Source organism: Streptomyces angustmyceticus (genome assembly GCF_019933235.1).
GTDB lineage: Bacteria > Actinomycetota > Actinomycetes > Streptomycetales > Streptomycetaceae > Streptomyces > Streptomyces angustmyceticus.
Window position 1 is genome coordinate 4,943,568 of the sequence record NZ_CP082945.1, and the last position, 115,343, is coordinate 5,058,910.

Below are 115,343 nucleotides of genomic sequence, written 5' to 3' on the forward strand. Positions count from 1 at the left end.
ACCGGGATGACCAGACCGGCGATGGTGATCGGCAGCAGCGCCCAGTCGGCGAAGTTCCCCGTCACGCCCAGCAGGGTGTAGAAGACGGCCGCCACGATCAGCCAGATCAGGCCCTTGCGCAGCACGGAGGTCTTCTCCTGCGGCGTCGCGGGCTGGGCGACGACGCTGCTCTCCGGGCTCAGGTGGCGCGTGCCGAGCAGGAACTGGGCCAGGCCGAGCGCCATGCCGACGGCGGCAAGGGTGAAGCCGAGGTGCCAGTTGACGCCCTCGCCGACCGTGCCGATGGACAGCGGGGCGAGGAAGGCACCGAGGTTGATGCCGATGTAGAAGAGCGTGAAGCCGCCGTCACGGCGCGGGTCCTGGGGCCCGTCGTAGAGGTGGCCGACCATCGTGGAGATGTTCGCCTTCAGCAGGCCGGAGCCGAGCGCGACCAGCACCAGGCCGGCGAAGAAGGTCGCCGCGGTGGGCAGCGCGAGCGTGACGTGGCCCGCGATGACGACGAGGGCGCCGACGGTCACGGTCTTGCGCGGTCCCCAGAAGCGGTCGGCCATCCAGCCGCCCGGCATGGCGAGCAGGTAGACCATCGCCATGTACACCGAGTAGATCGCGGTGGCCGTGGTGGCCTGCATGTGCATGCCGCCGGGCGCGATCAGGTACAGCGGGAGTAGGGCCTTCATGCCGTAGAAGCTGAAGCGCTCCCACATCTCGGTCATGAACAGGGTGGCCAGGCCACGGGGGTGGCCGAAGAAGGTTTTGCCGCCGTCCACAGGGTTCCCCTGCTGGGCCGCGTCCTTCGTCAGGCTGGACGCCATGGGTGCTTCCTTGCTGCTCGGGACGCGTTCGCAGGCCGATACGCGCCCGGGTGGGGGTGACCGGCACCGGCGCAGACCTGCCCGCCCCCCACGTCCAGGAGGTTCGACACCGCGCGAAGGAGGCGTCGGCAGGACGGTCGTGCACCGGGAATCCACGCCCCCCGTGCGTCTGGCGCGGCGGACCCGGTCGACAGGTCGATCTGTGTCCGGAGACCGGTGGTGCCGGTTCCTGAGGCACAACAAGGGACCGTTGACGTCAGTTGAGCGTCAAGGGCCCCGGTGGTTGAGCGGTGGACGTCTCGACACCATACGTCCGCGGGCACCGCCGGTGGGCGGCGTGAGACAACGCTCACACTGCGGCCGGGAACCATACGCGCCCCGCCGGGCGACCACGCGCCCTCGCGCGCGCCCGGGGCGCGCGCTCTCACGTGCAGGAACGGTCCGCCGTCGGCCATCCGCGCTGGTCCGCCCCTGGGTCCGGATACATCGGACTACCATCGGCCCATGACCCGTGTACTGCTCGCCGAGGATGACGCGTCCATCTCGGAGCCGCTCGCCCGCGCACTGCGCCGCGAGGGTTACGAAGTCGAGGTGCGCGAGGACGGCCCGACGGCGCTCGACGCCGGTCTCCAGGGCAACATCGACCTCGTCGTCCTGGATCTGGGGCTGCCCGGCATGGACGGCCTGGAGGTCGCCCGCCGGCTGCGCAACGAAGGCCATTCCTTCCCCATCCTGGTGCTGACCGCCCGCGCCGACGAGGTCGACACCGTCGTCGGCCTGGACGCCGGCGCCGACGACTACGTCACCAAGCCCTTCCGGCTCGCCGAACTCCTCGCCCGCGTACGGGCCCTGCTGCGCCGCGGCTCCACCGCCGAGCCCCAGCAGCCGCCCGCCACCCACGGCGTGCGCATCGACGTCGAGTCGCACCGCGCGTGGATGGGGGACGAGGAACTCCAGCTCACGGCGAAGGAGTTCGACCTGCTGCGGGTCCTGGTGCGGGACGCGGGACGGGTCGTCACCCGCGACCAGCTGATGCGCGAGGTCTGGGACACCACCTGGTGGTCGTCCACCAAGACGCTCGACATGCACATCTCCTGGCTGCGCAAGAAGCTCGGGGACGACGCCGCCAACCCCCGTTACATCGCCACCGTCCGCGGAGTCGGCTTCCGCTTCGAGAAGAGCTAGGGGCCCGTGCGCCGCCGCCTGATCAACTCCACGCTCGCCGTGGTGCTCGTCGTCATCGCCGTCTTCGGTGTCTCGCTCGTCATCGTCGAGACCCGCACCATCCAGGCCGGTGCCCAGGAGAGCGTGGAATCCGAGGCGATCCGGCTGGTCGGGATAGTGGAGAGCCGGCTGGGAAGTGGCGAGAAGGTCACCCCGGACATCCTCTCCGAGCAGATCACCGCCAAGCGGTACGCGAAGATCAAGGTGCCCGGCAAGGCGCCGATCGAGATCGGGAAGCGGCCCTCGGGCGACGTCATCCAGTCGGAGGTGCGCGGCGACCGCGGGGAGTCCGTCACGGTCCAGGCATCCCGCTCCATGGTCAGTGCGGAGATCGGCCGGACGCTGCTGGTCATCCTGGCCGTGGCGCTGCTGGCGATCATCGCCGCCGTCATCCTGGCCGTCCGCCAGGGCCGCCGGCTGACCGCGCCGCTCACCGACCTCGCCGAGACCGCCGAGCGCCTCGGCTCCGGCGACCCCCGTCCGCGCCACCGCCGCTACGGCGTCCAGGAGCTGGACCGGGTCGCCGACGTGCTGGACGCCAGCGCCGAGCGGATCGCGCGGATGCTGACCGCCGAACGGCGGCTGGCCGCGGACGCCTCGCACCAGCTGCGCACGCCGCTGACCGCGCTGTCCATGCGGCTGGAGGAGATCACCGTCACCGACGATCCGGACACCGTGAAGGAAGAGGCCACCATCGCGCTGGCGCAGGTGGAGCGGCTGACGGACGTCGTCCAGCGGCTGCTGACCAACTCGCGCGACCCGCGCAGCGGCTCCGCGGTCGCCTTCGACCTCGACGAGGTCGTCAAGCAGCAGATCGAGGAGTGGCGCCCGGCCTACCGCAGCGCCGGGCGGGCCATCGTGCGCTCCGGCAAGAAGGGGCTGCGGGCCGTCGGCACCCCGGGCGCGGTGGCCCAGGTGCTCGCCACCCTGATCGAGAACTCGCTGATGCACGGCGACGGGACGGTCGCGCTGCGTACCCGTGTCACCGGCAACCAGGCGGTCGTCGAGGTCATCGACGCCGGCCCCGGGGTGCCGCCGGACCTCGGCTCGCGGGTCTTCGAGCGCACGGTCTCCGGCCGGAACTCGACCGGGCTCGGCCTGGCCGTCGCCCGGGACCTCGCGGAGGCGGACGGCGGGCGGCTGGAGCTGCTCCAGCCGCATCCACCGGTCTTCGCGCTGTTCCTGGCGCGGGAGGCGGAGCCCGTCGAGGAGTGAGGCCCGCGGGCGCCCGGCGCGGCCGCGGCTACTTGCGGGAGGCGCTGCGCGGGTGCTGCGGGCCGTCGGCGAGGAAGGACTCCGCCGTCTCCACGGCCTCGCGGGCGGGCAGGGTCCGGAAGACCCAGGTGCGGTAGGACCAGAAGCGGAAGAGCGTGGCCATGCCGATGCCGACGAACTTGAAGACGTTGCTCTGCAGCGGGCTGTCCCAGTGGAACCCGTACGTCGCCACGTAGAGCAGACCGTTCTCGATCACCAGGCCGACCGCGCTGAACAGCAGGAAGAGCGTCAGCTCCTTCGTGCGGCCCTGCTTGTCGCGGTCGCGGTAGGTGAAGTAGCGGTAGCCGAGGTAGTTGGTGCCGGTCGCCACGACCGTCGCGATGATGCTGGCCCGGACCACGGGCACCTCGGTCATCTGCCGCACGAGGTTGAACACCGCGAAGTTGACCACCACCCCCGCGCCGCCGACCGCGCCGAACTTCACCAGTTCCCGGAAGAGCGCTTCCAGTCTCGACCGCAGCGCGCTCCGTTCACTCATGGTGATCGTTCAGCTCCCGCCTGGTCGGTGTCGCGGCCGTAGGCCCGGCCGCTTCCTCATGCTAACCAGGGCCCGACGGCGCTGCCTGCCATCTGCCGGGTCCGCGCGCAACACCCGGCGGGCCGGACGGGTCAGCCGACGGTCACCCGGAAGTTGAGGCTGCGGGCGCCCTTCTCGTCGGCGGCGCCGGGGCCGCAGCGCCGGCAGCGCAGCAGCCGTAAGTCCGTACGGCCCGTGCGGACGGCCTCGAAGGCGAGGAGGCGGCCGGTGCCGGCCGGGGGCGGGCCACCGGTGCGCACACCCCCGCCGGCGGCCCGGAGGACGGCCGGGTCGGGGCGGGGCTCGGCGACGATCCAGCGGTAGCCGTCGGCGGGGTCGCCCGGGACCCGCACGCTGAAGCCCTCGCCGGGGGAGACGCTGATCTCGGTGTCGCGGGCGTCGAAGACCTCGGGCGCGGACAACTGGCTGACGACGGAGTGCAGGGCGATCAGCAGGGCGGCGACCGCGACGGCGATCACCAGCCTCCTGGAGCCCCCTGGTATGCCACTCTTCTCCATCCGGCCTCCCCTTGTGCCGGGCCCGGCCCGGGCGCCGGCCCCGCACCGCGCCCGAGGCTATCCGCCCGTGCCGGCCCTTCTCCGGTGATCTTCGAACGTGCGCACTCAGAGGATCATCCAAGCCCCGAGTCGGCCCGCCGCCGTCGAACGGATACCCTGGGGGCGTGACGTTCCCGGTAGTCGGCATGGTCGGCGGCGGTCAGCTCGCCCGTATGACCCACGAGGCGGGTATCCCCCTCGGCATCAAGTTCAAGCTCCTCAGCGACACTCCGCAGGATTCCGCGGCCCAGGTCGTCGGTGATGTCGTCATCGGCGACTACCGCGATCTGGACACCCTGCGCGCGTTCGCTCGTGGCTGCGATGTGATCACCTTCGATCACGAGCACGTTCCCACCGAGCACTTGCGGGCACTGGAGGCCGACGGCATCCCCGTACGGCCGGGGCCCGCGGCGCTGGTGCACGCCCAGGACAAGGGGGTGATGCGGGCGAAGCTGGACGCGATCGGCGTGCCCTGTCCGCGGCACCGCATCGTCTCCGACCCCGCCGACGTCGAGCGGTTCGCGGCCGAGGGCGACGGCTTTCCCGTGGTCCTCAAGACCGTCCGCGGCGGCTACGACGGCAAGGGCGTCTGGGTCGTGCGATCCTCCAAGGAGGCCGCCGAGCCGTTCCGTGCCGGCGTGCCCGTCCTCGCGGAGGAGAAGGTCGATTTCACCCGCGAACTGGCCGCCAACATCGTCCGCTCCCCGCACGGCCAGGCCGTCGCCTACCCGGTCGTGGAGTCCATCCAGGTCGACGGCGTCTGCGACACCGTGATCGCGCCGGCGCCCGGCCTCGACGAGGAGCTCGCGGGCCAGGCCCAGGAGCTGGCGCTGCGCATCGCCCAGGAACTCGACGTCATCGGCCACCTCGCCGTCGAGCTCTTCGAGACCGCCGACGGCCGCATCCTGGTCAACGAGCTCGCCATGCGCCCGCACAACTCCGGCCACTGGACCCAGGACGGCGCGATCACCTCGCAGTTCGCCAACCACGTCCGCGCCGTGCTCGACCTCCCGCTCGGCGATCCGCGCCCGCGCGCCCGCTGGACGGTCATGGCCAACGTCCTCGGCGGCGACTACCCCGACATGTACTACGCGTACCTCCATTGCATGGCGCGGGACCCGCAGTTGAAGATCCATATGTACGGGAAGGACGTGAAGCCCGGCCGTAAGGTCGGCCACGTCAACACCTACGGCGACGACCTGGCGGATGTGCGCGAGCGCGCCGCACATGCCGCCGGCTACCTGCGAGGAACGATCACCGAATGACGCCCGTGTCGCCCGAACCGAACACCGACGCCCCCGCCGCCCCGTCCCCCGTGGTCGGCATCGTCATGGGCTCCGACTCCGACTGGCCCGTCATGGAGGCCGCCGCGCAGGCCCTCGACGAGTTCGAGATCCCCTACGAGGTCGACGTCGTCTCGGCGCACCGCATGCCGCGCGAGATGATCGCGTACGGCGAGGAGGCGGCCGGGCGCGGCCTGAAGGCGGTCATCGCGGGCGCCGGCGGCGCGGCCCACCTCCCCGGGATGCTCGCCTCCGTCACCCCGCTCCCGGTCATCGGTGTCCCCGTACCGCTCAAGTACCTGGACGGCATGGACTCCCTCCTCTCCATCGTGCAGATGCCCGCCGGGGTGCCGGTCGCCACCGTCTCCGTCGGCGGCGCCCGCAACGCCGGGCTGCTGGCCGCCCGCATCCTCGCCACCCAGGACCCCGAACTCCTCGACCGGATGCGGGAGTTCCAGCAGGAGCTGAACGACCAGGCCACCGAGAAGGGCAAGCGGCTGCGCAACAAGGTCGCCTCCCCGGCCGGCTTCGGCTTCGGGGGCGGTAAGTGAGCTCCTCCCTGGAGACCGCCCGGGATCTGCTCGCCCGCTGGCCCGTCGTCGACGGCCACAACGACCTGCCCTGGGCGCTGCGCGAGCAGGTCCGCTACGACCTCGACCGGCGCGACATCGCCGCCGACCAGTCCGCGCACCTCCACACCGACCTGCCGCGGCTGCGGGCCGGCGGCGTCGGCGCCCAGTTCTGGTCGGTGTACGTCCGCGCCGACTACGCGGGCGACAAGGCCGTCAGCGCCACCCTCGAACAGATCGACGTGGTGCGGGAACTGGTCGCCCGCCACCCCGAGGCGCTGCGCCTCGCGCACACCGCCGACGACATGGAGGCCGCCCGCGCCGAGGGCCGGATCGCGTCCCTCATGGGCGCCGAGGGCGGCCACTCCATCCACAACTCGCTGGCCACCCTGCGCGCGCTGCACCGCCTGGGCGTGCGCTACCTGACGCTCACCCACAACGACACCATCGACTGGGCCGACTCCGCCACCGACGAGCCGCGCCACCAGGGCCTGTCGGCCTTCGGCGAGGAAGTCGTCCGGGAGATGAACCGCTGCGGGATGCTGGTCGACCTCTCGCACGTCTCGGCCGACACCATGCGCGACGCGCTGCGCGTCAGCACCGCGCCGGTGATCTTCTCGCACTCCTCCGCACGTGCCGTCTGCGACCATCCGCGCAACATCCCCGACGACGTGCTGGCGCAACTGCCCGCCAACGGCGGCGTCGCGATGGCCACGTTCGTCCCGAAGTTCGTGCTGCCGGAAGCGGTCGCCTGGACCCGGCGCGCCGACGAGAACATGCGCGCCCACGGCCTGCACCACCTCGACACCACCGAGGCGGGCATGACGGTCCAGCGGGCCTTCGAGGCCGCCCACCCCCGCCCGATGGCCACCGCGGCCACCGTCGCCGACCACCTCGACCACATGCGCGAGGTCGCCGGCGTCGACCACATCGGGATCGGCGGCGACTTCGACGGCACCGCCTTCACCCCGGCCGACCTCGCCGATGTCGCCGGCTACCCGAACCTGATCGCCGAGCTGCTGGACCGCAAGTGGTCCGAGGCCGACCTGGCCAAGCTCACCTGGCACAACGCCGTCCGCGCGCTGCGCGCCGCGCAGGACGTGGCGCGCGCCGAACAGCGGCGGCGCGGGCCGTCCCACGCGACCATCGAGCAACTGGACGGCTGACGCCGCCCCGGGCCCCGGCTCTCACCTCAGGCGGCGAGAGCCGGGGCGTCACCTCATGCAGAGACAGAACGGGTGCCCGGCCGGGTCGAGATAGACCCGCCAGTTCTGCTTCCCCTCGTCGTGCTGGACGAGCTGGGCGCCCAGCGCGACGATCGTGCGCTCGGCCTCGTCGATCTTCGCCCGCGGCACGTCGAAGTCCAGGTGCGCCTGCTGCGGCACCTCCTGCCCCGGCCACTGCGGCGGCCGGTAGCCCGCCACCCGCTGAAAGGCGAGAACCCGGCCGTCCGGCCCGGCGACCTCGACCCACTCCTCGTCTTCCTCGGTCACCCGCCAGCCGAGCATCTCCGCGTAGAAATCCGCGAGGGCCCGGGGGTCGGGACAGTCCAGTGCGACGACGCCGAACGTGATGTGGGTCATGTTGCGCCACGATGCCATGCCCTTGGGGGTGCGGCGTACGTTTTCGGCTGGCCCGCCGTGGGGGCTTGTCGCCGTTGCTCCCCCACTGCCTAAAGGGCGTGGGAGGTACCCCCAGCGGCATCAGCCCGCCGCAGGCGTGACGGCGAGCAAGTCCCGCGGCGGGGCAGCCGGGATGTCAGGCCTTCGGCCTGCCGAGTGCCCGGTACGTCCAGCCCGCCTTGCGCCACAGGTCCGGGTCGAGGGCGTTGCGGCCGTCGAGGATGCGGCGTTCGGCGACGACGTCGCCCAACGCGGCGGGGTCCAGTTCGCGGAACTCCCGCCACTCCGTGAGGTGCAGCACGACGTCGGCGCCGCGCACCGCGTCCAGGGCGGTGTCGGCGTAGCCCAGCGTCGGGAAGACGCGCCGCGCGTTCTCCATGCCCTTGGGGTCGTAGACGGTGACCTGGCCGCCCTGAAGGTGGATCTGGCCGGCGACGTTGAGGGCGGGGGAGTCGCGGACGTCGTCCGAGTCCGGCTTGAAGGTCGCGCCCAGGACGGCGACCCGCTTGCCGAGGAAGCCGCCGCCGACCGCGTCCCGGGTGAGCTCGACCATGTGGCCGCGGCGCCGCATGTTGATCGAGTCGATCTCACGGAGGAAGGTCAGGGCCTGGTCGGCGCCCAGTTCGCCGGCGCGCGCCATGAAGGCCCGCAGGTCCTTGGGCAGGCAGCCGCCGCCGAAGCCGATGCCGGCCCGGAGGAACTTCTTGCCGATCCGGTCGTCGTGCCCGATGGCCTCGGCGAGCTTCACCACGTCGCCGTCGGCCGCCTCGCAGACCTCGGCCATGGCGTTGATGAAGGAGATCTTGGTCGCCAGGAAGGAGTTGGCGGAGGTCTTGACCAGCTCGGACGTCGGGTAGTCCATGACGATGAACGGCGAGCCCTCGGCGATCGGGGTGGCGTACACCTCGCGCAGCAGCTCCTCGGCCCGCCCGTCGGCGACGCCCACCACGATCCGGTCGGGGTGCAGGGTGTCCTTGACGGCGAAGCCCTCGCGCAGGAACTCCGGGTTCCAGGCCAGCTCGGCGTCGGCGCCCGCGGGGGCGGCCGCGGCGAGCCGCTCGGCGAGCCGGGCGGCGCTGCCCACCGGCACCGTCGACTTGCCGACCACCAGGGTGGGCCGGGTCAGGTGCGGGGCCAGCGCGTCGAAGGCGCGCTCCACATAACTCATGTCACAGGCGTACTCGCCGTGCTTCTGCGGGGTGTTCACGCAGACGAAGTGGACGTCGCCGAAGGCGCCGGCCTCCTCGTAGGAGGTGGTGAAGCGCAGCCGGCCGGTCGAGCCCTCGATCCCGTCGGCGTGGCGGCGCAGCAGCTCCTCCAGGCCGGGCTCGTACATCGGGACCTCGCCCCGCTGCAGCATCTCGACCTTCTCGGGCACCACGTCGAGCCCCAGCACCTCGAAGCCCAGCTCGGCCATGGCCGCGGCGTGGGTCGCGCCGAGGTAGCCGGTGCCGATCACGGTGATCTTGAGGGCCATGGATGCTCCAAACAGGCGTTGCGCGGCGGCGCCGCGGCGTCGAGGGGCGGGGTCGGGGGACGGGGCTGGGGAAAACGGCGCTGACCGAGCATAGTCGGGCAGGGAGGGCCTCCCCCAGCCGTCACGGGGCAGCTCTGTAACTGTCGGCAACCTCACGTATCCGCAGGCCGGGGTGGGCGCCTAGAATCCGGAGAGGTAAAGGGTTACTTAACGGTAGTTAGCACTGCCGTCAGCTCACAGGGGAGTGAGAAAGCGTGGCGGGAACCGCTGATTTCGATCTGTACCGGCCGTCCGAGGAGCACGACATGCTCCGCGAGTCGGTGCGCTCGCTCGCCGAGGCGAAGATCGCGCCGTTCGCCGCCGCGGTGGACGAGGAGGCCCGCTTCCCGCAGGAGGCGCTCGACGCACTGGTCGCCAACGACCTGCACGCCGTGCACGTACCGGAGATCTACGGCGGCGCCGGTGCCGACGCGCTGGCGACCGTCATCGTCATCGAGGAGGTGGCCCGCGTCTGCGCGTCGTCCTCCCTCATACCGGCGGTCAACAAGCTCGGCTCGCTCCCGGTGATCCTCTCCGGTTCCGAGGAGCTGAAGGCGAAGTACCTGGGCCCGCTGGCCAAGGGCGACGCGATGTTCTCGTACTGCCTGAGCGAGCCGGACGCCGGCTCCGACGCGGCCGGGATGAAGACCAAGGCCGTCCGCGACGGTGACCACTACGTCCTCAACGGCGTGAAGCGCTGGATCACCAACGCCGGCGTCAGCGAGTACTACACGGTGATGGCCGTCACCGACCCGGAGAAGCGCTCCCGGGGCATCTCGGCGTTCGTCGTCGAGAAGGGCGACGAGGGCGTCTCCTTCGGCGCCCCCGAGAAGAAACTCGGCATCAAGGGCTCCCCGACCCGCGAGGTCTACCTCGACAACGTCCGCATCCCCGCGGACCGCATGATCGGCGCCGAGGGCACCGGCTTCGCCACCGCCATGAAGACCCTGGACCACACCCGCATCACCATCGCGGCCCAGGCGCTCGGCATCGCCCAGGGCGCCCTGGACTACGCCAAGGGCTACGTCCAGGAGCGCAAGCAGTTCGGCAAGCCGATCGGCGACTTCCAGGGCGTGCAGTTCATGCTCGCCGACATGGCGATGAAGGTGGAGGCGGCCCGTCAGCTCACCTACGCCGCCGCGGCCCGCTCCGAGCGGATCTCGGCCGGCGGCAAGGGCGAGGACCTGACGTTCTTCGGCGCCGCCGCCAAGTGCTACGCCTCGGACGCCGCCATGGAGATCACCACGGACGCCGTCCAGCTGCTCGGCGGCTACGGCTACACCCGTGACTACCCGGTCGAGCGGATGATGCGGGACGCCAAGATCACGCAGATCTACGAGGGCACCAACCAGGTCCAGCGCATCGTGATGGCGCGCAACCTGCCGCAGTAGGCAGGCACGGACGCGAAAGAGGGGCCCCGGACCACGGCTGTGGTCCGGGGCCCCTCTCCTTGGGCCGGGCTGCCGGTCAGTTGCCGGAGACCGTGACCTTCTCGTCGTTGTTGAGCTGCTGGACGAGCTGGTGGAGCTTGGCCTTGTCCCAGACCAGGTTGCCGCCGGTGCTGCCGGAGATCGGCATGTTCATCGACTTGCCCTCGCCGCCGGTCACGCCCTTCATCGCGAAGAACATGCTGCCCAGCGACCACAGGCTCATGTCCTTGTCGACGATCAGGGTGTCCAGGCCGGCGCCCATCGTCGGGTAGAGCTTGAAGGGGTTGAGGACCGTGGCGGGGGTGGCGGCCTGGCTCGCCAGGGTCGCCAGGAACTTCTGCTGGTTCTTCGTACGGTCCAGGTCCTGGCCGGCGAAGGCGTGCCGGGTGCGGACGAAGGCGAGCGCCTGCTGGCCGTTGAGCGTCTGCTTGCCGGCCGGGAAGTCGGCGCCGGAGTTCTTGTCCTTGAACGCCTTGGGGATGTCCATCTCGACGCCGCCGATGGCGTCCACGATGTTGGCGAAGCCCGCGAAGCCGATCTCGACGTAGTGGTCGATGTGCAGCTTGGTGTTGTACTCGACGGTGCGCACCAGCAGCTCGGGGCCGTCCTCGGCGTAGGCCGCGTTGAGCTTGGTGTGCCGTCCGGTGCCCGGGTACTTCTTGCCGGAGGACGAGCCGACGTAGGTGGGTATCTCCACGTCCGAGTCGCGCGGCAGGGATATCAGCGTCGGGCCGTTGCTGCCGTCGTGCAGGATCATCATCGAGTCGGTGCGCTTGCCCTCGGCGGAGCCGGTGTGCAGCTTGCGCTTCTGCTCGGCGGTCATGCCCTCGCGGCTGTCCGAGCCGACGATCAGGTAGTTGGTGCCGTCGCCGGTCTCCGGGCGGTCGATGACCTTGCTCAGGTCGACCTTGCGGCGGAGCTTGCCGTCGGCCCAGAAGTAGGTGGCGACCGAGGCCACCGCCAGTACGGCGACCAGGGTGATGACCGTCCACTTGATGCGCTTGCCCCAGCGGGGGCGCGGCCGGCCGGCGCGGCCGGAGCCGTAGCCGTCGTCGTAGCCGCCACCGCCACCGCGGCCGCCGCCGTAGACCTGGCCGGTGTTGTAGCCGTCGTACGCGTCGTCGTAGCCCTGGGACTGCTGCGGCGGCACCGCCGCGCCCCGGCGCGGGGACATCGACGGCGGCAGCGGCGGCTCCTGCCGCTGATAGCCGGGACCCGCGTCGCGACGCACATGGGGCATCGCGCGCGCACCCTCCGGCTCGGCGCTGCCGCTGCCGTGTCCGTACCGGTTGCCGCTCTGGTCGCCGGACCACCCATTGGGCCACTCATTCATAAGGGGAAGTGTGCATGCCGAACCGGGGTCCTCCATAGAGCGGGTACCGGATCGGGCCGGGGCTGTTGCAGAGCTGATGCAAAGCCACGGAGGCGGTCCGGCGCATACCGCAAGGGGCCGTGACCATTCCGACCTGCACGAATGGAAGCAACCATTCCGGATGGTTCCCGGCGATGCGGGTGAGACCTGTGTCACGGACCCGCGCCGACGGCGAGACCAGTCTCACGACCCGGGTGGGCCGGGGCCCCGCGGCCGCCCGCTTAGGCTGGCTGCATGACCGAACTCGTCACCGACAGTCCCGAGGACGAGGTGGTGGGCAAGCCCACGTCCGCGTCCCGCATCACGCTCAGCCACATCATGACGGCGGGCGACACCAACCTCCTGGGGACGGTGCACGGCGGCGTGATCATGAAACTCGTCGACGACGCCGCGGGCGCCGTGGCGGGGCGCCACTCCGGCGGGCCCGCCGTGACCGCCTCGATGGACGAGATGGCCTTCCTCGAACCGGTCAGGATCGGCGACCTCGTCCATGTGCGCGCCCAGGTCAACTGGACCGGCCGCTCCTCGATGGAGGTCGGCGTCCGGGTCCTGGCCGAGCGCTGGAACGAGTCCAGCCCGGCCCAGCAGGTCGGCTCCGCCTACCTGGTCTTCGCCGCCGTCGACGAGCAGGGCAAGCCGCGGCGGGTGCCGCAGGTGATCCCGGAGACCGAGCGCGACAAGCGCCGCTACCAGGAGGCGCAGATCCGCCGGACGCACCGGCTCGCCCGGCGCCGCGCGATCATGGAGCTGCGCGAACGGCGCGCCGCGGAAGGACTCGACGACGCATAACGGCGGCCGCCGGCCCGCCGAGCAGCGCCAGCCCCGCGCCGAGGGCGCTGCCGGCCGCCGCGCAGAGCACATCGTCGACGTCGGCGACCCGCCCGGCCCGCATCAGCAGCTGCGCCGTCTCGACGGCCAGGCACAGCCCCACGCCCAGCAGGAACGCCGCGGCGGCCGTGGTGCGCGGCAGCGCGAACCGCAGCAGCAGCGCTCCGGGCACGAACAGCGCGGCCTGGGCGAGCTGCCGCCGCACCAGCATCGACAGCTCCCCGGGCTCCAGCTGGGCGCCCAGATCGAACAGCCCCTCACCGGGGCGCCACCACACCGTCGCGTCCGCGGAGCCGACCGGCTGGGCCGGCGCGAGCGACGCCATCAGCAGCAGCAACAGCCAGCAGGACAGCAGCACCCGGGCCGTGGTGCGCGGCGCGGCGCCGCCGGGCGCGTGCGCCGTCCACAGGGCGAGCGCCACGGCCAGCGCCAGCGCCAGGGCCAGGAAGAGGGTCACCGTCGTGGGGGTGACGCCCAGTACGACCTGCCACACGATGCGCTCCTCTCTCAGGACACCCGGAACGTCCAGAGCGTCCGGGACGTCAGCTGCAGCTCCACTTCGTGACGTAGACCGTCTCGCCCCGCTCCATGACGCCCCGGATGCACTCGTCCGCGAGCATCTCCACCCGGCCGCCGAGCGCCACCGCGCCGCCCTGCGTCCGCCGGGTGCCGAACCACCCGGGGAAGGCCGTGATCCGGTCGTTCTTGCGCTGGTAGCCGAGCCGCACGAGGAGCTCGTCCGGCCCGGACGCCGCCCCGAGCCGCCGGTAGCTCACGGTGTACATGCCGTCGGCCCCCACCGGGCCGCGCAGGCACAGCCGGCCGCGCACCAGCTCCCCGCAGCCGGTCGGCGAGACGGGCGCGGGCGGTGCGGCGGCGACGGCCGCCACCACGCACAGCGCCGCGACGGCCCCCGCGATCCGGCGGGCGTCACGGCGGGCCTCCGGGCGCCGCACGGGCGGCCTGGGCGCGGTCCGGCGCGGCGCGGGCACACTCATGCCGCGGCCCCGCTCCGCCCGGCGCCGCCCGCGCGCGGCGCGCCCCCGCCGCCCGTGAGCCCGCCGTGCCCGCTCATGGGCACACCGCTTCGTCGCCGGTGATCGCCGCGACTTCGCCCGGCTGCTGCGACGGTTCCTCGGCCCGCACCCGCCGCACCGCCTGCGGGTCCCGGCCGACCGTCACCCGCATCACCGGTCCCCGCCCGACCGCCGGGCGCAGCTCGGCGCCCGGCAGCGCGGCCGACAGCGAGCGGGCCGAGCGGTCCCAGCGCGGGTCGAAGGCGATGACCGTACGGGGCGCCCTGCCGAGCGGGGAGGCGCCCGGGACGCCGGTGGTGGCGAAGCCGGTGGCCCGCAGGTCCCTGGCCACCGCGGCGTCCTGGCCGGCCGGCGCGTTGCCGTCGTCGACCTGCACCTGGATCTGCCCCGGCGGTACGTCCACGACCCTGGCCCGCGGCCCGGTGCGGTCCCGGTGCGCCGCGAGCGGCTTGTCCTCGCGGATCGCCTGGAAGAGCCGCGGCGCCCGCACCGGATCCCACCGCACGGTCGAGCCGACGCCCGGCACCGGCTGGGCCACATTGGCCAGCGGCACCGAGGTGAACTCCGAGGACGAGGGGGTGAAGCCGCGCATCGCCTGCCCGAGGTCGACCAGGTCGTTCGCCCCGAAACCCGAGTCGGCCCGGACGGACCCCAGCACCGTGTCGGCGACATCCCGGAAACGGATCGGATTCATCAGCACTCCGGAGGAGGTGATCTTGTGGATGAGGGCGGCCAGGAAGCGCTGCTGGCGCTGCATCCGGCCCAGGTCGGCGGAGCCGTCGACATGCCGCGAGCGCACGTACTGCAGCGCCTGGCCGCCGTCCAGCCGCGACTTGCCGACCGGCAGGTCCAGGCCGGTGTAGCTGTCGCGCAGCGGCCGCACGGAGCAGATCTCCACCCCGCCGACCGCGTCCACGCTGCGCATGAAGCTGGTGAAGTCGACCTCCAGGTAGTGGTCGATGTGCACCCCCGTCATGTGCTCGACGGTCCGCACGGTGAGGCTGGGGCCGCCCTCGGCGTAGGCCGCGTTCAGCTTGATGGCGTGCTGGGCGCGCGGCCGGCCGGTGACCGCGTCGGTGTGCGCGGGGACCTCGGCGTAGGAGTCGCGGGGGAGGCTGACCACGCTCGCGCGGTCCCGGTCGGCGGAGAGGTGCACCAGCATCAGGGTGTCGGTGCAGTGGCAGGGCGCGCCGCCCAGGTGGTACTTCCGCTTTTCGGCGGGGCCGAGCCGCTCGCGCCCGTCCGTGCCGACGACCAGGAAGTTCAGCCCGTCGCCGCCGCCGGGCCGGTTGCTCATGCCCCCGAAGGCGTCCACCCGGCCGATCCCGTTCTCCACGCCGGTGACCACGGCGTGCCCGACGCCGCTCGCGGCCAGCAGCAGCACGGACGTGACGGCGCCGATCCGCAGCCCCCAGCGCGTGCCCGGCGGGCGCCGGCGCGGGCTCGGCCGGGCGGCCCGGCGCCTGGCCGGACGGGAGGAGCGGAACGGCGCGGTCACGGGGGACACCTCCGCGGCTGGACGGGCGTGCTCGGTGCCCGGCGGGGGAGCGGGGCAGGGCGGGACAGGGGAAAAGTCAGGGCATATCCGGCGACGACACCGTAGGTCCATATGATCGGATGCAAAGCGCCACACGCCGGTCGCCCGCCGTCCGGCCACCCGGCTGCGTCCGACGCGGTCCCCCATTCGCGGTAACGTGAGGCGCGATACTGCAGTCTCCCGGCTGGCGCTGCCGTCGCTGGCGGCTCCGCCGCGGGCCGTCCCCCCGAGGAACCATGCCCCAGCAGCAGCCCCCGGCCGTCTCCGTGATCATGCCGGTGCTCAACGAAGAACGTCACCTGCGCAATGCGGTCCGGCACATCCTGGAGCAGGAGTACGCCGGTGAGATGGAGGTGGTGATCGCCCTCGGCCCGTCCGCGGACCGTACGGACGAGATCGCCGCCGAGCTCGTCGCCGAGGACGCCCGGGTGCACACCGTGCCGAACCCCACCGGCCGCACCCCCGCCGCGCTGAACGCCGCGATCAAGGCGTCCCGGCACCCGATCGTGGTCCGCGTCGACGGCCACGGCATGCTCTCGCCGAACTACATCGCCACCGCCGTGCGCCTCCTGGAGGAGACCGGCGCCGCGAACGTCGGCGGCATCATGCACGCCGAGGGCGAGAACGCCTGGGAGGACGCCGTCGCCGCCGCGATGACCTCCAGGATCGGCGTGGGCAACGCCGCCTTCCACACGGGCGGGCAGGCCGGCCCCGCCGAGACCGTCTACCTCGGCGTCTTCCGCCGCGAGGCGCTGGAGCAGCAGGGCGGCTACAACGAGGAGTTCATCCGCGCCCAGGACTGGGAGCTGAACTTCCGCATCCGTGAGGCCGGCGGGCAGATCTGGTTCTCGCCCGAGCTGCGGGTGCAGTACCGCCCGCGGCCGAGCGTCAAGGCGCTGGCCAAGCAGTACAAGGACTACGGCAAGTGGCGCCACGTCGTGGCCCGTTACCACGCCGGGTCGATCAACCTGCGCTACCTCGCGCCGCCGACCGCGGTGTGCGCCATCGCGGCGGGCCTGGTGGTCGGCGCCGCCGTCACCCCCTGGGGCCTGGTGGTCCCGGCCGGCTACCTCGCGGCCATCGCGGCGGGGTCGGTGCCGGCCGGCAAGGGCCTGTCGCTCAAGGCGCGCGCCCAGATCCCCCTCGCCCTGGCCACCATGCACATGGCCTGGGGCGCCGGCTTCCTGACCAGCCCCCGCTCCCTCGCCAGGCGGGTCATCGCCAGCCGCCGCCCGGCGGTCCTGGCCCCGGCGGGCGGGGGCGAGTAGGACGGCCTCGCGTGGGGGCCGGCCGGCTTCCCGCGCCGGGCGCCGAGCGGCCTGACCCCCTGCCGTCCGCCGGAACCTCCCCTCCTCACCCGCCCACCCCCCGAAGGGGGGTGGGCGGCGGGGAAAAACCAACAGGGGCGGGCAAAGCGGCACAAGCCGCCCGCCGCCCCAGGGGACGCCGCCGAGGAGGCGCCGCCCCAGAGGACGCCGCCCAGGAGACGCCGCCCCAAGAAGCGCGGCCCAAGGAGACAACCCCCAAGGGCCGCCCGCCCAGGAGCGCCTTCCCAGGGCCCCCGCCCTAGAACGTGTACTGCGGATTCACCTTCATGCAGGCCTTGGAGTCCTCGCCGTTGAGGGCGTCCGCGCTGTCCGGGGCCTTGTCGGCGCCCTTGTCGGCGCCGGCCTTCTCCGGGTACGCGGTGCCGTTGCGCCAGTCGTTGCCGATCACCAGCCGCATCCCGGTGGCCGAACTGGACTCCCGTACCGCGCTCTTGGGCAGCCCGAGGGCCTTCGCCAGCGCCAGGGCATCGCCCCGCTGCCCCTTGTCCCGGTAGGTGAGGGTGGTGTCGGCCTGGGTGGTGAGCGCGGTGTCGGTGGCCGCCGCGGCGTATCCGAGGCCGGCCAGCCGCTGCTGGACGACCGCGGCGCGGCCGGAGACCGGGCCGTTGACCGTGCTGTTGGTGCCGTTCTGCACCACCACCTTCAGCGCGCCCTTGGGCGTCGACGGCTTCGGGTCCGGCGCGGCCTTCTTCTTCTTGTCCTTGCCGTCCAGCGCGGTGTCGTTGCGCAGCATCCCGAAGGTCGCCTCCGCGTCGCCCGGCTTGGGCATGACGTACGACTCGTCGGGGCTGTACTGCCAGGGCATGGTGACCATCGTGATGCGCTTGGTCGGCACCCGGTTGAGGTCGCCGCCGAGGTCGTAGAGCTTCTTGACGGTGTCGAGGCCGTCGTCGACGGTCAGCGCCTTGGTCGCGGCCTCCGCCAGGTCCCGCAGCTTTCCCGGGTCGGTGAGCTTGGTGCCCTTCTTCAGCTGACGGACCATCGAGTTCATGTACATGTGCTGGGCCTTGGCCCGGCCGATGTCGGTGTTGTCCTCGAAGCCGTAGCGGGTGCGCAGCCACTGCAGGGCCTGGACGCCCTTGACCGAGTGGGTGCCCTTGGTGAGCTTCAGCCCGCTGCCGTGGCCCTTGCTGTCGTGCGAGTAGACGTTGTTGTCGACGCAGACCGGGACGCCGCCGATGGCGTCGGCCATGTCCACCACTCCGGAGAAGTCGACCATCATGAAGTGGTCGATGTAGATGCCGGTCAGCTCCTGCCAGGTGGCGAGCGTGCAGCCCGGACCGCCGTGCTGGAGCGACTGGTTGATGGCCGCGGAGGTCTGCCGGTAGACCTGGTGCGTCTTCGGGTCGGTGCACTGCGGGATCGTCACCCGGGTGTCCCGGGGGATGGAGATCACCGACATGTTGCTGCGGTCCGCCGAGACGTGCAGCAGCATCTGCACATCGGCGAGCGGCTTGCGGTCCGCGTCCTGCCGGGCGCCGCCGAGCTTGATGTTCTCCTTGCTGTTCCGGCCGTCCGAGCCGAGCAGCAGGATGTTCAGCGGGCTCTGCCCGAAGGCGTTGGGGTCCGGCTTCTTCAGGCCGTCCCCGGCCAGGGAGCGCGGGGCCTTGCGGAGGTTCGCGTTCAGGTGCTCGTAGTACCAGTACCCGGCGCCCGCGCCGCCCACTATCAGGACGGTGAGGGTGAGGGCGGTCCAGCGCAGCACCTTGCGGCCCTTGCCGCGGCGCGGCTCGTCCGCCGTGCGGCGGACGGTGCCCTCGGCGGGGCCGTCCCCGTCACCGGCGGCGACGCCGCCCCCCGTGGGGGGCGGCGTCCAGCCGGGTGCGTCCGGCGGCAGTTCCTTGTTCTCGTAGAGCCCGTCGTCCCAGCCCAGCTCCTCCGCGTCCGGCTGGCGCCGTCGGCGCGATCGGTCACCGCGCACACTGCTCTGCCGCATTGGGCCCTCTCCCCGTTGTCTTTCCGATGGTGCGCTCGGCGCCTCGGCGGGGCGGCCGGATCCCGCTCAGGTCACTTCGCGCAGACGTTCTTGTCATCCGCATTGACGTTCTGCACGCCGTCCGGGGTTTCGGTCGGCGCGTCGATCGGCGTGCCCGGTGCCTTGAAGTCCTTGCCGAGCGTGAGCTTCATCGGGACCCGGTCCCCGGCGTTGTGCGACGACTTCTTCAGCGCCTTCTTGGGCAGCCCCATCCAGTCGGCCAGGGTGGCGGCCTGGTCGGCCTGGTTGGGCGCGTACTCCAGGCGGGTGGTGGCCAGCTTCGCCGGGGCGTTGCCGGCGTTGGTGGAGAGCTTGGCGGCCTTGCTGTTCTGCAGCCAGTCCACGGTCTCCTGCGCCGAACCGATCGGCCCGCCGCCGTTGGTGACGTCGACCCGCACCTGCTCGGGCGGGGCCTTCTTCACCGGCGCGGACTTCTTGCCCTTCTTGCCCTTGGCCAGGGCGTGGTCGGCCCGGACCATCGCGAACAGCGGGTCCGCGGCGGTCTTGTTGAGGATGACGGTCGCCGGGTCGTCGGGGTTGTCCAGCACCGGGACCGTGGCGAAGGTGACCTTGTCGATGTCGACCTTCTTGAGGTCGGTGCCGAAGTCCAGCAGCTTGTTCGCGGTGCCGATGCCGGTGTCGACGGTGAGTGCCCTGGTCGCCGCCTGGCTGACGTCGTAAAGCTTGCCGGGGCTGCTGAAGGCGCTGGACTTCAGCTTGCGGATCAGCGAACTGAGGAACTGCTGCTGCATCTTGATCCGGTCGAGGTCGCTGCCGAATCCGATGGCGTGCCGGGTGCGGACGAAGGCCAGCGCCTGCTCGCCCTTGACGATGTGCCGGCCGGCCTTCAACTTCAGGTGCGACTTGGGGTCGTTGAGGTCCTTGCCGGCGCACACCTCGACGCCGTCGACCGCGGTGGACAGCTCCTTGACCGCGTTGAAGTCGGCCATCATGAAGTGATTTATCTTCAGGCCGGTCAGCTTCTCGACGGTGCGCCAGGTGCAGCCGGGGTCGCGCCCCTCCTGGCCCAGGCTGGTGTTGAAGCGCACCCCGTGCTCGCCGGGGATGTTCTTCGTCGAGCCGTCCTTCTGCTTCGTGGGGCAGGTCGGGATGTCGGTGATCATGTCGCGCGGGATGCTCAGCGCGGTGGCGTTCGTCCGGTCCTTGGAGATGTGCATCAGGATCGTGGTGTCCGCGTGGCCCACGCTGCCGGCGTCGCCGTAGCCGGAGTTGCCCTTCCCGGAGCGGGCGTCCGTCCCGATGATGAGGACGTTGACCGGGCCGCTGGAGACCGCGTCGTTCTCCACGCCGACGTCGACCTTGGAGATGTTGCCGTTCAGCTGCTGGTAGAGGTAGAACGCGCCGCCGCAGCCCGCGACGAGCACGAAGCCCACCACACCGGCCGTCCAGTACAGCGCCTTCTTCTTCCCGGACGTCTTCGGCTTGCGCTTGCGGCGGCTCGCCGAGCCCGCGGCCGCCGCTGCCGAACCGGCGCGGCCGCCGGCCGACCGCCGGGCCGCCCGCCCGCCGCCGGAGCGCTCGTCGGAATCGGCGTCCTCGTCCCGGCGGCCGCGCTGGGTCGGCAGCGGCCGGGTGTCGGTGTCGCCGCCCGACCTGGCACGTCTGGAGCCGGCCGCCTTGCGGTCGGCGGGCCGAGCGGCGTCTTGACCGGCAGGGTCAAGCCGCAGCTCGTAGTTGCCGGTGTTCGGGTCGAACACCCACTGATCGGCGGGATCGACGTTGTTGTCGCCCGCCCGCCCACGGCCTTGCGCGTCCACGGTGCCTTGAGTCCTCCGTCGGTGCCACGCGGCGCCATCCCCTCAAGGCGCTCGGGTCGGTCGATCGTGCATTGCTCTGGTCATCGGTCGGCTCGTGCGGCGACCGGATCGCTCACACTATCCGCCCAGTTCAGCGCCCCGCGACGCTCGTGACAAATTCCACTTGCCTACAACTGGGCAATCCGCCCAATCCATTCGAGTCGCAGCCGCACTTTGCGGCATCTTTATTCGCAGAGCCCGTGTTCCGCCGTCGTCCGGGGAAAGGACGGGGCCGGACTCGGCGGCGGCGAGGGTGCTCCGCGAGCCCGTCCGGCCACGGTCGCGCCGCCCGCGCGGACCGGCTTCTCCCCGGTGCCGTGCGGGGGTTTCACGGTCACCGGAAGATCGTTGTGCAGCTGCGCGAAGAGCCGTCCGGCGTCCGGCTGGACCAGCTCGTCGCGATTGGGATCGTAGCGGTACTCCCGGCGCGGCACGGTCATGAACTGGACCCGGCCGGTGGGAATGCCGCGGGTGCTGCGCACCAATTCGTACAGCCCCTTCAGGGATGCCAGCGCGGTGTCCGTGATCAGTGAACTCGTCGCGGCATCCAACACCGGATACAGCCGGGCCGGATTGAGCAGGACACCATTGCTCTGCACTTTCTTCACGAGAGCCCCAAGAAACTCTTGTTGCCTCTGCATACGCTGGGTGTCACTTCCGTTGCCCAGGCTCTTGCGGGCCCGTACGTAGCCGAGCGCGGCCTCGCCGTGCAGGGTCTGCCGGCCCGCGGGCAGGCTGAGCCGCGCCGCGGGGTCGTGGATCGGCCGGGGCAGGCAGAGCTCGACGCCGCCGACCGCGTCCACCATCTTCGTGAAGCCGACGAAGTCGATGATCAGGTAGTGGTCGATGCGGATGCCGGTCAGCTTCTCGACCGTGCGGATCATGCAGGCCACGCCGCCGACCGCGAACGCCCCGTTGAACTGGGTCGTGCTCGGCGGGGTCTCCGTGCCGTCCGGGCGCTTGCAGTGCGGCACGTCCACCATCAGGTCGCGCGGAATGCTCACCGCGGTCGCGCTCTTCCGGTCCGCCGCCAGGTGCAGCAGCATCGTGGTGTCCGAGCGCTGGCCGTCGTCGCGGCCGTAGCGGCGGTTGTCGCCGTGCCGGCTGTCGGAGCCGATCAGCAGGACGTTCACGGCGTTCGGCGGGCCCGCCGGGGGCCGCTCGGACTCCCACTTCCGCAGCTCCTTCTCGGTGGCGCTGTCGGTGCGGATGTTGCTGTCGAGCTTGGCGTACACCGCCCAGCCCGCCCCGGCCCCGGCCAGCATCACGCCGACCACCCCGAGCGCGGCCCAGTGCCGCCACCGCCTGCCGTGCGACGGCCCGCGCGGCGGCCCCGGCCGGTCCGGTCCCGGCCCCGTGGCCGGGCGCTCGTCCCAGCCGGCGAACCGGGGAGGCTCGGGGGAATCGGTCACCTGTGCGTCCATCCCTCATGGAGTCGGCGTCGCGCCCGCACGAGGGCCCGGACGGAACAAGAGACGGACGAACCCCGCGCATGGTTGTACGTACTCAAGATCCTGGACCGAAACGGGCGAACCGGCCCGCCACGGGGCACCACCGGTCCGCCGGACGGGGGAGCGCCGCTCAGTGCGGCGCCGTCGCCCGGTAGGTGATCTTCTCGCTGCTCTCCCGGGCGGCCGCGGCATCGGCGTCCAGCCGGTCCGGGTGGCGGCACAGCACCACCGAGCCGCCGGCCGCCAGCGGGGCGTAGAGCCCGTACGACAGGCCCTGCCAGGTGTCGTACGCCAGCCCCGACAGCACCCGCGGCGCCTCGGGCATCCCGGCCGCCGCCGCGTCGGCCAGCGCGCGCGCCCCGATGCCGGCGCCGGTCAGCTCCTCGCCGCCCACCACCAGGGCCGCGGCCCCCGGGTCCACCGGCACGAACGGCGCGAACCGGTCGCCCTGGCCCGGCGCCTCCACGGCGAAGTCCGCGAAGCCCGCCGGCGGCTGCGGGAAACGGCCGCCCAGCGGGCGCAGCGCCAGCGCCACCCGCTCCCCGGAGCAGGCCCGCGCCGCGTCGAGCCGGTCGGGCCCGGCGACGACGACGTCGGCGGCGGCCGGATCGCCGTCCACCTCCGCGACCACGCCCACCGACGAGCAGGCCAGCAGCCAGACCGCGGTCTGCCAGTGGGCGGGCAGCAGCAGCGCGAGCCGGTCGCCCGGTCCGGCGGCCAGATCGCCCTGGAGGTAGTTGGCGGTCTTGGCCACCCAATTGGCGAAGGTCGCGACGGACAGTTCCACGCGCTCGCCGGTGGCGTCGTCGTAGAAGGTCACCAGCGGGCGGGCCGGGTCCGCGGCGAGCGCGGAACTCAGCAGGTCGGCGGGGGTGCGATCGGTGGCGTTCATCGCGGCCAGGGTACGCGCGGCGGCGGCCGGCGGCCGGTCGGGCGCAGCGCCGGGGGCCACCGGATCGGCCGATGCCCCGTCAGATCACCATTGGCGCGTTCGGCCCGGACATGTCCAGGATTTTCTTCATGCGCCCTTTTCTCGTGACCTGTCTCGGCGCCGTGTGCACCGCCGCCCTCGGCCTGTCCCTCGGGCCGGCGGCCGGTGCGCATGCCGTCCCCGCCGTCCCGGCCGCAGCGCCGCGCGCCACGAGCACCCCCGATCTGCCCGGCAGCACCCAGTCCCTGCCGGTGCCGACGCCCGGCGCGGCCGCCCCGGACGTCACCGACCGCGACTCCGCGACGGCCTCCGCGCCCGGGACGCTCGGCCTGCCGGCCCGCACCGTGCACCCGTTCTCCCTCCTCGGGGTGGTCTGGGACGACGCCGCCGCCGCGCTGCACGGCCGGGTCCAGGTCCGCACCCGCGCCACCGGCACCACCCGCTGGTCCGACTGGCAGGACATCCAGGTCCACAACGACGACGCCCCCGACCCCGGCTCCGCCGACCGGCGCGGCGCCGTCCGGGGCAGCACCGCTCCCTTGTGGGTCGGCGACTCCGACGCCGTCCAACTGCGGATCACCCCCGAGGCCGCCGACCGCGCACGGGCCACCGTCCCGGCCGGGCTGCGCCTCGAACTCGTCGACCCCGGCCGGACCCCGCGTTCCCTGCGCGCGGCGCCCGCCGACCCGCCGGCCCCGGTCGGCACCGGCGCGGCCGCGGCCTCCGCAGCCAACGCCCTGCTCGCCCCGCTCGGCGCCACCGAGATCCCGGCCCTCGACCGGGGCGCCTCCCTGGCCGACATCACCGCGGCCGGCCTGCTGTCCCCGTCCCGCGCCTACGTCGGGGCCCGCCCCCGGATCGTCACCCGGGCCGGCTGGGGCGCCGACGAGGAACTGCGGGAGAGCGCCTTCACCTACACCCACACCGTCCGCGCCGCCTTCGTCCACCACAGCGGCTCCGGCAACGACTACGACTGCGACGAGGCCCCGGCGATGATCCGCGCCATGTACCGCTTCCACGTCAAGAGCAACGGCTGGCGGGACATCGGCTACAACTTCCTCATCGACAAGTGCGGCACGATCTACGAGGGCCGGGCGGGCGGCGTCGCCAAGCCCGTCATGGGCGCCCACACCCTCGGCTTCAACGGCGACAGCACCGGCATCGCCGTCCTCGGCACCTTCACCGACACCGAGCCGCCGCGGCGTGCCGTCGACGCCATCGCCCGGCTGACGGCCTGGAAGCTCGGCCTCTACGGCGTCGATCCGCGCAAGATGACGAAGCTGCTGTCCGCCGGCGGCAACCGCTTCCCCAAGGGCGCCAAGGTCCCGCTGCACGTCATTTCCGGCCACCGCGACGGCTTCACCACCGACTGCCCCGGTCTGTACCTCTACAACAAGCTCGGCGCCACGCGGGTCGCCGCCGCCGAGCTCCAGGGCCGCTGACCGCTGCGGCGAATCGGGTGGTCATGCGCGGTTTTGCGGGCGTTCGGCAGGGTGCGGGGTGCCGGATCCACTGAACCGTCGCCGCCGTTGACGCGTCCTCACGACCACGACGCCCGCCCCCGGCCCGGCGCCGCCCCGTGGCCTGAACAGCACGGGGCCGGTTCCACCGCCGGGGGCGTCCGGATGTCCTGTCTGCCTACACTGGTCCGCCGATCGGCCGACCCAGCAGGAAGCAGAGAAGACACCGTGAGCGTCGCACGCGCAGCCGACCGGCCGCGGTCGACGACGAAGCCGCACCGCTGCGCTGCGCGGGCGGAGAAGCGAACAGACAGAGGGCACAGTGACTGAAGCGATCCTCCTGGTCGGCGGCAAGGGCACCCGGCTGCGCCCGTTGACGGTGCGCACGCCCAAGCCCATGGTCCCCGCCGCCGGCGTGCCGTTCCTCACCCACCAGCTGGCCCGCGCCCGGGCCGCCGGTGTGGAGCACATCGTCCTCGCCACCTCCTACCTCGCCGAGGTCTTCGAGCCGTACTTCGGCGACGGGTCGGCGCTGGGCCTGCACCTGGAGTACGTCACCGAGCACGAGCCGCTGGGCACCGGCGGCGCCATCCGCAACGTCGCCGAGCGGCTGCACTCCGGCCCCGACGACCCGGTCCTGATCTTCAACGGCGACATCCTCACCGGCCTGGACATCCCGGCCCTGGTCGACACCCACCGCACCGCCGGCGCCGACGTCTCCCTGCACCTCACCCGGGTCGAGGACCCGCGCGCGTTCGGCCTGGTGCCCACCGACGGCACCGGCAGGGTCACCGCCTTCCTGGAGAAGCCGCAGACCCCCGAGGAGATCGTCACCGACCAGATCAACGCGGGCGCCTACGTCTTCAACCGCTCGGTCATCGACACCATCCCGGCCGGCCGCCCGGTCTCCGTCGAGCGCGAGACCTTCCCCGGCCTGCTCGCCGAGGGCGCCCACCTCCAGGGCATGGTCGACTCCACGTACTGGCTGGACCTCGGCACCCCGCAGGCCTTCGTCCGCGGCTCCGCCGACCTGGTCCTGGGCCGCGCCCCGTCCCCGGCGGTGCCCGGCCGGCGCGGGGAGCGCCTGGTCCTGGAGAGCGCCGAGGTCGCCGGTGACGCCAAGCTCAGCGGCGGCACCGTCGTCGGGTCACGCGCCGTCATCGGCGCCGGCGCCCGGATCGACGGCAGCGCGGTCCTCGACGGCGCGGTCGTCGAGGAGGGCGCGGAGATCCGCGATGCGCTGATCGGCGCCGGCGCGCGCATCGGGGCCCGGACGGTCCTGGACGGCGCGGTCATCGGCGACGGCGCGCGGATCGGCGCCGACAACGAGCTGCGCGGCGGCATCCGCATCTGGTGCGACGCCGACATCCCGGCCGGATCGGTGCGCTTCTCCTCCGACCAGTAGGCCGGTCACCGGGCCCGGACGGCCGTTGTCCACAGGCCCCGCACCGCCCCGGCCGCATCGCCTAACCTGGCCGCATGCCCGCCCGCACCTGGCGTCCGCCCGGCCCGTTCGACCTGCACCGCACCCTGGGCGTGCTGCAGCGCGGGCCCGGCGACCCCGCGTTCGCGGTGCGCGGCGGCGAAGTGTGGCGCGCCTGCCGTACGCCCCAGGGGCCCGGCACGCTGCGCCTCGCCGCCCGCCCGTCCGCCGGGGGCGTGGAGGCCGAGGCGTGGGGGCCGGGCGCCGACTGGCTGCTGGACCACCTGCCGGGCCTGCTGGGGGAGTTCGACGAGCCCGCGGAGTTCACCGCCCGGCACCGCGTCGTCCATGAGGCCCGCCGCCGCCACCCCGGCGTCCGGCTCGCGCGCACCGGCCTGGTCCTGGAGTCGCTGATCCCCTCGATCCTGGAGCAGAAGGTCACCAGCGACGAGGCGTACCGCGCCTGGCGCCTCCTGCTGTGGCGGCACGGCGAGGCCGCCCCCGGCCCCGGGGAGCGGCTGCGGGTGATGCCCGACCCGCGCGGCTGGGCCCTGATCCCCTCCTGGGAGTGGCACCGCGCGGGCGTCGACGCCAAGCGCTCGGACACGATCCTGCGCGCGGTGCGGGCCGCCCGCCGGATGGAGGAGGCCGCGCGGATGGACCTCGCGGACGCCACCCGGCGGCTCACGGCCCTGCCCGGCATCGGCCCGTGGACGGCCGCCGAGACCCTCCAGCGCACCCTGGGCGCACCGGACGCGATCACGGTCGGCGATCTCCACCTGCCGAAGATCATCGGCTATGCCCTCACCGGCCGCCGCGGCACCACCGACGAGGAGATGCTCGCACTCCTCGCCCCCTACGAGGGCCAGCGGCACCGCGCGGCCCGGCTGATCCTGCTGTCCGGCCGCGTCCCGCCGCGGCGCGCCCCGCGGTTCCCCGTGGGGGACATCGCCCGCCTCTGACCCCGGGGCACAGCCGCAGGTCAGCGCACGACGATGAAGTCGTCGGCGGGCCGCGGGGGACGGGGCGCCGGCGCCGCCGCCGGATGCCCGACGGCCACCGCCCCCATCGGCTCCCAGTTCTCCGGGAGCCCGAGCACCTCGCGGACCACGTCCCGGCAGAACATCGTCGACGAGACCCAGGCGGAGCCCAGGCGCTCGCCGGCCAGTGCGACCAGGAAGTTCTGGATGCCCGCGCCGTGGGCCACCACGAACATCTCCCGCTCCGCCGCGCCGCGCCGGGCGTCGGGGTAGTCGTGCGCGCCGTCGGTCACCATGCACGGCACCGCCAGATACGGCGCGTTGCGCAGCACGTCGCCGCGCCGCACCCGCTGGGCGATGGACTCCTCCGTCCTGCCGTCCGCGCGCAGATCCGCGATCCAGGCGTCCCGCATCGCGTCCAGCAGCCGCTCACGCGCCGGCGCCGACTCCAGCAGGACGAACCGCCAGGGCGTGGTGTGGTGCGGCGCCGGGGCGGTGAGCGCCGCCGCCACCGCCCGCCGGACCGCCCCCGGGTCGACCGGCGCGTCACCGAAGGCGCGGACCGTGCGCCGCCCCGTCACCGCCTCGCGCACCGCCTCCGAGGTGCCCAGCCGGAACATGTCGTCCTCGGCGCCGCGCACCATGGCCCGCGCCCCGGCACCGTCGCCGGTCTCCTCGACGACATGGGGGAGGCCGCGCACCACCGCGACCGGCAGCCCGGCGGCCTTGCCCTTCACCAGGTCGCCCGCCGCGGCCAGTTCGTCGGCGGTGGCCACCACCGTCGCGCTGAGCGGATTGCCGTACGCGTCGGTGCCGCCGCGCAGGTCGTCCAGCACCCGTACCCCGGCGGCCCCGATGGCGACGTCGGTGAGACCGGTGCGCCACGGCCGCCCGGAGGTGTCGCTGATGACGACGCCGACATCGACGCCGAGTTCGGTGCGCAGGCCCGCCCGCAGGGCGCGGGCCGAGGCGTCCGGGTCCTCCGGCAGCAACAGCACCGTGCCCGAGGGGGTGTTGGAGGCGTCCACCCCGGCCGCGGCCATCACCAGGCCCTGCCGGTTCTGCACGATCCGCAGGGTGCCGCGCCGGGCCACCACCCGCACCGTCTCCGCGTCGATCGCCGCCTCGCGGTCGGCGGCCTCGACCACCCGCCCCTCGGCCTTGCTGACGATCTTCGAGGTCACCAACAGCACGTCACCGTCGGCGAGTTGGGGCATTCCCTCAGCCGTGGCCGCCGCGGCGACCAGCTTGACGAGGTCGTCGCCGGGCCGTACCTCGGGCACCCCCGGCAGTGCCCACACCCGGTACCCGGGCACCCCCTCGGGGTTGTTCACGCCCGGACCTCCTCGGCCATGGCCAGCGCCTCGCGCACCATCGCGGCCGTGGCGTCCAGGTCGGTCATCATCAGCGGCACGGCCCGGCAGCGGATCCCCGCCGCCTCGACCTCGGCCACCGCGCCGTCGTCCACGCAGTCCACCAGCCAGCCGTCCAGCAGCCCGGAGCCGTAGTGGCGGGCGACGGCCGCCGCGGTCGCCTCCACGCCCACCGCCGCCAGCACCTTGTCGGCCATCCCGCGCACGGGGGCGTCGCCGACGATCGGCGAGAGCCCGATCACCGGCACCCCGGCGTCCGCGATGGCCTCCCGGATACCCGGCACCGCCAGGATCGTCCCGATGCTGACGACCGGGTTGGACGGCGGGAACAGCACCACGTCCGCCGCGGCGATGGCCTCCAGCACACCCGGTGCGGGCTTGGCCTGGTCCGCGCCGACCGGCACCACGGCGTGCGCGGGCACCGAGGCGCGCAGCCGCACCCAGTACTCCTGGAAGTGGACCGCCTTGCGCTCGCCGGCCCCCGCGGCGGAGTCGCTGTCCGGCTCCGTGATCGCGACATGGGTCTCGACCCGGTCGTCGGACATCGGCAGCAGCCGCACGCCGGGCTTCCAGCGCGCGCAGAGCGCCTCGGTGACGGCGCTGAGCGGATATCCGGCGCCGAGCATCTGCGTCCGCACGATGTGGGTGGCGAAGTCCCGGTCGCCGAGCCCGAACCACTCGGGGCCGACGCCGTAGGCGGCCAGCTCCTCCTTGACCCGGAAGGTCTCGTCGGTGCGGCCCCAGCCCTGCTCCTCGTTGATGCCGCCGCCGAGGGTGTACATCACGGTGTCGAGGTCGGGGCACACCTTCAGCCCGAACAGATGGATGTCGTCACCGGTGTTGCCGATGACGGTGACGTCCGCGTCCGGAGCCGCTGCCTTCAGTCCCCGCAGAAAGCGGGCGCCGCCGATACCGCCGGCCAGAACCACGATTCGCATGGCCCCAGCATGGCAGGGGCCCGCGCCACCGTGTCAGGGGGCCAGTACCTCGGACGGGGCGGCCGCGCCCCCGGAGGAAGCGGCCTGACTGGGGTGCATCGGCATGTCGGTCAGGCCGGGGAAGTAGATGTGCAGGCTGACCGCCGGGGCCAGCGCGTCGTTGACGACCTCGTGGACGTAGCCGGGGGCGAACACCCGCTGGGCGCCGGCCGCGAGCGCGCGGGGGCCGGTCGCGGTGTGCTCGGTCAACTCGCCCTCCAGGACGGTCAGCACACCCGAGGACGCCCCGTGGTCGTGCCGCCCGCTGCCCTGGCCCGGCACCCAGCTCAGCAGCCACACCTCGTAGCCGACCGTGGCCTGGGGGACGGTGCGCAGCCGGTGGTACCAGCGCGTGGTGGTGTCGTAGCGGACGAGCGGCGCCCAGGCGGCGCGGTCGGCGGCGATGGAGCGGGCCAGCCCGGCGAATCCGGCGACGGTGGCCGGGTGGGCGGGGACGGGCGGCAGCAGGTGGGGGAGGGCGAGCGGGTCGCCGGCGATCTGGACGTCGCTGTTCATGGGTTTCGGATTCCTCGGCGGAAGTGCGGGGTGACGCTGCGGGGCTGCGGCACGGCGCGGGCTCTCCCTGTGGGGGCGTGGCGCGGCGACGCGGAGCAGGGGCGCTGCGGGGTGGTGCGAGCGGAAAAGCTGGAGCTCAGTGGCTACGACAGCTGGAACAGCGACAGCGGGCCTGCGCAGCGCAGAGCGACCCGTAGGCACGGGTCAGTCGGGGCGCGCGGGTCGCTGGCATGCGGTCAAGGAGACCGGGTTCACGCGGCGATGTCAACTGCATGACTGGTTTGCCGTAAATCTTTCACCTCATCCGGTTACTCCGCCCGGAGAAAGGTTTGTGCAGTAAGCGGCGCGGAGACATCGACCGGCAACCGCACCCCCAAACGCCTTTGCGGCCCTGTGATCCGTCTGTGATCTTCCCCGCTCCGGCGCGCGAGGTGCAACGTGAACGCCGCCTGATCGCGTCTTGATGAGCAACTGAGGATGCGCCGGGCGCCGAGCCCGACGAAGTGTCCTGGTTTTAACTGATTTGAACACTTTCCGCATACGCTTGGTTCCGCCGAGTGAATAAGAGGCCCAATAGCAGATCTCGGCTTGACTGGCCCGGATCACCACACTTGTAATTTCACTCGTGTCGTTCAGCCGAAATCGATCACGGCTTGATCACGGGGACGTAAAGACAGACGAGGGGCGCACATGACCGAGCTGTTCCAGGAATTGCTGGTCGAGGAGGCGGACGAGGAGCTCGGCTGGCAGGAGCGCGCACTGTGCGCCCAGACCGACCCCGAGTCCTTCTTCCCGGAGAAGGGTGGCTCCACCCGCGAGGCCAAGAAGGTCTGTCTCGCCTGTGAAGTCCGGTCCGAATGCCTGGAGTACGCGCTCGCCAACGACGAGCGCTTCGGCATTTGGGGCGGCCTGTCCGAGCGCGAGCGGCGCCGCCTGAAGAAGGCCGCCGTCTGACGATGACAGCGCAGCCGGCCGGACCGACCGGGCGCGGCCTCAGGGGCCACGCCGCCGTACCACCTCAACTCCCCATATCCCCCTATAGCGAACACTCCGCCTCCTGCGACTCGCGCGCCGGAGGCGGACTGCTGTGTACGGACCCGGTCGGGGCACCGGCGCGAACCATTAGTGTGGGGCCCCGTCCGAGATGCGCCGCCGCCCTGCCGGGCGCGCGCGTCGCCTCGTAGTCCGTCGCAGTGTCTTCCGGGGGCGGGGGCCCAGACTTCGCCGCGGGCCTTCGAACTCCCGGGTCCGGAGGGCCCGTACCTCGATGTCCGTGCACAGCCAGCCGGCCGCTCAGGCCGCCTCATATGCAGCCGCCGCCCCAGAGTTCCCGCGGCACGTCGTCACCGCCGTGATCGTCTCCCATGACGGTGCCCGCTGGCTGCCCGACGCGCTCACCGGCCTGCTCGGCCAGGAACGCCCGGTGCAGAACGTCATCGGCGCCGACACCGGCAGCGCGGACCGCTCCGCCCAGCTGCTCGCCGAGGCCATCGGGGACCAGCGGGTGCTGCACCTCGCCCGCCGCTCCGGATTCGGCACCGCCGTCGACGAGGCCGTCCGCACGGCCCCCGAACTCACCCCCGACGACCTGCCGTATCTGCGCCGCCCCAGCGGCTGGGACCCGGTCAGCCGCACCTGGCGCGACGAGGCGTACGACATGCCGGAGTTGCCGCACGGCGAACCGGTCCAGTGGCTGTGGCTGCTGCACGACGACTGCGCGCCCGAGCCGGACGCGCTCGCCGAGCTGCTGCGGGTCGCCGACGCCAGCCCCTCGACGGTCATCGTCGGCCCCAAGCTGCGCAGCTGGTACGACCGCCGGCAACTGCTCGAAGCGGGGGTCAGCATCGCCCGCTCCGGCCGCCGTTGGACCGGCCTGGACCGCCGCGAACAGGACCAGGGCCAGCACGACCAGGTGCGCCCGGTGCTGTCCGTCTCCACCGCCGGCATGCTCATCCGCCGTGACGTCTACGAGGAGTTGGGCGGCTTCGACCGCCGGCTGCCGCTGATGCGCGACGACGTCGACCTGTGCTGGCGCGCCCAGGCCGCCGGCCACCAGGTCCTGGTCGCGCCGGACGCGATTCTGCGGCACGCCGAGGCCGCGGCCCGCGAGCGCCGCCCCATCGACTGCGTCGGCCGCTCGGTCGCCAACCCGCACCGGGTCGACAAGGCCGGCGCCGTCTACACCCTGCTCACCAACGCCCGCGGCGCGGTCCTCCCGTACGTCCTGCTGCGGCTGCTGATCGGCACCTTCCTGCGGGTCATCGCCTACCTCGTCGGCAAGGTCCCCGGCCAGGCGCTGGACGAACTCGCCGGGCTCTTCGGCACCCTGCTGCGGCCCGGCAAGATCCTCGCCGCGCGCAAGCGCAGAGGCCGCTCCGCGGTCGAGGCGAGCGAACTGCGGCCGCTCTTCCCGCCCCCGGGCGCGACCGTGCGGGCCACCTTCGAGCAGGTCGCCGGCAACCTCGCCGGGCGGGCCGCGCCCGACGTGGCCTCGGCCGGCCGGCACGGCGCGGTCGAGTCCGGGCCCGGCGGCGACGACGCCGACTTCCTGGAGGTCGAGCAGTTCGCCCGGCTCAAGCGGATCGCCCGCAAGCCCGCACCGGTGCTCTTCCTCGTCCTGCTGCTGGTCTCGCTGATCGCCTGCCGCGGACTGCTCGGTTCCGGCGCGCTGGCCGGCGGCGCCATGCTGCCCGCGCCCGGCAGCGTGTCCGACCTGTGGTCGGCGTACGCCGACAGCTGGCACGCGGTGGGGGTCGGCGACAGCGCCTCCGCGCCGCCCTACCTCGCCATCGTCGCCTTGGTGTCGAGCGTCTTCTTCGGCAGCACCGGCTTCGCCCTCACCCTGCTGCTGGTCTGCTCCGTCCCGCTGGCCGGCCTCACCGCCTACTTCGCCTCCCGCCCGCTGGTCGCCTCCCGGCTGCTGCGGGCCTGGGCGAGCATCGCGTACGCCTTCCTGCCCGCGGCCGCCGGGGCGCTGGCCGGCGGCCGGCTGGGCACCGCGGTCCTCGCCGTGCTGCTGCCGCTGATGGCGCGCGCCGCCGTCGCGGCGAGCGGACTGCGGCTGCCGGCCGGCGTCCGGCCCAGCTGGCGCGCCACCTGGGCGTACGCGCTGCTGATCACCTTCACCATGGCCTTCACCCCGGTCGTCTGGCCGATCGCGGTGCTGCTCGGCATCGGGCTGCTGGTGCTGCGCTTCCTGGATGGCAGCCGGGACCAGCTGGCCGCCTACGGGCTGCGGTTCCTGGTCGTGGTCCTCGCGCCGCTGGTCGTGCTCGCCCCGTGGTCGCTGTCGCTGCTGACGCAGCCGTCGCGCTTCTTCCAGGAAGCCGGGCTCGGCTACGGCGCCGGCTCCGCCTCCGTGCTCGACCTCATCGGCCTCAGCCCCGGCGGCCCCAAGGCCGTCGGCGGGGTGCTGCTCTTCGGCATCGTGGCGGCCGCGCTCGCCGCGACGCTGCGCGACGAGCGGCAGCGCGCGATCCGCACCGCCTGGGCGGTGGCCCTGACCGGCCTGCTGCTGGCGGCGCTGGGCAACGGCTCCGGCTGGACCGGGCCCGCGATGCTCGTCTACGGCCTGGCCCTGCTGTGCGCCGCCGCGATCGGCGCCGAGGGCATCCGCACCCGGATGGCCAGCCTCGGCTTCGGCTGGAAGCAGCCGGTCGCCGTGCTGATCGCGCTGGCGTCCGTGCTCGCGCCGCTCTACGCGGCGGTCAGCTGGATGATCACCGGTGCCGCCGGTCCGCTGGAGCGGCGCAACCCGGAGCAGGTCCCGGCCTTCGTCGCCGAGGAGTCCGGCACCGCGGACCGGGCCCGCACCCTGGTCCTGGACGGCACGCCCGGCCATGTCGACTACTCCCTCGTCCGCGGCTCCGGCGCCGCGCTCGGCGACGCCGACCTGGCCGCACAGGCGGGCGAGGACAAGCGGCTCGCCGGCATCGTCGCCCACCTCGTGGCCGGCTCCGGCGCCGACCAGACCCGTCAGCTCGGCGGCTACGCGGTCCGCTACGTCCTGGTCAGGGACGGGGCGCCGCGCGAGATGGGCCGGGTCCTGGACTCCACCCCGGGCCTGACCCGGCTCAGCCAGGACGACGGCAGCTCCCTGTGGCGCGTCGACCGGCGGGTCTCGCGGGTCTCGATCGTCGCGGGCGGCGCCAAGGGCGGCGCCGGCGCCGGCGAGGCCGCGCCCGTCGCCGTGGCGGCCGGCCCGGTCGAGGCGCACACCAAGATCCCCGGCGGTGCCGGCGGCCGGGTGCTGCGGCTCGCGGACGCCGCCGACGAGGGCTGGCAGGCCACCCTCGACGGCACCCCGCTCAAGCCGGTGACGGTCGACGGCTGGGCCCAGGGCTTCGCCCTCCCCGCCGGCGGCGGCACCCTCGACCTCACCCACGAGAACCCGATCGGCCACACCCTCTGGCTGTGGGCGCAGGGCCTGCTCGCCGTCGTCCTGGTGGTCCTGGCGCTGCCGGGCCGCCGCCGGGAGATCGACGACGACCTGCCCGAGGACACGGCCGCCGCCCAGGCCGCCGCGGCGACCGGCGACGGCCGCCGGGCCCGCCGCCTGCGCGCCCAGGCCGAGGCCGCCGGCGCCCCCGACGCGGCCGGGGCCGGTGTCCCCGGGGCCCGGTCCGGCGAGCAGCCGCTCGACCCGACGGACGTCGAAGACCCCGCCCAGGACGCGCAGGGCGTGCCGCAGGCCGCCGCCCCCATGGCCGACGCCGACCCGTACGGGGCGGTGCCCCAGCAGCAGTCCTACGACGCCTGGCAGGCCGGAGCCCAGGGCGGGCCCGGCCACCCCGGCGAGCAGCAGCCCTACGCACCCGCCGACCCCTACCGGGCCGCGGAGTACGACGGGCAGCCCTACCCGCAGGCCGACCCCTACCAGGCCCCCGGCCCGTACGCCGACCCCTACCAGGCGGGCGCCTTCGACCCGTACGGGTACGGGCAGCAGCAGTACGGCGACGGCGGGCCGCAGCACCAGCAGCCCTACGACGACGGCGACCCGTATCCCGGGTACCCCGGCTCCTACCCCGAGCAGCGCCGTGACGGGAGCGACCAGCAGTGAAGCGCACCATGATGTCCCTGATCGGCGTGAGCGCGGCGCTGGCCGCCGTCACCGGCGTCGCCGCCGTGACCGGCCCGGCCGGCGGCGCCCCCGACGCGCCCCGCGGCGGCACCCGGCTGCCGGTCCAGCGCTCCGCGCTGCTGTGCCCGGCCCCGACCTCCTCCGAGGTCGGCGACACCACCTACACCGCCTTCGCCCCCAAGGGCGCCGCCGCCGGCGCCGGCACGGGCAAGGGCACCGCCCAACTGCTGCCCGCCGGAACCGTCCGGGACGACAGCGGCGCGGACGACGCGAAGGGCAAGGGCAAGAAGAAGACCAAGGGCAAGGGCGGCAAGGACGCCGGCGCGGACTCCGCCGCCGGGCAGACCGTCCCCCCGCGCGACACCAAGCCCGTCGCCCCCCTGCGGCAGGCGGGCCGGCCGGTCACCGCGACCACCGACCGCCCCGACGCCCCCGCCCTCGTGGGCACGGCGGACGGCTCCCTCGCCCCCGGCTGGACCGTCCAGCAGACCACCGCGGTCGCCGCCGGCTCCGGCCGCGGCCTGCTCGGCCTGGGCTGCACCGCCCCCGACACCACGTTCTGGTTCCCCGGCGTCAGCACCGCGACGGACCGCCAGGACTACGTCCACCTCACCAACCCCGACGACACCCCGGCCGTCGTCGACCTCGAACTGCGCGGGAAGGACGGGGCGTTGGGCGGCTCGGCCGGCGAGGACCTCTCCGTCCCGCCGCACACCACGGTCCCCGTCCTGCTCTCCACCCTCACCGGCGCCCCGACCACCAACGCGGCGCTGCACGTGCTCGCCCGCGAGGGCCGGGTCGGCGCCGCCGTCCAGGCGAGCGACGGCAAGCTCGGCAGCGACTGGCTGCCGCCCGCCGCCGACCCGTCGCCGAGCGTGGTGCTGCCCGGCGTCCCCAAGGACGCCACCTCCGTCCGGCTGGTCGCCCTCGCCCCCGGTGAGGCCGACGCCGACCTGAAGGTGCAACTGGCCACCCCCACCGGGATGATCACCCCGGCCGGCCTGGAGAACCTGCACCTCAAGAGCGGGATGACCACGGCGGTCGACCTCAAGGACCTGACCAAGGGCGAGGCCGGCTCGCTGGTGCTCACCCCCACCGACAGCCACTCCAAGGTCCCGGTCGCGGCCGCGCTGCGGGTCACCCGCGGCAAGGGCGCCAAGCAGGACATGGCGTTCATCCCCGCGACCCGCCCGGTCGTCGAGCGTGCCACCGCCGTCGACAACCGCGGCAAGGACAGCACCCTCTCGCTGGTCGCGCCCGAGAAGGGCAAGGACGCCGAGGTGAAGGTCACCGCGTCGGCCGGCAGCGGCGGCGGCACCCCGGTCACCAAGACGTACACGATCAAGGGCGGCACCAGCGTCGACATCGCGCCGCCGCGCCCGACGGGCCTGAAGGGGAGCTACGCCCTGACGGTGGAGCCGCGGTCCGGCAGCGGTCCCGTCTACGCCGCCCGCATGCTCACCCGGCCGCAGGGCGGGACGCCCGCCTTCACCGTCCAGCCGCTGCCCGACGACCGCGGCTCGGTGCTCGTCCCGACCGCGGGCCAGGATCTGTCGGTCCTGACGGACTGACCGCGCGCGAGCGAGCGGACCCGCGCTGCGGCCTCACTCCTGGCCGTAGCGCGGGTCCACCGACTCCGGTGCCAGCCCCAGCAGTTCGGCGACCTGCTCGACCACCACGTCATGGACCAGCAGCGCCCGCTCGTCACGGCCCTTGGTGCGGATCTCCACCGGCCTGCGGTAGATCACGATCCGGTCGCGATATCCGCCCGCGGCCGGCACCACCCGCCCCAGCGGCACGGTCTCCTCGTCGCCGGCCGCCTCCGGCCCGTCGTCCGGTCCCGTGCCGGGCACCTCCAGGACCAGGAAGTCGACCTGGGAGAGCTGCGGCCAGCGCCGCTCCAGCCGGTCCCGGGAGTCATAGACAAGATCCACGAACGCGTCGGCGCGGGTCACCGACAGCGGCACCTGCGGCGGCGCGATGGGGCCGCGCATGCCGCGGCCGTGGCGGTCGCGGCGGCGGATCCGCGGCTGTGCCGGTCGGGGAGGTACGGGAACGTCCATCAGGATCGAGCGTAGCCGCCGACCCCCGCCCGGCACCGGGGAGCGCGGCAAGACGTGGCATGTCGCCGGCTGACCGGACCTGTCCACGGCGCGTTCGTTTGTCTCCCCGCATGAGATCGCGGATCGACCCCGTAATGGCAGGAATTGCACCGAGTCGTGACGGCTTTCGGCGTCCCGTGGCGTCCTCCTCGGCGGGCCCGTCCCAGGTCGGGCCGAGCGGGTGCAGGTCAGACGCATCGGACGAAGCGGGACGACACGGTTGGGTGAGCCGGGGGAGAGTCGTCGCGGCCCGCTCAAGAGTGCGGTACCGTCCAACGTCGTGAGCCCTGTACGTCGCTGTTCGCGCACTGCGTGCGGCCGCCCCGCCGTCGCAACGCTGACGTACGTCTATGCGGATTCGACCGCCGTGCTCGGACCGCTCGCCACCTACGCCGAACCGCACTGCTACGACCTGTGCGCCGAGCACTCCGAGCGGCTGACCGCGCCGCGCGGCTGGGAAGTTGTCCGCCTCGCCCTCGACACGGGCCCGGCCCGCCCCAGCGGCGACGACCTCGAAGCGCTGGCGAACGCCGTGCGCGAGGCGGCCCGCCCCCAGGAGCGCGCCGCCGGTGCCGGCGGCGCCCCCAGCCCGGGCAGCCGCGACACCCACCCCATGGAGGTCGCCCGCCGCGGCCACCTCCGGGTGCTGCGCTCCCCGGACTCCTGAACCGGCCGGTCCCGCACGCCCCTGAGCGAGTCCGCGAGGGGTACCGCCCGCCCGCGCGCGACCGGGCCGCCGCACCCGCGACGGCGTGATCCACCGCCCGCACGCCCCGCTGCGGCCCGGTAGGTTGGGACCGTCCGTAGAGACTCTCCAGGAGGCTGGCTGTGACTGATCTGTCGCAGATCGTGAAGGCGTATGACGTACGCGGCGTCGTCCCCACCCAGTGGGACGAGACGCTGGCCGAGCTGTTCGGAGCGGCCTTCGCCGAGATCACCGGCGCGGACGCGATCGTGACCGGGCACGACATGCGACCCTCCTCGCCCGGCCTGTCCGGCGCCTTCGCCCGCGGCGCCGCGGCCCGCGGCGCGGACGTCACGGAGATCGGCCTCTGCTCGACCGACGAGCTGTACTTCGCCAGCGGCGCCCTCGGCCTGCCCGGCGCCATGTTCACCGCCTCGCACAACCCCGCCCAGTACAACGGCATCAAGATGTGCCGGGCGGGCGCGGCGCCGGTCGGCCAGGACACCGGTCTCGGCGAGATCCGCGCGCTGGTCGAGCGCTGGTCGGACGAGGGCGCCCCGGAGCCGGCCGCCGTGCCGGGCACCGTCACCCGGCGCGACGTCCTCGGCGACTACGCCGCCCACCTGCGCGGCCTGGTGGACCTGAGCGGCATCCGCCCGCTGAAGGTCGTCGTCGACGCGGGCAACGGCATGGGCGGGCACACCGTCCCGACCGTCTTCGAGGGCCTGCCGCTCGAAGTCGACGCCCTCTACTTCGAGTTGGACGGCTCGTTCCCCAACCACGAGGCCAATCCGCTGGATCCGAAGAACATCGTCGACCTCCAGGCCCGGGTGCGCGAGACCGGCGCCGACCTCGGCCTCGCCTTCGACGGCGACGCCGACCGCTGCTTCGTCGTCGACGAGAACGGCGACCCCGTCTCCCCGTCCGCGATCACCGCCCTGGTCGCCGCCCGCGAGCTGGCCAAGCACCCCGGCGGCACGGTCATCCACAACCTGATCACCTCCTGGTCGGTGCCGGAGGTCGTCAAGGAGAACGGCGGCGAGCCGGTCCGCACCCGCGTCGGGCACTCCTTCATCAAGGAGGAGATGGCCAAAACCGGCGCGATCTTCGGCGGCGAGCACTCCGCGCACTACTACTTCCGCGACTTCTGGAACGCCGACACCGGCATGCTCGCCGCGATGCACGTCCTGGCGGCCCTCGGCGGCCAGGACGGCCCGCTGTCGCAGCTGGTCGACCGGTACGACCGGTACGCGGCCTCCGGCGAGATCAACAGCACCGTCGACGACCAGACCGGCCGGCTCGCCGCCATCAAGGCGGCCTACGAGGGCCGGGCCGGCGTCGCCCTCGACGAGCTGGACGGGCTGACCGTCACCGCCGGTGACTGGTGGTTCAACGTGCGCGCCTCCAACACCGAGCCGCTGCTGCGGCTGAACGTCGAGGCCCGCGACACCGCGACCGCCGAGCGGGTCCGCGACGAGGCCCTGGCGATCATCCGCGCCTGAGCCCCGGCGCACCCCGCGACACCGGACGGCCGCACAACCGGAGGAAGCCTCCGTGGGTGGCGGGCGACCGCGGCATCCGCGCCGCCCGCCACCCCAAAACCTCTCCGGGCACGCCCCGGCCCCCCGCCCGGCGGTAGGCTGGCCACGCCGCAACCGCCCCGAAGGAGCACCCTGCATGCCGGTCGACGCCAGCCTGATCCAGATCCTCGCCTGCCCGGCGTGCCACGCCCCGCTCGACGACCGGACGGCCGACGACCCCGCCGCACTGCGCTGCACCTCCGGCGACTGCGGCCTCGCCTACCCCGTCCGGGACGGCATCCCCGTACTCCTCGTCGACGAGGCCCTGGACGGCACGGGCGGCACCCCCAGCTCCGCCTGACCGGGCACCGCCGGGCCCGCCCCGGCACCGCCCGGCGTACCCCGCCCGCACCGGCGATCGGAGGCCGCGCCCACCATGCTCGACGAGTCACTCCTCGACACCCCTGACGCACTGGCGGGCGCCGACCGCTTCGGTCTGCTGCGCGGCGTCGCCGAATCCGGCGCCCGGGTCCGCACCGCCGCCCGCAGCGCCGCCGAATCCGGCATCCCCGAACTCACCCCCGACGGGCGGCCGCGCGCCGTGCTCGTCGCCGGGCCGGGACCCGCCGCGGCCGGCGTCGCCGACCTCCTGCGGGCGCTCAGCGGCGGCAGCTGCCCGGTCACCCTCATCCCGGCCACCGGAGTCGCCCCGCTGCCCGGCGCCCTGCGCTGGACCCTGCCCGGCTGGGCCGGGCCCCTCGACCTGCTGCTGCTCCCCGGCCCGGACGCCGCCGACCCCGGCCTCGCCGAGCTGGTCGAGCAGGCATACCGCCGCGGCTGCGCCGTCGTCGCCGTCACCCCCGCCGGCGGCCCGCTCGCCGACGCCGTCGTCCAGGCCCGCGGCCTGGCCGTCCCGCTGGCGACCACCCCCTACGACGCCGAGTTCGACGTCGAGGGCGCCCCGCCGGCCGCCCCCGGCACCCTCTGGTCGGTCCTCATCCCGCTGCTCGCGCTCGCCGACCGGATCGGCCTGCTCAGCGCCCCGCCCGAGGACCTCGGCAAGCTCGCCGACCGCCTCGACCAGCTCGCCGAACGCTGTGGCCCGGCCATCCCGACGTACACCAACCCCGGCAAGACCCTCGCCGCCGACCTCGCCGACTCCTTCCCGCTGATCTGGACGGAGGGCACCATCGCCGGCGCCGTCGGCCGGCACTTCGCCACCGAGCTCGCCGGGCTCGCCGGCCGCCCCGCACTCACCGCCGAACTGCCCGAGGCGCTCGCCACCCACCGCACCCTGCTGGCCGGCGCGCTGGCCGCCGGCGCCGACCCCGACGACTTCTTCCGCGACCGGGTCGAGCAGCCCGCCGCGATGCACGCCAGAGTCGTACTGCTGCGCGAGCAGGAACCCGGCCCGCTGTCCGCCGCCCGCGCCGCCCAGGCGCTCGCCGAGGAGCGGGACACCGCCGTCAGCGAACTGCAGCCGGACGACGGCAGTGATCTGGAGAAGGCCGCTGAACTACTCGCCATCGTGGATTTCGGCGCCGTTTACCTGGCGCTTGCCGGCACCGAGTGATCATTGGCGGCCGGCCCGCATCCGTGGACCGGCCGTCTGACCACTCAGCCACGTACGACCCTCAGGAAGCAGCAGCCCCATGGACCGCCTCGCCAACACCGTGCGCCCGTACGCCTGGGGTTCCCCCACCGCCCTCCCGGAACTCCTCGGCACCGCACCCACCGGCGAACCGCAGGCCGAGATGTGGATGGGCGCCCACCCCGGCGCCCCCTCCCGCATCGACCGCGGCGCGGGCCCCGTCTCCCTGGCCGACGTGATCGACGCCGACCCCGAGGCCGAACTGGGCGCCGGCACCGTCCGCGCCTTCGGCCCCCGGCTGCCCTTCCTGCTCAAACTGCTCGCGGCCGGCTCGCCGCTCTCCCTCCAGGTCCACCCCGACCTCGCCCAGGCCCGCGAGGGCTTCGCCGACGAGGAGCGCCGGGGCGTCCCGATGGACGCCGGCCACCGCAACTACAAGGACGCCCACCACAAGCCCGAGCTGATCGTGGCCCTCACCCCCTTCGACGGGCTGTGCGGCTTCCGGCACCCCGCGCAGTCCGCCGACCTCTGGGCGGGCCTGGGCGTCGACGACCTCAAGCCGTACGTCGACCTCCTGCGCGCCAGCCCCGAGGAGGACGCGCTGCGCGAGGTCCTCACCGCCGTACTGAGCGCCGACCACCACGCCATCGCCGACACCGTCGAGCGCGCGGCCACGGCGGCCGGCCGGCGCGCGGCCGAGGGCGGCCCGTACGCCGCCGACTACGCCGCCTACGCCGGCATCGCCCACCACTACCCCGGCGACCCCGGCGTGCTCGCCGCCATGCTGCTCAACCACGTCCAACTCCAGCCCGGCGAGGCCCTGTTCCTCGGCGCCGGCATCCCGCACGCCTACCTGAGCGGCCTCGGCGTCGAGCTGATGGCCAATTCCGACAACGTGCTGCGCTGCGGCCTGACCCCCAAGCACGTCGACGTGCCGGAGCTGCTGCGGGTGGTCCGCTTCGAATCCGGCGACGCGGGAGTGCTGCGCCCCGAGGCGGTGGACGGCGAGGAGATCTACGAAACCCCCATCGACGAGTTCCGCCTCTCCCGCTTCGCCCTCGCCCCCGGCGCCGCCCCCCGCCCCCTCGCCTCCGGCACGCCGCAGATCCTGCTGTGCACCGGAGGGGCGGTGCGGGTGCGGGGGGAGGGGGCGGATGCCGGGTCCGGCGTTGGGGCCGGGGGTGGGGTCGAATTGGCCTTGTCGCCCGGTGAGTCCGTATTCATCCGGCCCGGTGAGCGCCTCACGATCGCGGGGGAGGGCACGCTCTTCCGCGCGACGGTCGTGGCCTAGGGCGACGCTGAGGCGTACGGGCTCCGCGCCACGGTCGTTGCCGGAGGGATCGTTGCCTTCGGGGTGCCGGGGTGCCGGGGTGCCGGGGTGCCGGGACAGGTGGCGAGCCGCTGGGCCGTCGAGTCGTCGGGGCCGTCTGTCTGCCGGGCCGTCGAGCGCTCTCGGGCCGCCGGAATCCGTCCGCCAGGTGGCCTCCTGGCGGACGCCCGCCGCGGGGCTGCAACAATGACCGCCGCAGCATTAAAGCGGCGGTAAAGGCCGGACGACGGAAGGGACATGCGGCACTTATGAGCGCATCAGGCGGGACAAAGGCGATCGTTGCGGCGCTGGGCGCCAACCTGGCGATCGCCGCAGCGAAGTTCGTGGCCTTCGCCTTCAGCGGCTCCTCCTCGATGCTGGCCGAAGGCGTCCACTCGATCGCGGACTCCGGCAATCAGGGCCTCCTGCTGCTCGGCGGCAAGAAGGCCAAGCGCGCGGCCACCGCCGAGCACCCCTTCGGCTACGGCCGCGAGCGCTACATCTACGGCTTCCTCGTCTCCATCGTCCTGTTCACGATCGGTGGCGTCTTCGCGCTCTACGAGGGCTACGAGAAGATCCACGAGCCGCACCCGCTGGACAACTGGTACTGGCCGGTCGGCGTCCTGGTCTTCGCGATCATCGCCGAGGGCTTCTCCTTCCGCACCGCGATCAAGGAGTCCAACGAGCTGCGCGGCAAGCAGACCTGGGCGCAGTTCGTCCGCCGCGCGAAGGCCCCCGAGCTGCCGGTCGTGCTGCTGGAGGACTTCGGCGCGCTGATCGGCCTGGTCCTCGCGCTGGGCGGCGTCGGCCTCACCCTCGCCACCGGCGACGGCGTCTGGGACGGCATCGGCACCATGTGCATCGGCGCGCTGCTGGTGGTGATCGCCCTGGTCCTGGCCGCCGAGACCAAGTCGCTGCTGCTGGGCGAGGCGGCCGGCCCCGAGCAGGTCGCCAAGATCCGTGAGGCCGTCGTCGACGGCGACGTCGTCACCCGCCTCATCCACATGCGCACGCTCCACCTCGGTCCCGAGGAACTCCTGGTCGCCGCCAAGATCGCGGTCCGGCACGACGGCACCGCCACCCAGGTCGCCCACGCCATCAACGCCGCCGAGGCCCGCATCCGCGAGGCCGTCCCGATCGCCCGCGTCATCTACCTGGAGCCCGACATCTACGACGAGGCCACCGCCGCCGCAGGCTCCGACCCCGCCAAAACCCCCGGCGGAGCCTGACCCCAGCGCGGCCGCCGACCGCGGGCGTGCCCTGCTGCACGGCAGGCCCGAGGCCCGACACGGCTGACTCCGGCGACGGGCGCCAACGGCAGGGCGGCTGGCTCTGGCAGGCAGCGTGGCGTCCGGGCGGCCGACACCGGCAGTGGATGCCGTCGGCGCGACGGCCGGCACCGCCAGTGGTTGCCGACGGTGCCTCTCTCCGCCGACAGGTACCGACGGCGCCCGCCCACGCTGCCGGGTGCCGAGGGCGCCCGCCCACGCTGGCAGATGCCGACGGAGGGCCGGCCCACCCCGGTCCGTAGGCGCCGGCGACGGGAACCCGCTTCGGCGGACCTGCCTCGGCGGCGTCTGTTCGCCCGTTCCTTAGTGGTTCCCCCAGTGGCGACCCAGCCCCGATCAGTGCCCTAACGGATCTCGCGGAGGACGCGCAGTACCGCCACCTTGTTTTCCGCCCCCTGCAGTCGGGCCCGGAAGTCCGCGTCCATCAGCTTTCGCGACAGCAGCGCCAGGATGCGCAGATGCTCGTCCCCGGCCGCCGCCTCCGGTACCGCGATCATGAAGACCAGCCTGGCGGGCGTGCCGTCCGGCGAGCCCCAGTCGATACCGTCCGCCGACCGCGCGAAGCCGACCACCGGAGCGGTCACCGCGTCCGTCTTGGCATGCGGAATGGCGATCTCCTCGCCGAGCCCGGTCGTGCCCTGCGCCTCGCGCGCCAGCGCCACCCGGACCAGTGCGTCGACATCCGCCACCCTGCCGGTGCCGGCTGCCAGCTCGGCCATTTCCCGGATCGCCGCCTCCTTCTCGCCGGCGTCGAGCTGCGTCTTCACGGTCCGCCCAGTGAGGTATCCGGACAGCACCTCGGTCCCGGCAGGATCACCGCCGTCGCCGTCGCCGTCGCCGTCGCCTTCGCCGCCCTCGTCGACCCCACCCTCTGCGCCGTCCCCGCCGTCCCTGCCGTCCCCGCCGTCCCCGGAGACATCGCCACCACCAGCCCCGGAGGCCCCGCCGCCCACGGCGACACCGTGCCCGCCATCGCGGCCCACGCCATCGCCGTCCGCGCCACGTTCGCCCACCCCCCGTTCGGGAGCAGCCGCCGCCCCGGGGCCACCGGCAACCACCGCAGCCGTACGGGAACGGGCCCCACCGCCCGCTCCAGCACCAGCCCCACCGACAGCCACAGCCACGGGCTCCGCCGCTTCGGTCTCGTCGGCCTCCGCCCCCACTCCAGCATCGGCCACACCGCCGTCACCACCGCCGACAAGGCCGCCGTCCACGCCACCGGCGTCAGCGACCGCCCCAGCCGCCTCCCGCTTCCGCCCGGCTCCGCCCTTCCGCCGCTCCGCAACATCCACCAGCGCCACCGTCGTCAGCGCCGTGACCACCGCGCCGAGCACCACGGCGACGAAGAACAACGGAACCCCGTCGACCGCGCCCAGCACCGCCACGATCGGTCCGCCGTGCGGCACCGCGTCCGCCACCCCGGCCATCCCCGCGACGGCACCGGCCACCGCGCCACCGAGCATGTTCGCCGGGATGACCTGCGCGGGCCGCGCCGCGGCGAACGGGATCGCGCCCTCCGAGATCCCGAAGAGCCCCATGAACAGCGCAGCCATCCCCGTCTCCCGCTCCTGCTCGGAGTACAGGCGCCGGCGGATCAGGGTGGCCAGTCCCTGGCCGAGCGGCATCACCGGGATCGCGGCGGCGCACATGCCCATCACCGTCTGGTTCCCGGAGGCGATCAGGCCCGAACCGAACAGGAACGCCGTCTTGTTGACCGGTCCGCCCATGTCGAACGCGATCATCAGGCCGAGGATCGCCCCCAGCACGATCGCGCTGGTCCCGGTCATACCGCTGAGCCAGCCCGTGAGATGGGTGAACACCCAGGAGATCGGCTTGCCGAGCACGTAGACGAAGAACAGCCCGAGTGCGGTCGTCGCCACGATCGGGATCACGATGATCGGCATGATCGGCCGGGCGAACTTGGGTACCTCGACCTTCTTGATCCACACGACCAGATATCCGGCCAGGAAGCCCGTGACGATGCCGCCGATGAAGCCCGCGCTCGCGTCCTTCATGCCGTACAGCTCGCCGTGGGTGGCGATCCAGCCGCCGATCATGCCCGGTACCAGCGCCGGCCGGTCGCCGATCGCATAGGCGATGTAGCCGGACAGGATCGGCACCATCAGCTGGAAGCCGATGGTGCCGATGTTGTTGACGTCCTCCCAGAACGAACCCGCGGGGATCTTCAGGCCCTCGGGCGTCGGGTGACCGCCCACCGCCAGCGAGATCGCGATCAGCAGACCACCGACCACCACGAACGGGATCATGTAACTGACGCCGTTCATCAGCGCCTTGTACGCGACGCTGCGCTCACCGCCGCCACCGCTGCCACCACGGCCCCCGGCACTCCCGGAACGCGCCGTGCCGCCGCCCGCACCGGTCCCGCCGCCCTCCTCGCCCCCGTACACCGGCGCGCTCCGCACCCGCTCGATCAGCTGCTCGGGATGCCGGATGCCCTCGGCCACCCCGACGGCCAGGACCCGCTTGCCGGCGAACCGGCGGCGGTCCACCTCCTTGTCCGCGGCGATGATGATGCCGTCGGCCTCCCTGACATCGTTGTCAGACAGTACGTTCTCGGCCCCGATGGACCCCTGCGTCTCCACCTTTATCTGGTGCCCGAGGGACCGGGCGGTCTGGGTCAGCTTCTCCGCGGCCATGTAGGTGTGGGCGATCCCGGTCGGGCAGGCGGTCACTGCGAGCAGTTTCAGCCCCTGCGCACTCCTCCCCGCGTCCGCGGGAGGATCGGCTGGCGTGGTGGTCACGTGGTTCTCCTTACGAACGTGCGCGCGGGCGTGCAACTGTTCCCGCGCTGCCAGGCATCCTGCATGACGCCACAGCGCGCGCCAAGCCCTCCGGGCACGCGGCTCCAGCAGCCGGAACGCGGCCCTCCGGCGCCCCGCGTCCCACGAATCACAGCCCTTTCCGCCACCCCTCCCTGGCCGGTACCGCACTGGACCGGCCCCTCCGGACTGGGGTTCGCCGGGCCCATCGGTGTAGATTCGTGACCAGTGCCAGACGTCGCTGCTGATGGCGGTCGGGCGGCCCGCACCGCGGACCGGCCGAGGGAGAGAGGGCCTCCGACGGACTGCGCTGCGGCCAGGGGGAGGGGTGCGTCCGCTTCCGCGTACGCTCGTATTCGCCCCAGTCATCCCTGGGGCCCCGGCCCGCGCCGCAGACTGCCAGCCCATCCACCTCGACGCTCGAGGAGCAGCCCGCATGACGACAGCAGCCACCGGCCAGGACTTCAAGGTCGCCGACCTGTCCCTCGCCGCTTTCGGCCGCAAGGAGATCACCCTCGCCGAGCACGAGATGCCCGGTCTGATGGCGATCCGCAAGGAGTACGCCGCCGCCCGGCCGCTGGCCGGTGCCCGCATCACCGGGTCCCTGCACATGACCGTGCAGACCGCCGTGCTGATCGAGACCCTGGCCGCCCTGGGCGCCGAGGTCCGCTGGGCGTCCTGCAACATCTTCTCCACCCAGGACCACGCCGCCGCGGCCATCGCGGTGGGCCCGAACGGCACGCCCGACGCACCGCAGGGCATCCCGGTGTTCGCCTGGAAGGGCGAGTCCCTGGAGGAGTACTGGTGGTGCACGGAGCAGGCGCTGACCTGGCCCAACTCGCCCACCGGCGGCCCGAACATGATCCTCGACGACGGCGGCGACGCCACCCTCCTGGTCCACAAGGGCGTCGAGTACGAGAAGGCCGGCAAGGTCCCGGCGGTGGAGACGGCGGAGAGCGATGAGCACCGGGCGATCCTGGAGCTGCTGACCCGTTCGCTGGGCGAGTCGCCGCAGAAGTGGACGGACCTGGCCTCCGAGATCCGTGGTGTGACGGAGGAGACCACCACCGGCGTGCACCGCCTCTACGAGATGCACCGTGACGGGGACCTGCTGTTCCCGGCGATCAACGTGAACGACGCGGTGACGAAGTCGAAGTTCGACAACAAGTACGGCTGCCGCCACTCGCTGATCGACGGCATCAACCGTGCCACCGACGTCCTGATCGGCGGCAAGACCGCCGTGGTCTGCGGTTACGGCGACGTCGGCAAGGGCTGCGCGGAGTCGCTGCGCGGCCAGGGCGCCCGCGTGATCATCACCGAGATCGACCCGATCTGTGCGCTGCAGGCGGCGATGGACGGCTACCAGGTGACCACCCTGGAGGAGGTCGTCGAGACGGCGGACATCTTCGTCACGACGACGGGCAACAAGGACATCATCATGGCCTCCGACATGGCCCGGATGAAGCACCAGGCGATCGTCGGCAACATCGGTCACTTCGACAACGAGATCGACATGGCCGGACTGGCGAAGCTCGACGGCATCGTCAAGGACGAGGTCAAGCCGCAGGTGCACACCTGGACGCACCCGGACGGCAAGGTGCTGATCGTGCTGTCCGAGGGCCGTCTGCTGAACCTGGGCAACGCCACCGGCCACCCCAGCTTCGTGATGTCGAACTCGTTCGCGGACCAGACGCTGGCCCAGATCGAGCTGTTCACCAAGCCCGAGGAGTACCCCACCGACGTCTACGTGCTGCCCAAGCACCTCGACGAGAAGGTCGCCCGCCTCCACCTCGACTCCCTCGGCGTCAAACTCACCGAGCTGCGCCCGGAGCAGGCCGCCTACATCGGCGTCCAGGTCGAGGGCCCGTACAAGCCCGACCACTACCGCTACTGATCCAGCGGGCATCCACCAGCGGTCAGCCCCGCTGACCCCCGGAGCCGCCCACAGCAGCCGGTGACACCAGGCCCTCGCCCTCCACGGCGGGGGCCTGGTCCGTAAGAACGCACCGACCCGCCGCCCCCGACGCACCGGCATGCCGCCGCCCGAAGGACCTGACTTCCTATGCCCCGCGGCCACTACTCCCTCTACGACCCGCACGATCACACCCCCCTGGGTGAAGAGCACTTCCACTGCGCCACCGGCCCCTCCGGCTGGCGCTACGTCTCCCAGATCGTCAACCCCTCCGGCGACCACACCGGCTCCGTCGACCTCACCCTCGACGAACTCGGCCGCCCTCTCCGCCTCGAACTCCACGCCTCCGCCTGGCAGGTCCGCGGCGCCGCCCTGGAAGGCGTCACCTGGGTACGCACCGACCCGACCGGAGAACACGCCACCGAGGGCAACGTCCCCGCCCACGCCTTCACCGGCGCGTCCCCCGCGTTCCTCATCGCCACCGCCCGCCTGCTGCGCCCCGCGCTGGGCGCCGGCGCCGTCCGCACCCGCCTCGTCGCCTTCACACCCCCCGTCCTCGCCCCCCGCACGCTCGACCAGTCCTGGGCCCTGCTGAAGAGCACACCACACGCCACTGACAACGCCCCCCTCATCGCCGACGAATACCAGGTCAACGACCTGGAAACCGGCGAACAGCACACCGTGCACATCGCCGGCGACGTAGTCCTCGCCGCCCCCGGCATCGAACTCGAATCCCTCGAATCCCCACCGTCGACGTTCCCCTGACCGCCCCATCCGGCCGCCCGCCACTCACCGGCCCCCGCGCGACCGGTCACAGCCCGCCGAAAGCCGCCGCGGAGCCCCCACCAGGCCAACCACCGAACTCGACCACGAGCCTGCCCGGCCCCCCCACCGCCGGACCTCACCCCCGGCCACTCACCGGCCCCACCAGCCGGCTCCGTCCACCAGCCCCCGTTCCCACCCCCAAACCGCACCTCACACGAGCGGTCCCGACAAACCGCGCCTCACGTGAGCGAGCCGCACGCCCGGCCCCGACAGCGGGTCAGCCACGACTCACCCACGGCTCACACCGGCGGCGCAAACCCCGTACGCGGCGCGCCTCCTCCGCCGCCTTCCTTGCCCTCACGCCCCGGCTCCGGTGCCGATGCCGGCACCGCGGAAACGGGCACCCCAAGGCCGCCGCCCCCGTCCTGGCGCGCCATCCCGGCCGTCTGCTCCGCGGCTCCGCTCCCGCCGACAGGAGCTCCCGCCCCACCACCAGGCGGCGCCCAGGCTCCCGCCGACGCCGAGGCCACCGCACCCCCGGCCACCGCCGGCCCTCCAGCCATCCCCGGTGGCAGGGCGCCCCCCGCCACCCCCACGGAATCCCCCGAAGCCCCCGGCTCCCCACGCCAGAACTCCCGACCACCAGCAGCCCCCGGTTCCCCGCCGGCCGCCGACGCTCCACGCGCCATCGGCACTCCACCCGCCATCGCCGCTCCACCGCCCGCCGACGGCCCGAACGCCCGCCGCGCCTCCCGCGCCTGCCGTTCTCCGACCACCGCCGCCAGATACGCCGCCGAAGGCACCCCCGCCGGCCCCGGCACTCCGGTAAACCCCTGCAGGTCAGCCACCAGCCGCCCCGCCATCGCCGCACCGACCTGCGGATCGAGCTGCCCGCTCCGCGTCAGGTACTGCCGCACCGTCAGCCACCACCCATCGGGCACCCGTGACAGATCCAGCGCCCCGACCTTCGCCACCAGCCACGGAGGCGCGGGCGGCAGCGCCGTCCCCCCTTCGGCCACCGGCAGCCGCTCGCGTATGACCAGCGTCCCCGCGAACACATCCCCCACCCGGCGCCCCCGCGCCGACAACAAGGAGGCGAGAGCCGCCACCACCCCCATCGTCATCACGATCTCGATGGCCCCCATCGAGCCGCGCACCAGCGCATGCCGGAACCGGATCGGCCCGCCGTCCTCCCGTACGACCCGCAGCCCGCAGACCAGCTTCCCCAGCGACCGGCCATTGCTCAGCGTCTCGATGACGATGGGTATCCCCACCTGCACCAGTACGAACGTGGCCACCGATACGGCCGCCACCGCCGCACTGTCCATCGACGACGTCGCGCTCAACAACAGCAGCGATACGCCGAGGTAGACCGCCCAGGCCACCGCCACATCGACGGCCACCGCCAGGCCCCGGCTCGGCAGCCTGGCCGGCCGCAGCCCCAGCACCACCGCTTCACCCGTGACGAGTTCACTCACGCCGCGTCCCACTCCCTCTCGACCGCCGAACTCCCGCCCGCCCCACGCCGGGCACCGCCAGTCTGCCAAGCTGATCCGGCCCCCACCCACGGCGCTGCGAGGAGCGACACCCGATGGACCTCGATGTCTTCGTCACGGCCCACGGCGCCGAGTGGGACCGGCTCGACACCCTGCTCCACCGCAAACGGCGCCTCACCGGAGCCGAGGCCGACGAACTGGTCACCCTGTACCAACGCACCACCACCCACCTCTCCCTCCTCCTCTCCAGCGCCCCGGACCCGGTGCTGACCGGCCGCCTCACCTCCCTCGTGGCCCGCGCCCGCAGCGCGGTCACCGGCGCCCGCAAGGCCTCCTGGCGCGACGCCGCCCACTTCTTCACCACGGCCTTCCCCGCCGCGCTCTACCGCCTGCGCCACTGGTGGATCCCGACCGCGATCCTCTCCACCGCGGTCGCCGCCCTCCTCGGCTGGTGGATCGCCGCCCACCCCGAGATCCAGGCCGCGATCGGCGCCCCCGACGACCTGCGCAACATGACCCGCCCCGGCGGCGAGTACGAGACGTACTACTCCAGCCATCCCGCCGCGTCCTTCGCCGCCCAGGTATGGACGAACAACGCCCAGGCCGTCGCCCTGTGCCTGGTACTCGGTGCCTTCGCCGGCCTGCCCGTCCTGTGGATCCTCTTCCAGAACATGCTCAACCTGGGCGTCGGCATCGGCCTGATGTCCTCGGCCGGCCGCCTCGACACCTTCCTCGGCCTGATCCTTCCGCACGGCCTCCTCGAACTGACCGCCGTCTTCATCGCGGCCGGCATCGGTCTCCGCCTGGGCTGGACCGTCATCGACCCGGGCCCCCGCACCCGCCGGACCGCCCTGGCCCAAGAAGGCCGCTCGGCCCTCGGCGTCGCCATCGGACTCGCCGCGGTCCTCTTCGTCTCCGGCGCCCTGGAAGGCTTCGTCACTCCGTCCGGCCTCCCCACCTGGGCCCGCATAGGCATCGGCATCACCGCCGAAGCGGCCTTCCTCCTGTACGTCTACGTCCTGGGCGGCCGCGCCGTACGCGCCGGCGCCACCGGCGACGTGGACCTCACCGACCGCGAAGCCACTCTCCCGACCGCCGCGTGATGTGCATCGAGCCCCGCTGACCTGCTAATCTCCTCTCCGCCCCAGAAGCCCGTTGACACGAGCATCTGGGGGAGGTAGATTCGAACGGTTGCAACGAACTGGACAAGTTCAGGAGCGACGGGTAGTCTCTCCTCCGCTTCGGCCGGAATTTCCATTCGGCGAGGCGCAACCGACCGCATATCCGGAAGCCCCGGCCGATTTAATTCGACCGAATGCCTTCTGATAAAGTCGGAAAAGCCAAAAGGCAGCCCCCTCCGATGGGGATTCGGAAACGAATTCGGACCGGCAACGGAACGAAACGGATCTGATAGAGTCGGAAAGGCCGGAAAGCGAAAGCCGGACGGCCTGGCCCGCTCCAACAGGGCGCCGGAGACGGAAACGGATCTGGTAAGGTTGGAAACGCGAAGAAGCCGAAAGGCGGAAACGCACCGGCGAAAATCAGGACCGCGAGGATCTGATAGAGTCGGAAACGCAAGACCGAAGGGAAGCGCCCGGAGAGCCTGGTGAAACAGGCACAAAGGAAGCGTCCGTTCCTTGAGAACTCAACAGCGTGCCAAAAGTCAACGCCAGATATGTTGATACCCCGTCCGCCGGAACATTCCGGTGGATGAGGTTCCTTTGAAAAGCCCACCACGGCCCCATGGGTCGGGGTGGCACACACAGCGAGGACGCTGTGAACGACCGGACCTATTCCGTCTGGTTGTTCCGCTCTCGTGTGTGTTGACCCGATTACGGGTAAACATTCACGGAGAGTTTGATCCTGGCTCAGGACGAACGCTGGCGGCGTGCTTAACACATGCAAGTCGAACGATGAACCTCCTTCGGGAGGGGATTAGTGGCGAACGGGTGAGTAACACGTGGGCAATCTGCCCTTCACTCTGGGACAAGCCCTGGAAACGGGGTCTAATACCGGATACGACCTCCGACCGCATGGTCTGGTGGTGGAAAGCTCCGGCGGTGAAGGATGAGCCCGCGGCCTATCAGCTTGTTGGTGGGGTGATGGCCTACCAAGGCGACGACGGGTAGCCGGCCTGAGAGGGCGACCGGCCACACTGGGACTGAGACACGGCCCAGACTCCTACGGGAGGCAGCAGTGGGGAATATTGCACAATGGGCGAAAGCCTGATGCAGCGACGCCGCGTGAGGGATGACGGCCTTCGGGTTGTAAACCTCTTTCAGCAGGGAAGAAGCGAGAGTGACGGTACCTGCAGAAGAAGCGCCGGCTAACTACGTGCCAGCAGCCGCGGTAATACGTAGGGCGCAAGCGTTGTCCGGAATTATTGGGCGTAAAGAGCTCGTAGGCGGCTTGTCACGTCGGATGTGAAAGCCCGGGGCTTAACCCCGGGTCTGCATTCGATACGGGCAGGCTAGAGTTCGGTAGGGGAGATCGGAATTCCTGGTGTAGCGGTGAAATGCGCAGATATCAGGAGGAACACCGGTGGCGAAGGCGGATCTCTGGGCCGATACTGACGCTGAGGAGCGAAAGCGTGGGGAGCGAACAGGATTAGATACCCTGGTAGTCCACGCCGTAAACGTTGGGAACTAGGTGTGGGCGACATTCCACGTCGTCCGTGCCGCAGCTAACGCATTAAGTTCCCCGCCTGGGGAGTACGGCCGCAAGGCTAAAACTCAAAGGAATTGACGGGGGCCCGCACAAGCAGCGGAGCATGTGGCTTAATTCGACGCAACGCGAAGAACCTTACCAAGGCTTGACATACACCGGAAAACCCTGGAGACAGGGTCCCCCTTGTGGTCGGTGTACAGGTGGTGCATGGCTGTCGTCAGCTCGTGTCGTGAGATGTTGGGTTAAGTCCCGCAACGAGCGCAACCCTTGTTCTGTGTTGCCAGCATGCCCTTCGGGGTGATGGGGACTCACAGGAGACTGCCGGGGTCAACTCGGAGGAAGGTGGGGACGACGTCAAGTCATCATGCCCCTTATGTCTTGGGCTGCACACGTGCTACAATGGCCGGTACAATGAGCTGCGATACCGCGAGGTGGAGCGAATCTCAAAAAGCCGGTCTCAGTTCGGATTGGGGTCTGCAACTCGACCCCATGAAGTCGGAGTTGCTAGTAATCGCAGATCAGCATTGCTGCGGTGAATACGTTCCCGGGCCTTGTACACACCGCCCGTCACGTCACGAAAGTCGGTAACACCCGAAGCCGGTGGCCCAACCCCTTGTGGGAGGGAATCGTCGAAGGTGGGACTGGCGATTGGGACGAAGTCGTAACAAGGTAGCCGTACCGGAAGGTGCGGCTGGATCACCTCCTTTCTAAGGAGCATCTAGACGGCCGCAAGGTTGTCCAGAGCCACTACGTCGGCAAACGTCCGACGGTGGATAGCTCATGGGTGGAACGTTGACTATTCGGCACACTTGATTCTCTGGAAGTTAGTACTGCTTCGGCGTGGAACGCATCCGGGAGGTCGAGTGGGCCGGGCACGTTGTTGGGTATCTGAGGGTACGGACTGTTGAGTCTGGACCTTCGCGATGCCGGCCCCAGTGAACTCAGCCTTCGGGTTGGGGTGGTGGGTGGCTGGTCGTTGCTTGAGAACTGCACAGTGGACGCGAGCATCTGTGGCCAAGTTTTTAAGGGCGCACGGTGGATGCCTTGGCACCAGGAACCGATGAAGGACGTGGGAGGCCGCGATAGGCCCCGGGGAGCTGTCAACCGAGCTTTGATCCGGGGGTGTCCGAATGGGGAAACCCGGCAGTCGTCATGGGCTGTCACCCGCTGCTGAACACATAGGCAGTGTGGAGGGAACGCGGGGAAGTGAAACATCTCAGTACCCGCAGGAAGAGAAAACAACCGTGATTCCGGGAGTAGTGGCGAGCGAAACCGGATGAGGCCAAACCAGTTACGTGTGATACCCGGCAGGGGTTGCGTGGCTGGGGTTGTGGGATCTCTTTTCTGCAGTCTGCCGGCTGTGGGACGAGTCAGAAACCGTTGGTGTAGGCGAAGGACATGCGAAAGGTCCGGCGTAGAGGGTAAGACCCCCGTAGCTGAAACATCAACGGCTCGTTTAAGAGACACCCAAGTAGCACGGGGCCCGAGAAATCCCGTGTGAATCTGGCGGGACCACCCGTTAAGCCTAAATATTCCCTGGTGACCGATAGCGGATAGTACCGTGAGGGAATGGTGAAAAGTACCGCGGGAGCGGAGTGAAATAGTACCTGAAACCGTGTGCCTACAAGCCGTGGGAGCGTCGCACAAGGACTTGTCCTTGTGTCGTGACTGCGTGCCTTTTGAAGAATGAGCCTGCGAGTTTGCGGTATGTTGCGAGGTTAACCCGTGTGGGGAAGCCGTAGCGAAAGCGAGTCCGAAGAGGGCGTTGAGTAGCGTGCCCAAGACCCGAAGCGGAGTGATCTAGCCATGGGCAGGTTGAAGCGGAGGTAAGACTTCGTGGAGGACCGAACCCACCAGGGTTGAAAACCTGGGGGATGACCTGTGGTTAGGGGTGAAAGGCCAATCAAACTCCGTGATAGCTGGTTCTCCCCGAAATGCATTTAGGTGCAGCGTCGTGTGTTTCTTGCCGGAGGTAGAGCACTGGATAGGCGATGGGCCCTACCGGGTTACTGACCTTAGCCAAACTCCGAATGCCGGTAAGTGAGAGCGCGGCAGTGAGACTGTGGGGGATAAGCTCCATGGTCGAGAGGGAAACAGCCCAGAGCATCGACTAAGGCCCCTAAGCGTGTGCTAAGTGGGAAAGGATGTGGAGTCGCAGAGACAACCAGGAGGTTGGCTTAGAAGCAGCCACCCTTGAAAGAGTGCGTAATAGCTCACTGGTCAAGTGATTCCGCGCCGACAATGTAGCGGGGCTCAAGCACACCGCCGAAGTCGTGTCAATGCAGTAATACTCCTAACGGAGGCTGTGTTGGGTAGGGGAGCGTCGTGTGCCGGGTGAAGCAGCCGTGGAAACGAGTTGTGGACGGTTCACGAGTGAGAATGCAGGCATGAGTAGCGATACACACGTGGGAAACGTGTGCGCCGATTGACTAAGGGTTCCTGGGTCAAGCTGATCTGCCCAGGGTAAGTCGGGACCTAAGGCGAGGCCGACAGGCGTAGTCGATGGACAACCGGTTGATATTCCGGTACCCGCTTTGAAACGCCCAATATCGAATCCATTAATGCTAAGGCCGTGAAGCCGGCCTGGAGTCTTCGGACGAAGGGACGTGGTGGAGCCGCCGATCCAAGGTGGTAGTAGGTAAGCGATGGGGTGACGCAGGAAGGTAGTCCAGCCCGGGCGGTGGTTGTCCCGGGGTAAGGGTGTAGGGCGCTGTCTAGGCAAATCCGGACAGCTTGAAGCCTGAGACCTGATGCCGAGCCGATTGTGGTGAAGTGGATGATCCTATGCTGTCGAGAAAAGCCTCTAGCGAGTTTCATGGCGGCCCGTACCCTAAACCGACTCAGGTGGTCAGGTAGAGAATACCGAGGCGTTCGGGTGAACTATGGTTAAGGAACTCGGCAAAATGCCCCCGTAACTTCGGGAGAAGGGGGGCCATTGCTGGTGATGAGTCTTGCACTCTGAGCTGGTGGTGGCCGCAGAGACCAGCGAGAAGCGACTGTTTACTAAAAACACAGGTCCGTGCGAAGCCGTAAGGCGATGTATACGGACTGACGCCTGCCCGGTGCTGGAACGTTAAGGGGACCGGTTAGTCGACCTTCGGGTCGGCGAAGCTGAGAACTTAAGCGCCAGTAAACGGCGGTGGTAACTATAACCATCCTAAGGTAGCGAAATTCCTTGTCGGGTAAGTTCCGACCTGCACGAATGGCGTAACGACTTCTCGACTGTCTCAACCATAGGCCCGGTGAAATTGCATTACGAGTAAAGATGCTCGTTTCGCGCAGCAGGACGGAAAGACCCCGGGACCTTTACTATAGCTTGATATTGGTGTTCGGTTCGGCTTGTGTAGGATAGGTGGGAGACTTTGAAGCAATCACGCCAGTGGTTGTGGAGTCATTGTTGAAATACCACTCTGGTCGTGCTGGATGTCTAACCTGGGTCCGTGATCCGGATCAGGGACAGTGTCTGGTGGGTAGTTTAACTGGGGCGGTTGCCTCCTAAAGGGTAACGGAGGCGCCCAAAGGTTCCCTCAGCCTGGTTGGCAATCAGGTGTTGAGTGTAAGTGCACAAGGGAGCTTGACTGTGAGACTGACGGGTCGAGCAGGTACGAAAGTAGGGACTAGTGATCCGGCGGTGGCTTGTGGAAGCGCCGTCGCTCAACGGATAAAAGGTACCCCGGGGATAACAGGCTGATCTTCCCCAAGAGTCCATATCGACGGGATGGTTTGGCACCTCGATGTCGGCTCGTCGCATCCTGGGGCTGGAGTCGGTCCCAAGGGTTGGGCTGTTCGCCCATTAAAGCGGTACGCGAGCTGGGTTTAGAACGTCGTGAGACAGTTCGGTCCCTATCCGCTGTGCGCGTAGGAGTCTTGAGAAGGGCTGTCCCTAGTACGAGAGGACCGGGACGGACGAACCTCTGGTGTGCCAGTTGTCCTGCCAAGGGCATGGCTGGTTGGCTACGTTCGGAAAGGATAACCGCTGAAAGCATCTAAGCGGGAAGCCTGCTTCGAGATGAGGGCTCCCACCCCCTTGAGGGGTTAAGGCTCCCAGTAGACGACTGGGTTGATAGGCCAGATATGGAAGCCCGGTAACGGGTGGAGTTGACTGGTACTAATAGGCCGAGGGCTTGTCCTCAGTTGCTCGCGTCCACTGTGTAGGTTCTGAAGTAACGACCTGTGTCATGTCCGGGTTGATATCTTCATAGTGTTTCGGTGGTCATTGCGTTAGGGAAACGCCCGGTTACATTCCGAACCCGGAAGCTAAGCCTTTCAGCGCCGATGGTACTGCAGGGGGGACCCTGTGGGAGAGTAGGACGCCGCCGAACAATCATTGTGGGGAGGCCCCGCACCGTATGGTGCGGGGCCTTTCTGCGTTCCGGGCCCATTCGACCCGCGGCCGTAGGATCCGGCTCCTGAGCGGGACCTTTTTACGTGATGCAGCCGGCGTCGGGTGGTGAGTGGCCTACGGTGGGGCGCCATGAGCGCCATGAGGGTCCTGATCATCGGCGGCAGTGGGTTTCTTGGGACGGAACTTGCGCGTCGGGCGACCGCTGCCGGCTGGGATACGGCTGCGACGTACTGTTCCCGTCCCGGCGACCTTTCCGGGGTTGCGTGGTACCAGCTCGACCTTCGCATGCCCGAGCACATTGATGAGGTGTTGGCTGCGGTTGCCCCCACTGTCGTCATGAATGCGACGAGCGGAGGGAGCGACTGGGCGGTCACCGCTGACGGCTCGGTTCATGTGGCGATGGCTGCGATGAGAAGGGGCTGTCGGCTGGTCCATGTCTCCAGTGATGCCGTGTTCTCCGGTTCGCGGATTCACTATGACGAGGCTTGTCAGCCCGACCCGGTCACCCCGTATGGCGCGGCAAAGGCGGCCGCTGAGACCGCTGTGCGACTCCTGGTGCCGGGCGCTGCGGTTGCCCGCACGTCATTGATCATCGGGCACGGAGGTTCCGGGCATGAGCGCATGGTGCATGCTCTGGCTACCGGTACTGGAGAGGGAGTCCTGTTCACCGATGACTTCCGCTGCCCCGTCCATGTCGACGATCTGGCCCGTGCTTTGTGGGAACTCGCGATGTCCGAACAGGCCGGGATGTTCCACCTCGCGGGGGCGGATGCTCTCAGCCGTCACGAACTCGGCGTGCTCATTGCCCAACGTGATGGGCTCGATGCGACCCGGCTGGCTGCTGGGTGCCGGGCGGACGCCCGTATCCCCGGGGCTCTCGACGTCCGTCTCGACAGCAGGGCCACACAGCGGCGGGTACGTACACGGCTGCGTGGAGCCCGGGAGTTCCTCCGAGTTCGGTAGGACGGAGGTGTGGGCTGGTGCCGGGCGCGGTGTTACAGGCGGCCGGCGGACTTCAGGGCGAGGTAGGCGTCGGCGAGGTCGGGGGCCAGGTGGGTGGGGGTGGAGTCGATGACGGTGATGCCGTGGTGGCGGAGGCGGTCGGCGGTGCGGCGGCGGGCGGCGTGGGTCTGTTCCGCGGCGGCGGCCGCGTAGACGGCCTGCGGGGTGTGACGGCCGGCGGCCATTTCCTCGATGCGGGGGTCGGCCACGGCCGCGACGATGAGTTCGTTGCGCTGGGTGAGGCTGGGGAGGACGGGCAGCAGGGCCTCCTCCACGGGAGCTGCGTCCAGGCCGGTGAAGAGGACGATGAGGGACCGGCGCCGGGTGCGGCGGTGGATGGTGGCGGCCAGGCCACGGGCATCCGCCTCGACCAGTTCGGATTCGAGGGGTGCCAGGGCCTCGGTCAGGGCCGGGAGGACGTCGCGGGCGGTGCGGCCCTGAACGGAGGCGCGTATGCGGCGGTCGTAGGCGAGCAGGTCCACGCGGTCGCCGGCGCGGGCGGCGAGGGCGCCCAGCAGCAGGGCGGCGTCCATCGAGGCGTCGAGACGGGGGATGTCGCCGACGCGGCCGGCGGAGGTACGGCCGGTCTCCAGGACGAGCAGGATGCGCCGGTCGCGTTCGGGGCGCCAGGTGCGGACGGCGAGGTTCTGCCGGCGGGCGGTGGCGCGCCAGTCGATGGAGCGGGTGTCGTCGCCGGGCGTGTAATCGCGGAGGCTGTCGAACTCGGTGCCCTCACCGCGGGTGAGGACGCTGGTGCGACCGTCGAGTTCACGGAGGCGGGCGAGCTTGGCGGGGAGGTGCTTGCGGCTGGTGAAGGGGGGCAGGACGCGCAGCGTCCAGGGGACGTGCCGGCTTCCCTGCCGCGCGGCCAGGCCGAGCGGTCCGTGGGAACGGACGGTGACGCGGACCGCGTGGTGATCGCCGCGGCGGGTGGGGCGGAGCGTCGTGGTGAGGCGGCGGCGTTCGGCGGCGGGGATGCGCACGGTGTGGCGGGACGCGGGGACCTCCGTGCCGGGGTGGAAGGAGCTGGGGGGCCAGGCGTCACGGATCTGGGCACGCAGGGTGCGGCGGCTCGGGTTGGTGACGGTGAGGTGCGTGGCGGCCTCTCCCGTTAGTCGAACTGTTGTGTCACCGGTTCGGGTGATATGGAGCTTTCGCACTGGCGCGGCGAGTGCGAGATCGCACAGGATTGCTAGCAGCAAGGCGAGTTGGACGGTGAGGATGCCGAGCCAGCTGGGCAGCACGAAGCCGACGAAGAGGGCTCCAAGTGCGGAGATGAGGGCGGTGCGTCCGGTGAGGGCCACGGTGTCGTCTCAGCGGGGGACGGGGAGATGAGCGAGAACGGCGTTGATCACGGAGTCTGCGGTGACTCCTTCCATCTCCGCTTCCGGGCGGAGCTGGACGCGGTGGCGGAGCGTGGGAAGGGCAAGGGCCTTGACGTCGTCGGGGGTGACATAGTCGCGGCCGGTGAGCCAGGCCCAGGCACGTGACGTGGAGAGCAGGGCGGTGGCGCCTCGGGGGGAGACGCCGAGTGAGAGTGAGGGGGACTCGCGGGTGGCACGGCAGATATCGACGATATAGCCGGTGACTTCGGAGGAGACGGCGGTCTTGGCGACCGCGGCCCGGGCGGCATCGAGGTCGGCGGTCGAGGCGACGGGGCGGAGCCCCGCGGCACCGAGATCGCGTGGGCTGAAGCCGGCGGCGTGGCGCGTGAGGATGTCTATCTCGTCCTGGCGGGCGGGAAGCGGCACCGTCAGCTTCAGCAGGAAGCGGTCGAGTTGGGCCTCGGGGAGCGGATAGGTGCCCTCGTACTCCACGGGGTTCTGGGTGGCGGCCACCAGGAACGGCTCGGGGAGGGGACGGGCCGTGCCGTCGACGGTCACCTGCCGCTCCTCCATGGCCTCGAGCAGGGACGCCTGGGTTTTCGGAGGCGTGCGGTTGATCTCGTCGGCCAGCAGGAGGTTGGTGAAGACGGGGCCCGGCTGGAAGGAGAACTCCGAGCTGCGGGCGTCGTAGACCAGTGAGCCGGTGACATCGCTCGGCATCAGGTCGGGGGTGAACTGGACGCGTTTGGTGTCGAGTTCGAGGGCGGCCGACAGGGCGCGGACGAGCAGGGTCTTGGCGACGCCGGGGGCGCCTTCGAGAAGCACATGACCGCGGCAGAGGAGTGCGACGACCAGCCCGGTGACGGCGGGGTCCTGGCCGACGACGGCCTTGGCTATCTCGGTGCGCAGATCCTCCAGGGAGGTTCGGGCGCTGTCAGCGGTCGGGGTGCTCACGGGGGGCGTGCCTCTCTTGGGAAACGATCGATGATTCGAGTGCGTCGAGTTGGTCGGCCAAGTGCACCAGGGCCTTGTCGTCCGCGGGAGCAGTGCCGAAGAGCAGGACAGGGAGGTCTGCTCCGGCGCCGGGGGCGGAGGCCAAGTGGGCGTGGACGGCAGGCAGGAGGATGTCGGCAGTGTGGGCGTGCGCCGAGGACACTCCGAGGAGGGGGGCGAGGCGCGTGCGAGTTGCGGAGCGCAGCACGTCAGCGGCCCGGTCGCGGGCGTTGGCCTGCTCGTAGAGGCGGGCGTGGCCTTCGGTGGTCTCGGCGGCAGGGACGGTGACGGGGAGCTTTTCCGCGACCAGGGGGCCGAGGCGACGGGCGCGCCACAGGGCGGTGAACACGGCGGCGAGAACGAGCTGGAGCAGGGCCCAGCGCCAGCCGGAAGGGATGAGGCCGAAGAAGCCGGGCTGGTCGTCCTGAGCGGATGACGGGTCGCTCACGGAGGGGAGGTACCAGATCAGATGCTTGTGCGTGCCGAGGAGTTGAAGGGCGAGCGAGGCGTTGCCGTGCTCGGCGAGATGGTGGTTGTAGAGGAGGTCGGCGGAGCCGAGGAGGACGGTGTCGCGGGCGCTGCCGGGGGCCGGCAGGCGCAGCAGGGAGGGGCGGCCGCCGCCGGGGTAGCAGCGGTCGGCTCCGGTGACGTCGGTGACGTAGCGGAGGCCGCCGAGGAGGACGCTTCCCGCGCGGCGGGCCTCGGGCAGGGCACAGGAGGGCGGGCGTACCGAGACACCGGCGGGGGACTTCACCCGGACACCGGGGGCGAAGGTTTCGAGGGGCGCCGCGCCAGGGGCGAGCAGAACGGTGCGGCCGGGAGTGTGGGAGGTCGCGGTGTGCAGGCCCGTCAGCTGATCAGGCGTCAGCACGTCGGGGTCGGTGACGAGCAGGGTGGTGCCGGGGCCGGCCGCCGCGGCTGCCTCCTCGGAGGTGGTCACGACCTGGGTGGAGACGCCCTGGGCGGCGAGGAGTTGGGAGAGGGCCCGGCTCCCCGTCCGGTCCGCGGAGCGGGGGTCGAGCCGTCCGTGCTGTTCGCCGGACTGCAGGGCGCCCAGGACCACACCGCTGACGACGAGCAGGAGGAGCGCGAGCAGCGGGCCGCGGGACCGGGCCCACGGGCCACGAGCGGTGCGCGCGGGCGCAGGGGCGGCCTGGGCGGTCGTCGTCATCCGTGGCTCCCGGTCGGGGTGGTGGCCAGGGCCGGCTTGGCGTGCTGCAGGTCGGTGTCGAGGGCGGTCAGGAGGGTGTACGCCTCTTCCGTTCCGGGGCGGCCGCCGTATGTGACGTCGTCGAAGGTGCGGGCCGCGGTGCGGAGCCGGTCGGCGTACGCGGGAAAGGCCCGGCCGGCTTCGGCGGAGGCTTCGTCAGCGGTGCGGCCGGGGCCGGGAGTGAGCAGTGTGCGCTCTTCCAGGGCGAGGACGAGGGCGCGCATGCGGTCCTGGATCGCCTGGCTCCAGTGGGCCTCGGCGGCGTGCCGGGCCGCGGCTGAGCGGTGTTCGGCGGCGGTACGGGGTGTTTCGGTGAAGAGCGTGCCCCCGGTGGTCGGGGTGCGTCGCACCGCACCGAGCCGCAGCCGGAGGGCGACGAGCAGCAGAACGACGAAGGCGGCGATGGCCAGGAGCCCGATCCAGCCTCCCGGTGTGGTGCCGGCGGCCGCGGTGAAGAGGTCGTCGATGCGTGCCCAGAGCCAATCGAGGGCCTGCTGGACCGGGTTGGGGTCGTGCTGGTGGTACCGGGGATCGGACAGCTCGCGTTCCGCCGCCTCGCGGGCGGGGACGCGCGGAGTCCGCACCGGTATGTCGTCGTCGGAGCGCGCCATGAGGCGTCCGAGCGCGGTCATGTTCCCCCCTCTGGTCACCGCATCAGCTTCCCGGCGCGGTGTCGTCGGGGCGCGGCCCGTCGGCGGGTGTGGTGCCGGTGGCCGTGGCGTCCGCGGGCGCCGAGTTGCCGGTGGCGGTCGTGCCCGACTGGGGGGTGTCTGCTTCGGTGCCGTCCTTCGGCGAGCCGCCTGTACTGGGGCTGTCCGGCGAGGAGTTGCCGGCCTCCGCTCGGTCCGCAGGGGCGTCGGCGGGGGCCGGAGCGGCAGCGGTGGGCTGAGGGCCGGCGGTCGCGGGAGCGGGGGTGGCCGGGGACGTGGCGGGAGCGTCGGAGTCGTAGCCGGGGAGGCCGGCGGCGCGGGCGAGTTCGAGGTCGAGTGCCTCGCGGCGGATGCGCTGGTCCACGTACAGGAGCGCGGTGACGCCGGCGGTGATCGGGAAGGTGATGGTGGAGCTGATGACGGCTCCGATGCCCAGCACGATCAGGAACGACCAGCCGGTGGTGTTGCTGGTGCCGTTCGCCCAGTCCATGAGGCTCTCGCCGCCGACGAGGAAGGCGACGATGGTGGCCGGGATCTGGATGATGAACTCGACGATGCCCACCAGGAGGAAAGCGAGGAGCTGCACCCCCAGTACACGCCACCAACTGCCCCGTACGAGCTTCGCGGAGCGGCGCATGGCGGGGATGACGCCCTGCTTCTCCAGCATCAGGGCGGGAGAGGCGAGGCTGTAGCGGACGCCCAGCCAGACACTCACCACGCAGGCGGCCAGCCCGCCGAGCAGGGTGAGGAGCAGGCCCGCTTCCAGCGCGCCGGTGCCGGTCGCGATGAGGATCAGGCCGGGAGCCATGCCGACCGTGACGATCGCCATGATGATCAGGGGCAGCAGGACGAGCAGGCCGAGCAGGCGGGGGAGTTGGGGGCGTGCGTCCCGCCAGGCTTCCCCGGCGGTCACCGAGCGGCCCAGGACGGCACGGCTCACGACCATGGTCAGGAGCCCGGTGACGACGATGGTGGCGAGGAGCCCGATCGCCGAGGTGATGCCGCTGGCGGCGAGCGAATTGCCCATGTCCTGCAGCGTCTGGCGGAGCGGCGGAACATTGTCGCTCGACAGCGAGGGCTCCCGGCCGGAGCCCTGGAACCAGATGCCGGTGACGGCGGTGATGGCGGTCTGGGCGACGATCGCGACGATCAGCGAGATCCCGAGGACCGTGCGCCAGTGGGCACGCATGGTGGCGACCGCGCCGTCGAGGATCTCACCGACGGCCAGCGGGCGCAGCGGGATGACGCCGGGTTTGGCGGCCTGCGGCACCGGTGCCCAGGCGCCGCCCCAAGGGGGCTGGTTGCCGGGGTGGCCGCCCCACTGGCCGGAGGGACCGCCCCAGCCGGGACCGCCCGCTGCGGGCGACGAGGCACGGGCGCGGCCGCCGGTCCCGTGGGGGCCGCTCTGGCCGGGGATGCCGGCGGGGGCCGACCACTGGCCGGAAGGCGGCTGTTCCTTGGACCAGTTCGGTGGGGGCGACTGCTCGCCGGAGCCGTTCTGGTCTTCCTGCGGGGGCTGCTCCTGAGTGCCGCGGCCCGGCTCGTCGGAGGAGGCGGATCCGGGCGAAGCCCAGCCCGGAGAGTTGTTCATCGTCGCTCCTTCTTGCTGCCCGTCCGCCGGGGCGGTCGGGGTCCGGGGTCCGCGGTGGCAGTCATCGTGTCATGGCTGTCGCCGTTGTGTACCGGTGCCCGGAGTGCGAGGAGACCTTCTGCTGGAGGGGCGATCGGCGGCAGACTGAACGAATGGGCGATCAGTACGAGGTATCCGAGGCGGGCGTCGAGGCGCTCACCATTCCGGCGTTGCGCTGGCAGGAGCCGCCCGAGGGGCCCGTCGTGGTCCTCCTTGATCAGACCCGGCTGCCGGTCGAGGAGGTCGAGCTTGTCTGCACGGACGTCCCGGCGCTGGTGCAGGCGATCCGGACGCTGGCCGTGCGCGGGGCGCCGCTGCTGGGCATCGCCGGCGCCTACGGCGTCGCGCTGGCCGCGGTGCGGGGCTTCGACGTGGAAGAGGCGGCGGAGGCGCTGGCGCAGGCCCGGCCGACCGCGGTCAATCTGGGCTGGGGCGTACGGCGGGCCGCTGCCGCGTACCGCGCCGCCGCGGCCGGGGGACCCGATGCCCAGGCGGCAGCGGCGCTGGCCGAGGCGCGGGCCGTGCACGACGAGGACATCGAGGCCAGTGCGCGGATGGCGGCGCACGGGTTGGAGCTGCTGGGCGAGCTGCTGCCGGGCGGCGGTCACCGGATCCTCACGCACTGCAACTCCGGGGCACTGGTGTCCGGGGGCGAGGGCACCGCCCTGGCGGTGGCGCTGGCGGCGCACCGCGCCGGTGAGCTGCGCCGTCTCTGGGTGGACGAGACGCGGCCGCTGCTGCAGGGAGCGCGGCTGACCGCCTACGAGGCGGCCCGGACGGGTATGGCGTACACGGTGCTCCCGGACGGCGCGGCAGGGTCGCTGTTCGCCGGGGGCGAGGTGGATGCGGTGCTGATCGGCGCGGACCGGATCGCGGCGGACGGATCGGTGGCGAACAAGGTCGGCAGCTATCCCCTGGCGGTCCTGGCGCGGTACCACCACGTTCCGTTCGTGGTGGTGGCCCCGACCAGCACAGTGGATCTGGAGACCGAGGAGGGGTCGGACATCGAGGTGGAGCAGCGGCCGGGGCATGAAGTGACGGAGTTCTCGTTGCCGTATGCGCAGGGGCCCGGGGCGGAGGCGGGCACCGGTATACCGGTGGCTCCGCTGGGCGCACAGGCCTACAACCCGGCCTTCGACGTCACTCCGGCGGAGCTGGTGACGGCGATCGTCACGGAGGCCGGAGTGGTGTCGCCGGTGACCCGGAACGGGCTGGCAGAGGTGTGTTCCACATCACGATGGAGTAAGTCACGATCAGGTAATGGGATGATGGCCGAATGAAGGGACGCGTCCTGGTCGTCGATGACGACACCGCACTGGCGGAGATGCTCGGCATCGTGCTGCGCGGCGAAGGCTTTGAGCCGTCGTTTGTGTCGGACGGTGACAAGGCCCTTGCGGCCTTCCGCGAGACCAAGCCCGATCTTGTCCTGCTCGACCTGATGCTGCCGGGCCGGGACGGTATCGAGGTGTGCCGGCTGATCCGGGCCGAGTCCGGCGTACCGATCGTCATGCTGACCGCCAAGAGCGACACGGTGGACGTGGTGGTCGGGCTCGAATCGGGCGCGGACGACTACATCGTCAAGCCGTTCAAGCCCAAGGAGCTGGTGGCCCGTATCAGGGCGCGCCTGCGGCGTTCGGAGGAGCCGGCGCCCGAGCAGCTGGCCATCGGTGACCTGGTCATCGATGTGGCGGGCCACTCGGTGAAGCGCGAGGGGCAGTCGATCGCCCTGACCCCGCTGGAGTTCGATCTGCTGGTGGCGCTGGCGCGCAAGCCGTGGCAGGTGTTCACGCGCGAGGTGCTGCTCGAGCAGGTCTGGGGCTACCGGCACGCCGCCGACACCCGGCTGGTCAACGTCCATGTGCAGCGGCTGCGCTCCAAGGTCGAGAAGGACCCGGAGCGGCCGGAGATCGTGGTGACCGTGCGTGGGGTCGGCTACAAGGCCGGGCCCAGCTGAGATGACCCGGGACGGTTCGGCCCCGGAGGGAAAGCGGGGGCGCGCCGTCGGCCCGGCGGGTGATATGTCCTTTTCGGGGAGGGTGTGGGCCTGGTTGCTGCGCGGTGGGCAGCTGCTGCCCGACGGCGCGGTGAGCGGTCCGGTCCACCCCCTGCTCCGGCTGTTCAGCCGCTGGGTGCGGCGGCCGCTGCTGCCGGCCCTGCGGCTGTGGCGCCGCAACATCCAGCTGCGGGTGGTGGCGACCACGCTGCTGATGTCGCTGGCCGTGGTGCTGCTGCTCGGTGTGGTGGTCGTCGGCCAGGTCCGCAACGGCCTGCTCACGGCCAAGGCGCAGGCCGCGCAGAGCCAGGCCGTGGGCGGCTTCAGCGTCGCCCAGAAGATGGCCGACGGCGCCGACGACACCCGGCCCGACGACACCGCGCGCACCGGCAACCGCGGCACCCAGGACTCCGCGACCTGGCTGACCGGCCTGGTCGAACAGCTCGCCAGCGGCGGGCAGGGCGTCTTCTCCGTCGTGGCGCTCAGCTCCGACTCCGACGAGCCGTTCGGCGACTCCAGCCCCGGCACCCGTGGCCCGCGCGCCTCCGGCGACGTCGATCCCGAGCGGAGCGTGCCGCCCGAACTGCGGCGGAAGCTGGAGACCAAGTCCGGGACGTTCCGCCAGTACACCGAGATCAAGCGCATCGGGTCGGACGACGGCGTGTCGGCGCTGATCATCGGCAAGCGGCTGAACGACGTGAACAGCAACCAGTACCAGCTCTACTACCTCTTCCCGTTCAGCCAGGAGGAGGAGTCGCTCAAGCTGGTCACGGGGACGCTGGCGACCGCCGGTGTCTTCGTCGTCATCCTGCTCGGCGCGATCGCCTGGCTGGTGGTCCGGCAGGTCGTCACGCCCGTACGGATGGCCGCGGGGATCTCCGAGCGGCTGGCCGCCGGCCTCCTCCAGGAGCGGATGAAGGTCACCGGCGAGGACGACATCGCCCGGCTGGGCGAGTCCTTCAACAAGATGGCGCAGAACCTCCAGGTCAAGATCCAGCAGCTGGAGGAGCTCTCGCGGATGCAGCGCCGGTTCGTCTCCGACGTCTCGCACGAGCTGCGTACGCCGCTGACGACCGTCCGGATGGCGGCCGACGTCATCCACGACGTGCGGGACGAGTTCGACCCCGTCACCGCGCGCTCCGCCGAGCTGCTGCGCGGCCAGCTCGACCGCTTCGAATCCCTGCTGGCGGAGCTGCTGGAGATCAGCCGGTTCGACGCCGGGGCGGCCGCGCTGGAGGCCGAGCCGATCGATCTGCGCGATGTGGTGCACCGCGTCATCGAGGGGGCCGAGCCGCTCGCCGAGCGCAAGGGCACCCGGATAGTGGTGCGCGGCGCCGAGCAGCCCGTGATCGCCGAGGCCGACACCCGCCGGGTGGAGCGGATACTCCGCAATCTCGTCGTCAACGCCGTCGAGCACGGCGAGGGCCGTGACGTGGTGGTCCGGCTGGCGTCCGCGGGCAGCCGCAGCGGCGGCGCGGTGGCCGTCGCGGTGCGTGACTACGGTGTCGGCCTCAAGCCCGGCGAGGCGGCCCGCGTCTTCAACCGTTTCTGGCGGGCGGACCCGGCCCGGGCCCGGACGACCGGCGGTACGGGCCTGGGCCTGTCCATCGCCGTCGAGGACGCCAGGCTGCACGGCGGCTGGCTGCAGGCCTGGGGGGAGCCGGGCGGCGGCTCGCAGTTCCGGCTGACGCTGCCCCGTACGGCCGGTGAGACGCTGCGCGGGTCCCCGATCCCCCTGGAGCCGGAGGACTCGCGGCGCCACCGCGGACTGGACGGGACGGGGCAGCCGAAGGCCGGGGCGGAGCACAAGACGTCCACGATCCCGGTGCAGGCGCGTGCCCCGGAGGCGGGTGACATGGCGGTTCCGGCTCCGGAGCCGAAGGTGTCCTGGCCGGCCGTCGACCCGGTGGCGCTGCCCGGAAGCGGCGCCCGTGTGGTGCCGCGGAGCGGGGGCGTACGGAGCGAAGAGGCGGCGCACGGCGACAGCGCGCGCACCGATGAGCCGGACCGCGAGGGCGGGACCGAGCAGGAAGCCGAACGGGGCGTGGATCGGGAAGGCGGGCTGCGTGGGAACTGAGCGCGGAGGCGAGCGCGGGGAGGGCACCGGGTCCCGTGGGCGGGCTCGCAGGGGAGCCGGGCCGGCGCGGAAGGCGCTGCTGCTCGGCTGTGCGGCGGCGCTGCTGGCCGGGTGCGCGTCCATGCCCGACAGCGGCGACGTCACGGCCGTCGACCAGTCGCCGCGTTCCGAGGGCGAGTCGCAGGTGCGGGTCTACGGCGTTCCCCCGCAGGACGGCGCGCAGCCGACCAACATCGTGCGCAGCTTCCTCGACGCCACGACCAGTGACGAGGCGGACTTCCGTACGGCCACCCAGTACCTGGCCAAGTCGGCCAGGCGGACCTGGCGGCCGTTCCAGGTGACCAATGTGCTCCAGGAGCGCCCGAAGCCCGAGCCGAAATCCCTGCCCAACCGGGAGGACGCGAACGGGTACACGGTCACCCTCTCCGGCAGCCAGGTGGCGGCGGTGGACGACAACCACGCCTACACCCCCGAGGAGCGGCCGTACCGCCAGACGATCCACCTCATCAAGGAGGGCGGCCAGTGGCGCATCGACCGGCTGCCCAACGGGCTGGTGCTCGGGCTGTCCGACTTCCAGCGCATCTACCGCTCCGTCAACAAGTACTACTTCGCGTCCTACAACTCGGAGTCGGGGGAGCCGAAGGCGGGCCGGAACGTGCTCGTCGCGGACCCCGTCTACCTGCGGCAGCGAATAAAGCCGATCACCTCCAGCGTGGAGGCGCTGCTGTCCGGGCCGACCGACTGGCTGAACCACGTGACGACTTCGGCCTTCCCGACCGGCACCCGGCTCGCCGCGCACGACCTGGCGCTGGACGACTCCAACGCGCTGCGGGTCAAGCTCAGCAAGGGTGCGGTGAACACCGACGCCGCGCAGTGCAAGCAGATGGCGGCTCAGCTCTTCTTCACCGTCCAGGACATGACGCGGGCTTCGAAGATCAGTGAGGTGGAGCTGGAGGACGACAGCGGCAGCGCGCTGTGCGCGCTGTCCCAGGAACAGGCCGAGCGCGACTTCGCGCCGTCCCCGACCATCGGGGGCTCGGGCAAGGAGTACTTCATCGACGCCGACCACAAGGTCGTCGGCATGTCGGACTCGGCCACCGAACCCATGCCGGTGCGCGGGCCGTTCGGCACGGGCAAGACCCCGCTGCGCTCGGTCGCCATCTCGCGCGGCGAGGACACCGCGGCCGGTGTGTCGAGCGACGGCCGGTCGTTGTACGTGGCGGCCTTGGAAGACGGCATCGGGCGCGGTGATCCGCTGCTGACCAGTACGGGCGCGGCCAAGAACCCCGATACGGGGCTCACCACACCGAGCTGGGACGGCCTGGGCGATCTGTGGATCGCGGACCGCGACGCGCACGGCTCGCGGCTGCTGCGGCTGCGCGAGGGCAAGGGTGCCCCCGAGAAGGTGGCGGTGCCCGGCCTCGGCGACCGGCGGATCAAGGCGATCAAGGTGGCCGCCGACGGCATCCGGATCGCGGTCCTGGTGGAGGACAAGGGCCGTACGACGCTGCAGCTGGGCCGGGTCGAGCGTGGCGGGAGTTCGGCGCATCCGGAGCTCTCCGTGCAGGAACTGCGGCCGATCGCACCTCAGTTGGAGGACGTGGTCGCCGCGTCCTGGGCGGGCGGCAGCCGGCTGGTGGTCGTCGGGCGGGAGTCCGGCGGAGTCCAGCAGATGCAGTTCATGGAGACCGACGGCTCGGCGTCGAACGCGCAGACCCTGCCCGGCGTCAACGGCGTCATCGCGGTGGCGGCCTCGGAGGACGAGACCAGGCCGTTGATCGCCGATGCCACGGAGGGCATCGTGCGGCTGCCTCCGGACGCGAACTGGAAGACCGTGGCGAAGGACGGGACGGCGCCGGTCTATCCGGGGTGAGCGGTGGCCGGGTGCCGTGGGGATCGGCGGCCGGTGACCCGTGATGGGTGCCGGGGCAGGCGGCCGGGCGCGTGATGGAGGCTTCTGCCCGGGACCGGGCGGCCGGGACCGGGCGGCCCTCGGCCGCCGATCCCGCACGGCATGCGGCTGATCCGGTCCGCGCTGCGCTGTCCCGTACCGCTGACCTCCGGTTCTGCTTCCGCTGATCTTCGGGTCCGCTGCCCCGCCCGTCCACAGGGGCCCGGTTCCGGGGACCTGCAGCTCCGCGGCCGGTTGTCCACAGGGGTGGTGACCGGGCGTGGACGGCGGGACAGTGGAGTCATGCAGGGGGTGTGGCGCGAACTGGCCGGTCTGGTGCTGCCGGTCGACTGTGCGGGGTGCGGCCGGCCGCGTACGGAGCTGTGCGCACGGTGCCGCCGGGCGCTGGCCCGCGACGGGCGCGGGCCGCGGCGGGTGCGACCGTGGCCGGTCCCGGCGGGCCTGCCGCGGGTGTGGGCCGGGGCGCCGTACGCCGACGAGGTGCGGGCGGTGCTGCTGGCACACAAGGAGCGGGGCGCCCTGCGGCTGGCCGGGTCGCTCGGGGAGGTGCTCGCCGGGGCCGTGCGGGGGCTGTGCGGCGGGAGCCCCCAGCTGCTGGTGCCGGTGCCTTCGGCCAGGAGAGCCGTGGCCGGGCGGGGCCATGACCCGGTGCGCAGGACGGCGCTGGCGGCGGCGCGGGAGCTGCGGCGGTCGGGCGGGGCGGCGCGGGTGCTCGCGGTCATGCGGCAGCGTCGTGCGGTGTCCGACCAGGCGGGGCTGAGTGCCCGGGAGCGGCTGGCGAACGTCGCGGGTGCACTGGAGGTGCCGGGTGCGTCCGGCAGGCTGTTGACGGGGCGGTCAGTGGTGCTGGTGGACGATCTGGTGACCACGGGGGCCACCCTCGCCGAGGCGGCCCGGGCGGTGAGGGCGGCCGGCGGCCGGGTCACCGGGGCCGCGGTGGTGGCCGCGCCCCGCAGCGCTTTCGCCCTTGAGGAGGCGGCCGCGGTGTCTTTACCACGCGGTGGGTAGGCGAGGAGGAAAAGTCACCCAAATGGAGCCGAGGGCTCCGAGGGGGTGCCGACATCCGTCCGGGAGAGCTATGTTCGGTTGTGAGGACTTGGCGGGTGTTATGCCTCGGATGTCGCGATGAATGCGTTCAGGGGCAATTGAGCCGACCCTGAAAACGGGGGAGTGGAGAGCTGGTCGTCGGGGGAGGAGGAGGTGAAAGTCGCCAAGTCCGAGGCTTCGGCAACCACCGGAGCCTGGTGCAAGAAGGAATTGCTCCGCCTGATGAGCGGGGCGATCCGGGAACGGAGTTCTGCGTGGACATCGTCGTCAAGGGCCGCAAAACAGAGGTGCCCGAGCGGTTCCGCAAGCACGTGGCCGAGAAGCTGAAGCTGGACAAAGTCCAGAAGCTCGACGCCAAGGTGATCAGCCTGGACGTCGAGGTGTCCAAGGAGCCCAACCCGCGGCAGGCCGACCGTTCCGACCGAGTGGAGATCACCCTCCACTCCCGTGGCCCGGTGGTCCGGGCCGAGGCCGCCGCAGCGGATCCGTACGCCGCGCTGGATCTGGCCACCGCGAAGCTCGAGGCGCGGCTGCGCAAGCAGCACGACAAGCGCTACTCGCGTCGCGGCAACGGCCGCATCCCGGCGAGTGAGGTCGCCGTCAGCGTGCCGGACGCCGCGAGCCTGAACACCAACGGAGAACTGGCCGCCGCCGAGGCCGGCCAGACGGTGCCGACCACGAAGATGGGCTGCATCGACGTCCAGGGCGAAGGACCCCTGGTCGTCCGCGAGAAGACCCACTCGGCCGCGCCGATGCTGCTCGACCAGGCGCTCAACGAGATGGAGTTGGTCGGGCACGACTTCTACCTCTTCGTCGACGCCGACACCAAGCTGCCGAGTGTCGTCTACCGGCGGCACGCCTATGACTACGGCGTCATTCACTTGAACCCCGACTTGTTCGGGGGAGAGGAGCCCGGCGGCGCAGGCGGCGCGCTGGGTGGCTGAACCCCGTCCGCTCGGTGCCCCCGGCGTACGCCGGGGGCACCATCGTGCCCGGAGGAGGCAGGAGTTGAAGCCGTATAGTCTTTGTGCCGGCCAGGGAGTATGTGGGCGCGAGACGGCGACATGCCGGGGAGACGGTCGTATGGCTTTGATCGGGTCGGCAGGGGGCTGTTGTCAACCAGCCTTATGCGCAAACTCCGGCCGTGTGGCCGAGTAGTTGACGGGGAGGACCAGTGGGGGACAGTTTTGGGCCCGTGCGCGGCACCGCGGACGACGGCCACAGTGCTGCCGGGGGTGACGACGGCACCGACCGGACCCTCAGCGTGCCGCGCCAGGAGCCGATCCGGGTCCTGGTCGTGGACGACCACGCGCTCTTCCGGCGGGGCCTGGAGATCGTGCTGGCCCAGGAAGAGGACATCCAGGTCGTCGGCGAGGCGGGGGACGGCGCGGAGGCGGTCGACAAGGCCGCGGATCTGCTGCCCGACATCGTGCTGATGGACGTGCGGATGCCCAAGCGCGGAGGGATCGAGGCGTGCACCTCCATCAAGGAGGTCGCCCCCAGCGCGAAGATCATCATGCTGACGATCAGCGACGAAGAGGCCGATCTCTACGACGCGATCAAGGCCGGCGCCACCGGCTACCTCCTCAAGGAGATCTCCACCGACGAGGTGGCGACCGCGATCCGCGCGGTGGCGGACGGCCAGTCGCAGATCAGCCCGTCGATGGCGTCCAAGCTCCTGACGGAGTTCAAGTCGATGATCCAGCGCACGGACGAGCGCAGGCTGGTGCCCGCGCCGCGGCTCACCGACCGTGAACTGGAGGTCCTCAAGCTGGTCGCCACGGGCATGAACAACCGCGACATCGCCAAGGAACTCTTCATCTCCGAGAACACGGTGAAGAACCACGTCCGCAACATCCTGGAGAAGCTGCAGCTGCACTCCCGGATGGAAGCGGTGGTGTACGCGATGCGGGAGAAGATCCTCGAAATCCGGTGAGCGGGCCCCGCCGTGGTGGCGGGTGGTCCGGTGGGCGACAGCGCGGTGCCGGGCGGAGCGCCGCGCCGTGGTGACCAGGCGCCGGGCGGCCCCCGGAGTCGTCGGCCGATGGCCTACCCGTCGCTCGTGCGGGTGAGTTCCGTGCGCAGGGCGGTGGCCAGCTTCGGGTCGGCGCAGCGTTCCACGCGTACGTCGTCGCAGCCGACCCAGCCCGCGGCCTCCCGGAGGGCATGGGCCATCGGGGTGACGGCCTTGGTGTCCCGCATCGAGACCTGGCGGGCGACGAGGGTGGTGCCCTCGCGCGCCGGGTCCACCCGGCCCACCAGCCGGCCTCCTGCGAGCAGCGGCATCGCGAAGTACCCGTGGATCCGCCGGGGGCGCGGGACATACGCCTCCAGCCGGTGGGTGAAGCCGAAGATCCGCTCCGTGCGCGGCCGGTCCCAGATCAGGGAGTCGAAGGGCGAGAGCAGGGTGGTGCGGTGCCGGCCGCGGGGCGGGGCGGCCAGGGCGGCGGGGTCGGCCCAGGCGGGCTTGCCCCAGCCCTCCACCTCGACCGGGACCAGCCCGGAGTCCGCGATCACGGCGTCGACCTGTTCGGCCTTGAGGCGGTGGTAGTCCGCGAGGTCGGCGCGGGTGGCCACCCCCATGGCGGCGCCGGCCTGGGCGACCAGGCGGCGGATGCATGTGGCGTCGTCCAGGTCGTCGTGGAGCAGGGCGTCGGGGACGGCGCGTTCGGCGAGGTCGTAGACGCGCTTCCAGGCGCGGCGGCGGGTGCAGACCACCTCGCCGGTGTCCAGCAGCCACTCCACCGCGATCTTGGTCTCGGACCAGTCCCACCACTCCCCGCCCTTCCGGCCGCCTCCCAGCTCCGAGGTGGTCAGCGGGCCGTCGGCCTTCAGCCGGTCCAGGACGGCGGCGCAGGAGCGCGCGGAGTCCTCCATGACGTGCCAGCGGTGGCCCTTGGCACGGCGGGCGCGGCGGCGGAAGGCGAAGTGCGGCCACTCCTCGATGGGCAGGATGCAGGCCGCGTGTGACCAGTATTCGAAGCTGTGGGGGCGCGGCGCGGGAGCGTCCGGGGGAGTGGTGGTCCAGTAGGCGGCCTCGACGGCGGTGCGGCCTACGGCGCCGAGCCGGGCGTAGGGGACCAGCTCGTGGGAGCGGGCCAGCACCGAGATCGTGTCCAGCTGGACCGCGCCCAGATGCCGCAGCACCCCGCGCACACCCGCCCGGCGGTCCGGGGCGCCCAGCAGGCCCTGGGCCCGCAGCGCGATCCGCCGGGCCTCGTCGTGGGACAGGGCGGTCACGGGCTGCGGGCCAGGCGTGGGCTGCGTCACGGCGGTCATGGGGCACAGCGTAGGGGCGGGCACTGACAACGGCCCCGGGCGCGGGAATCACTGCTGGTGGCGGCGGTGCCCGGACCCGGGGGAGGCGTCCGGACGTGGCGCGGCGGGCGGCCCGGAGCGGCTCGCTCGGCAGGTGCGCGGCCGCCCCGGTGCCGCCGCCGGTGCTCAGCCGGGGAAGGGCAGGTACGGCGTCGCGTCCGGACGGCGGATGCCGGCGGAACCGGCCGGTGCGGGCTCCTCGCGGTCCTCGGGCAGGTCGGACGGGAGCAGGGAGCCGATCCAGACGTCCCGGCGGGTGCCCCCGCGCACCAGCTGGGCGCGCAGAGTGCCCTCCATGCGGAAGCCGAGTCTGCGGGCCACCGCCCGGGAGCCTTCGTTCCCGGCCTCCGCGTGCCACTCCAGGCGCTCCACGCCCAGCTCGCGGAAGGCCCAGCGCAGTACCGCGCCGGCCGCCTCGACGGCGCAGCCCCGGCCGCGATGCTCCCTGGCGGTCCAGTAGCCCAGCTCGGCCTGCCGTTCGGGGGTGTGCAGCCGGTCGAGACGTACCAGGCCCGTCGCGCCCACCAGGGAACCGTCCGCCCGGGAGACGACGGCGAAGTGGTACGCGGTGTCGTCGCGCCAGCTCTCGGGGACGACCGTGCCCACGAAACGCTCCGCGTCCCCGACCCCGTACGGTGAGGGGACACTCGTCCAGCGCGGAATGCCGGGGTCCTGGCACGCGGCGTGCACCGCGGGCGCGTCGCAGGGCTCGAAGGGACGCAGCACCAGGCGCTCGGTGGTGAGGGTGACGGGCTCCATGGCGTGAGTCTGCAAGGCGGCGGCCGGCGTGGCGAAGGGTTTTCCGCGGGATTCCCCGCGGCCGCCCGGCACCTTCTCGCGGCCTCGTGCGTTCACGCTGGGGAGGGGGCAGTGGGGTTCGCTGCGGCGTACCTCCCGGCGCGGCAGCGTCCTCCTTTACGATGGCCGTTGCGGCGGGGCCTGCCCCCTTGGAAAAATGCCGCGCCCGCGCACTCGACCGTGCAGGCCCGACCGGCAAGGAGACCAGCCCAAGTGTCCGTCTTGACGAAGATCATGCGTGCAGGCGAAGGAAAGATCCTGCGCAAGCTGCACCGCATCGCGGGCCAGGTCAACTCCATCGAGGAGGACTTCGCAGCGCTCTCCGACGCCGAGCTGCGGGCGCTCACGGATGAGTACAAGGAGCGCTACGCCGACGGCGAGAGCCTCGATGACCTGCTGCCCGAGGCGTTCGCCACGGTCCGCGAGGCCGCCAAGCGCGTGCTCGGCCAGCGGCACTACGACGTCCAGCTGATGGGTGGCGCGGCCCTTCACCTCGGTTATGTGGCGGAGATGAAGACCGGTGAGGGCAAGACCCTGGTCGGTACCCTCCCGACGTACCTCAACGCGCTGTCCGGCAAGGGCGTCCACCTCATCACGGTGAACGACTACCTGGCCGAGCGCGACTCCGAGATGATGGGCCGCGTCCACAAGTTCCTGGGCCTGACCGTCGGCTGCATCCTCGCCGACATGACGCCGGCCCAGCGCCGCGAGCAGTACAACTGCGACATCACCTACGGCACGAACAACGAGTTCGGCTTCGACTACCTGCGCGACAACATGGCCTGGTCGCAGGACGAACTCGTCCAGCGGGGCCACAACTTCGCCGTCGTCGACGAGGTCGACTCGATCCTCGTCGACGAGGCCCGTACGCCGCTGATCATCTCCGGCCCGGCGGACTCGGCCACCAAGTGGTACGGCGACTTCGCCAAGTTGGTGCGCCGCCTCAAGCGGGGCGAGGCCGCCAACCCGCAGCGCGGCATCGAGGAGACCGGCGACTACGACGTCGACGAGAAGAAGCGCACCGTCGGCATCCACGAGTCCGGCGTCAGCAAGGTCGAGGACTGGCTGGGCATCGACAACCTGTACGAGTCGGTGAACACCCCGCTCGTCGGCTACCTCAACAACGCGATCAAGGCCAAGGAGCTCTTCAAGAACGACAAGGACTACGTCGTCATCGACGGCGAAGTCATGATCGTCGACGAGCACACCGGCCGTATCCTCGCCGGCCGCCGCTACAACGAGGGCATGCACCAGGCCATCGAGGCGAAGGAAGGGGTGGAGATCAAGGACGAGAACCAGACGCTCGCCACGATCACCCTGCAGAACTTCTTCCGCCTCTACGACAAGCTCTCCGGCATGACCGGTACGGCCATGACCGAGGCCGCCGAGTTCCACCAGATCTACAAGCTCGGTGTCGTCCCGATCCCGACGAACCGCCCGATGGTCCGGATGGACCAGGCGGACCTGATCTACCGCACCGAGACCGCGAAGTTCGACGCGGTTGTCGAGGACATCGTCGAGAAGCACGGCAAGGGCCAGCCGATCCTGGTCGGCACCACCTCGGTCGAGAAGTCCGAGTACCTCTCCCAGCAGCTCAACAAGCGCGGGGTCTCCCACGAGGTCCTCAACGCCAAGCAGCACGACCGGGAGGCGCCGATCATCGCGCAGGCCGGCCGCAAGGGCGCGGTGACGGTCGCGACGAACATGGCCGGCCGCGGTACGGACATCAAGCTCGGCGGCAACCCCGACGACCTCGCCGAGGCGGAGCTGCGCCAGCGCGGCCTGGACCCGGTCGAGCACGTCGAGGAGTGGGCGGCCGCGCTGCCCGCCGCGCTGGAGCGCGCCGAGGCCGCGGTCAAGGCGGAGTTCGAGGAGGTCAAGGAGCTCGGCGGGCTCTACGTCCTGGGTACCGAGCGGCACGAGTCGCGGCGCATCGACAACCAGCTGCGCGGTCGTTCCGGCCGTCAGGGCGACCCCGGCGAGTCGCGGTTCTACCTGTCCCTGGGCGACGACCTGATGCGGCTGTTCAAGGCGCAGATGGTCGAGCGGGTCATGGCGATGGCCAACGTCCCCGACGACGTGCCGATCGAGAACAAGATGGTGACGCGGGCGATCGCCTCCGCCCAGTCGCAGGTCGAGCAGCAGAACTTCGAGACGCGCAAGAACGTCCTGAAGTACGACGAGGTGCTCAACCGCCAGCGTGAGGTCATCTACGGCGAGCGCCGCCGCGTCCTGGAGGGCGAGGACCTGCAGGAGCAGGTCAGGCACTTCATGGAGGACACCATCGACGCCTACATCCAGGCGGAGACCGTCGAGGGCTTCGCCGAGGAGTGGGACCTGGACCGTCTGTGGGGCGCCTTCAAGCAGCTCTACCCGGTCAAGGTGACGGTCGAGGAGCTGGAGGACGAGGCCGGCGACCGCGCGGGCCTGACCGCCGAGTTCATCGGCGACGCCGTCAAGGACGACATCCACGAGCAGTACGCCGCCCGCGAGGAGCAGCTCGGCTCGGACATCATGCGCGAGCTGGAGCGCCGGGTCGTGCTGTCCGTCCTGGACCGCAAGTGGCGTGAGCACCTCTACGAGATGGACTACCTCCAGGAGGGCATCGGCCTGCGGGCGATGGCCCAGAAGGACCCGCTGGTCGAGTACCAGCGCGAGGGCTTCGACATGTTCACCGCCATGATGGAGGGCATCAAGGAGGAGTCCGTCGGCTACCTGTTCAACCTGGAGGTCCAGGTCGAGCAGCAGGTCGAGGAGGTCCCGGTGCAGGAGGAGGAGCCCACCTCGCTGGACAAGGGCGCGCAGGACGTGGTCCCCGCCGGCGCGGGCCGCCCGGAGATCCACGCCAAGGGCCTGGAGGCGCCGCAGCGGCCGGACCGGCTGCACTTCTCCGCCCCCAAGGTGGACGGCGACGGCAGCATCGTCGAGGGCGACTTCATCAGCGACGAGGAAGCCGCCGGACCGGCCCGTTCCGAGGCGGACGGCCTGACCCGTGCCGAGCGCCGCAAGGCCCAGAAGAGCGCCGGGCGCCGCCGTAAGAAGTGAGCGACGAGCAGTGAGCGGTGCGGCGGCCCGGGGACGGGCCGGCCGCGCGGCGTGACGGGGGCGCCCCGGCCGGAGAACGGCCGGGGCGCCTTTGTGTCCGCCGGTCACCCGGTGGCGTCCGCGGGTCATCCGGCCGGTCCGCGGACGGCCGGGGCCGGGCCGATGTCGAGGGCGGCGCAGCGCCACCGGGAGTCGGCGCCCAGCTCCAGGCGGAAGGCCAGCGCCCGCAGCCGCCCGTCCGCGGCGATCCGGGCGAAGGCCTCGATGACGCCGCGGCGCGGCCGGCACAGTCCGCAGTCGCGCACGGTGGGCGCGGTGCTGCCGCGGCCGGCCGGCGCGAGGGGCCGCAGCGGCGCCTGCGGGGCGAGCTCCGCCAGCCGGTCGTACGCGGCGGGCAGCGCGTGCCCCAGCAGGGCGTGCACGGGGCGCTGTCCGCTGAGCGCGAGCACCAGCTGATGGGCGAACCAGTGATGCGGCCGGTTCTCGTGTGCCCGGCGCCGCGCCCCGACGGTCGGCAGGGGGACGCCGGCGGCGTTGACGGGTGTGGGCCGGGCGCCGCCGCGGGACTGCCGGCTCGCGGCGGCGGCCAGGGCGGCGGGACGGCCGGGACGGTCGGGGCGGCCGGTGCCCGGCGCGGTACGGGTGGGGCCCCGGCCGGCGGGGCCGGAACCGGGGCCGCGACGCCCGGGGCCGGGGGTCCGGCCGGACGAGCCGGGGCCGCTCCCGGCAGAGCCGGCGGGGCGGCGCTCGGCGGCGGGGGCGCGGCGGGGCCGGGGGACGGTGGGTGCCGGTTCCGGTGCGGCGGCGGTGGGGCGCGTAGCGGGGGTGTGGCCGGCCGGGGCGCCGGTGGAGGGGGCGGGCGCGGTGTCGGCGGACGGAGCGGCTGGAGCAGGTGTGCCGGCCTCCGCGCGCGTCGGCGCCGAGCCCACCGCGCGGCGCATGACGTCCGCTCCGGCCGCCGGCACGTCGCCCGCTGCTGTGCTGGGCGCGCTGCCCCTTGCTGCCGCAGCGGGTCGCGTGCCGCGCTCGCCGAGGGCCGGTGCGGTGGAGCGGGCGGTGCGCCCGGTGGCGCTGGGTGCGCCGGGCGCCGTGATGCCGGCCGCCGTGGTGTGGTGCGCCGTGGTGCTGGGTGTGCCGGTCATGGTGTGGATCGCCCCCGTGGTGCCGGGCCCGTGAATTACTGGGCGGTAGCTTTCTTGGTGGGGAACTTCGTATCGGCGCGCTCGGGGCGGCGGCAAGGCGCGAAGCGGCCGGAACGCGGGCCGCGCGGAGTTCACCCGTCCGTGTCGCGGGCCTGCGGGCAGGCCCGGGGAGCGGGGTGGGGGACGGGTTTCCCGCGGGCGGCGCGGGGGGTGCCGGGGCGGCACGATGGGGGACTCGCGCCCGTATGCTGGCGGGACAATCTTCGGAGTCGAGTGAATCGAGCGGAAGCGGCTGCCATGCGCGTCTACGTCCCCCTGACCCTTTCCGGACTCGCAGAGGCGCACAAGAACGGTGAGCTGGGCCCCGGCACCCTGGACGCGTACGCCGTCACGCCCGCGCTGCGCGAGTGGTACGTCTCGGACGACATCGAGGAGCTGGAGTACGCCGCGCTGAACCGCGCCGCACAGGCCTCGCTGCGGCTGCTCGCCGGGCACCCGGACCTGGCGCGCCGGCGGGTCGTGGTGGCCGTGGACGTCGCGGACGGGTCCGCCGCGGCGGACCCGGACCGCGGGCTCGACCAGTCGTCGCTGGGCGAGGTGCGGGTGGCCGGTCCGGTGCCGCTGTCGAAGGCGGCCGCGGTGCACGTCGACGCCGCGGACGCGGAGGCGGACATCGCGGCGGCCGCGGCGGCGCTGGGCGCGGCGGACCAGGGCGACGACGACGCGCAGTTCACGGTCGACGGCGCGGAGGACCACGACCTGATGTGGTTCGGGGTGCAGGAGATCCCGCATCTGATCGGCTGAGGGCACGGATCCGCGGCTCCGGCCCGGCGGATCCCGCTCCGTTGTCAGTGGCTGCGGGTACGTTTTCTTCAGGGGAAGCGCACGGGCCACGACGTGGGGGACCACATGGGGAAGCACGCGACACACATCGTCTGGGACTGGAACGGCACCCTGTTCCACGACATCGACGCCGTCATCGGGGCGACGAACTCCGCCTTCGCGGAGATCGGCCTGGAGCCGATCACGCTCGAGACGTACCGGGACCTGTACTGCGTGCCCGTGCCGCGGTTCTACGAGCGGCTGATGGGGCGGCTGCCGACGGACGACGAGTGGCTGGTGATGGACGAGGCGTTCCACCGCCACTACGGCACGCACCGCCTGGGCTGTGAGCTGGCCGAGGGCGTGCACCAGCTCCTGGAGGGGTGGCAGGCGGCCGGGCGCAGCCAGTCGATCCTGAGCATGTACGGGCACGACGAGCTGCTGCCGATCGTGCGCGACTTCGGGATCGAGTCGCGGTTCGTGCTGGTGGAGGGCAGGACCGGGCCCTCCGGGGGCACCAAGAGCGCGCACATGGTGCGGCATCTGGCGGCGATGGAGAGCGTGGACCCGCGGCGTACGGTCGTCATCGGTGACGCCGTGGACGACGCCACGGCCGCGCGGGACGCCGGCGCGCACGCGGTCCTCTACACGGGCGGATCGCACAGCCGCGCGAGCCTGGCGGTCGCCGGGGTGCCGGTGGTGGACACCCTCGCCGAGGCGGTCGAGCTGGCGGGCGACATAACCCTCTAGGACCGCCCGCGCGGGTGCCGGGCAGGTGTGCCCATGCGCCGCTGCCGGGCGGGTCCGCCGGGCCCGCGGGCGCCACGGCGCCACGCATACGCCGCCCCGGCGCACCGTTGTCCAGAAGGTCTAAGTTCGGGCCGTGGATTTGTACGCACAAGGCCCATGACGGCACCCGCGTGGGGAGCGATAGCCTTGCACCGTGATCAGCGCGATAACCCGCGGGGGCACCGAGGCCCCTGCCGTGCGCCCGGGACACCATCGTGACCGGGCGGTCGCTGGTCTTTGCGGCCGATATTCCCTGTCGACTTCGTCAAAGAACGTCGATAACGGCACGGCCCTCTCTCATCGCGGCATAGCGTCGACAGCGACGGGACACCTCGCGTCGCGGCGGCGTTGTGCGGCTTCCATCACGTTCTTCCACAACGTCACGCAACGGCGCGCGACAGGAGCCAGAGGACATGCAGACCAAGCTGGACGAAGCCAAGACCGAGCTGCTCGCCAGGGCCGCCCGGGTCGCAGAGAGCAGCCCGGCCGGGGGTAAGCACCCGGTACGCGGGCTCGACCCGGACACCCTCACGGGATACCTCCAGCGCTACTACCTGCACACCGCACCCGAGGACCTCACCGACCGCGACCCGGTGGACGTCTTCGGCGCCGCGCTCTCCCACTACCGCCTCGCGGAGATGCGTCCTCAGGGCACCGCGAACGTCCGGGTGCACACCCCGACCGTCGAGGAGAACGGCTGGACCTGCAGCCACTCCGTCGTCGAGGTCGTCACGGACGACATGCCGTTCCTGGTCGACTCGGTCACCAACGAACTCTCCCGGCAGGGCCGCGGCATCCACGTCGTGATCCACCCGCAGGTGATCGTCCGCCGTGATGTCACCGGCAAGCTCATCGAGGTCTTCGACTCCAGCTGCGACGCGCACGGCAGGACCGGCAAGGGCAAGGGCACGAAGCTGCCGCACGACGCGGTGACCGAGTCCTGGATCCATGTGGAGATGGACCGCGAGACCGACCGCGAGGACCTCCAGCAGATCACCACCGACCTGCTGCGGGTGCTGTCCGACGTCCGCGAGGCCGTCGAGGACTGGGAGAAGATGCGCGCCGCCGCCGGCCGCATCGCCGACGAACTGCCCGCCGAGCCGATCGCCGACGACCTGCGCGACGAGGACATCGCGGAGGCCCAGGAACTGCTGCGGTGGCTGTCCGCCGACCACTTCACCTTCCTCGGCTACCGCGAGTACGAGCTGGCCTCGGTGCCCGGCGAGGGCGGCGTCGACGAGGACGTGCTGACCGCCGTGCCCGGCACCGGCCTGGGCATCCTGCGCGCCGACCCGGCGCACCACGAGAGCGCCGACGGCCACCCCGTCTCGCCGTCCTTCAACCGGCTGCCCGCGGACGCCCGCGCCAAGGCCCGTGAGCACAAGCTGCTCATCCTGACCAAGGCCAACAGCCGCGCCACCGTCCACCGCCCCTCCTACCTCGACTACGTCGGCGTCAAGAAGTTCGACGCCAAGGGCAACGTCATCGGTGAGCGGCGCTTCCTGGGCCTGTTCTCCTCGGCCGCGTACACCGAGTCGGTGCGCCGGGTGCCGGTCATCCGCCGCAAGGTCGCCGAGGTGCTGGAGGGCGCCGGGTTCAGCCCCGACAGCCACGACGGCCGCGACCTGCTGCAGATCCTGGAGACCTACCCCCGCGACGAGCTGTTCCAGACGCCCGTCGACGAGCTGCGGTCCATCGCCACCAGCGTCCTCTACCTGCAAGAACGCCGTCGGCTGCGGCTCTACCTCCGCCAGGACGAGTACGGCCGCTACTACTCCGCGCTGGTCTACCTCCCGCGCGACCGCTACACCACCGCGGTGCGGCTGCGCCTGATCGACATCCTCAAGGAGGAGCTCGGCGGCACCAGCGTCGACTTCACCGCCTGGAACACCGAGTCGATCCTGTCCCGGCTGCACTTCGTCATCCGCGTCGAGCCCGGCGCCAGCCTGCCCGAGCTCACCGACGCCGACGCGGACCGCCTCGAAAGCCGGCTGGTGGAGGCCGCCCGCTCGTGGGCCGACGGCTTCGCCGAGGCGCTGAACGCCGAGGTCGGCGAGGAGCGCGCCGCCGAGCTGCTGCGCCGCTACGGCCACGCCTTCCCCGAGGGCTACAAGGCCGACAACAGCCCGCGCAGCGCCGTCGCCGACCTCCAGCACCTGGAGAAGCTCACCGGCGAGCCCGGCCACGACTTCTCCGTCAGCCTCTACGAGCCGGTCGGCGCCGGCCCCGGCGAGCGCCGCTTCAAGATCTACCGCAGGGGCGAGCCGGTCTCGCTGTCGCGGGTGCTGCCCGGCCTGAACCGCCTGGGCGTCGAGGTCATCGACGAGCGCCCGCACGAGCTGCGCTGCGCCGACTCCACCATCGCCTGGGTCTACGACTTCGGGCTGCGGATGCCCGAGCACGTCAAGGGCGACGACGCCCGCGAGCGCTTCCAGGACGCCTTCACCGCGGTGTGGACCGGCGCGGCCGAGAGCGACGGCTTCAACACGCTGGTGCTGCGGGCGGGCCTCAACTGGCGCCAGGCGATGGTCCTGCGGGCCTACGCCAAGTACCTGCGGCAGGCCGGCTCGACCTTCAGCCAGACGTACATGGAGGACACCCTCTCCAACAACGTCCACACCACCCGGCTGCTGGTCTCCCTCTTCGAGGCCCGGATGTCCCCCGGCCGCCAGCGGGCCGGCACGGAGCTGACGGACGGACTGCTGGAGGAGCTGGACGGCGCCCTCGACCAGGTCGCCTCCCTGGACGAGGACCGGATCCTGCGGTCCTTCCTCACCGTCATCAAGGCGACGCTGCGCACCAACCACTACCAGACGGACAGCGCGGGCCGGCCGCACTCCTACCTGTCCATGAAGCTGGACCCGCAGGCGATCCCCGACCTGCCGGCGCCCCGCCCGGCCTACGAGATCTGGGTGTACTCCCCGAAGGTCGAGGGCGTCCACCTCCGGTTCGGCAAGGTCGCGCGCGGTGGTCTGCGCTGGTCGGACCGCCGGGAGGACTTCCGTACGGAGATCCTCGGCCTGGTCAAGGCGCAGATGGTGAAGAACACCGTCATCGTGCCGGTCGGCGCCAAGGGCGGCTTCGTCGGCAAGCAGCTGCCCGACCCGTCGCAGGACCGCGACGCCTGGCTGGCCGAGGGCATCGCCTGCTACCGGACCTTCATCTCCGGTCTGCTGGACATCACCGACAACCTCGTCGGCGGCGAGGTCGTCCACCCGCAGAACGTCGTCCGGCACGACGAGGACGACACCTACCTGGTCGTCGCCGCCGACAAGGGCACCGCGACGTTCTCCGACATCGCCAACGAGGTCGCCGAGTCCTACGGCTTCTGGCTCGGTGACGCCTTCGCCTCCGGCGGCAGCGCCGGCTACGACCACAAGGGCATGGGCATCACCGCCCGCGGCGCCTGGGAGTCGGTCAAGCGGCACTTCCGCGAGCTGGACCACGACACCCAGACCGAGGACTTCACCGCGGTCGGCGTCGGCGACATGTCCGGTGACGTCTTCGGCAACGGCATGCTGCTCAGCGAGCACATCCGGCTGGTCGCCGCCTTCGACCACCGGCACATCTTCATCGACCCGAACCCGGACGCGGCGACCTCCTACGCCGAGCGCCGCCGGCTCTTCGAGCTGCCCCGCTCCTCCTGGGCGGACTACAACACCGAGCTGCTCTCCCAGGGCGGCGGCATCCACCCGCGCTCGGCCAAGTCCATCCAGATCAACGCGCAGGTGCGGGCCGCCCTCGGCATCGACGCCGGGGTCAAGAAGATGACGCCCGCCGATCTGATGCAGGCCATCCTCAAGGCACCGGTCGACCTGCTGTGGAACGGCGGCATCGGCACGTACGTGAAGTCCTCGGCGGAGTCCAACGCCGACGTGGGCGACAAGTCCAACGACGCCATCCGGGTCAACGGCGAGGACCTGCGGGTCAAGGTCGTCGGCGAGGGCGGCAACCTGGGCCTGACCCAGCTGGGCCGGATCGAGTTCGCCACGGCCGGCGGCAGGATCAACACCGACGCGATCGACAACAGCGCCGGTGTGGACACCTCCGACCACGAGGTGAACATCAAGATCCTGCTCAACGCCGTGGTCGCCGACGGCGACATGACGGTCAAGCAGCGCAACAAGCTGCTGGCCGCGATGACCGACGAGGTCGGCGCGCTGGTGCTGCGCAACAACTACGCGCAGAACACCGCACTGGCGCTGGCCCTCGCCCAGTCCTCCAGCATGCTCCACGCCCAGCAGCGCTTCATGCGCCGCCTGGTGCGCGACGGCGACCTCGACCGGGCGCTGGAGTTCCTGCCCACCGACCGGCAGATCCGGGAGCGGCTGACCGCCGGCCGCGGGCTGACCCAGCCCGAGACCGCGGTGCTCCTGGCGTACACCAAGATCACGGTCGCCGAGGCGCTGATCCAGACCGGACTGCCGGACGACCCGTACCTGGAGCGGCTGCTGCACGCCTACTTCCCCTCGGCGCTGCACGAGCGCTTCGCCGAGCAGGTCGACGGGCACGCGCTGCGCCGCGAGATCGTCACGACGGTGCTGGTCAACGACACCGTCAACACCGGCGGTACGAGCTTCCTGCACCGGATGCGGGAGGAGACCGGGGCCTCCCTCGAAGAGGTCGTGCGGGCGCACACCGCGGCCCGGGCGATCTTCGGGCTGAACCAGGTCTGGGACGACGTCGAGGCGCTCGACAATGTCGTCGCGGCCGACGTCCAGACCCGGATCCGGCTGCACTCGCGGCGGCTCGTCGAGCGCGGCACCCGCTGGCTGCTCAACAACCGCCCGCAGCCGCTGGAGCTGTCGGAGACCATCGACTTCTTCGCGGAGCGGGTCGCCGGGGTCTGGAAGGAACTGCCGAACCTGCTGCAGGGCAGCGACCTGGAGTGGTTCCAGACGATCCTGGACGAGCTGACCGGCGCGGGCGTGCCCGAGGCGCTGGCCGTGCAGGTGTCCGGCTTCTCGTCGGTCTTCCCGGCGCTGGACATCGTCGCCGTCGCGGACCGGATGGGCAAGGCGCCGCTGGACGTCGCCGAGGTCTACTACGACCTGGGCGAGCGGCTGCGGATCAACCAGCTCCTCGACCGCATCCTGGAGCTGCCGCGCAACGACCGCTGGCAGTCGATGGCCCGCGCCTCGATCCGCGAGGACCTCTTCGCGGCCCAGGCGGCGCTGACCGCGGACGTGCTGTCGGAGGGCAACGGCTCCTCGACGCCCGAGCAGCGCTTCAAGGCCTGGGAGCAGGCCAACGCGGCGATCCTCAGCCGTGCGCGGGCGACGCTGGAGGAGATCTACGGGTCGGAGGGGTTCGATCTGGCGAACCTGTCCGTCGCCATGCGGACCATGCGGACGCTGCTGCGCACCCACAGCTGACGCCGCCACCACGGCGAACGGCCCCGGAAGCCCAGGCTTCCGGGGCCGTCCCCGTTCTCGTCCCCGTCTCCGTCCCCGCGGACGCCGCGGGGACGTGTCCGCTCTAGCGGTGGGCCTCGTACGCCTTGATGACCTCGTCCGTCGGGCCGTCCATCAGCAGTTCGCCGTGCTCCAGCCACAGGGTCCGGTCGCAGGTGTCGCGGATCGACTTGTTGTTGTGGCTGACCAGGAAGACCGTGCCGGCCTCCTTGCGCAGCTCGCGGATGCGGGCCTCGGAGCGCTTCTGGAAGCTGCGGTCGCCGGTGGCCAGGGCCTCGTCGATCATCAGCACGTCGTGGTCCTTGGCCGCGGCGATGGAGAACCGCAGGCGCGCCGCCATACCGGAGGAGTAGGTGCGCATCGGCAGCGAGATGAAGTCGCCCTTCTCGTTGATGCCGGAGAAGTCGACGATGCCGTCGTAGCGCTCGCGGACCTGCTCGCGGCTCATGCCCATGGCCAGGCCGCCCAGCAGGACGTTCTTCTCGCCGGTCAGGTCGTTCATCAGGGCCGCGTTGACGCCCAGCAGCGAGGGCTGGCCGTGGGTGTAGACCTTGCCGCGCTCGGCGGGCAGCAGCCCGGCGACGGCCTTGAGCAGCGTCGACTTGCCCGACCCGTTGGAGCCGATCAGCCCGATCGACTCCCCCCGGTAGGCGGTGAAGGAGACGCCCTTGACCGCGTGCACCTCCCGCACACCGGTGGACGGCTTGCGCCGCACGATCCGGTTCAGCGCCGCGGTGGCGCTGCCCTTGCCCGCGCCCGTGCCGTAGACCCGGTAGACGATGTGCAGATCGTCCGCGATCACCGTCGGAATGCGGGCCTCGTCGGCCTTCGCCGGCGCGGTGCCGGTCCTGCGCTCGGTCACATCCGTACCGTTCGTCTGCTCAGCCACGTCCGTACCGCTCCTCGGCCTTCCAGAAGTACACAAAACCCACGACACCGGCGAGCAGGGCCCAGCCGGCCGCGAACGCCCAGACGTGCGGCGGCAGTTGCTTCGCGGTGAAGCTGTCGATCAGCGCGAAGCGCATCAGGTCGATGTAGACCGCGGCCGGGTTGCCGTTCAGCAGCACCACCACGAACTGCGGGAGGTGCTTGCCCTGCAGGATCACGCTGATGCTGAACATCACGCCGGACGCGTACATCCAGGTCCGCATGATGAAGGGCATCAGCTGCGCCAGGTCCGGGGTCTTCGCGCCCAGTCGCGCCATGACCATCGCCAGGCCCGTGTTGAAGACGAACTGCAGCGTCAGCGCCGGAACCACCAGCAGCCACGACCAGGTCGGGACCTGCCCGAAGCACAGCAGGATGACCGCCAGCACGCCCATGGAGTACAGCAGCTGCTGGAGCTGCGCCAGGCAGAAGGAGATCGGCAGGCAGGCGCGGGGGAAGTGCAGCGCGCGGACCAGGCCGAGGTTGCCGGAGATCGCCCGGGTGCCGGCCATCACCGAGTTCTGCAGGAAGGTGAAGACGAAGACGCCGGTGACCAGGAACGGGACGTAGTCCGGGACGCCCCGCTTCGTGCCGATCAGCACGCCGAAGATCAAGTAGTAGACGGCCGCGTTGAGCAGCGGCGTCAGCACCTGCCAGAGCTGCCCGAGCTTGGCGGTGGTGTACATCGCGGTGAGCTTGGCGCTGGCGAACGAGGTGATGAAGTGCCGCCGGTGCCACAGCTGGCGGGTGTACTCCGGCAGCGAGGGGCGGGCGCCGCTCACCGTGAGGCCATGGCGCTCGGCCAGCGCGCGCAGCTCGGGGTCGGGGGAGGTGCCGCGGGCGGGCGCCGGGCCGGGCGTCGGTGCGGGGGGCGCGAGGGTCTGGGGCATGGCGGAGGCCGCTTTCGCTTGCGTACGGGGGCGGGGGAACGAGAACGGGGACCTACGACGGAACGGGTCCGTATCGTCGCGACGCCGACACTAAAGGGAGCTCACGTCGAAACGCAACCGTAGCGTCGTGACGCTATGCTCAAGGCATGGCAAAAGAGGGCAGCGGGAACGACTCCGCGGCGGCGCGCCGGACCCCGGCAGGCGCCGCCGTACTGCGCGAGGACAAGACCGAGGCGATCCGCGCCGCGGTCTTCGCGGAACTCGCCGCGGCGGGCTTCGCCCGGATGTCCATCGAGGGCATCGCGCGGCGGGCGGGCGTGGGCAAGACCGCCGTCTACCGGCGGTGGCGTTCCAAGCTGCACCTCGTACTCGATGTGGTCTCCGCGGTGGCCGCGGCGGGCATGCCCACGCCGGACACCGGCTCGCTGTCCGGCGACGTCCGGATGCTGCTGGAGGTCGCGGCCCGCGCGCTGCGCCACCCGATGGCCTCGCAGATCGTCCCGGACCTGCTGGCGGAGGCGGCCCGCAGCCCCGAGCTGGCGGCCGCGCTCAAGGCCGCGCTGCACGACAGCCAGGAGGGCGTCGCGGCCGCGGTGGTGGCGCGGGCGGTGGAGCGCGGCGAGCTGCCGCCGGACGTGGACACCCGCCTCGCGCTGGACCTGCTGACCGGGCCGCTGTACTGGCGGCTGCTGGTCACCCGCGACGAGCTGCCCAAGGGCTACCTCGACGCGCTGTCGGCCTCGGTGGTGGCGGCGCTGGGGGCGGGCTGAGGGGGATACGGGGCGGCCGGGCGCCGGGCGGAGGCCCGGCGGGCGGGCGTCGCGGGGCCGGGGCGCCGGCCGGGCGTCGCGGGCCCTGGGGAGGGGGCGAACGGATCCCGTAGCCTCCGGGAAGTTTTTGCGGCGTCAACTTTCTGACCGCTGTTCACCCGGGAAGGTTGTCGTCGTTCACCGGGAAGTTCTGTGGCGCTCAGCACGGATCAGGTCATGTGGTGCGTTTCCGGGCGCGCGGATCTCCCCGGCCGCCCGAATACTGAGGGAGTGTCACCTCCGCACCCGCACCCCGTCTCCCGCCGCCGGCTGCTGCTGGCCACCGGCGGCGGTGTGCTCGCCGTGACGACGGGCGCCGGCGTGTGGGCCCGGCTGACGGACGACACCCGGACGGCCGGACCGGCGGACCCGGGAAGGCCGCTGACCGACCCGGCGCACCAGTCCTTCGTGCACGTCATCGCGCACCCCGACGACGGCCTGTACTTCATGAACCCCGACCTGGAGCAGTCCCTGCGCAGCGGGGCGCGCTCGGTCACCGTCTGCCTCACCGGCGGCGAGGCGGACGGACATAACACCCGCCGCCGCGCGTTCGCCCCCGCCCGCGTCCCGGGCGACCGCGCCGCGTTCTCCCGGGCGCGCGTCAACGGGCTGCGCGCCGCCTGCGCCGCGATGGTCACCGGCGACCCGGCCGCCCGCTGGGACGTCGCGGCGCTCTCCCTGCTGCCCGGCTTCGAGGTGGAGGTGCAGACGCTGCGCGACGCCCCGCAGCTCCAGCTGGTCTTCCTGGAGCTGGTGGAGGCGCGGGCCGTCTGGCAGGCCCGCGCCACCAGCCTGCGCGGTCTGTGGCTGGGGGCCACCGCCACCCTGCCCACGCTGCGCCCGGCCGGAACCCCCGTGCGGCGGCGCCACCGCTACACCCGCGACCAGGTCGTCGCGACGCTGGCGGCGGTGCTCGACCGGGCCCGGCCGACCGTCGTGCGCACCCTCGACCCGAACCCGGTGCACTCCTGGAAGCGGCCGCCGGACACACCGGACCGCGACCCCCGGCTCGCCGGGCCGCGCTACTACGACCACCAGGACCACACCGCCTCCGCCCACTTCGCGCAGGCCGCGCTGGCCGCCTACCGGGACCGCGGCCGCCCGGCGATCGTGGAGAGCTACCTCGGCTACGAGTCCGGGGTGCTGCCCCACGACCTCGACCTCGCCACCGCCCGCCGCAAGGCCCGGCTGCTGTCGGTCTACGGCTGGGCCGACCACCGGGCCTGCGGCGACCCGGCGGGCTGCGGCGACCTCAAAGTGGGCGGCTCGGCGCTCAACGGCGGCTCGCGCAACTGGACCCGCAGCACCCGGCTGCGCGCACCCGGCTCCAACGGCTGGCTCCGCCTCGCCCACGACGGCCGGCTCGCCGCCTTCGCGGTGCTCGGCCGGGCGGCGTACTGCTGGGCGGAGACCCGTCCGGGCAGCGGGAGTTTCGGCGCGCCGGTGGCGGTGGGCGGCGCGGGACTGCAGGGGCAGATCCAGGTGGTGCGCCGCCCCGACGGCGCGCTCCAGCTGTTCGCGTCCCGCACCGTGCTGCCGGGCCGCGGCGCCGTCCACCGGCGCGAGGTGCTGACCGCGCCGCAGACCGGCACCACCGCGGGCGGCGTGCCCCTCTTCGCGCGCTGGGAGTCGCTGGGCTCCCCCGACCCGGACCCGGTCCGGTCGCTGGAGACCGGCTTCCCGGCGGCGGTGGCCGGACCGGACGGCACGGTGCATGTCTTCGTCCGCACCTGGGACGGCAATGTCGCCCACCGCGGCGGCCCGCACGGCCGGCGCTTCTCGCCGTGGCAGCGGCTGGAGGGGCCGGTCAGCACCCTGACGGACTCGCCGCGGATCGTCGACGGGCTGGACGCCTGTGTGGACGCCGGCGGGCTGGTCCACCTGGCCGCGCCGACCGTGGGGACCGTGCAGCACTGGGTGTCCAAGGAGCCGGGGCAGATCCCGCGGCCGGCCGCGGCCACCGGGCTGCCGCAGCCGGCCGGCCCGGTCAGCCTCGTCCCGCTCGCCGACGGCGCGGTGCGGGCCGTCTTCCGGCGCTCGGCCACCGCCCAGATCCTGATCGCCGAGCGGCAGCGGACGATCGGCGCCTGGCGGGTGGCGGCGCGCTGCGCGGCCGTCGGCGGCTACGGGCGGGTGGCGGCGGCGCCGGTCGGCAGCGACGGCCGGATGGTGCTCGCGGCGCGCGACGACGCGGGCGAGGTGCGGTTGGCGATGGCCCAGGACGGCCCCCGGCCCTGGCAGCGGGGCCGGGTGGCGCACACCGCGGCGGCCGGGGTCGCCCAGGACGCCGTCGGGCGGGCGGTGGTGGTCGCGCTGGGGCTCGACGGCCGGCTGTACACGGCGCGGCAGGCGTCGGCGGGGCAGACCGGGCGGTTCGGCACCTGGCGGGCTCAGGCGGCCGGGCCGGAGCGGGCGGACGGCGGGCCGGCCTGAGCGGCGGGGCCGGGCCGCTCCGGGGCGTGCCGGGCGGGGCCGGAGCGGGCGGGGCCCGGCCGGTGCGGGGGGTGCAGGATGCGGCGGGAGAGCAGGTAGCTGAACGGGACCGCGCACAGCGCCGCGACCGGCGGCGCCAGCGCGGTGTCCAGCCCGCACCAGCCCACCAGCGCCACCAGCCCCGCGCTCTGCACCCCGTAGTTGGTGACCTGGGTCAGCGGGAAGAGCAGGAACTTCGTCCAGGTCGGGCGGGTGCGGTAGGTGACGTAGGTGTGCAGGAAGAACGCGCCGACCATGCTCACCGCGAAGGCCGCGGTGTAGGCCGCGAAGTACGGCAGCAGGCGGTGCAGCGGCAGGTAACAGGCCGAGAACGTGAGGGTGTTGACCCCGCCGACGGCGGCGAAGCACACCAGCCGGCCGCGGCGGCCGGGCGCCGGCAGGGCCCGCATCAGCCGGCCTGGGACCGGGCGGCGGGCTCGCCCGCCGGCGGGGGCACGGCCGCCGTGGCCGGGGGCGGGTTGCTCTCCTTGACCAGGAAGTGCGGCCGCCGCTTGGCCTCGTAGTAGATCCGCCCGATGTACTCGCCGATCAGCCCGAGCATCACCATCTGCAGCCCGCCCAGGCCCACCACGATCGCCACCAGCGTCACATAGCCCGGGACGGTGACCCCGCCGGCGAGCGCGGCGCCGATGATCCACAGGGTGTAGCCGGCGGCGAGCGCGGCCAGGCCGAGCCCGGCCCAGATGGCCCGCCGCAGCGGGCGGCAGTTGAAGGAGAGCAGGCCGTCGATGCCGTAGTCGACCAGCGAGCCCAGGTGCCACTTCGTCTCGCCGGCCTCCCGGGCGGCGTTGCGGTAGTCGAAGGTGACGGTGTCGAAGCCGATCCAGGAGAACAGGCCCTTGGAGAAGCGGTGGTACTCCGGCAGCGACAGCAGCGCGTCCACGGCCTTGCGCGACAGCAGCCGGAAGTCGCCGACGCCGTCGGTGAGTTCGACGTCCACCCACCGGTTGACGGCCCGGTAGTAGAGCCTGCTCAGCGTGGCCCGCAGCCGCCGGTCGCCGGTCCGGCTGCGCCGGGCGACGACCTGGTCGTGGCCGAGCTGGTAGAGGTCGAGCATCGTCTCGATGAGGCAGGGCGGATGCTGCAGGTCGGCGTCCATGAGGATCACCGCGTCGCCGGTGGCCGCCCGCAGGCCGGCCAGTATGGCGGGCTCCTTGCCGAAGTTGCGGCTGAAGGAGAGGTAGCGGGTGGTGCCGCGGTGCTGCTGGGCGAGGCCGCGCAGCCGGGCCAGGGTGCCGTCGGCGCTGCCGTCGTCGACGTAGCACAGCTCGTAGTCGACGGCGAGCGAGCCGAGGACCGCGCGCAGCGTCTCGTCGAAACGGCTCAGGACGGCCTCTTCGTTGTAGCAGGGGACGACGATGGAGAGCTTCATGAGCAGACCTTTTCGCCGGGGTCGGGGGGCGGCTCCGCGCGGTCGGCGGGGCGGCGCCGCCGGCCGCGCACGGCGGCCGCGGCGAGCGCCGGCACCGCCGCGAGGCTCGCCGCCAGCCCCGTGGACAGGCCCGGCGGCAGATAGGAACACGACAGCCGTCCGGCGCCCCGGCCCAGCGGCACGGCCAGCAGGCCGCCGAACGCGTCCGGCGGGTGCGGCGGACCGCCGTCCACCGCACAGGTCCATCCCGGGACGGCGGGCAGCGCCAGCACCGCGCTGCCCCGGCTGCCCGGACGCAGCCGGGCCGTCAGCCGGTGGCCGCCGGCGGTGAACTCCACCGGGCCGCGGGCGCGCAGCGCGTCCACCGCCGCGGCCAGCCGGCGCCCGGACAGGCAGCCGACCGCCCGCCCGGGGACGTGCTGCGGGCCCCGGGCCGAGAAGCGCACCGTCACCGTGCCGTCCGCGGGCACCGGGCCCAGCGTCCGCACCGGGTTGGCGGTGACGTCCCGCCTGCCGAGCCCCTCGGTGCGCGCGCCCAGGCCGCTGACCTCGCCGGAGAACCAGGGCGCGGACCAGACGACGGTGCTGCCCGGGGTGCACCGCGCGGTGAAGACGGTCCCCGCGCCGTCCGGGTCCGCGCCCCCGCCGCGCGGTCCCGGCAGCCGCCAGCCGCCGCGTTCGGGCCGCGCGGCCGCGCCCGCGGCGGGCGTCAGCCGCGGCACCTCGTACACGGCCGCGCCCAGCACCCGCTCCTGGCGCGCGAACACGCTCTCCGGGCCGGCGGGCCGCGGCAGGGCGCCGCGCACCGTCAGCAGCGGGGCCGGCCGCCCGGTACGCACCACGAACCGGGCGCGGTCGCCGGGCACCGGGTCCAGACGGCTGCCGACGCCCATGAGCGCCCGGCCCACCGGGTCCTCGAAGCTGAGCGTGTGACGGCCCCTCATGTACCAGCCGGCGCCCAGGCCCCGCAGGGTGCGGGCGGTGGCCGCGGGCTGGAAGCTGCTGTAGTACGCGCCGCCCTGGCCGCCGATCAGCAGCGGGTCGTTGTCGGCGAACTCGTGCGGGCCCGGATCGGTGCGGGTGCGCGGCCAGCCGGCGCGGGCACGCAGCGCCTCCCGGGCCGCCAGTGACGGCCCGGACAGCGTGATCTTGGGCTGGAACCAGGCGATCCGGCCCCGTGCGGCGGTCACGGACCACGCCGTGTACGCCGAGCCGAGCAGGACCGTGCCGGTCAGCGCGGCGGTGGCGGCGGCCCGGGTGCGGGCGGTGCCCGGCGCGGCCGGCGCGCACAGCGCCAGGAGGGCGGGCGCGCCGGCCGCCACCAGGGGCCAGGCGCCGGCCGTTCCCTGGCCGCGGCACAGCCAGGCGAGCAGCGCCACCAGCGCGGCGCCCGCGGCCAGTTCGCGGGGGCGCGGGCGGTGCGCCAGCGCGAGCCAGGAGATCATCACGAGGATGCCGCTGAGGACGAAGGCGGCGCGGTACGGGCTGCCGTTGGGCAGCGCGAAACCGTGCCACAGCAGGATCGTCGGCTCCTGGACGAAGGAGACGGCCACCCCCGCCGCCAGGGCGCACCACCCGGCCCGCACCCGCGGCGGCACCGCGCGCACGAACGGGAAGGCGGCCACCAGCAGCAGGCCGGGCACCCCGATGGCCAGGTGCGGGGCCGGCACCTGGCCCCGGTCGCCCGGCAGCAGCTGCGCCAGCTGCGCGAGCAGCGGCGGCGCCCCGTCGTAGGAGACGGCGGGGGCGGGCTGGGCGGCGCGGGCGGCCGCGAAGGTGACGGTCAGGACGGGCGCGGCGAGCAGGATGCCGGTCAGCGCCATCGAGGCGGCGCGGGCCAGCGCGCGCAGCCGGCCCCGCCACGGCGTCCGGTCGGCCGTCACCAGCCGCACCACCAGCACCAGCGCCGTCGCCAGGGTCGCCATCGCGGCCGTGTAGAAGTTGCCCGCCCAGGCCAGGGCGACCAGCAGGGTGCCGGACGCCCAGCGGGTGCGGCGCAGGCACCAGTCCGCGGCGATCCCGGTCAGCGGCAGCGCCACCAGGCCCCACATCCACATCGGGTCCGCGCCGCCGTCGGCCGGCACCCAGGCGCACAGTCCGTACCCCACCGACAGCAGCGCCCGCAGCGGGCCGGAGCCCGGCCGCAGCCGGCCGAGGAGGACGGTCATCAAGGCGGCGCCCAGGCCGATGCAGCACAGGGTGACCAGGAAGACCGGCAGATCGGCCAGCGCGCGCGGGAAGAGCCCGACGAGCAGCGAGAACGGGTTCGTCAGATAGCCGAAGAAGTCGGGGAGGAAGGGGACGCCGTAGCCGCTGCTCCAGTTGAAGAACAGGTCGCCGTCGGCGGTGCCGTGCAGCAGGTCCCACAGCCGGGCGTGGAGGGGCACGAACTGGTTGCCCAGGTCGTTGACGGCGCGTGAGCGCGGGCCGAAGGGGTAGCCGCCGTACAGGGCGAGCGCGAGGCAGTACGCCCCCATGGACAGGGCCGCCGCGAGCGCGGGAGCCGCCGGCCGCCCAAGGGCTCCGCGGGCCGGGGCGGGGCGTTCACTTCCGGGACGGGGACGGGCAACCTCCAGGGGACGGACCGCCTCTTGTGGGGTGGCGGACGTCGGAGCCACCGGCACTCCTCCACGATCGGCGAACGTTCACCCCTCGTTATATGTCTTAATAGTCCCCTTTGCCCGGCTGAGACGCCGGGTATTTCGGGATTGCTGAAAGATCGGAGGGCACGGTGCCCGCCCCTGACGACCTCACGGCCGCGTCCACGCCCGGCCCGGACGCCCCGACGGCGCCGGCCGTCTCCGTGATCGTGCCGGTGCACAACACCCTGCGCTACCTCGACCGCTGCCTCGGCTCGGTCTTCGCCCAGACCCTGGACCAGCGCCGTATCGAGGTCATCGCGGTCGACGACGGCTCCACCGACGGCAGCGCCGAACGGCTGGCCGAACTCGCCCGCCGGCACCCCGGCCTCACCGTGCTCCGCCAGGACGCCTCCGGCGGCGCCGGCCGGCCCCGCAACACCGGCCTGGACCACGCCAGGGGCGACTACGTCTTCTTCCTCGACTCCGACGACCGGCTCGGCCCCGAAGCGCTGGAGCGCCTCACCCGCATGGCCGACCGCTGCGGCTCCGACGTCGTCTGCGGCCGCATCGTCGGCGCCGAGGGCCGCGCCGCCCCCGTCGACCTGCGCACCACCAGCGACCGGGTCTCCGTCTTCGACTCCCCGGTCTACTGGTCGCTCGCCGCCTACAAGCTCTTCCGCCGCTCCTTCCTCGAAACGCACCGGCTGCGCTTCGTCGAGGGCCGGCTGCTCGGCGAGGACCTGCCGTTCGGCAGCGCCGCCCTGCTGCGCGCGAAGGTCGTCTCCGTCGTCGCCGACCACGACTGCTACCACCTGCACGGACGCGACGACGACAGCAACGCCAGCCGCCAGGACACCGACTGGTGCGACTACCTCGACTACATCGGCACCGTCCTCGACGGCGTCGCCGCCGAGGTCCCGCCCGGCGCCGAGCGCGACAAGCTCATGATCCGGCACTTCCACGGCGAGATACTCATGCCCTTCGGGGCCGCCTACCTCGCCCGCGACCCGGCCGGCCGGCAGCGGATGGCCGCCGCCGCCCGCCCCCTCGTCGAGCGCTACGGCACCGACCGCGTCCGGGCCGCCCTGCCGCCCGGCCTCCGGCTGCGCGCCCACTGCCTGCGCGCCGGACTCGACGACGCGCTGGACGCCGTCGTCGAGGCCGACACCGCACGGCAGCCCGGCCCGCCGCACCTCGGCGACGACGGCCGCGTCTACGCCGGCTACCCCCTCTTCCGCGACCCGCGCCACGCCCTCCCCGACGCCTGCTACGACCTCACCGACCGCGTCGTGGTCCGCCAGCGGCTGATCCGCCGGCGCTGGGCCGGCGGCGTCCTGCACCTGCGCGGCACCGCCGCCCTCCCCCCGCTCGCCGCCGACACCGTCGAGATCCAGCTCCGGCGCGGCGGCACCGTGCACCACGTCCCCGCGCACTGCTCCGACGGCGCCTGGCACGCCGCCGTCGACCCGGCGACCGCCGCCGACGGCGAACCGCTGACCGACGGCACCTGGGGCCTCAAGGTCGTCGTCACCGCGCACGGCGCGGCGGGCGCCGCCGGGCCCGCGCTCCGCCGCGAAGCCTGGCTGGTCCCCGAAGAGGGCGCCGACGAGGAGGAGTTCGCGCCGCGGATCGTCGGCCGCGGCCCGGCCGGACCGTCCGTCGCCGCGCTCTTCCTCTCCCACCCGCACGGCCATCTCCACCTCGACCTGGACCGCGAAGGGGACCGCCGGCCCCTCGGCGCCGACCTGCACGGCACCGCCACCCGCGGCCGCTTCCAACGCGCCGCCCTCACCGCCCACCTCACCCTGCCCGGCTGCCCCGCGGACGCCGACCTCACCCTGATCCTGCGCGACGCGACCCGCACGGTGGCACTGCGCACCACCGTCGAACGCGGCGCCGGCGACCACCGCACCGTGCGCTCCCTGCTGCGCCGCGGCCCCCGCGGCACCTGGCGGGTGGCCCTGCGGGTGACCGCGGGCGCGCTCTGCCAGGAGCTGCCCGTCCGCGCCGCCGACGGACACACCCCGCTGACCCTCACCGTGCCCGGCACCCCCCGCCCGCCGCGCTGACCGTCGCGGCGGCCCCTTCGGCCACCGCCGAAAAGCCTGGTGCGCGCCACCCCCGCGGGCCCAGGCTGAGCAACCATCAGGCACCTGCAGAGGTGCCCCGCGGGGGACGGCCCCGCGGGACCGCAGTACCAAGGGGGAACCTCACATGTCCGTACTCAAGCGAGCCGGAATGGCGGCCGTGGCCGTCGCGGCACTGGTCGTCCCGGCGGGCGCCGTCGTCGGCACCGCCACCACCGCGGCGGCGGCCGGCGGCACCGTCCAGGGCTGCCCCTACGGCGCCGTCTGCATCTACCCGCAGAACGCCGGATGGAACGGCGGCCACCCGTCGCTCTTCTACTACAGCTACGGGGCCCACAACCTCAGCAACCAGGTCGGCACGCACCGCATCTTCAACAACCAGTCCGGCGGCGCGACCATGCGCACCTGCACCGGCTACAACGGCACCGGATGCCAGGGCTACCTCTCGCCCGGCTACTACATCGACAAGGACCTCACACCGATCAACTCCATCACCCTCCAGCCGTAGCGGGCGGACGGCGAGCACGCGCCCGGGGCGGACCTCCTCCCGCCCCGGGCGCGGCCGCGCGGCCGCGCGGCCGGCGCACACCGTGCGCCCGCCGTCCGGCAGGCGCACGCTGGTAAGAGGGGCCCCGGAGGTGATCGTGATGCTGCAGACCACTGTCGGATGGCATGTCGACATGGAATTCGAGGAGGACACCCACCGCACCCGCGCCGCCTGCCTCGTACGGCTCCCCGACGGGACCGAGGTACGGGCCCACGGCTACGCCAGCCGCCACCCCGTCGACTCCAACCAGCCGCGGGTCGGCGAGGAGGTCGCGGGGGCCAGAGCGCTCAACGAACTGGCGATGAAACTGCTGACCAAGGCACATGACGAGATCGACGCGGCCTCGGGCCGCACCTCGCACCCGCTGACCTGACCCGGCGCGTCCCGCCGACGGCCGCGGCGTCCTCAGTCCTGCGGGCGGTGGTGCCGCCAGCCCGCCCAGGCCGACGTGATCATGTCGCGTACGTCGTGGCGGGCCTTCCAGCCCAGCTCCGTGCTGATCCGGTCGGCGGCCGCCACCACCCGTGCCGGATCGCCCGCACGGCGCGGGGTCACCTCGGCCACCACGCCCCGGTGCCCGGTGATCTCGGTGATCAGATCGATCATCTCGCGCACCGACACGCCCTCGCCGCGCCCGATGTTCAGCGTCAGATCGCGCACCGGACCCGGCTCGGCGAGCTTGCGGGCCGCCGCCACATGGGCGTCCGCGAGGTCCGCGACATGGATGTAGTCGCGGATGCAGGTGCCGTCGGGGGTGTCGTAGTCGTCGCCGAAGATCCGCGGCGCCTCGCCCGCGGTCAGCCGCTCGAAGACCATCGGGACGATGTTGAAGACCCCGGTGTCGGCCAGCTCCGGCGCGGCCGTCCCGGCGACGTTGAAGTACCGCAGACACGCGGTGCTGATGCCGTGCGCCCGGCCCACCGCACGGGCCATCCACTCGCCGACGAGCTTCGTCTCGCCGTACGGGTTGATCGGTGTGCAGGGAGTCTCCTCGGTGACCAGCTCCACGTCCGGCATGCCGTACACCGCGGCCGACGAGGAGAACACCAGCCGGCCGACACCGCCCGCGGCCATCGCCTCCAGCAGCGTCTGCAGCCCGTGCACGTTTTCCCGGTAGTAGAGCAGCGGCATCTCGACGGACTCGCCGACCTGCTTCTTCGCGGCCAGATGCACCACATCGGTGACGCCGTGCTCGGCGAGGACACCGTCGAGCACCGCGCGGTCGAGCGTGGAGCCGACGACCAGGGGGACGTCCTCGGGGATCCGGGCGGCCACGCCCGACGTCAGGTCGTCGAGCACGACGACCGTCTCGCCCGCCCGGCGCAGGGCACGTACGACATGGGCACCGATGTAGCCGGCACCACCCGTGATCAAGTAAGACATAGCGCCAATCCTAGGTCGGGGTCGGGAAACGCGGTCGGCGGGCGGGCACGGCTCAGCCGCGCAGCCGCCGGGCGGCGATCCGCCACACACTGCGCGGGCCGGACGCGACCCGCAGGGACAGGGCGCCGCCGGTCGTCGCATACGGCTGCACCAGCAGCACCGCATGCCGGCGGCTGGGCAGCACCCGGCGGCGCAGCCCCGGGCCCAGGGCCCGCAGCGAGGCACGGAAACCGGCCCCGTTCACGCAGCTGACCTGCGCCATCAGATCCCACGGCTCGGGATCGGCGCACTGCCGGCCGCCGCGCTCGGCCAGCGCCGCCAGATCCAGCACCACCTCGGCCGTCCAGCACGCCTGCGACCCGCCGGTGGCCGGGGCCGGGGTGAGGGCCGCGGTGTGCACCGGGCCGCGCCGGTCGTCCCGGCGGCGCCGCAGCTCGATGTCGATGCTCTCCGGCCCCGCCGCGGCCAGCCGCCCGTACAGATCGTGCACCCGCAGACGCAGCACACCGGGGCCGCCGACCGCCGGCTCCGCGTCTATGGTCACCGGCAGCCGGTGCATCGGCTTGGTGCCGATCGCGTCCAGCTCGACCTCCGGCAGGTCCGCCGACCACACCGCCCGGCCGTCGGCCTCCGCGTACGGCGGCAGCAGCCGGCCGGGCCGGGCCGCCAGCTGCGTCAGCCGCTCCAGGTCCCGCGGCGCCGGCGACGCCAGCACCACCCGGGCCAGCCAGCGCGCCGGGGCCCGCGCCGCCCGCAGATCGGTCTCGTCGAAACCCGCCAGGTAGGCGCGGGTCAGCCGCCACCACTCGGCGCGGTAGTCGGCGCCGCGGGTGTGCAGCTCGCGGACGTACATCCGCAGATCGTGGTCGAGGAACTTGGTGCCCGCGGCGTGCGCCAGCGACCTCTGCCCGGCGTCCCGGAAGATCTGCACACTCGCCCGGTGCGCCGCGATCCGCGCCTGCCAGTTGGCGACGTCGTTGCGGTCCAGCGAGATCGACTGCCGGGCCGCGGCCCGGCGCACATGCCAGATGTAGACCCGGTCCGGGATCGTCGCGACCCGGGGCGCGGCGGCCAGCACCCGCGCGGTGAACACGAAGTCCTCGTAGGTGAAACGGCCCTCGGGGAACGTGATGGCGTGCTTGTCGAGGAACGCCCGCTCGTAGAGCTTGTTGACGCACAGCGTGTCCCGGACCAGCTGGGGGCCGGCCTCGGGGGAGCCGTACACGGCCGCCTCCCGGTAGAGCGCCGGCTGCCAGGGCACGTCGCGCCGCGCCGGCAGCTCCCGCCGCACACAGGCACCCGCCACGACCGGGGCGTCGTGCTCCGCAGCGGCGGCCAGCAGCGCCCGGGCCGCGCCCGGGGGCAGCACATCGTCGCTGTCGAGGAACATCACGTAGCGTCCGGTGGCGGCCCGCAGGCCGTCGTTGCGGGGCGTGCCGCAGCCGCCGCTGTTCGTGTCGCGGTGGATCACCCGCAGGCGCGGTTCGGAGTGGGCGAGGGCGTCCAGCGCGGCTCCGGTGCCGTCGGTGGAGGCGTCGTTCACCGCGATCACTTCGGTGACCGTTTCGCCGGGAGGCCCCTGTTCGAGTGCGGAGCGCACCGCGTCGCAGACATGGCCGGCATCGTTGAACGCGATGACGACGATGCTGACCTGTGCGGATGGCGTGATGGTGGGCCCCGTCAGCGGATCGAGGGCTTCTTTCACAGTCACTGAATCTACATTTCGTGTCGACAGCATCTCTTGGCGCGAGCGAGGTCCGAACCCATTTCCGATGACTCAGAGGGCGAAACCCGACGCGTGGTTGCACCCGCTGCTCCGCTTTTCCGCCCTCTTGCCGTCTTCTTACCGGGCGGGAGCCGGGGCCCCGGGTGTGCAGCGCCCGTAAAAGAGCCTGCACATGCTGTAACGACGCGGGCGGCACACGATGCCGATCCGCGCGCCACCACCTTGCGGCAGGACGGCCCCGCTCACCGCTCCATCAGATCCGCGACCCGGCCCGCGGCGCCCCCGTCGTCCCGGTGGCAGAAGGTCTCCCGGAAGTCGGCGTACGCGCCGGCCGCCCCGGCCGCGACCGCCTCCAAGTCGCCCAGCGCGTCCACCAGTTCACCCGTCGAGGCGAGCAGCGGGCCCGGCACCCGGGCCTCGAAGTCGAGGGTGAAGCCGCGCAGGGTGTCGCGGTAGTGCGGCAGATCGGGCGTCAGGAACAGCATCGGCCGCCCCGTGTTGGCGAAGTCCGCCGCCAGCGACGAGTAGTCGGTCACCAGGACGTCCGCGGCCAGCAGCAGCTCGGTGGCGTCCGGGTGCGCGGACACGTCGAGGGCGAACGGCGCGTGGTGGGCGGGCAGCCGGTCGGCGACCAGCGGGTGGGAGCGCACCAGCAGCACATGGTCGTCCGCCAGCTCCCGCCGCGCCAGCTCCAGATCGAGCGGCAGATGCAGCCGGTGGTGGCCCGCGTCGTACGCCAGATCGTCGCGCGGCGTCGGCGCGTACAGCACCACCCGCTTGCCGGGCCCGATGCCCAGCCGCTCACGGACCGCGGCCGCCCGCAGCTCACGGTCCGCGGCGAAGAAGGCGTCGGTGCGCGGCAGCCCCGTCTCCAGCAGCCGGCCGGAGTAGCCCAGCGCCGAACGCAGCACCGGCGTGCTGTGCGCGTTGGGCGACAGCAGCACACTCCACTGCCGGCTCACCCGCGGCCGCGGCGCCAGATGCGCCAGGCCCGCGCACAGCGTCCCGGCCAGATCGGCACCGATCCGCTTGAGCGGGGTGCCGTGCCAGGTCTGGATGATGCGCTGCCCGCCGCGCCGGGTGAACCACCGCGGCAGATGGGTGTTGGTCACCACCCAGCGGCTGTGCGCCAGCGCACCGTGCCACTCGGCGCTGCCCACCAGCACCGCCCGCGCCGTCTCCGGCACCGCCGTCTGCGCGTCGCGCACCGCCCACAGGTGCTCCACGTCCATGCCCCGGCGCACCAGCTCCTCGTGCACCGCCCGCGGCGAGTCCCCGTACGCGCGCCCGCCGAAACTGCTGTAGAGCACGGTGTCGCGCAGCGGACGGGAGCGGTGCAGCGCGTAGTGCTGCTCGCGCAGCACCCGCCGGCGGTAGGGGCCGCGGTCGGTGGCGGGCAGCGCGGGACCGGCCACCACGAGCGCCTCGTCGTGCCGGTGCCGGTCCAGGGTGAGCGGCTTGCCGCCCACCGTACGCACGGCCGGCAGCCCGTCCAGGAGGGACGGCACACAGCGCACCGGGGCGTCCAGCACGGAGCCGGGCACGCCCTGTTCGCGCAGGTGCAGCGTCCAGCGGCCCTCGCGCAGCGGCAGCGGCCCGGCCAGCGACGGCAGCGCGCCCAGCGGCAGCGCGCCGTGGAAGCGGCCGTCGTCATGGGTGGTGGCGAAGGCCAGCTCGGCGTCGTGCGCCCCGTGCTTGAGGACGAGTTCGGTGGCGTGCGGCGCGGCGTCCGGCAGCGCGCCCGTCACCAGCAGCGTGCCGTCCGCGCGCCACATCGCCCGCTCCAGGTACGGCTGCGGGGTGCGGTCGTGCAGCACCAGGTGACCGGCCGGGGTGGCCGCGACGACCAGCTCACGGCCGTGCGGCAGCGGAAGCGCGACGGGCGCCAGCGCCGGGTCGCAGGCGATCGGCTCGGCCCCGCCGTCCGCCGCCACCACCTCGGCCGCCCAGCTCTCCGTATGGGCCGGCGGGATCGCCCGCGGCGCGCCGTCCCGCGGGGGCCGCGCGGCCGCCAGCGCGTCGAGCCGGATACGGAAGACGAGAGGCGGGGGAACGAGGGCCGGGGCCGCCGCGGGCTCCGGCTCCACCGGGAACGACACCACCGTGCCGGTGCCCTGGTGGGTCAGCCGCAGGGCGGCGGGCGGCGGGCCGGCCGCGGTGACGGTCAGGTCCAGGGCCCCGGCCGCCGCCGCACGGTGCCCGGTCAGCCGCCGGGACGGCCGGCTCACCGACAGCCGTAGCCGCCCGTCCGGGTAGCACGGCGTGATCCGGACACCGTCCGCGCCACCCCTGTCCCCCAGCAGGTCATGGGCGCACGGCGCGGCGCCCGAACCGCTCCGCGCGCCGTCCAGCGCCGCGGCCCGCACCACGCCCGCCGACGCCAGCACCACCCCCACCGACCAGTCGCCCTCCACCCAGCGCCCGCCCCTGCGCAGCCGCGCCGGATCGATCCGCAGCTCGAAGCCCGACCAGTCGTAACAGTGCAGCTCCTGCCCGGACTCGGCGGTCGCCTCCGGCATCACCACCGGCCGCAGCGGCAGCAGGATCCGCCGCCGCCCGCACGACAGCACCGCCGTCCGCAGATAGCTGTGCCGGTGCGCCGCGTCCAGGTTCCTGAGGTAGGCGTAGCCGCGCAGCACCAGCACACCGCGGTGCCACACCGCCTCCCTGACCCGGGCCCGTACGGGGAAGTCGGCGCGGTCCAGCCGGGTCACCCCCGGCGGCAGCTCCAGCGGCGGCGTCAGCGGCAGCACCGCCCGCTTGCGCAACGGCGGCCCGGCGACCGAGAACCCGGCCGGGTTGCGGGCCTCGTGGGTGAGCAGGGTGAGCAGATCCGCCAGCCGCCCGGAACGGATCAGGTACCAGCGCATCCGCAGCTCCACGGGGAGCGTGGGGAACAGCCGCGGATCGACGCCGGACAGGAAGTCGCGGGCGCAGTCGAGGAACGCGGTCCGGCACTCCGGCGCCGCCGCCGGGAGCGCGTCGACCAGATCCAGCAGCCCCTCCGTCAGCTGCGCACGGTCGTAGTCGCGCTGATGGACCGCCAGCCGGGCGTGCGCGGGGTCGGCGAGGAAACGCCGGATGCCGGCCACCGCCGCGAACCGGTCCCGCACGCCCCGGGCGTCGAGCCGCCGGTGGCGGTCGGACCCCTCCGGCAGCCGCCAGTAACAGACGTGCTCCCGCAGCACGTCCACCGCCCCGGCGAGGAACAGCGCCGGCAGCGTCACCGCCGCGTCGTGGCACAACTCCCCCTCGGGAAAGGCGAAGGCGTGCGCGTCGAAGAAAGCGCGACGGAAGACCTTGTTCCGGGCGAAGTGGTCGGACAGCAGCGTCAGGTCGTCGCCGAGGCGGGTGCGCAGCGCGGTGGGGCGGACCACCGGATGGTGCGCGGACTGGCTGCGGCCGCCCGCCCCCAGCCGGTAGACGTTGCCGGTCGCCAGGTCCGACCCCGACCGCTCCAGCAGCCCGACGAGATCCTCGTACGCCCGCGGCAGCAGCACGTCCTCGGCGTCCAGGAACGCCAGATAGGCGGTGTGCGGATAGGCGTGCCGGGCACCGGTGTTGCGCAGCGCGCCGCAGCCCGGGGCCGGACCGCCCGCCGGGTGGTGGACGATCCGGAACCGCGGGTCGCGCTCCGCGAAACGGCGGGCCACCGCGGCGGGCCCGGCCGGCGCCGGAGCGGCGCCGCCCTCCGCGGGCGGACCGTCGTCCACCATCACCACATCCAGCTCGGTCAGCGTCTGGGCCGCGACCGACTCCAGGCACTCCTCCACATTCCGCTCGGACCCTCCGATGCGATGGACCGGGACGACGACGGTGAGCCGAGGCTTCATACGGGGACCAAGCCTTTCCGGACTGGCGATGCACAAGACCGGTCCGTTCAACTCGCCCGCGGCGGCACGGTCACCGGATCTGCGCTGAAAGGGTGAGAGGCCCCGTCGACAGTTCGTGTGCGCGTCGGGGCCGCCGCGGGCGCACTCGGCGCGCCGTGGCGCCGGGCCGCGCTCGATGCCGTAGACCCGTTTGCACAGCCTCACGGCGTCCGCCGCGCCGTGTTCCCCCAGGGAAGGTGACCGCGTCCCGATGCCCGGCCGAACCGACAGCTCCGCCGCCACCGACAGCCCCGACGCCCAGCCGCCCGGCAGCGACACCCGGACCGCCCGGCCCCCGCGCCCCACAGGCACCGCGCCGGCCGCCTCCACCGCGCGGCTGCCGGCCGAACGGGCCCGCGGCGGCCCGGCGCGGCTGCTGCCCGCCCGGTCCCCGTTCCGCCGCCAGCTGCGGCGGATCGGCACCGGCCGGGTACTGGAGGTCGGCTGCGGGACCGGCGACACGCTCGCCGGCTGCGCGCCCGGCAGCGTCGGGGTGGACCACGACCCGCGGTCCGTGGCCCGCTGCCGGCAGCGCGGGCTCACCGCCTACACGGCCGACACCTTCCTCGCGAGCCCGCACGCCCGGCCCGGCTCCTTCGACGCGCTGCTGACCGCGAACGTCCTGGAGCACCTGGACGACGAGCAGGCCGAGGCGCTGCTGCGGGCCTACGTCCGCTACGTACGGCCCGGCGGCGGCGTCCTGCTGATCACCTCGCAGGAGGCCGGGCACCGGACCGGCCCCGCCCCGGTGCGCTTCACCGACTTCGCCCTGCTGCGCGCCTTCGCCGAGTCCGCGGGCCTGGCCGTACGGCGCACCTACTCCCACCCGCTGCCGCGCCCGGCCGGGATGCTGCTGCGCTCCAACGTGTTCGTCCTGGTGGGGCAGGTGCCGCGGTAGGCGGCGGGCTCCTCGCCCGGTGCCCGCCCCGGTGCCCGTGCCTCAGTGCGTACGCGCCCGCCGGCGGGCCCGCACCAGGGCGCGGGTGACGACCGGCGGCAGCACCTCGCGGGCGACCCGGCGCAGCGCGGCCCGCGACGCCGCGGGACGGCGCGGGACCGGGCGGGCCGTCGGCGCCTCCGGCGACCGCACCGCCGCCCGCTGCACGCCGCGGGCGCCGCCGGCCGCGTGCCGGGAGACCGGATGGGCGGGCTCCGCGGCCCCCTTGGCGCTCAGCCGCACCAGCGGGGCACCGGCCACGTACTGCACCTCGTGCCAGATGTCGCCGCGGGACGCGATCCACTCCAGCAGCGCCTGCTGCCACGGTTCGGGATCGCCGAACGTCCCGTAGAACTTGGTGCCCGTGATGCAGATGGGGCGCAGGCCCTCGTTCGCGACGGCCTGCCAGGTGGCCGCGGCCACCCCCGGGCAGTGCTCGGCGCGGTAGTCGTCCATCACGACCACGCCGTGCGTGGTCAGCAGCTCGCGCACCGTGAGGATGTCGCCGTGCACATGCTCGTACAGATGCGAGGCGTCGATATGGGCGAAACGCACCGACCCCTCGTCCACATGGTCGCCGACGACCGAGCTGAGACCCTGGACGATGTCCGGCAACTCGTCGTGGAACGCGAGGTAGTTGGCCTCGAAGGCCCGGCGGGTCAGCGTCGCGTAGGACTTGCGCATCTCCCGGGAGTTGGAGGCGTCCCCGGCCGGGGAGTCGAAGAGGTCGCAGACCGTGAAGCGCTCCCCGGGCCGCAGCCGCGCGCCGAGGAAGATGGCGCTCTTGCCCAGGTACGCGCCCAGTTCGAGCAGATCACCCGGCTCCGCGCGGTCCCGCTGGTGCGCCAGGAACCAGTCGAAGAGCAACTGGTCGGCGGTGAAGAACCAGCCCTTGACCTCGGACAGCCGGGTGGGGCGCGGGAGTTGTTCGGCACTCTGGTCTGCGATGCGGGCAGTCATGTGCGGTCCTTCTCCAGACGGTCGGGAACAGAGGGCGGAGTACGACGCGTGCGTGGGGGAGTGCGTGCGATATGTGCCGGCGCGGTCTGCCGTGGATGTGCCCGGAACGCCGGCCCTGCCGGTTCTCCGGTACGCCGGTCTTGCGGGTGTTTCCGATATTCCGGTGTTCCGGTGTTTCGTTATTCCGGCGTTCCGGCGTTCCGGCGTTCCGGTGTGCGGGGATGCGGCGGTACGTCTGCTGTTGTCGGCACCGGAGCACGCGATCCACGCGGCACCCGGGCGCTCACCACGACACACCCCTGACCCACCGTGCGGGGCACGGCGGCGACGTCATCGTAGGCCCGGCAACATGAACGGCAGATGACCGGCGGACGGGCACCGGCCGTCCCCGGTGCGCAGCTCACTTCACCGCGCCGGCCATCACACCCGAGACGAACTGACGCTGGAAGGCGAAGAACACGATCAGCGGCACCACCATCGACACGAACGCCCCGGGCGCCAGCACATCGATGTTGTTGCCGAACTGCCGCACCTCCTGCTGCAGCGCGACCGTGATCGGCGGATGCCCGCTGTCCGCGAAGATCAACGCCACCAGCATGTCGTTCCACACCCACAGGAACTGGAAGATCCCCAGCGAGGCGATCGCCCCACCGCCCAGCGGCATCACCACACGGGTGAAAAGCCGCAGCTCACCCGCCCCGTCCAGCCGCGCCGCCTCCAGCAGCTCCCGCGGGATCTCGGCGAAGAAGTTCCGCAGCAGGAACACCGCGAACGGCAGCCCGAAGGCCGTATGGAACAGCACCACCCCGGCCGTCGTCTCGAAGAGCCCGACCGCCCCGAACAGCTTGGCCACCGGAATCAGCGCCACCTGCACGGGCACCACCAGCAGCCCCACCACGACCAGGAACCAGCCGTCCCGCCCGGGAAAGTCCAGCCACGCGAACGCGTAACCGGCCAGCGACCCGATGACCACGACCAGCACCGTCGCCGGCACGGTGATCTCCGCCGTGGTCAGCAGGGAGCCCATCACCTTGTCGTTGGCCAGCAACCGGCTGTAGTTGTCCCAGGTGATCTGCGCCGGCTGGGCGAAGACCTGCCACCAGCCCGACCCGGCGATGTCCCGCGGTCCGCGCAGCGAGGACAGCAGCAGCCCCACCGACGGCATCAGCCAGAACAGGGCGACGAGCACCAGGACGATCCGCAGCACACCGCCGCCGGTCCGCGCCGCGAGCCGGGCCACCAGCGGCCGCCCGCCCCGCCCCGCCCGCCTGCCGCCCCGGCCCGCCCCACCGGCACCGCCCGCCCCGGGGCGCCCGTCCGGCGCGACACCCTCCACGGTCGTCATCGGCGACGCTCCTTCCGTATGCGCCGGAGATTGACGTACATCACCGGCAGCACGAGCAGCAGCAGGAACACCGCGATCGCACTGCCCAGCCCCTCGTCGACATCGGTACCGAACGACGACTGGAAGAGCTGCAGCGCCAGCACGTTCGCGGACCGGATGCTGGAGCCCGGCGCGATGATGTAGACCAGATCGAAGATCTTCAGCACATTGATCATGAGGGTGACCAGCACCACCACCAGAACCGGCGCCAGCAGCGGCACCGTGATCCGGCGGAACACCTGCCACTCGCCCGCCCCGTCCACCCGCGCCGCCTCCAGCAGCTCCCGCGGCACACCCGCCAGCCCCGCCGCGATCAGCACCATCGCGAAACCCGCCCACATCCACACGTACGAACCGATGATGGCCGGCGTGACCAGCGCCGGACCCAGCCACTCCACCCCGCCGTAGGCCGCCGCGAAATTCGCCGCCGGCAGCCGCAGCCGCGCGCCGTCCGCCCCGGCGGGCAGCACATAGGTGCCGTCGGCCGCCGTCGTCGCCGAGGCGACCACCCGGCCGCCCCTGACCGCCTCCACCGTCAGCCCCGCCAGCGCCTTCTCCGCGCCGTCCACCACCCCCGGGCGCCCGCCCCCACCACGGGTGAAATCCAGCCACACGGTGCCCGTGACCCGCCCCGGCCGGGGCCCGGCCACCGCCGCCGGCCGCGCGCCGCGCACATCCCCCGGCCGGACGGCGACCAGCGGCAGACTCACCGCCGACCCCGCCCGCACGGCCGAGCGCGTCGTGAACCCGCCACCGCCGGACGGCGCCAGCGCGGAGCCCGGCCGCGGCCTGGCACCCGGGAACGGCGCCGGATCGGAGAAGGTGTCATGGACACCCACCCACACCGCGTTGGCCACCCCGCGCTCCGGATCCTGGTCGTAGACCAGCCGGAAGATGATCCCGGCCGCCAGCATCGAGATCGCCATCGGCATGAACACGATCAGCTTGAACGCGGTACCCCACCGGATCCGCTCCGTCAGCACCGCGAAGACCAGCCCCAGCACCGTCGACACCGTCGGCGCCACCACCACCCAGACCACGTTGTTCCGCAGCGCCGTACGGATGCCGTCGTCCGAGAACATCGCCCCGTAGTTGCCCAGCCCCACGAACCCGTCCCCGGACGCGTCGAACAGACTCCGGTACACGGAGAACACGATCGGATAGGCCACCAGCGCCCCGAGCAGCAACAGCGCCGGCAGCAGGAACACCGCCGCGATCCACGACCGGCCCCCCGGAATCCCGCCCCGGCGCCCGCCACCACCGCCGCGCCCCCCGCCCGCGCTGCCGCCACCCGCCCTGCTGACCTCTACGGCGCTCATCGTGACGGTCCCCCGTTCCCGGTCGACACGGCCGTCGGCACCCGCCCGGTGCCGGACGGCTCCCGGTGGCCCCGCGCCCGGACGCTTCGCGCACTCAGCGCCCGAACGACTTCGCGGCGTCCTTCTCCAGCCGGGCCTGGGTGCCCGCGACATCCTTGGGGTTCTTCAGGAAGTCCTGCAGGTCCTTCCACTCGCCCTGGCCCGGCTTGCCGCCGAAGGAGGCGGGCGCCTGGTCCGACATGTCGAACCGGAAGTCGTCGCCCGCCGCGATCAGCGCCTTGGCGATCTCACGCATCACCCCGTCGGCGTACGCCGCCTGATCGAGCTCCTTGTTCGGCGAGAGGAACCCGCCCGCCTGCGCCCAGATCTTGGCGGCGTCCGTCGACGCCAGGAACGTCAGCAGCGCCTGCGCGGCCTCGGAGTCCTTGAGGGCCACCGCCACATCGCCGCCGGTCACCACCGGCGACCTGGCACCCACCGCCGGGAACGGGAAGACCTTGGCGTCCGTCCCCACCTTTGCCTTCGTCTGCGAGATGCTGGCCGCGGCGAAGTCGGCCGACGAGACCATCGCGGCCTTGGGAGCGTCCCCGCTGAACGTCTGGGTCACCGACGTCGGGAAGTCCGTCTGCAGCGCACCGGAAGCGCCGCCCGCGAGCAGCTCCTTGCGGCCGAAGAGCTGACCGAGCGTCGTCAGCGCCTGCTTGACGGAGGGATCCGTCCACTTGATCCGGTGCCGCGCCAGCCGGTCGTACTTCTCCGGCCCCGCCTGGGAGAGATACACGTTCTCGAACCAGTCGGTCAGCGTCCAGCCGTCCGCCCCGCCCACCGAGACCGGCTCGACGCCCGACTCGGACAGCGTCCGCGCCGTCGTGAGGAAGTCCTGCCAGGTCTTCGGCTCCTTGGCGCCCGCGGTGTCGAACGCCCGGGCGTTGTACCAGACCAGCGACTTGTTGCTGGCCTTGAAGTAGACGCCGTACGCGGTGCCCTTGTGGGCGCCGAGATCCCGCCAGCCCTTGGTGTAGTTCTTGGCGAGCTGCGCCCTGGCGGCGCCGCCGAGCGGCTTGAGCCAGCCCTTCTCGGCGAACTCGCCCAGCACACCGACCTGCTGGAGCATCGCCACGTCCGGCGGCCCGCCACCGGCGATCTTGGACCCGATGAAGCCGGCCATGTCGTCGCCACTGGGCACGAAGTCGACCGTGGCGCCGGTGCGCTTCTCGAACTCGTCCAGCACCTTGACGAAGTTCTCCCGCTCCGGCCCCGTCCAGACCGCGGTGACCTGCAACTTCTGGCCCTTGAGCTGAGGGAGGCGCACCGTGGGGGCCGTGCTGCCGCCCTTACCGGCCCCACCGCCGTCGTCCTTCGTACCACCGCCGCTGCTGCCGCACGCCGCCAGCACCAGGGCGAGCGCCGAGCCCACCGCCACGGCGGCCGTGGCGCGTACCGCCCTGCGATCGAGCGTGCCGTCGAGTCGTCCGCGCATCCCCGTAGCCCCTTATCGCCGCGCCTGCCGTGCCGGTGCCAAGGGGGCCGTGCCATGTCGTGCCTGCCGTGCCGCGGCGCCCCTGCCGTGCCGTTCGCGTCCTGCCGTTCGCGTCGTGCCCTGCGGTGGTGCGTGATCGCGCTGCGCCTCGTCGTGCCCTGCGGTGTCCGACAGTCCTACGCCCTGCCCCCGACCACCGCAATACCGCCTCCCCCGCCAACTCCCCTTTCGTGACGCTGCCGTTATGACACGGGGAGTACGCCCGGGGCGCACTGGGGTGCGGCGGGCCCTGCTGGCGGTGAGGACGGCTGGGGCGTGGCGGCCGTGCCGGCGACGACGACAGTGCCGACGACGGCGACGGCGACGGCGGCTCGGGCGCGGGCGGCCGTGCCGGCGACGACTCGGGTGCGGCGGTCGCGAAGGCGGGGCCTGGTGCGTGGCGGGGCCGCGAAGGCGACGGCTCATAGGCGGCGACCCGTCGGGCGTGGTGGCCCGTCCGGTGTGGTGGCGGGCCGTGGCGCCTACGGCGGGGTGACTGCCGCGCCCGGGGACTGGGCGGCGCGCTGCAGGGCGCTGGCGAGCAGGGCCAGGTCCGTCGGGCCGTTGCCCAGTTCGCGCAGCGGGCGCCGGGCCGGCGGGTCGCCCATCCGCTGCCACTCCAGCGGCACGACCGTCGGCCGGAGGGTGGACGTCCGGGGTATCCGGCCGGTCACCCGGCCCGCCTGGAACGGCGTCGAGGAGTCGTCCGCCGCGCGGTGCAGCCGTCCGCGGCCCGGGGGCACCGGCTCGGACGGGTCGTCGGCGGCGCCCAACTGGATGCGCAGACCGGCCCCTTCGCTGGTCGCGGTCTCCGCCGTACGGTCCGGGTGCCCGGTGGCGGCTATCAGGTGGACCCCGAGCGCCACCCCGTCCCGGGCCACCGCCTCCAGGGCGCGCACCACGGAGCCGGCGGCGGGCCGGCCGGTGCTGCCGAGGGCGGGGGCGACCAGGGCGTCGAAGTCGTCGACGAGTACGAAGAGGCGGGGCATGGGCGCGGCCGCGGCGGGGGCGCCCTCCGGGCCGGCCCGGCCGGCCGGGGTGGTGGGGGGCAGGCCGGCGGGGGCGGGGGCTGCGGCGGTGGGGCCGGTGGCGGCCGGGGCGTTGTGGGGGGCGCGGAGGCGGAGGGTTCCGGTCGTGGACGGGTTCGCCTCGGTGCCGCCGCCCGTTCCACTATCACGGCAATGATTACGGTGAGTAATCGGTTCCTGCTCTCCGTGACCGCCGGGGGTGTCGCTGTGGCCGCCGCTCCCGCTCTCGGCCGGGCGGCGTGGGGCGACGATGCGGGGGGCCGGCAGGTGTGTGGCGCGCCATTCGGCGAACGGGGTGCCGGCGAGTATGTCGGCCCGCCGCTTGAGTTCGGAGGAGAGCGCCTGGGCGAATTCCCGCATGCGGACCGGGTCCGAGGCGGCGAGGTGGGTCGCGACGTGCGGCAGGTCGGTGCAGACCCGCAGCCCTTCGCCGCGCTCGCTGCCGCCGCCGTCCACCAGCACCAGCGACAGCAGGTCCGGGCGGTCGGCGGCCGCCAGCGAGGCGGCCAGCGAACGCAGGAGTTCGGTCTTGCCGGTGGCGGCCGCGCCCTCCACGACGAGGTGGGTGCCGTCGGCGGCGAGGTCGGCGCAGAGCGGGCCGTGCGGTCCGGCGCCGAGTACCGCGGGGGCGGTGGGCCGGTCGGTGTCCAGCGCGGCGGCCCAACGGGCCATCAGGGACGCCGGGGTGGCGCGGGCCAGCCCCAACTCGTCCAGCAGCCGCGCCGCGTCGGGCAGGGGGACGGCCGCGCGCGGCGCCCGGCCGCCGGCCGCGGTGTCGCTCTCGCGCAGCGGCGCCAGCGCCCGCGCGAACCGTTCGGCCCAGGCGCCGGAGACCGCGTCCACCGTGGCGACGGTGCCGTTGGGCCCGGAGCCCGGCTGGACGACGCGCAGCGCCGTGGCGACGTCGCCGCTGAGCACCGCGACGGCCCCGCACTCGCCGAAGGCGGGCGATGCCGCGCGGGCCGCTTCGTACGTCGCGGCCAGCGGGAAGGCGGGGGAGGCGGCCGGGGTCTCGGCCAGGCACAGGAGGTGGATGCCGGCCGCCGGGCCGCCCGCGGCGAGCCGGGCGGTGGTCTCGCGCAGCGCGGAGCTGCCGGGGTCGCCGTCGACGACCACGAGGGTGTACGGGCCCTGGTGGCGGGCGGCGGCGGAGGCGGTCTCGGCGCGTTCGGCGCCGGCCCAGCCGGGCCCCAGCGGGCCGTCGTCGAGCCGGCGCACCAGCTCGGAGGTGCGGGCCGCGGCCTGTTCGTGGTCGTAGGCGAGGAGCAGCCGGCAGTCCTGGCCGTGGGCCGGGCGGACGTGCGGCAGCCAGCCGAGCCAGGACCACTGCGCCACCCGTTCCTCGGCGGGGCGCGAGCGGTCCGTGCTGATCAGTACGAGGTCGAGGGTGCCGGGGGAGTGCAGGGCCGTGAGCTGGGCGAGGGCGGCGCGGGTCAGTCCGGTCAGCCGGGAGCGCGGTCCGGCGAGGCCGAGGGAGCCCGCCCGGCGCAGGTCCACGGTGACCGGCGCGGCGGTCCGGCCGCCGTGCCGGGCGGCGGTCCCCAGCCGGACGGTCAGGGCGTCGGGGTGGTCCGGGCCGCGCTCCCAGAGCCGGGGGCCGGGGCCCAGCGCGGTGAGCAGGACGGCGGCGGCATCGGGCCAGCGTTCGTCCGCGGCGGGCCCGGAGAGCGTTTCGGGCAAGGGCGCGCCGTCGGGGGTGTCGGTGAAGGCCGGGCGGGAGGCGCCGGCCGGTTCGTACTCCGCCGTGAGGGCGGGCCGTTCCACGGCGGGCCGGCCGCCGGCCAGGCGTCGTGCCCAGGCGCCGATGCCGCCCCGGCGCCCGCCCTTGCGGGGGCCTTCCCCGGCCGGTGCCAGGGACTGCTGCCCGCCGTGCGTCGGGTCCTGCGCGCCGGCCGGGAAGCCGTCGCCGTGGTCCTGTGGGCCGGGGCCGTCCGCCGGGCCGCCGGCGGGGGCGCGGTCGTAGATGTGGCCCGTGGAGGCGCCGGGGAGGGGTGGAGCGGCGGCGCCGTACGGGGAGTTCTGGCCGGGGGCGTCGTACCGGGCCGGGGTGCCGCGCAGGGGGGTGTCCCGCCGGCCCGGTGCGCCGCCCGGCCCCGGTGCGGCGGCGGGGGCGAAGGCAGCGGCGGGCGCGGCAGCGTCGTCCGTCGCCCGGCCGCGGCCCCCGACTGCGGCGTGACCGCCGTCGGCCGCCCGCTCGTGGCCCCCGGCCCCCGTATACGCGCCCTCGGCGGCGGAGGTGACTCCCCGTGGGCCCGCTGCCTCTGCGTACTGCCCGTACTGCCGCTGTGCGTACGGCCCGTGCCCCTGCGCCCGGCCCGCCGCTGCCGCCTCCGGGGCCGCGCCGGCGCTCCCCGGGGCGATGCGCAGATGGCCCTCGCCGTCGGGGGCGGTCGGCAGGGCGGGGTCGGGGGCGGTGGGGGCGGACTGGAGGCGCAGGGCGGATTCGCCGATGCGCAGCAGGGCGCCGGGGCGCAGGGGGGCGGGCCGTTCGCCGAGGTCGGTGCCGTCCACGGCGGTGCCGTTGGTGGAGTGCAGGTCGGCGACGTACACCGCGCCGTCCGGTTCGACGGTGACGGCGCAGTGCAGCCGGGAGACGTCGGGGTCGTCGAGGGGGACGTCGGCGTCGGCGGAGCGGCCGATGCGGATCTGGCCGCCGTGCAGCAGGTGCACGCCGCCGGCGTCGGGTCCGGAGACGACGCGCAGGCGGGCGGAGCCGTGCGGCAGGCCGTGTGCCGGGGCGGGGCCCGGGGCCTGGAGGGAGAGCACCGCGCCGTCGATCAGCGGGGGTTCGCCGAGGGCCGCGCGCTGCGGGTCGAGGCGTTCGGTTCCGGCGTAGAGCACGACGGGGCCGCTGCCGCCCGCGCCGCCGACGTCCGCGCCAGAGCCGGCCACGGAGGCCGCGAGCGAGCCGGCCACCGCCGCCAGGGCGGTCCCGGCGGGGGCCGTCACGAGCACGTCGCAGGTCCGTGTGGTGTGGCCGCTGCGCGGCC

Annotated in this window: 80 protein-coding genes, 3 rRNA genes and 1 pseudogene (2 of these 84 cut by a window edge); 44 read left to right on the forward strand and 40 right to left on the reverse strand. The window is 72.6% G+C overall.

The window, feature by feature from the left end; genetic code table 11:
• Nucleotides 1-812 carry the 5' portion of a peptide MFS transporter gene (locus tag K7396_RS22275; protein WP_086719785.1) on the reverse strand. 694 nt of this gene lie to the left of the window's left edge, so 812 of the gene's 1,506 nt are visible here — the first part of the coding sequence; it begins with the start codon at nucleotides 810-812; its stop codon lies off the left edge, out of view.
• Nucleotides 813-1,316: 504 nt separating this feature from the next.
• Here K7396_RS22275 and K7396_RS22280 point away from each other — a divergent pair.
• Together K7396_RS22280 and K7396_RS22285 are read left to right on the forward strand one after the other, a co-directional pair.
• Nucleotides 1,317-1,997 (forward strand): response regulator transcription factor, encoded by a 681-nt coding sequence (locus K7396_RS22280; RefSeq protein WP_030086430.1) that lies wholly within the window; start codon nucleotides 1,317-1,319, stop codon nucleotides 1,995-1,997.
• Between the two features lie 6 nt (nucleotides 1,998-2,003).
• Nucleotides 2,004-3,251: an ATP-binding protein gene (locus K7396_RS22285; RefSeq protein ID WP_086719784.1), complete on the forward strand. Its 1,248-nt coding sequence runs from the start codon at nucleotides 2,004-2,006 to the stop codon at nucleotides 3,249-3,251.
• A gap of 28 nt (nucleotides 3,252-3,279) precedes the next feature.
• Here K7396_RS22285 and K7396_RS22290 read toward each other — a convergent pair whose 3' ends face one another.
• Nucleotides 3,280-3,789, reverse strand: coding sequence for a GtrA family protein (locus tag K7396_RS22290; RefSeq protein ID WP_086719783.1), 510 nt, complete (start codon nucleotides 3,787-3,789; stop codon nucleotides 3,280-3,282).
• A gap of 131 nt (nucleotides 3,790-3,920) precedes the next feature.
• Entirely contained in the window at nucleotides 3,921-4,346 is a 426-nt protein-coding gene (locus K7396_RS22295; protein ID WP_223660163.1) for a hypothetical protein, read from the reverse strand.
• A gap of 164 nt (nucleotides 4,347-4,510) precedes the next feature.
• Between K7396_RS22295 and K7396_RS22300 the strand changes: the two genes are divergently transcribed.
• The 3 genes from K7396_RS22300 to K7396_RS22310 are packed head-to-tail and all read left to right on the forward strand — an operon-like array spanning nucleotide 4,511 to nucleotide 7,403.
• Nucleotides 4,511-5,650, forward strand: coding sequence for a 5-(carboxyamino)imidazole ribonucleotide synthase (locus tag K7396_RS22300; protein ID WP_086719781.1), 1,140 nt, complete (start codon nucleotides 4,511-4,513; stop codon nucleotides 5,648-5,650).
• Entirely contained in the window at nucleotides 5,647-6,219 is a 573-nt protein-coding gene (gene purE / locus K7396_RS22305; protein WP_086719780.1) for a 5-(carboxyamino)imidazole ribonucleotide mutase, read from the forward strand. Before K7396_RS22300 ends, purE begins: the two co-directional genes overlap by 4 nt.
• Nucleotides 6,216-7,403 carry a dipeptidase gene (locus K7396_RS22310; protein WP_086719779.1) on the forward strand — a complete coding sequence of 396 codons (1,188 nt, stop codon included), beginning with the start codon at nucleotides 6,216-6,218 and terminating at the stop codon, nucleotides 7,401-7,403. Before purE ends, K7396_RS22310 begins: the two co-directional genes overlap by 4 nt.
• A gap of 48 nt (nucleotides 7,404-7,451) precedes the next feature.
• On the opposite strand, the gene K7396_RS22315 is transcribed toward K7396_RS22310, so the two are convergent.
• Both K7396_RS22315 and K7396_RS22320 read right to left on the reverse strand, forming a co-directional pair.
• Entirely contained in the window at nucleotides 7,452-7,820 is a 369-nt protein-coding gene (locus tag K7396_RS22315; protein WP_086719787.1) for a VOC family protein, read from the reverse strand.
• A 175-nt stretch (nucleotides 7,821-7,995) separates the two neighbouring features.
• Nucleotides 7,996-9,336 (reverse strand): UDP-glucose dehydrogenase family protein, encoded by a 1,341-nt coding sequence (locus K7396_RS22320; protein WP_086719778.1) that lies wholly within the window; start codon nucleotides 9,334-9,336, stop codon nucleotides 7,996-7,998.
• A gap of 254 nt (nucleotides 9,337-9,590) precedes the next feature.
• Between K7396_RS22320 and K7396_RS22325 the strand changes: the two genes are divergently transcribed.
• Nucleotides 9,591-10,766: an acyl-CoA dehydrogenase family protein gene (locus tag K7396_RS22325; RefSeq protein ID WP_086720399.1), complete on the forward strand. Its 1,176-nt coding sequence runs from the start codon at nucleotides 9,591-9,593 to the stop codon at nucleotides 10,764-10,766.
• 76 nt (nucleotides 10,767-10,842) lie between these two features.
• On the opposite strand, the gene K7396_RS22330 is transcribed toward K7396_RS22325, so the two are convergent.
• Nucleotides 10,843-12,138, reverse strand: a complete 1,296-nt coding sequence (locus tag K7396_RS22330) for an LCP family protein (protein ID WP_086720400.1) — start codon at nucleotides 12,136-12,138, stop codon at nucleotides 10,843-10,845.
• Nucleotides 12,139-12,411: 273 nt separating this feature from the next.
• On the opposite strand from K7396_RS22330, the gene K7396_RS22335 reads away from it, so the two are divergent.
• On the forward strand, nucleotides 12,412-12,966 hold the full coding sequence (locus K7396_RS22335; protein ID WP_086720401.1) for an acyl-CoA thioesterase: 555 nt from the start codon (nucleotides 12,412-12,414) through the stop codon (nucleotides 12,964-12,966).
• On the opposite strand, the gene K7396_RS22340 is transcribed toward K7396_RS22335, so the two are convergent.
• From K7396_RS22340 to K7396_RS22350, 3 genes are all read right to left on the reverse strand, one after another.
• Complete coding sequence (locus K7396_RS22340) at nucleotides 12,917-13,498, reverse strand: VanZ family protein (protein ID WP_086720402.1); 582 nt, start codon at nucleotides 13,496-13,498, stop codon at nucleotides 12,917-12,919. The two genes, K7396_RS22335 and K7396_RS22340, sit on opposite strands and share 50 nt — an antisense overlap.
• Before the next feature lie 49 nt (nucleotides 13,499-13,547).
• Nucleotides 13,548-14,003 (reverse strand): hypothetical protein, encoded by a 456-nt coding sequence (locus tag K7396_RS22345; RefSeq protein ID WP_086720403.1) that lies wholly within the window; start codon nucleotides 14,001-14,003, stop codon nucleotides 13,548-13,550.
• Between the two features lie 73 nt (nucleotides 14,004-14,076).
• Nucleotides 14,077-15,540, reverse strand: coding sequence for an LCP family protein (locus tag K7396_RS22350; RefSeq protein WP_086720404.1), 1,464 nt, complete (start codon nucleotides 15,538-15,540; stop codon nucleotides 14,077-14,079).
• A gap of 275 nt (nucleotides 15,541-15,815) precedes the next feature.
• Here K7396_RS22350 and K7396_RS22355 point away from each other — a divergent pair, with 275 nt between their 5' ends.
• Nucleotides 15,816-16,847, forward strand: coding sequence for a glycosyltransferase family 2 protein (locus K7396_RS22355; protein ID WP_152104875.1), 1,032 nt, complete (start codon nucleotides 15,816-15,818; stop codon nucleotides 16,845-16,847).
• 298 nt (nucleotides 16,848-17,145) lie between these two features.
• Here the strand turns inward: K7396_RS22355 and K7396_RS22360 are convergent, their stop codons facing one another.
• The 4 genes from K7396_RS22360 to K7396_RS22375 form a co-directional block, all read right to left on the reverse strand.
• Nucleotides 17,146-18,843, reverse strand: a complete 1,698-nt coding sequence (locus tag K7396_RS22360) for an LCP family protein (RefSeq protein WP_152104874.1) — start codon at nucleotides 18,841-18,843, stop codon at nucleotides 17,146-17,148.
• Between the two features lie 71 nt (nucleotides 18,844-18,914).
• Nucleotides 18,915-20,660, reverse strand: a complete 1,746-nt coding sequence (locus K7396_RS22365) for an LCP family protein (protein WP_086721053.1) — start codon at nucleotides 20,658-20,660, stop codon at nucleotides 18,915-18,917.
• A 224-nt stretch (nucleotides 20,661-20,884) separates the two neighbouring features.
• Nucleotides 20,885-22,111: an LCP family protein gene (locus K7396_RS22370; protein ID WP_373866952.1), complete on the reverse strand. Its 1,227-nt coding sequence runs from the start codon at nucleotides 22,109-22,111 to the stop codon at nucleotides 20,885-20,887.
• 169 nt (nucleotides 22,112-22,280) lie between these two features.
• Nucleotides 22,281-23,042 carry a TIGR03089 family protein gene (locus tag K7396_RS22375; protein WP_086721056.1) on the reverse strand — a complete coding sequence of 254 codons (762 nt, stop codon included), beginning with the start codon at nucleotides 23,040-23,042 and terminating at the stop codon, nucleotides 22,281-22,283.
• A 128-nt stretch (nucleotides 23,043-23,170) separates the two neighbouring features.
• Between K7396_RS22375 and K7396_RS22380 the strand changes: the two genes are divergently transcribed.
• From K7396_RS22380 to K7396_RS22390, 3 genes are all read left to right on the forward strand, one after another.
• Entirely contained in the window at nucleotides 23,171-24,523 is a 1,353-nt protein-coding gene (locus K7396_RS22380) for a peptidoglycan recognition protein family protein (protein ID WP_223660164.1), read from the forward strand.
• Nucleotides 24,524-24,863: 340 nt separating this feature from the next.
• Nucleotides 24,864-25,946 (forward strand): mannose-1-phosphate guanylyltransferase, encoded by a 1,083-nt coding sequence (gene manB / locus K7396_RS22385; protein ID WP_086721051.1) that lies wholly within the window; start codon nucleotides 24,864-24,866, stop codon nucleotides 25,944-25,946.
• A 74-nt stretch (nucleotides 25,947-26,020) separates the two neighbouring features.
• Nucleotides 26,021-26,926: a DNA-3-methyladenine glycosylase family protein gene (locus tag K7396_RS22390; RefSeq protein WP_086721050.1), complete on the forward strand. Its 906-nt coding sequence runs from the start codon at nucleotides 26,021-26,023 to the stop codon at nucleotides 26,924-26,926.
• Nucleotides 26,927-26,946: 20 nt separating this feature from the next.
• Here K7396_RS22390 and K7396_RS22395 read toward each other — a convergent pair whose 3' ends face one another.
• Genes K7396_RS22395 through K7396_RS22405 form a run of 3 tightly spaced genes read right to left on the reverse strand, consistent with a single transcriptional unit; the run spans nucleotide 26,947 to nucleotide 29,810 of the window.
• Nucleotides 26,947-28,278: a coenzyme F420-0:L-glutamate ligase gene (locus tag K7396_RS22395; RefSeq protein WP_086721049.1), complete on the reverse strand. Its 1,332-nt coding sequence runs from the start codon at nucleotides 28,276-28,278 to the stop codon at nucleotides 26,947-26,949.
• Nucleotides 28,275-29,255, reverse strand: coding sequence for a 2-phospho-L-lactate transferase (cofD, locus tag K7396_RS22400; RefSeq protein WP_086721048.1), 981 nt, complete (start codon nucleotides 29,253-29,255; stop codon nucleotides 28,275-28,277). Before cofD ends, K7396_RS22395 begins: the two co-directional genes overlap by 4 nt.
• 33 nt (nucleotides 29,256-29,288) lie before the next feature.
• Nucleotides 29,289-29,810 carry a cysteine dioxygenase gene (locus tag K7396_RS22405; RefSeq protein WP_152104873.1) on the reverse strand — a complete coding sequence of 174 codons (522 nt, stop codon included), beginning with the start codon at nucleotides 29,808-29,810 and terminating at the stop codon, nucleotides 29,289-29,291.
• A 690-nt stretch (nucleotides 29,811-30,500) separates the two neighbouring features.
• Between K7396_RS22405 and K7396_RS22410 the strand changes: the two genes are divergently transcribed.
• The 3 genes from K7396_RS22410 to K7396_RS22420 all read left to right on the forward strand — a co-directional run bounded on the left by K7396_RS22410 (nucleotide 30,501) and on the right by K7396_RS22420 (nucleotide 36,461).
• Nucleotides 30,501-30,764: a WhiB family transcriptional regulator gene (locus tag K7396_RS22410; protein ID WP_003983763.1), complete on the forward strand. Its 264-nt coding sequence runs from the start codon at nucleotides 30,501-30,503 to the stop codon at nucleotides 30,762-30,764.
• Between the two features lie 313 nt (nucleotides 30,765-31,077).
• Nucleotides 31,078-34,869, forward strand: coding sequence for a glycosyltransferase family 2 protein (locus tag K7396_RS22415; protein WP_086721018.1), 3,792 nt, complete (start codon nucleotides 31,078-31,080; stop codon nucleotides 34,867-34,869).
• Nucleotides 34,866-36,461, forward strand: a complete 1,596-nt coding sequence (locus K7396_RS22420; protein ID WP_086721017.1) for a DUF5719 family protein — start codon at nucleotides 34,866-34,868, stop codon at nucleotides 36,459-36,461. Before K7396_RS22415 ends, K7396_RS22420 begins: the two co-directional genes overlap by 4 nt.
• A gap of 33 nt (nucleotides 36,462-36,494) precedes the next feature.
• Here K7396_RS22420 and K7396_RS22425 read toward each other — a convergent pair whose 3' ends face one another.
• On the reverse strand, nucleotides 36,495-36,953 hold the full coding sequence (locus K7396_RS22425) for a metallopeptidase family protein (RefSeq protein ID WP_174886970.1): 459 nt from the start codon (nucleotides 36,951-36,953) through the stop codon (nucleotides 36,495-36,497).
• A 259-nt stretch (nucleotides 36,954-37,212) separates the two neighbouring features.
• On the opposite strand from K7396_RS22425, the gene K7396_RS22430 reads away from it, so the two are divergent.
• The 6 genes from K7396_RS22430 (at nucleotide 37,213) to K7396_RS22455 (ending at nucleotide 43,326) form a co-directional block, all read left to right on the forward strand.
• Entirely contained in the window at nucleotides 37,213-37,659 is a 447-nt protein-coding gene (locus K7396_RS22430; RefSeq protein ID WP_086721015.1) for a DUF3499 domain-containing protein, read from the forward strand.
• A gap of 161 nt (nucleotides 37,660-37,820) precedes the next feature.
• A complete protein-coding gene (locus tag K7396_RS22435) occupies nucleotides 37,821-39,179 on the forward strand; it encodes a phosphomannomutase/phosphoglucomutase (protein ID WP_086721014.1) in 1,359 nt (452 codons plus the stop codon).
• Between the two features lie 175 nt (nucleotides 39,180-39,354).
• Nucleotides 39,355-39,558, forward strand: a complete 204-nt coding sequence (locus K7396_RS22440; protein WP_086721013.1) for a Trm112 family protein — start codon at nucleotides 39,355-39,357, stop codon at nucleotides 39,556-39,558.
• A gap of 75 nt (nucleotides 39,559-39,633) precedes the next feature.
• Nucleotides 39,634-40,770: an SIS domain-containing protein gene (locus tag K7396_RS22445; RefSeq protein ID WP_086721012.1), complete on the forward strand. Its 1,137-nt coding sequence runs from the start codon at nucleotides 39,634-39,636 to the stop codon at nucleotides 40,768-40,770.
• A 79-nt stretch (nucleotides 40,771-40,849) separates the two neighbouring features.
• Nucleotides 40,850-42,079, forward strand: coding sequence for a mannose-6-phosphate isomerase, class I (gene manA, locus K7396_RS22450; protein ID WP_152104872.1), 1,230 nt, complete (start codon nucleotides 40,850-40,852; stop codon nucleotides 42,077-42,079).
• Nucleotides 42,080-42,366: 287 nt separating this feature from the next.
• Nucleotides 42,367-43,326: a cation diffusion facilitator family transporter gene (locus K7396_RS22455; RefSeq protein WP_152104871.1), complete on the forward strand. Its 960-nt coding sequence runs from the start codon at nucleotides 42,367-42,369 to the stop codon at nucleotides 43,324-43,326.
• Nucleotides 43,327-43,730: 404 nt separating this feature from the next.
• On the opposite strand, the gene K7396_RS22460 is transcribed toward K7396_RS22455, so the two are convergent.
• On the reverse strand, nucleotides 43,731-46,079 hold the full coding sequence (locus K7396_RS22460) for a fructose-specific PTS transporter subunit EIIC (protein WP_174886974.1): 2,349 nt from the start codon (nucleotides 46,077-46,079) through the stop codon (nucleotides 43,731-43,733).
• 523 nt (nucleotides 46,080-46,602) lie between these two features.
• On the opposite strand from K7396_RS22460, the gene ahcY reads away from it, so the two are divergent.
• Both ahcY and K7396_RS22470 read left to right on the forward strand, forming a co-directional pair.
• Entirely contained in the window at nucleotides 46,603-48,060 is a 1,458-nt protein-coding gene (ahcY, locus tag K7396_RS22465) for an adenosylhomocysteinase (protein WP_086719964.1), read from the forward strand.
• A 168-nt stretch (nucleotides 48,061-48,228) separates the two neighbouring features.
• A complete protein-coding gene (locus K7396_RS22470) occupies nucleotides 48,229-48,843 on the forward strand; it encodes a hypothetical protein (RefSeq protein ID WP_152105302.1) in 615 nt (204 codons plus the stop codon).
• 299 nt (nucleotides 48,844-49,142) lie between these two features.
• Here K7396_RS22470 and K7396_RS22475 read toward each other — a convergent pair whose 3' ends face one another.
• On the reverse strand, nucleotides 49,143-50,321 hold the full coding sequence (locus K7396_RS22475; protein WP_152105303.1) for an RDD family protein: 1,179 nt from the start codon (nucleotides 50,319-50,321) through the stop codon (nucleotides 49,143-49,145).
• Nucleotides 50,322-50,434: 113 nt separating this feature from the next.
• On the opposite strand from K7396_RS22475, the gene K7396_RS22480 reads away from it, so the two are divergent.
• The 5 genes from K7396_RS22480 to K7396_RS22500 all read left to right on the forward strand — a co-directional run bounded on the left by K7396_RS22480 (nucleotide 50,435) and on the right by K7396_RS22500 (nucleotide 58,314).
• Nucleotides 50,435-51,442 carry a stage II sporulation protein M gene (locus tag K7396_RS22480; protein WP_086721640.1) on the forward strand — a complete coding sequence of 336 codons (1,008 nt, stop codon included), beginning with the start codon at nucleotides 50,435-50,437 and terminating at the stop codon, nucleotides 51,440-51,442.
• Between the two features lie 742 nt (nucleotides 51,443-52,184).
• A 16S ribosomal RNA gene (locus tag K7396_RS22485) occupies nucleotides 52,185-53,713 on the forward strand.
• A 305-nt stretch (nucleotides 53,714-54,018) separates the two neighbouring features.
• Nucleotides 54,019-57,138, forward strand: a 23S ribosomal RNA gene (locus K7396_RS22490).
• 73 nt (nucleotides 57,139-57,211) lie between these two features.
• A 5S ribosomal RNA gene (gene rrf / locus K7396_RS22495) occupies nucleotides 57,212-57,328 on the forward strand.
• Together the 16S, 23S and 5S rRNA genes form the textbook arrangement of a ribosomal RNA operon.
• A gap of 161 nt (nucleotides 57,329-57,489) precedes the next feature.
• On the forward strand, nucleotides 57,490-58,314 hold the full coding sequence (locus tag K7396_RS22500) for an SDR family oxidoreductase (protein ID WP_152105188.1): 825 nt from the start codon (nucleotides 57,490-57,492) through the stop codon (nucleotides 58,312-58,314).
• Nucleotides 58,315-58,346: 32 nt separating this feature from the next.
• Here the strand turns inward: K7396_RS22500 and K7396_RS22505 are convergent, their stop codons facing one another.
• From K7396_RS22505 to K7396_RS22525, 5 genes are read right to left on the reverse strand one after another with little or no spacing between them, the layout of a single operon-like run.
• Nucleotides 58,347-59,657, reverse strand: a complete 1,311-nt coding sequence (locus K7396_RS22505) for a DUF58 domain-containing protein (RefSeq protein WP_152105182.1) — start codon at nucleotides 59,655-59,657, stop codon at nucleotides 58,347-58,349.
• A 9-nt stretch (nucleotides 59,658-59,666) separates the two neighbouring features.
• A complete protein-coding gene (locus tag K7396_RS22510; protein WP_086719448.1) occupies nucleotides 59,667-60,632 on the reverse strand; it encodes an AAA family ATPase in 966 nt (321 codons plus the stop codon).
• Nucleotides 60,613-61,842 (reverse strand): DUF4350 domain-containing protein, encoded by a 1,230-nt coding sequence (locus K7396_RS22515; protein ID WP_086719447.1) that lies wholly within the window; start codon nucleotides 61,840-61,842, stop codon nucleotides 60,613-60,615. The genes K7396_RS22510 and K7396_RS22515 overlap by 20 nt, the downstream gene beginning before the upstream one ends.
• Nucleotides 61,839-62,513: a DUF4129 domain-containing protein gene (locus K7396_RS22520; RefSeq protein ID WP_086719446.1), complete on the reverse strand. Its 675-nt coding sequence runs from the start codon at nucleotides 62,511-62,513 to the stop codon at nucleotides 61,839-61,841. Before K7396_RS22520 ends, K7396_RS22515 begins: the two co-directional genes overlap by 4 nt.
• Nucleotides 62,514-62,535: 22 nt before the next feature.
• On the reverse strand, nucleotides 62,536-64,122 hold the full coding sequence (locus K7396_RS22525) for a DUF7544 domain-containing protein (RefSeq protein WP_086719445.1): 1,587 nt from the start codon (nucleotides 64,120-64,122) through the stop codon (nucleotides 62,536-62,538).
• Between the two features lie 152 nt (nucleotides 64,123-64,274).
• On the opposite strand from K7396_RS22525, the gene mtnA reads away from it, so the two are divergent.
• From mtnA to K7396_RS22560, 7 genes and pseudogenes are all read left to right on the forward strand, one after another.
• Nucleotides 64,275-65,441, forward strand: coding sequence for an S-methyl-5-thioribose-1-phosphate isomerase (gene mtnA, locus K7396_RS22530; protein WP_086719444.1), 1,167 nt, complete (start codon nucleotides 64,275-64,277; stop codon nucleotides 65,439-65,441).
• A complete protein-coding gene (gene mtrA, locus K7396_RS22535; RefSeq protein WP_086719443.1) occupies nucleotides 65,438-66,115 on the forward strand; it encodes a two-component system response regulator MtrA in 678 nt (225 codons plus the stop codon). The genes mtnA and mtrA overlap by 4 nt, the downstream gene beginning before the upstream one ends.
• 94 nt (nucleotides 66,116-66,209) lie before the next feature.
• Nucleotides 66,210-68,231: an MtrAB system histidine kinase MtrB gene (gene mtrB / locus K7396_RS22540; RefSeq protein WP_086719442.1), complete on the forward strand. Its 2,022-nt coding sequence runs from the start codon at nucleotides 66,210-66,212 to the stop codon at nucleotides 68,229-68,231.
• Nucleotides 68,221-70,104: pseudogene (locus tag K7396_RS22545) on the forward strand (LpqB family beta-propeller domain-containing protein); the annotation flags it as partial. The gene mtrB and the pseudogene K7396_RS22545, both read left to right, overlap by 11 nt.
• Before the next feature lie 321 nt (nucleotides 70,105-70,425).
• Nucleotides 70,426-71,151 carry a ComF family protein gene (locus K7396_RS22550; RefSeq protein ID WP_086719440.1) on the forward strand — a complete coding sequence of 242 codons (726 nt, stop codon included), beginning with the start codon at nucleotides 70,426-70,428 and terminating at the stop codon, nucleotides 71,149-71,151.
• 293 nt (nucleotides 71,152-71,444) lie between these two features.
• A complete protein-coding gene (hpf, locus tag K7396_RS22555) occupies nucleotides 71,445-72,134 on the forward strand; it encodes a ribosome hibernation-promoting factor, HPF/YfiA family (RefSeq protein ID WP_086719438.1) in 690 nt (229 codons plus the stop codon).
• Between the two features lie 230 nt (nucleotides 72,135-72,364).
• Nucleotides 72,365-73,126 carry a response regulator gene (locus K7396_RS22560; RefSeq protein ID WP_086719437.1) on the forward strand — a complete coding sequence of 254 codons (762 nt, stop codon included), beginning with the start codon at nucleotides 72,365-72,367 and terminating at the stop codon, nucleotides 73,124-73,126.
• 113 nt (nucleotides 73,127-73,239) lie between these two features.
• Here the strand turns inward: K7396_RS22560 and K7396_RS22565 are convergent, their stop codons facing one another.
• Nucleotides 73,240-74,469 carry a winged helix-turn-helix domain-containing protein gene (locus tag K7396_RS22565; RefSeq protein ID WP_086719436.1) on the reverse strand — a complete coding sequence of 410 codons (1,230 nt, stop codon included), beginning with the start codon at nucleotides 74,467-74,469 and terminating at the stop codon, nucleotides 73,240-73,242.
• Between the two features lie 165 nt (nucleotides 74,470-74,634).
• On the reverse strand, nucleotides 74,635-75,267 hold the full coding sequence (locus K7396_RS22570; RefSeq protein ID WP_086719450.1) for a GNAT family N-acetyltransferase: 633 nt from the start codon (nucleotides 75,265-75,267) through the stop codon (nucleotides 74,635-74,637).
• A gap of 252 nt (nucleotides 75,268-75,519) precedes the next feature.
• On the opposite strand from K7396_RS22570, the gene secA reads away from it, so the two are divergent.
• Nucleotides 75,520-78,351 (forward strand): preprotein translocase subunit SecA, encoded by a 2,832-nt coding sequence (gene secA, locus K7396_RS22575; protein ID WP_086719435.1) that lies wholly within the window; start codon nucleotides 75,520-75,522, stop codon nucleotides 78,349-78,351.
• A 125-nt stretch (nucleotides 78,352-78,476) separates the two neighbouring features.
• On the opposite strand, the gene K7396_RS22580 is transcribed toward secA, so the two are convergent.
• The gene (locus K7396_RS22580) at nucleotides 78,477-79,493 is read right to left on the reverse strand and encodes an Rv3235 family protein (RefSeq protein ID WP_223660166.1); all 1,017 of its coding nucleotides are present in this window, start codon (nucleotides 79,491-79,493) and stop codon (nucleotides 78,477-78,479) included.
• A gap of 297 nt (nucleotides 79,494-79,790) precedes the next feature.
• On the opposite strand from K7396_RS22580, the gene K7396_RS22585 reads away from it, so the two are divergent.
• From K7396_RS22585 to K7396_RS22595, 3 genes are all read left to right on the forward strand, one after another.
• The gene (locus tag K7396_RS22585) at nucleotides 79,791-80,297 is read left to right on the forward strand and encodes a DUF6912 family protein (protein WP_152105181.1); all 507 of its coding nucleotides are present in this window, start codon (nucleotides 79,791-79,793) and stop codon (nucleotides 80,295-80,297) included.
• 105 nt (nucleotides 80,298-80,402) lie between these two features.
• A complete protein-coding gene (locus K7396_RS22590) occupies nucleotides 80,403-81,065 on the forward strand; it encodes an HAD family hydrolase (RefSeq protein WP_086721349.1) in 663 nt (220 codons plus the stop codon).
• A 452-nt stretch (nucleotides 81,066-81,517) separates the two neighbouring features.
• Nucleotides 81,518-86,479, forward strand: a complete 4,962-nt coding sequence (locus K7396_RS22595) for an NAD-glutamate dehydrogenase (protein ID WP_086721348.1) — start codon at nucleotides 81,518-81,520, stop codon at nucleotides 86,477-86,479.
• Between the two features lie 103 nt (nucleotides 86,480-86,582).
• Here the strand turns inward: K7396_RS22595 and K7396_RS22600 are convergent, their stop codons facing one another.
• Both K7396_RS22600 and K7396_RS22605 read right to left on the reverse strand, forming a co-directional pair.
• Entirely contained in the window at nucleotides 86,583-87,380 is a 798-nt protein-coding gene (locus K7396_RS22600; protein WP_152105186.1) for an ABC transporter ATP-binding protein, read from the reverse strand.
• Between the two features lie 19 nt (nucleotides 87,381-87,399).
• Nucleotides 87,400-88,335, reverse strand: coding sequence for an ABC transporter permease (locus tag K7396_RS22605; protein ID WP_152105180.1), 936 nt, complete (start codon nucleotides 88,333-88,335; stop codon nucleotides 87,400-87,402).
• A 146-nt stretch (nucleotides 88,336-88,481) separates the two neighbouring features.
• Between K7396_RS22605 and K7396_RS22610 the strand changes: the two genes are divergently transcribed.
• A complete protein-coding gene (locus K7396_RS22610) occupies nucleotides 88,482-89,105 on the forward strand; it encodes a TetR/AcrR family transcriptional regulator (RefSeq protein WP_152105179.1) in 624 nt (207 codons plus the stop codon).
• 270 nt (nucleotides 89,106-89,375) lie between these two features.
• Nucleotides 89,376-91,577, forward strand: a complete 2,202-nt coding sequence (locus K7396_RS22615) for a PIG-L family deacetylase (protein WP_223660167.1) — start codon at nucleotides 89,376-89,378, stop codon at nucleotides 91,575-91,577.
• Here K7396_RS22615 and K7396_RS22620 read toward each other — a convergent pair.
• Genes K7396_RS22620 through K7396_RS22630 form a run of 3 tightly spaced genes read right to left on the reverse strand, consistent with a single transcriptional unit; the run spans nucleotide 91,535 to nucleotide 95,486 of the window.
• The gene (locus K7396_RS22620) at nucleotides 91,535-92,026 is read right to left on the reverse strand and encodes a GtrA family protein (protein ID WP_152105178.1); all 492 of its coding nucleotides are present in this window, start codon (nucleotides 92,024-92,026) and stop codon (nucleotides 91,535-91,537) included. The genes K7396_RS22615 and K7396_RS22620 overlap by 43 nt on opposite strands.
• The gene (locus K7396_RS22625) at nucleotides 92,026-93,009 is read right to left on the reverse strand and encodes a glycosyltransferase family 2 protein (protein WP_152105177.1); all 984 of its coding nucleotides are present in this window, start codon (nucleotides 93,007-93,009) and stop codon (nucleotides 92,026-92,028) included. Before K7396_RS22625 ends, K7396_RS22620 begins: the two co-directional genes overlap by 1 nt.
• On the reverse strand, nucleotides 93,006-95,486 hold the full coding sequence (locus K7396_RS22630) for a YfhO family protein (protein ID WP_223660168.1): 2,481 nt from the start codon (nucleotides 95,484-95,486) through the stop codon (nucleotides 93,006-93,008). The genes K7396_RS22625 and K7396_RS22630 overlap by 4 nt, the downstream gene beginning before the upstream one ends.
• Before the next feature lie 254 nt (nucleotides 95,487-95,740).
• Here K7396_RS22630 and K7396_RS22635 point away from each other — a divergent pair, with 254 nt between their 5' ends.
• The 3 genes from K7396_RS22635 to K7396_RS22645 all read left to right on the forward strand — a co-directional run bounded on the left by K7396_RS22635 (nucleotide 95,741) and on the right by K7396_RS22645 (nucleotide 98,598).
• Entirely contained in the window at nucleotides 95,741-97,660 is a 1,920-nt protein-coding gene (locus tag K7396_RS22635) for a glycosyltransferase family 2 protein (RefSeq protein ID WP_086715218.1), read from the forward strand.
• Between the two features lie 145 nt (nucleotides 97,661-97,805).
• Nucleotides 97,806-98,186 carry a hypothetical protein gene (locus K7396_RS22640; RefSeq protein WP_086715216.1) on the forward strand — a complete coding sequence of 127 codons (381 nt, stop codon included), beginning with the start codon at nucleotides 97,806-97,808 and terminating at the stop codon, nucleotides 98,184-98,186.
• A gap of 139 nt (nucleotides 98,187-98,325) precedes the next feature.
• Nucleotides 98,326-98,598: a DUF1876 domain-containing protein gene (locus K7396_RS22645; RefSeq protein WP_174887023.1), complete on the forward strand. Its 273-nt coding sequence runs from the start codon at nucleotides 98,326-98,328 to the stop codon at nucleotides 98,596-98,598.
• Between the two features lie 32 nt (nucleotides 98,599-98,630).
• On the opposite strand, the gene galE is transcribed toward K7396_RS22645, so the two are convergent.
• The 3 genes from galE to K7396_RS22660 form a co-directional block, all read right to left on the reverse strand.
• On the reverse strand, nucleotides 98,631-99,608 hold the full coding sequence (gene galE, locus K7396_RS22650; RefSeq protein WP_086715212.1) for a UDP-glucose 4-epimerase GalE: 978 nt from the start codon (nucleotides 99,606-99,608) through the stop codon (nucleotides 98,631-98,633).
• 52 nt (nucleotides 99,609-99,660) lie between these two features.
• Nucleotides 99,661-101,313 (reverse strand): glycosyltransferase family 2 protein, encoded by a 1,653-nt coding sequence (locus tag K7396_RS22655; RefSeq protein WP_086715211.1) that lies wholly within the window; start codon nucleotides 101,311-101,313, stop codon nucleotides 99,661-99,663.
• 263 nt (nucleotides 101,314-101,576) lie between these two features.
• Nucleotides 101,577-105,167 carry a bifunctional glycosyltransferase/CDP-glycerol:glycerophosphate glycerophosphotransferase gene (locus K7396_RS22660; protein ID WP_086715208.1) on the reverse strand — a complete coding sequence of 1,197 codons (3,591 nt, stop codon included), beginning with the start codon at nucleotides 105,165-105,167 and terminating at the stop codon, nucleotides 101,577-101,579.
• A gap of 250 nt (nucleotides 105,168-105,417) precedes the next feature.
• Between K7396_RS22660 and K7396_RS22665 the strand changes: the two genes are divergently transcribed.
• Nucleotides 105,418-106,104: a class I SAM-dependent methyltransferase gene (locus K7396_RS22665; RefSeq protein WP_086715206.1), complete on the forward strand. Its 687-nt coding sequence runs from the start codon at nucleotides 105,418-105,420 to the stop codon at nucleotides 106,102-106,104.
• A gap of 42 nt (nucleotides 106,105-106,146) precedes the next feature.
• Here the strand turns inward: K7396_RS22665 and K7396_RS22670 are convergent, their stop codons facing one another.
• From K7396_RS22670 to K7396_RS22690, 5 genes are all read right to left on the reverse strand, one after another.
• Nucleotides 106,147-107,103, reverse strand: coding sequence for a class I SAM-dependent methyltransferase (locus tag K7396_RS22670; protein WP_086715204.1), 957 nt, complete (start codon nucleotides 107,101-107,103; stop codon nucleotides 106,147-106,149).
• 400 nt (nucleotides 107,104-107,503) lie between these two features.
• Complete coding sequence (locus tag K7396_RS22675; protein WP_152105175.1) at nucleotides 107,504-108,448, reverse strand: carbohydrate ABC transporter permease; 945 nt, start codon at nucleotides 108,446-108,448, stop codon at nucleotides 107,504-107,506.
• Nucleotides 108,445-109,806 (reverse strand): carbohydrate ABC transporter permease, encoded by a 1,362-nt coding sequence (locus K7396_RS22680; protein ID WP_223660169.1) that lies wholly within the window; start codon nucleotides 109,804-109,806, stop codon nucleotides 108,445-108,447. The genes K7396_RS22675 and K7396_RS22680 overlap by 4 nt, the downstream gene beginning before the upstream one ends.
• A 94-nt stretch (nucleotides 109,807-109,900) precedes the next feature.
• Nucleotides 109,901-111,286 (reverse strand): ABC transporter substrate-binding protein, encoded by a 1,386-nt coding sequence (locus tag K7396_RS22685; RefSeq protein WP_152105174.1) that lies wholly within the window; start codon nucleotides 111,284-111,286, stop codon nucleotides 109,901-109,903.
• A 521-nt stretch (nucleotides 111,287-111,807) separates the two neighbouring features.
• Nucleotides 111,808-115,343: the 3' portion of an FHA domain-containing protein gene (locus K7396_RS22690; RefSeq protein WP_152105183.1), read on the reverse strand. Its footprint extends 25 nt past the window's final position; 3,536 of the gene's 3,561 nt are visible here — the last part of the coding sequence; its start codon lies off the right edge, out of view; its stop codon occupies nucleotides 111,808-111,810.

What these genes read in the sequence shown, in the direction of transcription:
- purE (WP_086719780.1), top strand. Translation starts at nt 5,647, where the DNA reads ATGACGCCCGTGTCGCCCGAACCGAACACCGACGCCCCCGCCGCCCCG.
- K7396_RS22670 (WP_086715204.1), bottom strand. Translation starts at nt 107,103, where the DNA reads ATGACTGCCCGCATCGCAGACCAGAGTGCCGAACAACTCCCGCGCCCC.
- K7396_RS22405 (WP_152104873.1), bottom strand. Translation starts at nt 29,810, where the DNA reads ATGAACAGCGACGTCCAGATCGCCGGCGACCCGCTCGCCCTCCCCCAC.
- K7396_RS22345 (WP_086720403.1), bottom strand. Translation starts at nt 14,003, where the DNA reads ATGAGTGTGCCCGCGCCGCGCCGGACCGCGCCCAGGCCGCCCGTGCGG.
- K7396_RS22410 (WP_003983763.1), top strand. Translation starts at nt 30,501, where the DNA reads ATGACCGAGCTGTTCCAGGAATTGCTGGTCGAGGAGGCGGACGAGGAG.
- K7396_RS22380 (WP_223660164.1), top strand. Translation starts at nt 23,171, where the DNA reads ATGCGCCCTTTTCTCGTGACCTGTCTCGGCGCCGTGTGCACCGCCGCC.
- K7396_RS22355 (WP_152104875.1), top strand. Translation starts at nt 15,816, where the DNA reads ATGCCCCAGCAGCAGCCCCCGGCCGTCTCCGTGATCATGCCGGTGCTC.
- K7396_RS22570 (WP_086719450.1), bottom strand. Translation starts at nt 75,267, where the DNA reads ATGGAGCCCGTCACCCTCACCACCGAGCGCCTGGTGCTGCGTCCCTTC.
- K7396_RS22280 (WP_030086430.1), top strand. Translation starts at nt 1,317, where the DNA reads ATGACCCGTGTACTGCTCGCCGAGGATGACGCGTCCATCTCGGAGCCG.
- K7396_RS22515 (WP_086719447.1), bottom strand. Translation starts at nt 61,842, where the DNA reads ATGACGACGACCGCCCAGGCCGCCCCTGCGCCCGCGCGCACCGCTCGT.
- K7396_RS22440 (WP_086721013.1), top strand. Translation starts at nt 39,355, where the DNA reads ATGCCGGTCGACGCCAGCCTGATCCAGATCCTCGCCTGCCCGGCGTGC.
- K7396_RS22455 (WP_152104871.1), top strand. Translation starts at nt 42,367, where the DNA reads ATGAGCGCATCAGGCGGGACAAAGGCGATCGTTGCGGCGCTGGGCGCC.
- ahcY (WP_086719964.1), top strand. Translation starts at nt 46,603, where the DNA reads ATGACGACAGCAGCCACCGGCCAGGACTTCAAGGTCGCCGACCTGTCC.
- K7396_RS22605 (WP_152105180.1), bottom strand. Translation starts at nt 88,335, where the DNA reads ATGCCCCAGACCCTCGCGCCCCCCGCACCGACGCCCGGCCCGGCGCCC.
- K7396_RS22320 (WP_086719778.1), bottom strand. Translation starts at nt 9,336, where the DNA reads ATGGCCCTCAAGATCACCGTGATCGGCACCGGCTACCTCGGCGCGACC.
- K7396_RS22425 (WP_174886970.1), bottom strand. Translation starts at nt 36,953, where the DNA reads ATGGACGTTCCCGTACCTCCCCGACCGGCACAGCCGCGGATCCGCCGC.
- K7396_RS22685 (WP_152105174.1), bottom strand. Translation starts at nt 111,286, where the DNA reads ATGCGCGGACGACTCGACGGCACGCTCGATCGCAGGGCGGTACGCGCC.
- K7396_RS22330 (WP_086720400.1), bottom strand. Translation starts at nt 12,138, where the DNA reads ATGAATGAGTGGCCCAATGGGTGGTCCGGCGACCAGAGCGGCAACCGG.
- K7396_RS22680 (WP_223660169.1), bottom strand. Translation starts at nt 109,806, where the DNA reads ATGAGCGCCGTAGAGGTCAGCAGGGCGGGTGGCGGCAGCGCGGGCGGG.
- K7396_RS22630 (WP_223660168.1), bottom strand. Translation starts at nt 95,486, where the DNA reads ATGGGGGCGTACTGCCTCGCGCTCGCCCTGTACGGCGGCTACCCCTTC.
- K7396_RS22625 (WP_152105177.1), bottom strand. Translation starts at nt 93,009, where the DNA reads ATGAAGCTCTCCATCGTCGTCCCCTGCTACAACGAAGAGGCCGTCCTG.
- K7396_RS22585 (WP_152105181.1), top strand. Translation starts at nt 79,791, where the DNA reads ATGCGCGTCTACGTCCCCCTGACCCTTTCCGGACTCGCAGAGGCGCAC.
- K7396_RS22550 (WP_086719440.1), top strand. Translation starts at nt 70,426, where the DNA reads ATGCAGGGGGTGTGGCGCGAACTGGCCGGTCTGGTGCTGCCGGTCGAC.
- K7396_RS22375 (WP_086721056.1), bottom strand. Translation starts at nt 23,042, where the DNA reads ATGAACGCCACCGATCGCACCCCCGCCGACCTGCTGAGTTCCGCGCTC.
- K7396_RS22665 (WP_086715206.1), top strand. Translation starts at nt 105,418, where the DNA reads ATGCCCGGCCGAACCGACAGCTCCGCCGCCACCGACAGCCCCGACGCC.
- K7396_RS22295 (WP_223660163.1), bottom strand. Translation starts at nt 4,346, where the DNA reads ATGGAGAAGAGTGGCATACCAGGGGGCTCCAGGAGGCTGGTGATCGCC.
- K7396_RS22390 (WP_086721050.1), top strand. Translation starts at nt 26,021, where the DNA reads ATGCCCGCCCGCACCTGGCGTCCGCCCGGCCCGTTCGACCTGCACCGC.
- K7396_RS22645 (WP_174887023.1), top strand. Translation starts at nt 98,326, where the DNA reads ATGCTGCAGACCACTGTCGGATGGCATGTCGACATGGAATTCGAGGAG.
- K7396_RS22675 (WP_152105175.1), bottom strand. Translation starts at nt 108,448, where the DNA reads ATGACGACCGTGGAGGGTGTCGCGCCGGACGGGCGCCCCGGGGCGGGC.
- K7396_RS22315 (WP_086719787.1), bottom strand. Translation starts at nt 7,820, where the DNA reads ATGACCCACATCACGTTCGGCGTCGTCGCACTGGACTGTCCCGACCCC.
- K7396_RS22470 (WP_152105302.1), top strand. Translation starts at nt 48,229, where the DNA reads ATGCCCCGCGGCCACTACTCCCTCTACGACCCGCACGATCACACCCCC.
- K7396_RS22445 (WP_086721012.1), top strand. Translation starts at nt 39,634, where the DNA reads ATGCTCGACGAGTCACTCCTCGACACCCCTGACGCACTGGCGGGCGCC.
- K7396_RS22480 (WP_086721640.1), top strand. Translation starts at nt 50,435, where the DNA reads ATGGACCTCGATGTCTTCGTCACGGCCCACGGCGCCGAGTGGGACCGG.
- K7396_RS22620 (WP_152105178.1), bottom strand. Translation starts at nt 92,026, where the DNA reads ATGCGGGCCCTGCCGGCGCCCGGCCGCCGCGGCCGGCTGGTGTGCTTC.
- K7396_RS22360 (WP_152104874.1), bottom strand. Translation starts at nt 18,843, where the DNA reads ATGCGGCAGAGCAGTGTGCGCGGTGACCGATCGCGCCGACGGCGCCAG.
- K7396_RS22520 (WP_086719446.1), bottom strand. Translation starts at nt 62,513, where the DNA reads ATGACCGCGCTCGGACGCCTCATGGCGCGCTCCGACGACGACATACCG.
- K7396_RS22335 (WP_086720401.1), top strand. Translation starts at nt 12,412, where the DNA reads ATGACCGAACTCGTCACCGACAGTCCCGAGGACGAGGTGGTGGGCAAG.
- K7396_RS22640 (WP_086715216.1), top strand. Translation starts at nt 97,806, where the DNA reads ATGTCCGTACTCAAGCGAGCCGGAATGGCGGCCGTGGCCGTCGCGGCA.
- K7396_RS22525 (WP_086719445.1), bottom strand. Translation starts at nt 64,122, where the DNA reads ATGAACAACTCTCCGGGCTGGGCTTCGCCCGGATCCGCCTCCTCCGAC.
- K7396_RS22610 (WP_152105179.1), top strand. Translation starts at nt 88,482, where the DNA reads ATGGCAAAAGAGGGCAGCGGGAACGACTCCGCGGCGGCGCGCCGGACC.
- galE (WP_086715212.1), bottom strand. Translation starts at nt 99,608, where the DNA reads ATGTCTTACTTGATCACGGGTGGTGCCGGCTACATCGGTGCCCATGTC.
- K7396_RS22660 (WP_086715208.1), bottom strand. Translation starts at nt 105,167, where the DNA reads ATGAAGCCTCGGCTCACCGTCGTCGTCCCGGTCCATCGCATCGGAGGG.
- K7396_RS22415 (WP_086721018.1), top strand. Translation starts at nt 31,078, where the DNA reads ATGTCCGTGCACAGCCAGCCGGCCGCTCAGGCCGCCTCATATGCAGCC.
- K7396_RS22595 (WP_086721348.1), top strand. Translation starts at nt 81,518, where the DNA reads ATGCAGACCAAGCTGGACGAAGCCAAGACCGAGCTGCTCGCCAGGGCC.
- K7396_RS22565 (WP_086719436.1), bottom strand. Translation starts at nt 74,469, where the DNA reads ATGACCGCCGTGACGCAGCCCACGCCTGGCCCGCAGCCCGTGACCGCC.
- mtrA (WP_086719443.1), top strand. Translation starts at nt 65,438, where the DNA reads ATGAAGGGACGCGTCCTGGTCGTCGATGACGACACCGCACTGGCGGAG.
- K7396_RS22500 (WP_152105188.1), top strand. Translation starts at nt 57,490, where the DNA reads ATGAGGGTCCTGATCATCGGCGGCAGTGGGTTTCTTGGGACGGAACTT.
- mtnA (WP_086719444.1), top strand. Translation starts at nt 64,275, where the DNA reads ATGGGCGATCAGTACGAGGTATCCGAGGCGGGCGTCGAGGCGCTCACC.
- manA (WP_152104872.1), top strand. Translation starts at nt 40,850, where the DNA reads ATGGACCGCCTCGCCAACACCGTGCGCCCGTACGCCTGGGGTTCCCCC.
- K7396_RS22590 (WP_086721349.1), top strand. Translation starts at nt 80,403, where the DNA reads ATGGGGAAGCACGCGACACACATCGTCTGGGACTGGAACGGCACCCTG.
- K7396_RS22580 (WP_223660166.1), bottom strand. Translation starts at nt 79,493, where the DNA reads ATGACCGGCACACCCAGCACCACGGCGCACCACACCACGGCGGCCGGC.
- cofD (WP_086721048.1), bottom strand. Translation starts at nt 29,255, where the DNA reads ATGCGAATCGTGGTTCTGGCCGGCGGTATCGGCGGCGCCCGCTTTCTG.
- K7396_RS22290 (WP_086719783.1), bottom strand. Translation starts at nt 3,789, where the DNA reads ATGAGTGAACGGAGCGCGCTGCGGTCGAGACTGGAAGCGCTCTTCCGG.